This window comes from Helicobacter sp. 11S03491-1 (genome assembly GCF_002272835.1).
Classification (GTDB): domain Bacteria; phylum Campylobacterota; class Campylobacteria; order Campylobacterales; family Helicobacteraceae; genus Helicobacter_J.
Genome location: NZ_MLAO01000007.1, coordinates 1 through 101,734, shown reverse-complemented (window position 1 = coordinate 101,734; position 101,734 = coordinate 1). Strand labels below are relative to the sequence as shown.

At 33.2% G+C, this 101,734-nt stretch carries 96 protein-coding genes, 3 tRNA genes and 1 CRISPR repeat array; of the genes, 71 read left to right on the top strand and 28 right to left on the bottom strand.

Annotated elements, in window-relative coordinates; all coding sequences use genetic code 11:
• The first annotated feature begins 25 nt into the window (after window positions 1-25).
• The 3 genes from BKH45_RS08890 (at window position 26) to BKH45_RS06165 (ending at window position 3,100) form a co-directional block, all read left to right on the top strand.
• Complete coding sequence (locus BKH45_RS08890; protein WP_180675673.1) at window positions 26-361, top strand: hypothetical protein; 336 nt, start codon at window positions 26-28, stop codon at window positions 359-361.
• Window positions 362-536: 175 nt separating this feature from the next.
• The gene (locus BKH45_RS06170) at window positions 537-845 is read left to right on the top strand and encodes a type ISP restriction/modification enzyme (RefSeq protein ID WP_257874506.1); all 309 of its coding nucleotides are present in this window, start codon (window positions 537-539) and stop codon (window positions 843-845) included.
• Window positions 833-3,100, top strand: coding sequence for a PD-(D/E)XK nuclease family protein (locus tag BKH45_RS06165; protein WP_095274612.1), 2,268 nt, complete (start codon window positions 833-835; stop codon window positions 3,098-3,100). The genes BKH45_RS06170 and BKH45_RS06165 overlap by 13 nt, the downstream gene beginning before the upstream one ends.
• On the opposite strand, the gene BKH45_RS06160 is transcribed toward BKH45_RS06165, so the two are convergent.
• Window positions 3,097-4,560 (bottom strand): hypothetical protein, encoded by a 1,464-nt coding sequence (locus BKH45_RS06160; RefSeq protein WP_095274611.1) that lies wholly within the window; start codon window positions 4,558-4,560, stop codon window positions 3,097-3,099. The genes BKH45_RS06165 and BKH45_RS06160 overlap by 4 nt on opposite strands.
• A gap of 79 nt (window positions 4,561-4,639) precedes the next feature.
• Here BKH45_RS06160 and BKH45_RS06155 point away from each other — a divergent pair, with 79 nt between their 5' ends.
• From BKH45_RS06155 to BKH45_RS06130, 6 genes are all read left to right on the top strand, one after another.
• Entirely contained in the window at window positions 4,640-7,234 is a 2,595-nt protein-coding gene (locus tag BKH45_RS06155) for a DNA translocase FtsK (RefSeq protein ID WP_095274610.1), read from the top strand.
• 94 nt (window positions 7,235-7,328) lie between these two features.
• Entirely contained in the window at window positions 7,329-8,123 is a 795-nt protein-coding gene (locus tag BKH45_RS06150) for a spermidine synthase (RefSeq protein ID WP_095274609.1), read from the top strand.
• A 4-nt stretch (window positions 8,124-8,127) separates the two neighbouring features.
• Complete coding sequence (coaE, locus tag BKH45_RS06145; protein WP_095274608.1) at window positions 8,128-8,727, top strand: dephospho-CoA kinase; 600 nt, start codon at window positions 8,128-8,130, stop codon at window positions 8,725-8,727.
• A 71-nt stretch (window positions 8,728-8,798) separates the two neighbouring features.
• Window positions 8,799-10,157: an Asp-tRNA(Asn)/Glu-tRNA(Gln) amidotransferase subunit GatA gene (gene gatA / locus BKH45_RS06140; RefSeq protein WP_095274607.1), complete on the top strand. Its 1,359-nt coding sequence runs from the start codon at window positions 8,799-8,801 to the stop codon at window positions 10,155-10,157.
• 8 nt (window positions 10,158-10,165) lie between these two features.
• Window positions 10,166-11,611, top strand: coding sequence for an IMP dehydrogenase (gene guaB / locus BKH45_RS06135; RefSeq protein WP_095274606.1), 1,446 nt, complete (start codon window positions 10,166-10,168; stop codon window positions 11,609-11,611).
• Between the two features lie 2 nt (window positions 11,612-11,613).
• Window positions 11,614-12,339: an MnmC family methyltransferase gene (locus tag BKH45_RS06130; protein ID WP_095274605.1), complete on the top strand. Its 726-nt coding sequence runs from the start codon at window positions 11,614-11,616 to the stop codon at window positions 12,337-12,339.
• Here the strand turns inward: BKH45_RS06130 and motB are convergent.
• The 5 genes from motB to BKH45_RS06105 form a co-directional block, all read right to left on the bottom strand.
• Window positions 12,326-13,108, bottom strand: coding sequence for a flagellar motor protein MotB (gene motB, locus BKH45_RS06125; protein WP_095274604.1), 783 nt, complete (start codon window positions 13,106-13,108; stop codon window positions 12,326-12,328). The two genes, BKH45_RS06130 and motB, sit on opposite strands and share 14 nt — an antisense overlap.
• Before the next feature lie 12 nt (window positions 13,109-13,120).
• Entirely contained in the window at window positions 13,121-13,891 is a 771-nt protein-coding gene (motA, locus tag BKH45_RS06120; protein ID WP_095274603.1) for a flagellar motor stator protein MotA, read from the bottom strand.
• 63 nt (window positions 13,892-13,954) lie between these two features.
• Window positions 13,955-14,362, bottom strand: a complete 408-nt coding sequence (locus tag BKH45_RS06115; RefSeq protein ID WP_095274602.1) for a M67 family metallopeptidase — start codon at window positions 14,360-14,362, stop codon at window positions 13,955-13,957.
• Window positions 14,359-15,138 carry a HesA/MoeB/ThiF family protein gene (locus BKH45_RS06110; RefSeq protein WP_095274601.1) on the bottom strand — a complete coding sequence of 260 codons (780 nt, stop codon included), beginning with the start codon at window positions 15,136-15,138 and terminating at the stop codon, window positions 14,359-14,361. The genes BKH45_RS06115 and BKH45_RS06110 overlap by 4 nt, the downstream gene beginning before the upstream one ends.
• A gap of 10 nt (window positions 15,139-15,148) precedes the next feature.
• Window positions 15,149-15,760, bottom strand: a complete 612-nt coding sequence (locus BKH45_RS06105) for an MBL fold metallo-hydrolase (protein ID WP_095274619.1) — start codon at window positions 15,758-15,760, stop codon at window positions 15,149-15,151.
• Window positions 15,761-15,887: 127 nt separating this feature from the next.
• Between BKH45_RS06105 and BKH45_RS06100 the strand changes: the two genes are divergently transcribed.
• On the top strand, window positions 15,888-17,093 hold the full coding sequence (locus BKH45_RS06100; RefSeq protein ID WP_095274600.1) for an aspartate aminotransferase family protein: 1,206 nt from the start codon (window positions 15,888-15,890) through the stop codon (window positions 17,091-17,093).
• The gene (locus tag BKH45_RS06095) at window positions 17,090-18,088 is read left to right on the top strand and encodes an SAM-dependent methyltransferase (RefSeq protein WP_095274599.1); all 999 of its coding nucleotides are present in this window, start codon (window positions 17,090-17,092) and stop codon (window positions 18,086-18,088) included. The genes BKH45_RS06100 and BKH45_RS06095 overlap by 4 nt, the downstream gene beginning before the upstream one ends.
• A gap of 7 nt (window positions 18,089-18,095) precedes the next feature.
• On the opposite strand, the gene hsrA is transcribed toward BKH45_RS06095, so the two are convergent.
• From hsrA to BKH45_RS06080, 3 genes are all read right to left on the bottom strand, one after another.
• Window positions 18,096-18,773, bottom strand: a complete 678-nt coding sequence (gene hsrA / locus BKH45_RS06090; RefSeq protein WP_095274598.1) for a homeostatic response regulator transcription factor HsrA — start codon at window positions 18,771-18,773, stop codon at window positions 18,096-18,098.
• 344 nt (window positions 18,774-19,117) lie between these two features.
• Complete coding sequence (gene flgL, locus BKH45_RS06085; protein WP_095274597.1) at window positions 19,118-21,664, bottom strand: flagellar hook-associated protein FlgL; 2,547 nt, start codon at window positions 21,662-21,664, stop codon at window positions 19,118-19,120.
• 91 nt (window positions 21,665-21,755) lie between these two features.
• Complete coding sequence (locus BKH45_RS06080) at window positions 21,756-22,130, bottom strand: hypothetical protein (protein ID WP_095274596.1); 375 nt, start codon at window positions 22,128-22,130, stop codon at window positions 21,756-21,758.
• A 91-nt stretch (window positions 22,131-22,221) separates the two neighbouring features.
• Here BKH45_RS06080 and BKH45_RS06075 point away from each other — a divergent pair, with 91 nt between their 5' ends.
• The 23 genes from BKH45_RS06075 to BKH45_RS05965 all read left to right on the top strand — a co-directional run bounded on the left by BKH45_RS06075 (window position 22,222) and on the right by BKH45_RS05965 (window position 39,818).
• On the top strand, window positions 22,222-22,593 hold the full coding sequence (locus tag BKH45_RS06075) for a RidA family protein (RefSeq protein WP_095274595.1): 372 nt from the start codon (window positions 22,222-22,224) through the stop codon (window positions 22,591-22,593).
• Between the two features lie 168 nt (window positions 22,594-22,761).
• On the top strand, window positions 22,762-23,073 hold the full coding sequence (gene rplU, locus BKH45_RS06070; protein WP_095274594.1) for a 50S ribosomal protein L21: 312 nt from the start codon (window positions 22,762-22,764) through the stop codon (window positions 23,071-23,073).
• A 9-nt stretch (window positions 23,074-23,082) separates the two neighbouring features.
• On the top strand, window positions 23,083-23,337 hold the full coding sequence (gene rpmA / locus BKH45_RS06065; protein ID WP_095274593.1) for a 50S ribosomal protein L27: 255 nt from the start codon (window positions 23,083-23,085) through the stop codon (window positions 23,335-23,337).
• Window positions 23,338-23,847: 510 nt separating this feature from the next.
• Window positions 23,848-24,954 (top strand): GTPase ObgE, encoded by a 1,107-nt coding sequence (obgE, locus tag BKH45_RS06060; protein ID WP_095274592.1) that lies wholly within the window; start codon window positions 23,848-23,850, stop codon window positions 24,952-24,954.
• Window positions 24,951-25,727: a glutamate 5-kinase gene (gene proB, locus BKH45_RS06055; RefSeq protein WP_095274591.1), complete on the top strand. Its 777-nt coding sequence runs from the start codon at window positions 24,951-24,953 to the stop codon at window positions 25,725-25,727. The genes obgE and proB overlap by 4 nt, the downstream gene beginning before the upstream one ends.
• Window positions 25,724-26,635 (top strand): methionyl-tRNA formyltransferase, encoded by a 912-nt coding sequence (gene fmt / locus BKH45_RS06050; protein WP_095274590.1) that lies wholly within the window; start codon window positions 25,724-25,726, stop codon window positions 26,633-26,635. The genes proB and fmt overlap by 4 nt, the downstream gene beginning before the upstream one ends.
• Window positions 26,632-27,264, top strand: coding sequence for a biotin--[acetyl-CoA-carboxylase] ligase (locus tag BKH45_RS06045; protein ID WP_095274589.1), 633 nt, complete (start codon window positions 26,632-26,634; stop codon window positions 27,262-27,264). Before fmt ends, BKH45_RS06045 begins: the two co-directional genes overlap by 4 nt.
• An 11-nt stretch (window positions 27,265-27,275) precedes the next feature.
• Complete coding sequence (locus BKH45_RS06040; RefSeq protein ID WP_095274588.1) at window positions 27,276-28,064, top strand: AAA family ATPase; 789 nt, start codon at window positions 27,276-27,278, stop codon at window positions 28,062-28,064.
• A gap of 1 nt (window position 28,065) precedes the next feature.
• Window positions 28,066-28,938: a ParB/RepB/Spo0J family partition protein gene (locus BKH45_RS06035; RefSeq protein ID WP_095274587.1), complete on the top strand. Its 873-nt coding sequence runs from the start codon at window positions 28,066-28,068 to the stop codon at window positions 28,936-28,938.
• Window positions 28,939-29,005: 67 nt separating this feature from the next.
• Window positions 29,006-29,431, top strand: a complete 426-nt coding sequence (locus tag BKH45_RS06030) for a FoF1 ATP synthase subunit B' (RefSeq protein ID WP_095274586.1) — start codon at window positions 29,006-29,008, stop codon at window positions 29,429-29,431.
• Window positions 29,432-29,442: 11 nt separating this feature from the next.
• Window positions 29,443-29,952, top strand: a complete 510-nt coding sequence (locus tag BKH45_RS06025) for a F0F1 ATP synthase subunit B (RefSeq protein WP_180675671.1) — start codon at window positions 29,443-29,445, stop codon at window positions 29,950-29,952.
• Entirely contained in the window at window positions 29,952-30,482 is a 531-nt protein-coding gene (locus BKH45_RS06020; RefSeq protein ID WP_095274584.1) for a F0F1 ATP synthase subunit delta, read from the top strand. The genes BKH45_RS06025 and BKH45_RS06020 overlap by 1 nt, the downstream gene beginning before the upstream one ends.
• A 20-nt stretch (window positions 30,483-30,502) precedes the next feature.
• Window positions 30,503-32,017 (top strand): F0F1 ATP synthase subunit alpha, encoded by a 1,515-nt coding sequence (gene atpA, locus BKH45_RS06015; protein ID WP_095274583.1) that lies wholly within the window; start codon window positions 30,503-30,505, stop codon window positions 32,015-32,017.
• A gap of 12 nt (window positions 32,018-32,029) precedes the next feature.
• Window positions 32,030-32,926, top strand: coding sequence for an ATP synthase F1 subunit gamma (gene atpG / locus BKH45_RS06010; protein ID WP_095274582.1), 897 nt, complete (start codon window positions 32,030-32,032; stop codon window positions 32,924-32,926).
• 15 nt (window positions 32,927-32,941) lie between these two features.
• Complete coding sequence (gene atpD, locus BKH45_RS06005; RefSeq protein ID WP_095274581.1) at window positions 32,942-34,342, top strand: F0F1 ATP synthase subunit beta; 1,401 nt, start codon at window positions 32,942-32,944, stop codon at window positions 34,340-34,342.
• 10 nt (window positions 34,343-34,352) lie between these two features.
• Window positions 34,353-34,745, top strand: coding sequence for an ATP synthase F1 subunit epsilon (gene atpC / locus BKH45_RS06000; protein ID WP_095274580.1), 393 nt, complete (start codon window positions 34,353-34,355; stop codon window positions 34,743-34,745).
• A gap of 2 nt (window positions 34,746-34,747) precedes the next feature.
• The gene (locus BKH45_RS05995) at window positions 34,748-35,317 is read left to right on the top strand and encodes a MotA/TolQ/ExbB proton channel family protein (protein WP_095274579.1); all 570 of its coding nucleotides are present in this window, start codon (window positions 34,748-34,750) and stop codon (window positions 35,315-35,317) included.
• 2 nt (window positions 35,318-35,319) lie between these two features.
• Window positions 35,320-35,718, top strand: a complete 399-nt coding sequence (locus BKH45_RS05990; protein WP_095274578.1) for a biopolymer transporter ExbD — start codon at window positions 35,320-35,322, stop codon at window positions 35,716-35,718.
• Window positions 35,718-36,434 (top strand): TonB C-terminal domain-containing protein, encoded by a 717-nt coding sequence (locus BKH45_RS05985; RefSeq protein WP_095274577.1) that lies wholly within the window; start codon window positions 35,718-35,720, stop codon window positions 36,432-36,434. The genes BKH45_RS05990 and BKH45_RS05985 overlap by 1 nt, the downstream gene beginning before the upstream one ends.
• On the top strand, window positions 36,434-37,687 hold the full coding sequence (gene tolB / locus BKH45_RS05980; RefSeq protein ID WP_095274576.1) for a Tol-Pal system protein TolB: 1,254 nt from the start codon (window positions 36,434-36,436) through the stop codon (window positions 37,685-37,687). Before BKH45_RS05985 ends, tolB begins: the two co-directional genes overlap by 1 nt.
• 54 nt (window positions 37,688-37,741) lie before the next feature.
• A complete protein-coding gene (gene pal / locus BKH45_RS05975; protein ID WP_095274575.1) occupies window positions 37,742-38,251 on the top strand; it encodes a peptidoglycan-associated lipoprotein Pal in 510 nt (169 codons plus the stop codon).
• Window positions 38,252-38,311: 60 nt separating this feature from the next.
• Complete coding sequence (locus BKH45_RS05970; RefSeq protein WP_180675669.1) at window positions 38,312-39,256, top strand: tetratricopeptide repeat protein; 945 nt, start codon at window positions 38,312-38,314, stop codon at window positions 39,254-39,256.
• On the top strand, window positions 39,249-39,818 hold the full coding sequence (locus BKH45_RS05965) for a peptidylprolyl isomerase (protein ID WP_095274573.1): 570 nt from the start codon (window positions 39,249-39,251) through the stop codon (window positions 39,816-39,818). Before BKH45_RS05970 ends, BKH45_RS05965 begins: the two co-directional genes overlap by 8 nt.
• 62 nt (window positions 39,819-39,880) lie before the next feature.
• Here the strand turns inward: BKH45_RS05965 and BKH45_RS05960 are convergent, their stop codons facing one another.
• Together BKH45_RS05960 and ligA are read right to left on the bottom strand one after the other, a co-directional pair.
• On the bottom strand, window positions 39,881-40,147 hold the full coding sequence (locus BKH45_RS05960) for a hypothetical protein (RefSeq protein ID WP_143428388.1): 267 nt from the start codon (window positions 40,145-40,147) through the stop codon (window positions 39,881-39,883).
• A 211-nt stretch (window positions 40,148-40,358) separates the two neighbouring features.
• Entirely contained in the window at window positions 40,359-42,332 is a 1,974-nt protein-coding gene (ligA, locus tag BKH45_RS05955) for an NAD-dependent DNA ligase LigA (protein ID WP_095274571.1), read from the bottom strand.
• A gap of 115 nt (window positions 42,333-42,447) precedes the next feature.
• Here ligA and BKH45_RS05950 point away from each other — a divergent pair, with 115 nt between their 5' ends.
• The 4 genes from BKH45_RS05950 to ppa are packed head-to-tail and all read left to right on the top strand — an operon-like array spanning window position 42,448 to window position 46,304.
• A complete protein-coding gene (locus BKH45_RS05950) occupies window positions 42,448-43,398 on the top strand; it encodes a chemotaxis protein CheW (protein WP_095274570.1) in 951 nt (316 codons plus the stop codon).
• 26 nt (window positions 43,399-43,424) lie between these two features.
• Window positions 43,425-45,173, top strand: a complete 1,749-nt coding sequence (aspS, locus tag BKH45_RS05945) for an aspartate--tRNA ligase (protein WP_095274569.1) — start codon at window positions 43,425-43,427, stop codon at window positions 45,171-45,173.
• 29 nt (window positions 45,174-45,202) lie between these two features.
• Complete coding sequence (locus tag BKH45_RS05940) at window positions 45,203-45,775, top strand: adenylate kinase (RefSeq protein ID WP_095274568.1); 573 nt, start codon at window positions 45,203-45,205, stop codon at window positions 45,773-45,775.
• Between the two features lie 10 nt (window positions 45,776-45,785).
• Complete coding sequence (gene ppa, locus BKH45_RS05935) at window positions 45,786-46,304, top strand: inorganic diphosphatase (protein WP_095274567.1); 519 nt, start codon at window positions 45,786-45,788, stop codon at window positions 46,302-46,304.
• On the opposite strand, the gene folE is transcribed toward ppa, so the two are convergent.
• From folE to recR, 6 genes are all read right to left on the bottom strand, one after another.
• Window positions 46,301-46,849, bottom strand: a complete 549-nt coding sequence (gene folE / locus BKH45_RS05930; protein ID WP_095274566.1) for a GTP cyclohydrolase I FolE — start codon at window positions 46,847-46,849, stop codon at window positions 46,301-46,303. The two genes, ppa and folE, sit on opposite strands and share 4 nt — an antisense overlap.
• Before the next feature lies 1 nt (window position 46,850).
• On the bottom strand, window positions 46,851-47,777 hold the full coding sequence (gene htpX / locus BKH45_RS05925; protein ID WP_095274565.1) for a zinc metalloprotease HtpX: 927 nt from the start codon (window positions 47,775-47,777) through the stop codon (window positions 46,851-46,853).
• A gap of 50 nt (window positions 47,778-47,827) precedes the next feature.
• Window positions 47,828-48,934, bottom strand: a complete 1,107-nt coding sequence (gene truD / locus BKH45_RS05920; protein WP_095274564.1) for a tRNA pseudouridine(13) synthase TruD — start codon at window positions 48,932-48,934, stop codon at window positions 47,828-47,830.
• Window positions 48,934-49,959: an alanine racemase gene (locus tag BKH45_RS05915; protein WP_095274563.1), complete on the bottom strand. Its 1,026-nt coding sequence runs from the start codon at window positions 49,957-49,959 to the stop codon at window positions 48,934-48,936. Before BKH45_RS05915 ends, truD begins: the two co-directional genes overlap by 1 nt.
• Window positions 49,960-49,989: 30 nt before the next feature.
• Window positions 49,990-50,304, bottom strand: coding sequence for a c-type cytochrome (locus BKH45_RS05910; RefSeq protein WP_095274562.1), 315 nt, complete (start codon window positions 50,302-50,304; stop codon window positions 49,990-49,992).
• A 96-nt stretch (window positions 50,305-50,400) separates the two neighbouring features.
• Window positions 50,401-50,982, bottom strand: a complete 582-nt coding sequence (gene recR, locus BKH45_RS05905) for a recombination mediator RecR (protein WP_095274561.1) — start codon at window positions 50,980-50,982, stop codon at window positions 50,401-50,403.
• 91 nt (window positions 50,983-51,073) lie between these two features.
• Between recR and dnaJ the strand changes: the two genes are divergently transcribed.
• Complete coding sequence (gene dnaJ / locus BKH45_RS05900) at window positions 51,074-52,231, top strand: molecular chaperone DnaJ (RefSeq protein WP_095274618.1); 1,158 nt, start codon at window positions 51,074-51,076, stop codon at window positions 52,229-52,231.
• A gap of 10 nt (window positions 52,232-52,241) precedes the next feature.
• On the opposite strand, the gene dxr is transcribed toward dnaJ, so the two are convergent.
• Both dxr and BKH45_RS05890 read right to left on the bottom strand, forming a co-directional pair.
• The gene (gene dxr / locus BKH45_RS05895; protein ID WP_095274560.1) at window positions 52,242-53,333 is read right to left on the bottom strand and encodes a 1-deoxy-D-xylulose-5-phosphate reductoisomerase; all 1,092 of its coding nucleotides are present in this window, start codon (window positions 53,331-53,333) and stop codon (window positions 52,242-52,244) included.
• An 8-nt stretch (window positions 53,334-53,341) separates the two neighbouring features.
• Window positions 53,342-54,139 carry a phosphatidate cytidylyltransferase gene (locus BKH45_RS05890; protein WP_095274617.1) on the bottom strand — a complete coding sequence of 266 codons (798 nt, stop codon included), beginning with the start codon at window positions 54,137-54,139 and terminating at the stop codon, window positions 53,342-53,344.
• 128 nt (window positions 54,140-54,267) lie between these two features.
• Here BKH45_RS05890 and mnmG point away from each other — a divergent pair, with 128 nt between their 5' ends.
• Genes mnmG through selD form a run of 4 tightly spaced genes read left to right on the top strand, consistent with a single transcriptional unit; the run spans window position 54,268 to window position 58,711 of the window.
• Complete coding sequence (gene mnmG, locus BKH45_RS05885) at window positions 54,268-56,166, top strand: tRNA uridine-5-carboxymethylaminomethyl(34) synthesis enzyme MnmG (protein WP_095274559.1); 1,899 nt, start codon at window positions 54,268-54,270, stop codon at window positions 56,164-56,166.
• A gap of 10 nt (window positions 56,167-56,176) precedes the next feature.
• Complete coding sequence (gene dapE, locus BKH45_RS05880; RefSeq protein ID WP_095274558.1) at window positions 56,177-57,325, top strand: succinyl-diaminopimelate desuccinylase; 1,149 nt, start codon at window positions 56,177-56,179, stop codon at window positions 57,323-57,325.
• Window positions 57,315-57,671, top strand: a complete 357-nt coding sequence (locus BKH45_RS05875; protein ID WP_095274557.1) for a DsrE family protein — start codon at window positions 57,315-57,317, stop codon at window positions 57,669-57,671. Before dapE ends, BKH45_RS05875 begins: the two co-directional genes overlap by 11 nt.
• Window positions 57,672-57,727: 56 nt before the next feature.
• Window positions 57,728-58,711 (top strand): selenide, water dikinase SelD, encoded by a 984-nt coding sequence (gene selD, locus BKH45_RS05870; RefSeq protein ID WP_095274556.1) that lies wholly within the window; start codon window positions 57,728-57,730, stop codon window positions 58,709-58,711.
• A 9-nt stretch (window positions 58,712-58,720) separates the two neighbouring features.
• Here selD and BKH45_RS05865 read toward each other — a convergent pair whose 3' ends face one another.
• From BKH45_RS05865 to BKH45_RS05845, 5 genes are all read right to left on the bottom strand, one after another.
• On the bottom strand, window positions 58,721-59,761 hold the full coding sequence (locus BKH45_RS05865) for a glycosyltransferase family 9 protein (protein ID WP_095274555.1): 1,041 nt from the start codon (window positions 59,759-59,761) through the stop codon (window positions 58,721-58,723).
• Window positions 59,762-59,824: 63 nt separating this feature from the next.
• Window positions 59,825-61,060, bottom strand: a complete 1,236-nt coding sequence (locus tag BKH45_RS05860) for an MFS transporter (protein ID WP_095274554.1) — start codon at window positions 61,058-61,060, stop codon at window positions 59,825-59,827.
• A 28-nt stretch (window positions 61,061-61,088) separates the two neighbouring features.
• On the bottom strand, window positions 61,089-61,709 hold the full coding sequence (locus tag BKH45_RS05855; protein ID WP_095274553.1) for a lactate utilization protein C: 621 nt from the start codon (window positions 61,707-61,709) through the stop codon (window positions 61,089-61,091).
• The gene (locus BKH45_RS05850; protein WP_095274552.1) at window positions 61,699-63,132 is read right to left on the bottom strand and encodes a LutB/LldF family L-lactate oxidation iron-sulfur protein; all 1,434 of its coding nucleotides are present in this window, start codon (window positions 63,130-63,132) and stop codon (window positions 61,699-61,701) included. Before BKH45_RS05850 ends, BKH45_RS05855 begins: the two co-directional genes overlap by 11 nt.
• Before the next feature lies 1 nt (window position 63,133).
• On the bottom strand, window positions 63,134-63,859 hold the full coding sequence (locus BKH45_RS05845; protein ID WP_095274551.1) for a (Fe-S)-binding protein: 726 nt from the start codon (window positions 63,857-63,859) through the stop codon (window positions 63,134-63,136).
• Between the two features lie 208 nt (window positions 63,860-64,067).
• Between BKH45_RS05845 and BKH45_RS05840 the strand changes: the two genes are divergently transcribed.
• A complete protein-coding gene (locus BKH45_RS05840; protein WP_180675667.1) occupies window positions 64,068-65,219 on the top strand; it encodes a succinyldiaminopimelate transaminase in 1,152 nt (383 codons plus the stop codon).
• A 212-nt stretch (window positions 65,220-65,431) separates the two neighbouring features.
• Here the strand turns inward: BKH45_RS05840 and BKH45_RS05835 are convergent.
• A tRNA-Leu gene (locus BKH45_RS05835) sits at window positions 65,432-65,516 on the bottom strand.
• A gap of 184 nt (window positions 65,517-65,700) precedes the next feature.
• Here BKH45_RS05835 and BKH45_RS05830 point away from each other — a divergent pair.
• The 14 genes from BKH45_RS05830 (at window position 65,701) to BKH45_RS05765 (ending at window position 78,333) form a co-directional block, all read left to right on the top strand.
• A complete protein-coding gene (locus tag BKH45_RS05830) occupies window positions 65,701-66,738 on the top strand; it encodes a ribonucleotide-diphosphate reductase subunit beta (RefSeq protein ID WP_095274616.1) in 1,038 nt (345 codons plus the stop codon).
• On the top strand, window positions 66,728-67,471 hold the full coding sequence (locus tag BKH45_RS05825; protein WP_095274549.1) for a carbon-nitrogen hydrolase family protein: 744 nt from the start codon (window positions 66,728-66,730) through the stop codon (window positions 67,469-67,471). Before BKH45_RS05830 ends, BKH45_RS05825 begins: the two co-directional genes overlap by 11 nt.
• The gene (locus BKH45_RS05820; protein WP_095274548.1) at window positions 67,459-68,091 is read left to right on the top strand and encodes a protein-L-isoaspartate(D-aspartate) O-methyltransferase; all 633 of its coding nucleotides are present in this window, start codon (window positions 67,459-67,461) and stop codon (window positions 68,089-68,091) included. Before BKH45_RS05825 ends, BKH45_RS05820 begins: the two co-directional genes overlap by 13 nt.
• Entirely contained in the window at window positions 68,091-68,780 is a 690-nt protein-coding gene (locus BKH45_RS05815) for a prepilin peptidase (RefSeq protein ID WP_180675665.1), read from the top strand. The genes BKH45_RS05820 and BKH45_RS05815 overlap by 1 nt, the downstream gene beginning before the upstream one ends.
• Window positions 68,777-69,793, top strand: coding sequence for an LptF/LptG family permease (locus BKH45_RS05810; RefSeq protein WP_095274546.1), 1,017 nt, complete (start codon window positions 68,777-68,779; stop codon window positions 69,791-69,793). The genes BKH45_RS05815 and BKH45_RS05810 overlap by 4 nt, the downstream gene beginning before the upstream one ends.
• A complete protein-coding gene (gene truA / locus BKH45_RS05805) occupies window positions 69,793-70,533 on the top strand; it encodes a tRNA pseudouridine(38-40) synthase TruA (RefSeq protein ID WP_095274545.1) in 741 nt (246 codons plus the stop codon). The genes BKH45_RS05810 and truA overlap by 1 nt, the downstream gene beginning before the upstream one ends.
• Before the next feature lie 272 nt (window positions 70,534-70,805).
• Entirely contained in the window at window positions 70,806-72,086 is a 1,281-nt protein-coding gene (gene purD / locus BKH45_RS05800; RefSeq protein ID WP_095274544.1) for a phosphoribosylamine--glycine ligase, read from the top strand.
• Window positions 72,083-72,550: an RDD family protein gene (locus tag BKH45_RS05795; protein WP_095274543.1), complete on the top strand. Its 468-nt coding sequence runs from the start codon at window positions 72,083-72,085 to the stop codon at window positions 72,548-72,550. Before purD ends, BKH45_RS05795 begins: the two co-directional genes overlap by 4 nt.
• Window positions 72,507-74,816, top strand: a complete 2,310-nt coding sequence (gene lptD, locus BKH45_RS05790; protein ID WP_095274542.1) for an LPS assembly protein LptD — start codon at window positions 72,507-72,509, stop codon at window positions 74,814-74,816. Before BKH45_RS05795 ends, lptD begins: the two co-directional genes overlap by 44 nt.
• A gap of 21 nt (window positions 74,817-74,837) precedes the next feature.
• Window positions 74,838-75,539 carry a phosphoribosyltransferase family protein gene (locus BKH45_RS05785; RefSeq protein ID WP_095274541.1) on the top strand — a complete coding sequence of 234 codons (702 nt, stop codon included), beginning with the start codon at window positions 74,838-74,840 and terminating at the stop codon, window positions 75,537-75,539.
• A gap of 9 nt (window positions 75,540-75,548) precedes the next feature.
• Window positions 75,549-77,648, top strand: a complete 2,100-nt coding sequence (locus tag BKH45_RS05780) for a polyribonucleotide nucleotidyltransferase (protein WP_095274540.1) — start codon at window positions 75,549-75,551, stop codon at window positions 77,646-77,648.
• Window positions 77,649-77,745: 97 nt separating this feature from the next.
• Window positions 77,746-78,063 (top strand): F0F1 ATP synthase subunit C, encoded by a 318-nt coding sequence (locus tag BKH45_RS05775; protein ID WP_095274539.1) that lies wholly within the window; start codon window positions 77,746-77,748, stop codon window positions 78,061-78,063.
• Between the two features lie 30 nt (window positions 78,064-78,093).
• Window positions 78,094-78,178, top strand: a tRNA-Leu gene (locus tag BKH45_RS05770).
• 68 nt (window positions 78,179-78,246) lie between these two features.
• Window positions 78,247-78,333 (top strand) — tRNA-Leu (locus BKH45_RS05765).
• A gap of 667 nt (window positions 78,334-79,000) precedes the next feature.
• Here BKH45_RS05765 and BKH45_RS05760 read toward each other — a convergent pair.
• The 3 genes from BKH45_RS05760 to BKH45_RS05750 all read right to left on the bottom strand — a co-directional run bounded on the left by BKH45_RS05760 (window position 79,001) and on the right by BKH45_RS05750 (window position 82,549).
• Window positions 79,001-79,189: a hypothetical protein gene (locus tag BKH45_RS05760; RefSeq protein WP_095274538.1), complete on the bottom strand. Its 189-nt coding sequence runs from the start codon at window positions 79,187-79,189 to the stop codon at window positions 79,001-79,003.
• 358 nt (window positions 79,190-79,547) lie between these two features.
• Complete coding sequence (locus BKH45_RS05755; RefSeq protein WP_095274537.1) at window positions 79,548-80,072, bottom strand: hypothetical protein; 525 nt, start codon at window positions 80,070-80,072, stop codon at window positions 79,548-79,550.
• Between the two features lie 11 nt (window positions 80,073-80,083).
• Complete coding sequence (locus BKH45_RS05750) at window positions 80,084-82,549, bottom strand: phage tail tape measure protein (RefSeq protein ID WP_095274536.1); 2,466 nt, start codon at window positions 82,547-82,549, stop codon at window positions 80,084-80,086.
• 97 nt (window positions 82,550-82,646) lie between these two features.
• Here BKH45_RS05750 and BKH45_RS08740 point away from each other — a divergent pair, with 97 nt between their 5' ends.
• The 13 genes from BKH45_RS08740 to BKH45_RS05690 all read left to right on the top strand — a co-directional run bounded on the left by BKH45_RS08740 (window position 82,647) and on the right by BKH45_RS05690 (window position 101,202).
• Window positions 82,647-82,901 carry a hypothetical protein gene (locus tag BKH45_RS08740; RefSeq protein ID WP_143428387.1) on the top strand — a complete coding sequence of 85 codons (255 nt, stop codon included), beginning with the start codon at window positions 82,647-82,649 and terminating at the stop codon, window positions 82,899-82,901.
• 595 nt (window positions 82,902-83,496) lie between these two features.
• On the top strand, window positions 83,497-86,709 hold the full coding sequence (gene cas9, locus BKH45_RS05740) for a type II CRISPR RNA-guided endonuclease Cas9 (RefSeq protein ID WP_095274534.1): 3,213 nt from the start codon (window positions 83,497-83,499) through the stop codon (window positions 86,707-86,709).
• Between the two features lie 6 nt (window positions 86,710-86,715).
• The gene (gene cas1, locus BKH45_RS05735; protein ID WP_095274533.1) at window positions 86,716-87,663 is read left to right on the top strand and encodes a type II CRISPR-associated endonuclease Cas1; all 948 of its coding nucleotides are present in this window, start codon (window positions 86,716-86,718) and stop codon (window positions 87,661-87,663) included.
• On the top strand, window positions 87,626-87,949 hold the full coding sequence (cas2, locus tag BKH45_RS05730; protein WP_219349990.1) for a CRISPR-associated endonuclease Cas2: 324 nt from the start codon (window positions 87,626-87,628) through the stop codon (window positions 87,947-87,949). The genes cas1 and cas2 overlap by 38 nt, the downstream gene beginning before the upstream one ends.
• A 151-nt stretch (window positions 87,950-88,100) precedes the next feature.
• A CRISPR array of direct repeats spans window positions 88,101-89,522; the repeat unit is 36 nt; unit sequence ATTTTAGCATAGAAGAATTTAAAAACTGCCTAAAAC.
• Window positions 89,523-89,699: 177 nt separating this feature from the next.
• Window positions 89,700-89,993: a hypothetical protein gene (locus BKH45_RS05725; protein ID WP_143428386.1), complete on the top strand. Its 294-nt coding sequence runs from the start codon at window positions 89,700-89,702 to the stop codon at window positions 89,991-89,993.
• A gap of 275 nt (window positions 89,994-90,268) precedes the next feature.
• Window positions 90,269-90,400 carry a hypothetical protein gene (locus tag BKH45_RS09070; RefSeq protein ID WP_257874505.1) on the top strand — a complete coding sequence of 44 codons (132 nt, stop codon included), beginning with the start codon at window positions 90,269-90,271 and terminating at the stop codon, window positions 90,398-90,400.
• Entirely contained in the window at window positions 90,387-90,953 is a 567-nt protein-coding gene (locus BKH45_RS05720; protein ID WP_095274531.1) for a hypothetical protein, read from the top strand. Before BKH45_RS09070 ends, BKH45_RS05720 begins: the two co-directional genes overlap by 14 nt.
• A 389-nt stretch (window positions 90,954-91,342) precedes the next feature.
• Entirely contained in the window at window positions 91,343-98,749 is a 7,407-nt protein-coding gene (locus tag BKH45_RS09065; protein WP_095274530.1) for a hypothetical protein, read from the top strand.
• A gap of 25 nt (window positions 98,750-98,774) precedes the next feature.
• Window positions 98,775-99,164 carry a hypothetical protein gene (locus BKH45_RS05710; RefSeq protein WP_095274529.1) on the top strand — a complete coding sequence of 130 codons (390 nt, stop codon included), beginning with the start codon at window positions 98,775-98,777 and terminating at the stop codon, window positions 99,162-99,164.
• 2 nt (window positions 99,165-99,166) lie between these two features.
• Window positions 99,167-99,730: an ImmA/IrrE family metallo-endopeptidase gene (locus BKH45_RS05705; protein WP_095274528.1), complete on the top strand. Its 564-nt coding sequence runs from the start codon at window positions 99,167-99,169 to the stop codon at window positions 99,728-99,730.
• A 191-nt stretch (window positions 99,731-99,921) separates the two neighbouring features.
• Window positions 99,922-100,323: a hypothetical protein gene (locus BKH45_RS05700; protein WP_095274527.1), complete on the top strand. Its 402-nt coding sequence runs from the start codon at window positions 99,922-99,924 to the stop codon at window positions 100,321-100,323.
• A 263-nt stretch (window positions 100,324-100,586) separates the two neighbouring features.
• Entirely contained in the window at window positions 100,587-100,913 is a 327-nt protein-coding gene (locus tag BKH45_RS05695) for a type II toxin-antitoxin system RelE/ParE family toxin (RefSeq protein WP_257874504.1), read from the top strand.
• Window positions 100,903-101,202 (top strand): helix-turn-helix transcriptional regulator, encoded by a 300-nt coding sequence (locus BKH45_RS05690; protein ID WP_095274526.1) that lies wholly within the window; start codon window positions 100,903-100,905, stop codon window positions 101,200-101,202. The genes BKH45_RS05695 and BKH45_RS05690 overlap by 11 nt, the downstream gene beginning before the upstream one ends.
• Window positions 101,203-101,734: the final 532 nt, after the last annotated feature.

Here is a 101,734-nt window from a genome sequence, read left to right as displayed (position 1 = left end):
GGGGGGGGGGGGGGGGGGGGGGGGGGTGGGGGGGGGGGGGGGGGGGGGGGGGGGAGGAGGGGGGGGGGGGGGGGGGGGGGGGGGGGGGGGGGGGGGGGGGGGGGGGGGGGGGGGGGGGGGGGGGGGGGGAGGGGGGGGGGGGGGGGGGGGGGGGGGGGGGGGGGGGGGGGGAATGAATATAGGTCTCAATGTGGCCAGACAATCAAAATTGCAAGGTGGATGGCAATATGTGATGGTAACAAATACATTGGTCGATTGTTGTTTGATGGGCGGAGGCAATACAGGCGCAGGGAATATTTTCCCCCTATACCTTTACAAAACCTTCCAAGCCTTCAAGTTGATCAAAAATACGTTGAAGTAAAAAGAATGCACAATATTGGTTTGGTGTGTAATAGGGGGTGTAAGCTTGAAGAGGTGGATAATATATTTATTACGCAAGGTTTGCTTGATTTTCATTTGGTTGGATCCGGGAGTTATGTATTTCCGCTTTATCTTTATCCAAATACTTGACATCAAACTTAGAAAGGAGAAGAATTTTGGAACTATTGCCGGAAGAAGTAGGTAAGTCTTTTTATGAAGATATTAAAGATAAAAATAACATAATTGAACTGCCAAAAAATATTTATAATGCGAAATCTAAGAAGATTTTCATCAATAGAAGTTTGTATTTCACTAATGTTTTACCTGAGGTATGGGAATATAAAATCGGGGGCTATCAAGTCTTGGATAAATATCTAAAATCGCATAAAGATGAAATGATTGATATAGAATATTTTTCAAAAATTATCAAGACATTGCATGAGAGCCTTCAATTAGAATCTGAGATAGCAAAATGCAGTTGGTAGATAACTTTGGAGAAAAATTGCCCTTGTATGTTTTTGCCACTCAACGGCATATGAATGAATTTTATCGCGGTTTTCAAGATGGATTTTTACCTCAAGCAATGCGTGTAGGAGAGTTTTTTTCCGGTGTTGTATTTACCCCTTTTTTAAAGGCGATTCCAAAAAATATTCGAAAAATCTTTTTGCTTAATATTATTTCCAAAACCCGGAATTTAACTCAAAGTATTGTATTTGAAAAAAGTTTTTTGGGATATTTGGAGAGCAGTTCATTTTTGTTTAATTTTTTTGATGAAATGGCATTGTTTTTGGTAGATATAAGTCAAATTCCCTTGAAAGATACTTATGGAGATTATGAAGATCATCTAAAAATTCTTTTTGAAATTTATGAAAAATATTCTCTCAAACTCAAAGAAAATGGATTTTATGATATCTTAAAGGGGGATGATTATCAAATTTTGAGAGAGTATTTTGAAAATATTTCTTGTATAGAGTTTTATTTAGATGGATTTTTATCTACTCAAGAAAAAAATATTTTAACACAAATTGCACAAATTGTGCCTGTATTTTTGCATATCAAATGCGATGGTTATAATATTTCTCATTTCAAATTTTTGTCTATACCTTTAGAAATAAATTATTCTTATAAGATTGATTTTAAAACTTCTGAAATTCTTTTAAAAACTCCCATGAATACAATAGGCGAAATAGAGATTTTTGCTTTTAGTTCCAGAATATCTCAAGTAGCTTTAGTTTTTGAGAGGATTAATAAATGGCTGGAATCAGGGATTGATGAAGAAAAAGTTGCTATTATTACTCCGGATGAGGATTTTGTCAAATATTTGAAACTCTTAGATAAATATAATAATCTTAACTTTGCAATGGGAAAAAAGATTGAGGATTATTATTTTGTTCAAATGCTCAAAAAAGAATTAAAAATTCTTAAAAAAACATCCTTAAATGGTGAAAAACACCCTCTTGAATGGCTTGATGATTTTATTAAAGAATTGTTGCACAAAAGCGGGGAGGAAGAGTTTATCCAAAAATTTCATGATAGAATCTTTGATTTATATAAAAAAATTAAAGATAATTTTGATGGGTTTAGCTACGCTGAAATTTTGGAGTTATATTTATTGGATTTATTGGACATTAGAATTGATGATGTAAGTGGGGGAAAAGTCCGAGTAATGGGCGTTTTAGAATCTAGAGGATTAAGTTTTGATAGGGTGGTAATACTAGATTTTAATGAGCATTTAGTCCCTAGCCTTAAAGATAGTGACATGTTTTTGAATACAAATATTAGAAAATCATTGGGAATTCCGACTCTAAGAGATAGGCAGGATTTACAAAAACATTATTATTTGCAAATTCTCAAGAATACCCAAAAAATAGATATAGCATTTGTAAATACTGAGAGCGCCTCATATTCTAAAATGCTTGATGAGTTGGATTTAAGCAGCAAGATTCAAAATGGGGATGAAAAATATCGAATCTTTCCCTCCAATCAAGAAAAAATCTATCAAAAAGAAAATTTTTCTGTCAAACTGCCTGATGATTTTGTGTTTTCATCCTCAAGGCTTGAGAGTTTTTTGGCTTGTAAAAGAAAATTTTATTATGCTTATTTGGATAAGCTAAACCCGCCTAAAAGTACAAGTGGAGAAGTAAGCAGTGTGTTGCATCAAATTTTAAGTGCCGGCTATAAAAAATATATTCAAAAATCTCCTGATATTTTTTCTATCCAACAAGATGTGCAAAATCAAGTTGATCTATCTTTTTTTGATGTTCAAATAGATAAACTTAAGCTTCAAATAGACAATCAAGATCTTGAAAAATTTTGGCAAAATGAATACGCGCGAGTTAAGGAAGGGATTGTGGTTTTGGGTTGTGAGAAAGAATTTAGGACTTCCATAGGAGGGTTTGAGTTTATCGGGAGGATAGATAGAATCGATAGTTTAAAAGATGAGGTTTTATTGATTGATTATAAGCTCAAAAAGAGCCTTGCCCGGGATTTGAAATCCGGCTTTCAGTTGGCTGTTTATGCGCATGGTGCCAGGGCTTTGGGATATGATGGGAAGATAAGGGGATATTTTTATGATCTCAAAGAGGGCAAACTCAAAGAACAAGAAGATTTGAATGAAAAATTAGAAGAATTAGAAAATATATTGAAAATTTTTGAAGATGAAATTGATTTTGAAACAACTCAAGAGAAGAAAAATTGCAGATATTGTCCATTTACAGACATATGTGGGGTGCAAGTTTAGTCCTTTAACGCAGCGATTTGTTCTTTAGATACGATGGTGAATTTTGTATTTTCATTGTATTTAGAATTTCTAGCTTCATCAAGAAGTTGTCTTACATCAATATTGACAAAAGGATCAATATAACCTAACTCAAATTTTTGGGTATTGATGCTTGAATAAAATTCTGCTTCTCTTTTGATAATGACAACACTGTAGTTTTTGGATATAGACATAATTTGAATTTTTAAGGCAATTTCGATTTTTTGATTTGTGGTAAAAATTAAGAATTTTTTTTCATGAGCTTGTTTATAATCAAAGTAATAATCATAAACTATTTTGTCATTTTCACCAAGTTTATTCTTGTCGAGCCTGCGTAAGTACTGCCCTAGAAAAGTCATTGTGCAATAAGACTCATTAATATCATGTTTGAAAAACATATTTTTGATTGCAGTTGAACTCATGCCAAGTTTCCAGATTTTGTCATCAAGACGAGTGGCACAAATATCCATAGCTTCTTTTGTTTTGTTAATAAGAAGTTCATAGAATTTTTTAAAAACAGCTTCGAATACTTTGAAATATTGCTGTTTGAATGCTTCTTCCAGTTTGGACAGACTCTCAAGTGTGCGTTTTAGAATTTTAACTTCTTCTTCAGATTTTGCAATAATAAGTCGGATATTATCAAGTTTTATATTCAGGGTTTTTTCGTCATTTTTTTTATTTTCAAGTTTTAGTTTGATTTGTTTAGTTTCATAAATGCTATTTTTAATCTTGTTGTTGAGTTGCAAGATTTTTTCTCTTGTGCTTAAGATAGCCTTGAGAACACCTCGATAGTTGTACTGCATTTCTAAAAAGCTATTTTCATAAATTTTTTCAATATTAATATTAGTGTGTTTGATAAAATTTTTATAAGAATATTCAAGTCGATTGAGCGTTTGAAGGTCATTTGCAAAAGTATCCAGAGTGATAACCCTATCTGTGAAAACCAAATAATCCATAGCTTTAAGCAAAAAACGTTTGGTGTGTAAGTAGTTGATTTTGAAATTAAAATTTGTATCATTTTCATTTGTGATCGTATTGATTGCGCTAAATTCTTGAGTAAAATATTCCTTAAGGCAGTCTTGCACAGAAGAGGAGGGTTCTATGGATTTGAGTGTAAAATAATTTGTTTCTTTAAAAATTTTTTGGACTATTTGGTTTCTAATATCTTGTTCTTTTTGTTTGAGTTCTTCATCTGTATTGCTTTTCCAAAAATCAGCTTCTTTGATGAGGGAATCAGGAGGAAAATCTTGGTAGTAAGAAGCTTTGGCATTAGTGATAGAATACCCGTTGGTATCACACCGAAATTCTACATACATCCCCACTACAGGAAGAAATCTCGTATCATGCCAACTTTCTTTTCTAAGTTCAAAGATTTTTTTGGAAGAGTTCGTTACTACTCCTGAACCTGTTGAAATAGAATATCTTAAAATTTTTCCATGCATTCTTCTTCCTAAATTTGTTGATAAGTGTTACTATGCTATAATTTCAGTTTTTAAAATTTAGCTATATTAAGGATAAGTTATTAAGCAATTATACCTATTTGTAATTTTTTCTGCAATATTAATATTTTTTTCCATTGCTACAATATTTGGAAATAGCGGTCTTGTAGGAAAATTTGGCATTTTTTTTGCACAAATAAATATCAACTTTTTTGGATATTTTGCATATTTTTACTTATTGCTTTTGATTTATCCCATTTATCGTGTATATGTTAATCCCAAGTTTAATCAACGTCGGATTGAATTGATTCTTGGGGGTATTTTAGGGTTTGTAGCATTGTTGATTTTGCAGGCAATGGTATCTGAAAAAGGACTCATAGGGCAGGCTATTTTGGAATTTTTGTATCCATTTATAGGCTATTTTGGAATTTTTGTTTTAGCACTCATGATGATTTTTATCTCTTATGTAATATTTTTTCCAAAAAATTTCACAAAATTTTTAAATATTTGCAAGGATTATTGCGGACGTTTAAGAGAGTATATTAAAGATTTATGGAAGGATTTCCAATCCCCAAAAATCAAAGTATTTCCAAGTATTTCAAATGAAGAAATTTTTGATCCTCAAGTTTGTGTGCCAAAAGATCCTGAAATAAAAGATCCTGAAATAAAATTTGAATTTGATGAGAATAATATTAAGGTAACTTATAGCATCATGGAAGATCAGATAGAAAATGAAAAAAAATATGCAAACATGGTGAGATTGGTAGGTGAAGATGAAGAAGGGGAAGTCAGAGAAGGCAATATTGAGAGAGTATTAAATCGTAATAAGCAGTTTTTTGAAGAATTGAGCCTGAAACATTTTAGTGATTATGCAAATAATTCTGTAATCAAGACCAAAAATTCTTCCTTCTTTTGTGATGCCCTTAAAGATACATCCTCGCAAATACAAATAAGTAAATTAGACTCTCAAAATAATATTATAAAACAACAAGATAAGATGGACTTGAATTGTAATTTTGATTTTGCAACACAGGTACAACCTTACAATCAAGAGTCTCTTGAGAAACAAAAAACCAATCCGGATGAAGATAAAAGTTTCTTTAATATAAAAAATATGATCAATAAAGAAGAAAAAGAAGAAAATATAGATGGAATCAATGAAAAAACACAAGAACCTATATCTTTTGTAAAGTTTTTAAAACAAAAGAATTTGATTGTGAAAGAATTGAGTGAAAATACTCAACTTCTTCAAGAGCTTGAATATGGCGAACTTGAAAAACCAAAAGATTACAAGTTGCCAAGCACAGATCTTTTGGAGATGCCAAAAATACAATCTATGCAAATTGATGAAAATGAAATAGATCAAAAAATTCAAGATTTGCTCATCAAGCTTAGAATGTTTAAAATTGATGGTGATATTGCCAGAACTTATTCAGGTCCTATTGTAACGACTTTTGAATTTCGCCCTGCACCCAACGTAAAAGTCAGTCGAATTTTGACATTAGAAGATGATTTGGCAATGGCGCTGCGTGCGCAGTCTATCCGAATCCAAGCTCCTATACCCGGAAAAGATGTGGTGGGTATTGAAATCCCCAATGCCAAGACAGAAACTATTTATCTCAGAGAGATTTTAGAAAGTGATGTATTTAAAAATTCTGCTTCGCCTTTGACTCTTGCGCTTGGCAAGGATATTGTTGGAAACCCTTTTGTTACTGACTTGAAAAAATTACCTCATATTTTGATCGCAGGAACTACCGGAAGCGGGAAGAGTGTAGGGGTAAATGCTATGATATTATCATTGCTTTTTAGAAACTCTCCGGATAATTTGAAATTAATCATGATAGATCCAAAAATGGTCGAATTTAGCATGTATAGTGATATTCCTCATCTTCTTACTCCTATTATCACTAATCCCAAAAAAGCAATTGCAGCTTTAGGAAGCGCCGTTAATGAAATGGAGAGACGTTATCAGATTATGAGTCAAACAAGGACAAAGAATATTGATAAATATAATCCTAAAGCCAAGCAAGAAGGGCTTGAAGTATTTCCTTTTTTGGTGATTATTATTGATGAATTAGCAGACTTGATGATGACCGGAGGCAAAGAGGCTGAATTTCCTATAGCTAGAATAGCGCAAATGGGAAGAGCCGCAGGGCTTCATTTGATTGTGGCAACACAGCGTCCTAGCGTTGATGTGGTAACCGGTCTTATCAAAACTAATCTTCCCTCAAGAATTAGTTTCAAGGTGGGTTCTAAGGTGGATTCCAGAGTAGTTCTGGATACTGAAGGGGCTCAAAGTTTATTGGGAAGAGGAGATATGCTTTTTACACCCCCCGGAATAGGAGGGGTTGTAAGATTGCATGCACCATGGGCATCAGAAGAAGAGATTGAGGAGATTGTGAAATTTATCAAGTCTCAAAGAGAGGTTGCATATGATAAGAATTTTTTAATAGATGAACCTGATTTATTGATTCCAAGCACCCCTATTGAGGGAGGAGAGCTTATTGATGAGGCAAAACGAATTATTTTGCAAGATAAAAAAACTTCTATTAGTTATATTCAAAGAAAGCTTGGTGTAGGATACAATAAGGCTGCTTCTATTATTGAAGAGCTTGAAAAACAAGGTTTTCTTTCGCCTCCAAACACAAAAGGTTTGCGAGAGATTGTTGGCAGATAGAGGGGATGAATTTTTTATTTTTAAATTTTGTTATGCTAATATTTATGTGTTTTTGAATAACATTCTTTAAAATATTCATTTATTAAGGATATCTATGTGGATTACAAGGCAAATTAGTCCAAATTTTCGTCAAGAATATACTGCAGAAACAAAAATACTTGATGTGAGAAGCACTGAGCATATTTTAGAGATTTTTAAAAGTGATGATTTTGAGCAAATTGCCATAATTGATGAAAAATACATGTTACTAAAAAAATATCTTTATGTTGAAAGCGAGCTTAATGCCCAAATAGCTACATGTTCTCATCCTGCTCCTCACAATGCTTTGATACTGGGAGGGTTTAATTTAGAGGTTGCTTATGAGCTTTTGAGGCATCAAGAATTGTCTGTAGATTTTGTTCAAAATGATGATAAGATTCTTGATTCTTTGATTAGTTTTTTGCCTCACTTTTCGTTGGTAACAAAAGATGATCGTTTTAAGCGATATCAAAAAGCTATTGATTTAGAAATTAAAAAATATGATTTGGTTATTTGTCTCAATCAGCCCAACAAGCATGAAATAGATGGCATTAGCAGATTGTTAAGCAAAGAGGGGATATTGATTTTTGCTACTAAACATCCTCTGCTTGAGTTTGATAGTTTTAAAATGAGTCTCTTAAACGCAGGAGAATTTTTTGAAATTGTCATGCCTTTTTTTGCTCCTTTGTCTATTCTTGCAGATAAAGGGTTTGTTTTTGCTTCCAAGCGATACCACCCGTTGGCTGATATGTTACTGCAAAAAATAGATATGCTTGAGGGATTAAAATATTATAATGCAGATATTCACCAAGGAGCTTTTGGGTTGCCTCATATTTTGTTAAACCAACTCAAAGGTGTTTTAAAGAACTAATGATATGAAATTACATTATGGAATTGTTCTGACAGGAGGAATAGCTTGCGGGAAAAGCACAATTTCAAGCATACTTTTGATGTATGGTTATACAGTCATAGACGCAGATAAGATTGCCCATCAGGTTTTAAATAAAAATAAAAACTCAGTTTTGAAGCTTTTTGGAGAAGATAAAGATATCCTTACTATAACAGGAGAGATTGATAGAAAAAAACTAGGTAAAATTGTTTTTAATGATGTTTCATCTCGTAAAAAACTTGAGAATCTCTTACACCCAAAAATCCGGCAAGAAATATTTACCTTAGCAGAAAAATTAGAATCTCACCAACAATATTATTTTTTGGATATTCCATTATTTTTTGAAATAGGGGGTAGATTGGTTTATCAGGCACATAAAGTTTTGCTCGCTTATATCCCCAAAGAAATTCAGGTTCAAAGGATTGTCAAAAGAGATTTTATTGATTCAAAAGAAGCGCTTAAAAGAATACAAGCACAAATAGATATTGAAGAAAAAAGAATTCAAAGCGATGTTGTGATTGAAAATACAGGAGGACTTAAAGAATTGCAAAAAAAAGTTGAGGATTTTTTGGAAACTCTCTCTTGAGTAGTTTTTTATAAGCAATAAAATTTTATAATTCGGTAGAAATAAAACTAACTTAAATAAGGATGTATCGAATGGTTACATTGAAAAAAGCCCTATCTCTTACCCAAGAAGAACTCAAAGAGATCAAAAAAGAAATCACTCACCAAGTCCATGAAAATTCTGAATTAAATGCCTATATTGATGAACCTGTGGAAAGCATATCCAGTGGGGTTCCTATTTTAATTAAGGACAATATTAATGTCAAAAATTGGGAAATCACTTGCGCAAGTAAAATTCTCAAAGGCTATGTTTCTCCTTATAATGCAAGCGTGATTGAAAAACTTCATCAAAGTGGAATGTGCGCTTACGGGAGAGCCAATATGGATGAATTTGCTATGGGAAGTACAACAGAAACCAGTTGTTATGGAAAGACAAAAAATCCTCGTGATACTTCAAGAGTTCCGGGGGGAAGTTCCGGAGGGAGTGCAGCAGCAGTCGCAGGTGGCTTTGCCATAGCAGCATTAGGGAGCGATACGGGAGGTTCAATCAGACAGCCGGCAGGGTATTGTGGTTGTGTTGGATTAAAACCTACTTACGGGAGAGTGAGCAGATATGGACTGATAGCCTATAGTTCAAGTCTGGATCAAATTGGTCCAATCACTCAAAATGTTGAAGATTGCGCTATATTGTTTGATGCAATTAGCGGTCATGATAAGATGGATTCTACAAGCGCTTTATTGCCATCTACGCAAACATTTTCAAAATTAGACAGAGATAGACGTTTTAAAATAGCTATTTTAGATGGTTATCTCAAAGATGCAGATATTGAGATTCAAAGAGCATATCAAGAGACTATAAGGACTTTAGAATCAATGGGGCACCAAATTGTCTCTAAAACAATGTTGGATACAAGCTATCATATTTCGACTTATTATATCATTTGCACAGCCGAAGCCAGTTCGAATTTGGCAAGATTTGATGGGGTGAGGTATGGTAACAGAGCCCAACATGTGGATAATCTCAAGGATTTGTATATCAAAACAAGAAGTCAGGGGTTTGGAGAAGAGGTCAAAAGAAGAATTATGCTTGGCAGTTTTGTGCTTAGTAGTGGGTATTATGATGCTTATTATTCAAAAGCTCAAAAAATAAGAAAATTAATCCACAAACAGTATGAAGATATTTTTTGTGATGCAGACATGATCCTTAGTCCTGTAGCTCCAAGTGTAGCGCCAAAATTTGGAGCTACACATTCTCCTCTTGAAATGTATTTAAGTGATATTTACACCATTGGTGTTAATCTTGCCGGATTGCCTTGTATTTCATTGCCAATAGGAAAATCTAAGGAAGGCTTGCCTGTAGCCATGCAATTAATAGGAAAAAGTTTTGATGAACAAAGTTTATTGGATGCATCTTATGGGCTTGAACAAAATTTAGATATACATTTTGATTAGGAGAAAAAATGAAACTTATACAAAAAGCCTTGACTTTTGAAGATATTTTATTAGTCCCGGGATATTCAGAAATATTACCTAAGGAAGTTTGTATTGTTTCAAAGCTTACGAAAAACATTGCTTTAAACATTCCTTTTGTAAGCGCAGCAATGGATACGGTAACTGAATACAGAACAGCCATTGCAATGGCAAGATTAGGTGGGTTGGGGATTATTCATAAAAATATGGACATAGCTTCTCAAATCAATCAAATTAAAAAAGTGAAAAAAAGTGAAAGTGGTATTATCACTGATCCAATTTATATTCAAGCTGATAGAAGTCTGGCAGATGCAAAGGCGATTACAGATAATTATAAAATTTCAGGTGTGCCTGTTGTTGATAAAAATGGACTTTTGATTGGTATATTAACCAATAGAGATGTGAGGTTTGAGACAGATTTAAGCAAAAGAGTTGGAGATGTAATGACAAAAGCTCCTCTCATTACAGCTCATGTAGGGATTAGTTTAGAAGAAGCAAGAGAGATTATGCACCAACATAGGATTGAAAAACTTCCAATTGTCGATGATAAAAATATTTTAAAAGGTTTGATTACCATTAAAGATATTCAAAAGCGTATTGAATACCCTAATGCAAATAAAGATGAGCTTGGACGTTTGAGAGTTGGGGCAGCTATTGGTGTAAATCAGCTTGATAGGGCAGAGGCATTGGTAACAGCAGGTGTAGATGTATTGGTTTTAGATAGCGCTCATGGACATTCTATAAATGTCATCCGAACACTTGAGAGTATTAAAAATAAACTAAAGATAGATGTAATTGTAGGGAATGTTGTTACTCCAAAAGCAACACAAGATCTCATCAAAGCCGGAGCAGATGCTATAAAAGTGGGTATTGGTCCCGGTAGCATTTGTACAACGAGGATTGTTGCAGGGGTAGGAATGCCTCAAATTTCTGCGATTGATGGGTGTTCTAATGTCGGGAGAAAATATGGCGTGCCAATTATTGCAGATGGTGGGATCAAATATTCAGGTGATGTTTCTAAGGCACTTGCAGTTGGCGCTTCCAGTGTCATGATAGGAAGTTTGCTTGCCGGGACAGAGGAATCTCCGGGAGACTTGATGATTTTTCAAGGGAGACAATATAAAAGTTATCGTGGTATGGGGAGTATTGGGGCAATGGCAAAAGGGAGTGCCGATAGGTATTTTCAAGAAGGAACTGCTCAAGAAAAACTTGTACCTGAGGGAATTGAGGGTAGAGTCCCCTATAGAGGCAAAATAAGAGATGTTATACACCAACTTGTAGGAGGACTTCGATCGTCTATGGGTTATTTGGGAAGCAGAAGTATAGAGGCATTATGGGAGAGTGCAGAGTTTATAGAAATCACTTCTGCAGGACTTAGAGAATCTCATGTGCATGATGTAGATATTACCAAAGAAGCTCCAAATTACCATGGATAAAAATGGATACAATTATAAGCAATGATGGGAGTCTTACGGCATTTAACGAAGAATTTAAAGAATGTTATCATAGCTTAAAAGATGGAGCTTATACAGAGACTTTATACAAACACGTCTTACCTCCTATTGAATACACTCATTTATTCAAGCAGCAACATTTAAGGATTTTGGATATTTGTTTTGGACTGGGATATAATTGTTTTGCAACAATTGCTCAATACTTGAAGATGTCTTATGAAGGAAATCTTCAGATTTTTTCGCCTGAAAAAGATGAGGATATTTTTAAAAAAATTTTGTCGTTAAAATATCCCGATGCCCTCTGTGGTATTCAGATTCCAAAAATTATAAAACAATTGCAATCAAAAAGACAGGCTTTTATTGGATCAAATATAAAATTAGAAATATTTTTAGGAGATGCTAGAGAATATTTGGAAAATTTTAAACCCGCTAGTATTGACATTGTTTATCAAGATGCTTTTAGTCCAAAAACAAACCCTGAACTCTGGAATGAAACATACTTTAAACAATTATTTAAACTCACTCATGGGCAATCTCTCATAACAACTTATTCTGTAAATGCTACGATCCGCCATTGTGCAAGAAATGTAGGGTTTTTGGTATATGAATACAAAAATCCCTACACAAGAAAAAGCACTTTATTAAGCAAAAAACCTCTCATAGAGAACGAAAATATTAAACTATGGAAAAATAACTCTACTTATGCTTGATATTTTTATCCAATATGGACTTGACCTCTTTAACACTGTCCGGATTAGTGGATAAAAAGATTTCTACGCGGTTATTTTTAGCTTTATTTTCTACTGAATTATTGGGCGCAATGGGTTTGTATTTTCCATAAGAAGAAAAAGATAATTGATTGGGAGAAATTCCATTTTGTATCAACGCTTTCATAACACTCAATGCCCGATTTGCAGCTAAATCATAATGATCTCTGAAAGTTGAAGTTTTTGGCAATGCAGAGTCATCTGTATATCCTCTGACATCTATCATTACTTCAGGGGGAAGTTTTTTGATGATTTGAGAAATCCGTTTAATATACATTATCATATCGCTATTAGAAATATCTGCACTTCCTTGTTTGAAAATCAAATTCGCAGGTAGTTTTAAAACAACGCCTTGTTCAATTTGTTCTAAAATCCCTCCTTCTTCAACCATATTTTCAAGTTGAGCAACATTGTCAATAGAAATAGAAGAAGCGCTTTGTTGGGATTGATGGATTTTTTCGCCATTTGTATCTTCAGATTCTTCTCCGGGATTTGGAGGAATAGGCATAACCGGTTGCATTGCTTCAGGTTTGGCAGTTGCATCAAAAATTTTGATAAATTCCAATTTCAAAGCTTCAAGTTTGGATTTATTGGTAGCTGAAATTGCATAAAGCGCGATAAAAAGTGCAAGTAATAATGAGAGAAAGTCTGCATAAGGGACAGCCCATTTTTCTCCTGCGGGACACTCTTGAGGTTTTTTCTTTTTTGCCATTTTTATAATACCTTATTCAAACTGAGAAATCTTTGGTTCATCCGGTCCTAGGAAACTTAATAATTTGGCTTCCAGGCTTCTGGGATTATCTCCATTAGCAATTCCAATGACCCCCTCAAGGACAACAATTTTTTCTTTGACAATATCTTTTGATTTTGCTTTTAATTTATTTCCCCAAGGTCCAAATATGGCATAACTGCACATAATCCCGGTTACAGTTGCGGTAAAAGCTCCTGCAATCCCTGCAGCCATCTCAGCAGGATTGTCAAGTTTTTGAAGAGCCAACATCAATCCCATAACAGCCCCGACAAGACCAAAAGTAGGAGCAGATTCCCCGGCTAAGATCCAATAATGGGCAGCTCCATGATAATACTCTTCAAGTTCTTCAATTTGAACTTCCATATCTTCTCGCACTGCTTTGGCATCTTTGCCATCAATAATCATCGAAAGCGCTTCGCGTGTAAAATCATCTTCGACTTGCGCTGCTTTAGCTTCAAGTGATAAAACACCATCTCTTCTTGCTAAAGTGGCAAATTCTATTAGTTGTCTAATAGTAGAGTTAAGATTGACTTTTGAACCAAGAAATATAATTTTGAGTTCTTTATACGCTGCTTTTACAAAACGTGCATGCGTTCCTGTCATCGCAGAAAATAATGTCGTAGGAAGAATAATAATAACAGAGCTGAGATGAATGATATGTAGTGGATTTCCCCCTTCCAGAATATCACCCAAAGAAATAGCAGCCAGAGCAAGAACCATACCTAACAGAGTTGAGAGATCCATTTTTTCCTATCTTAAATTATTGATTTTTTTGCGATTAATTATACTAAAGATCGACTAAAAATTTTAAATTTTTATTTTTTCTTCATAAACTTTTGTTTCCTTGATTCTAAAAGATACAATTTTGGGAATAGGTATGAGTGTTATAATACAATAGCTTTGCCTGGAGTCGTAAAAATATTTTAAATCTTCTTCTGAAGGATAGGGTTTTGAAAAAGGATGAGAATGAAAAATCCCTACAATTTCAAGGTTTTGTTTTTTAGCTCTTTGGAGTGAATCAAGTTGCCCTTGAGGGGAAAGCATAAAGAAATGTTCCGAATTTTGATGTATATTTTGAATCTTAAAAATTTCTTTGATATGATTTTGTTCATCAGATTCTTGTTTGCCCAATAAATAGCCACAACATTCATTAGGAGAATGAAATTTGGCATAAGCTATTAATTCCTCATAGAGTAATTGATTGAGGTAGATCATTGTGGATAATCCTTAAGCTCTTTGATACCGTTTTTACCGCATATGCGACATTCGGGATTTTTGGATACATCAATTTTGCGAAAATCCATTGTTTTAGTATCTATCATTAAAAGTTTATTCGTAAGCAAATCTCCTAAATTTAAAAGATATTTAATTGCTTCAGTAGCTTGAATACAACCAATAATCCCGGGTACAACACCAAATAATCCGGCTCTAAAAGAGGGGTTTAATTCTACAGGTGGAGGGGTATCAAATGCACAAGCAAAACAAGCGCTTTTATGTGGTAATATTGTCATTGTTTGCCCTCTATATTTTAACACGCCTGCATGAGAATAAGGCTTATTAGCTAAAATACAGGCATCATTGATGAGAAATTTACCTGCAAAATTATCTGTAGCATCAATAACAAAATCATAGTCATTGAGGATTTTTACCCCATTATGCGAAGTAAATTTTTCAAAATAAGTCTCAACTTTTATTTCAGGATTAATAGCAAGCATTTTGGCTTTTGCAGAATCTGTTTTGGAGGTGGAAATCTCTTGTGTGGTGTGAATAATTTGTCTTTGAAGATTACTGATTTCTATGATGTCAAAATCTAAAATTCCAATTCTTCCTATTCCTGCAGCAGCCAAATACATGGCATTAGGCGATCCAAGCCCACCTGCTCCGATGATAAGCACACTTGAATCCAATAGCTTTTCTTGACCTTCTTCGCCAACATCTTCAAGCATAATATGTCGTAAATAGCGTTCTTTTTGATTTTGTGTCAGTTTCATTGTTTTTCCTTTAAATTTTCTGTATCCAGAAGCCAACATTTCGTTGTTCTTGAAGTAAAGAAGTTTTTTCCCCATGTCCGGGGTAAATAATTTTATCTACGTTTATAGGGATTTGTTGAAATCTCATCAGAGAATCTTTCATGTCTTTGGGGTTTGAATAAGGAAAATCATACCTGCCAATTGAGCGGTGGAATATAAAATCGCCACTAAAAATTGCACTATCAATTTCAATCATAGAACATCCGGGTGTATGACCGGGAAAATGCCAATATGTAATTTCAAAATCATGGATACTAAAAGTTTTGCTTGATTTTTTACATTCAATGAGATGGTTGGGGATGCAAGGGTTAAGACCTGTTTGAAAACAATCACTCTCAAGCATAAAAGCGTCTTCTTTGGGGCAATAAATAGGTATATTTGAAAGAGAAGATTTCAAATCTGCCAAACTCCAAATATGATCATAATGACCATGTGTAACTAGTATAGCCAGGGGATTTTTTGTGTTTTCAAGTACCCATTGAGTTGCTCCAATACCGGGATCTATAATGAGTTCTCCTCGGGTATTTTTGAGTATATAACAGTTTGTTTGCGGAGCTCCAAAGGCTTTTATAAGTAGCTCTATCAATTTTATTCCTTAATCCAATGAAATATTTTAGGGTTAATTTTATCTAAATGTTTGCAAAAGATTTATAAATATTACAAGAAAAATAGTAAAATTAAAAAAATATACCGTCAAAAAAGGGTAGATGATGTTTGATAAAAATTACAAAATTGATGATTTGATGGGGTTTGATGAAGAATATGTGTTGCATACCTATACGCGTAAAAAAATTCGCTTTGCTTATGGAGAGGGATGCAAATTATATACTCCTTGCAGCAAAGAATTTATTGATTTTGGAAGCGGGATTGGAGTTTGTAGTGTAGGGCATGGAAATAAAAAACTGGCTCAAGATATTGCCCATCAGGCTAGAGATTTGATTCATCTATCTAATCTTTATTTGATAGAACCTCAAGCATTGTTGGCTAAGAAAATAATAGAGCTTTGTGGGTATGATATGAGGGTGTTTTTTAGTAATTCAGGTGCCGAAGCCAATGAATGTGCCATAAAAATTGCCAGGAAATTTGGAGAAAAAAATGGAAAAATTGATAGATATAAAATCATCACTTTAGAATCAAGTTTTCATGGACGCACAATAAGCACACTTAAGGCTACAGGTCAAGATAGAATGCACCAACATTTCGCGCCTTTTCCGGATGGGTTTATGCGCGCAAAGGATATAGATGATATTTATAATGTGATAGATTCAAAAACTTGTGGGGTTCTTCTTGAGCTGATTCAAGGAGAAGGGGGAATTTTTCCAATGGATAAACAAAAAATACAAAATCTGGCAAAATTTTTAAAGCAAAAAGATATTCTCTTGATGGTTGATGAAGTCCAAAGCGGGATTTATAAAACAGGAGAGATATTTGCTTCAAATCTCTATGGAATAACTCCGGATATTATTAGCACTGCTAAGGGGCTAGGAGGTGGCGTCCCTATAGGTGCTACTTTGACGAGACTTAAAGATGTTTTAGAGCCCGGTGATCATGGGAGTACATTTGGAGGAAATTTTCTTTCTACAAGAGCAGGGTTAAGCGTGCTTGAAATTTTGGAAGAGGAATACCGATCTAAAAGATTGGCAGCAACCATACAAAATTTCCATAAATATTTAGATGAAATGCTAAAAGATTTTCATCAATTATTTATAGAAAAAGTAGGTATTGGCTTGATGTGTGGCTTAGTAGCAAGAGATGAAAAAATTCAAAAAAAGATAATTGATAATGCGTTTGATGAACAACTTTTGATATTAAAATCAGGCAGAAATGTAGTTAGATTTTTACCTTCTTTGTTGATAACTTCTCAAGAAATCGAAGAAGGCTTTCAGAGATTTCAAAAAGCTTGTAAAAACATATGAATTTTGCTTCTTATATGCGTGATTGGTTGTATGGAAAAGAAGGTTATTATCGTTATAGCAATATAGGGAAAAAAGGAGATTTTTATACATCTGTTTGTGTAAGTAAATTTTTCGGTGGAAGCATTGCTTTTTATTTGTTAAGACAATTGGAAGAAAAAAAATTAAAATTACCCCTTAAAATTGTAGAAATTGGCGCAGATAAGGCACAATTAATAAGTGATATTGCACAATTTTTACAAGTTCTTTCAGAAGGCGTATTACAAGAGTGCGAGTTTATTAGCATTGAACCCTTAGATGAATTAGCAAACTTGCAAAAAGATAATTTTTTGCGACATACAGGGTTTGATTTAAAATCTTATTTTTGCTTTAAAGATTTAAAATTGAAAGAAAATGATTGTGTATTTATTGTTTGTAACGAAGTTTTTGATGCTTTAGTTTGTGAAGTGATTTATGAGGGAAAAATGGCTTATGTTGATAAACATCAGGTAGTTTGGAAGGATATTTCTCCTGAAATTTCTTCTTTAATGGGTCAATATCAGATTTTCAAAGGTGAATTACCTATAGAGTTGGAAAGTTTTATTTCTGAAATTTTAGAAAATTTAGAAAAATGTGAAAAATGGGAGTTTTTAATATTTGATTATGGTCAATGGGAAGCTAGAAATGATATTAATTTGAGAGTTTATCAAAATCATCAGGTAAAAAATTTTTTTGAAGTCCAACAAAATTTAGAAAGCTATTACCAAAAATGTGATGTTACTTATGATGTGAATTTTTCATTACTTCACAACGTTTTTACTTCTTTGGGAGCAAAACAATTATTTTATATGCCTCAGGGAAAGGCTTTGATAGAGTTGGGATTACTGGATTTGCTTGAAAAATTTGCACAAACAACATCTTATAAAAATTATTTAAGAGAAGTTGCTAAAGTAAAAACTCTCATTAGCCCCGGCGGACTAGGAGAAAGATTTCAGACAATTAGCTTTAAAAATCAATAGAGATGAATTATTCCTCAGCTTGTTTAGGGTAACAAAAGCGATAACCTCTTCGACGAACTGTTTCGACAGTGGAAATATTTAAGGGTTTATCCATTTTTTGTCTGATTTGATTGATGGCTACTTCAATGACATTTGGAGTTACAAGCTCAGGTTCTTCCCATATAGCATCAAGGAGTTGTTCTTTAGATACTATTTGATCGCGATGTCTGGCCAGGTGAGTGAGAACTTCAAAAGGCTTTCCTTTGACTTCAATCTCTTTGCCTTTATAAGTTATTTTTTCTTCATCAGGATTGATGATCAAATCTTCTATTTCAATAATGCTTGATCCCCAAAACCTAAGTCTTGCCTCAATTCTTGCAACCAATACATCTAAATCAAGAGGTTTTATAATATAATCATCCACCCCTGCTTTAAATGCTTCAACTTCTTGTTCGGGTTTTGATTTATGAGAGAACATAATAATAGGCACACGAGGATATTTTGTTTTGACTTGAGGAATAATATTGATACCCTCCCCATCAGGAAGTTTTGAACTAGTCAACACTAAATCATAGTTTCTGATACTTACAAAATATTCACCATCTTTTAAATTTTCTGCTATATCAGTCTGATAGCTATGTTTATTCAGAAATTCACTGATAGTCTTGCTTGATGTACAATCATCTTCTATTATTAAAATACGCATTCGCTAATCCTTAAGCTAAAGTAATAAATGATTAAATCTGTAGGATTATAACATAGTTTTAGATTAATTTAAACAGATATTCTTTAGGAATTTTATATTTTAGAGGTTGTTAGTTAATTATATACTTTTTCTTTATATAATTTTTCTAACCAAATTGAGTATTCAGTTTGGCCAGATGCACAAGGTAGAGTCACCTCCCCCTCCTTTCTCTATCAAATATGTGCATCGTCTCCTTTTTGTTTTGTTAAGTTATAAAAACACAATTTAATGTTTATGGGTTACCTCTTGAGAAAGGGGTAACCTTATCTAAAAGTCAAAGTTAGTTAAAGTTATTTTTGGATTTCTTAGAGAAAATTTACTAAGGACATTTGGTTGATTTTGCTTGTTGAGGCTAGAACAGCATTGTAATTTGTAGTAAGATTGGAAAATTTATTATAAGTTTCTGCAAGATCTGCACCAATTGTTTCGCCCTTTATGGATTCAACTTGAACTTTTAAAACTTCATTCCTTCTGATAATATTCTCAAATGTTTTACTGTGAGCGCCATTGAGCGCAATCATTTTTTCAATATGATCGCTTAAATGATCAAAAACGCTAAGTCCATTTTGTATTCCTATTTTTCTCATATCTTGTGTGTAATTTTCTCCAAAACTATCGGGTCTATAAATGCCTCGTCTTACAGAATCAATCATATCATCAATTTGTTCGAAAAAATTAATATCAGGCTCATCAATATTTAAAGCATTATTGGCATTCAATCGAATGTTTGCAGTGGTGTTTTTGATTGCTTGAGAAGAAAAATCGTTTGTTGAATCATTATAAAGCATAAATCTCATTTTGCTTAAAGAATGAATATTATCTTGAATTTCTATTTTTCCATTTTGTGTTAGATTGATAGAAACTGATCGCTTAGCTTGTTCAAGTAAGGATTCATAAGCTTTTTTGTTTTCTTGAGTGGGGGTATTATCCCTATTTTCTGCAGCCAGATAAGCTTGTGCATTTTGATTGCTATAATTAAGCGCTATACTCATAGCATCCATAAGTTGTCGGTAAGTAACATCATTGGCTTTTGTAATTGTGATTGCAGGAGGTTCATCATGGGGATTATAAAGAGGAATAATATATTCAGATTTATTAGGGGTTTTGCTTGGAAGTTTTAGATAAGAACCTTTGTCGTCAAATAATATTTGTGCTTCAATAGGGATACCGTTATGATCATTGAGTTTTAGGGTATAAGATTGTCCATTGATACTTCCCCCTGCGACTTCAGAGAGCTTGGTTTCAGGAGTAGCAAAACCACTTCCATCCGATAGGACTTGAGAGATATTGCCAAGTAATTTGGGACCTTTATTTATAAAATAAGTTTTTTCATATTCGTTTTCATAATCTGTTGGAATTGCTTGGGTCTCCAGTTTATTCTCATCAAGTGTTTTCAATGAAATGCTAAAACCATGTTCGCCATCAAAAGGCGGAGTTTTGCTATCATGTTCCTTATTTTTGATGTTATCATCGACTATGCTCAATCTCCCATTAGAAAGCTCTACTTCCAGCTTTCCTCCAAAATGATTTTTGATGTTATCCATTAGGTCTTGCATAGTGGCGTTTTCTATATCCATGTAAAGAGGTTCTATAGGATTTGTATTGATTGTGCCATCTTCGTTATTAGGGCGTGTTCCTTTTATTTCCAAAACAGAAGCATCGGGTCCTAAAATATCTGTAAGTTTTGTATTTTTGGTGGCTGCAGCATTATCTTTGTCAATAAAAGCTGTTGGTATTCTTGTATATCTAAAATCGTAATTATCTGTTCTTCCTTGTATGGTGCTGAGAGATCTATCAGTCAAAAAAGGACTTTTGTTGAAAGAAGTGATTCTAGCTCCTTTTGTTTGTAATTCTTCAATATTATCAACATCAACATCGCTTGAAATAAGATTAAAATCAATGGTTGAGTTTCCGGGTTTCAAATCTCGGATTTGGATTTGTCCCCATGCATTTAGTGAAATATCTACAACTTTATTTTGAGGAGTATTCCCAAATTCTTTACCAATTTGAGTTAATAAATCATTTACAGTGGTTGCATCGCTTTTGTTTTTATAAGCTTTATCCATGCTAAATTTTGCTTTGAAGGCTGTTCCATCAGGTTTGATACCACGGAGATAAAAAAATTCTTTTTTATCATTAGTGGTATCTAAGTCATTATCTCCTATCATATCTCTTAGGGTATCTTCCGGTTTGATATAAACTTCTTGAGGAGTGTCAGTTCTATGGATAGCATCCATTATATCGGGATGTAATTTGCTTTGATTTAACATTTTGATATTTGAAGTAATTATTTTTTGTTTATCTGAATCTCTTCCAAAAAATAATTCATGTCCGGTGATATTGTAAGGGACAAGATTATTTGAGCTAATAAGGGCATTAAGTTTTTCATTATTTCCATAATAATTACCTTGCCCATCAAAAGGTGGCCTATCTACCTTGCTCCCTGCAAATAAAAAATCCCCTCCAATTGAGGTATTGGCAATATTAATAATATGATCTTTGAGTTTTTCCAAATCACTGGCGATAGCTTCCCTGGAGTTTGGTGAATGAATATCATTAGCAGCTTGAAGTAGCTTTGTTTTGAATTCAACCATGGTTTGGGATAATTCACTAAGAGCTTTATCTGTGTTTAGTGTAGATGTATGAGAGTTTTTGGCAATATCTATACCTTGATCAAGGGTGGTTTTTTCATATTCTAATTTTAGATTTTGATTGTTAATACTGCTGTCTTGATAACCATATTGAATTTTTAATCCGGATGCTATTTTTGTATTCATATCATTGAGTTTGTTCTGGAGAACATTTTGGTAATAATTCATTTGATTATATTTAGTCCCAAAAGTTATACGCATACCACGCCCTTAAAAATTAAAAATCAATTATTTTCAAGCAAAAATAATTCCATTTTGGATATATCGGAGTATTGGGTAAATGGTTAATGGGTTATTGATTTAATATTGTCTCTTCTTGTATTGAAAAAGGGATTTTCTTTTTATTCCATTGTTTGTTTTTATAGATAAGGGGTTCATCTTTATTTTTCAAAGAATCTGAAGATTGAGAATATTCAACAGGCTGAGAGGGTTGTGTAGAGTTTATCTTGGAGTATTTTTGCTTTGATTTGAGTGAAGCAGGTAAGGGTAGCCTTTTGATTTCGCCTTTTTGTGTAATTTCTATAATTCCAATTGCCCGGCGAGTGCGATTATCTATCAAAAGAACCTGATTGGACTTCAAAGGATAATTTTCAAGATCTTCAAGAGTAACAAAAGTGTCTGCTAAAAGCAGGTTAAAGAGTATGGTTAGCCAAATAATAACCTTCATAAATAAAAGCCTTTTTTGAGATATTTTAGATACAATTACAAACTATATTATAAGTTAGAAATATTTAAAAATATATTTATAAGGAGACAAAATGAAAATTATTTCTACTTTCAATGCTCCACAAGCTATAGGACCTTATTCTCAAGCAGTTGTGATTGATAATTTAATTTATACTTCCGGACAAATAGCGCTTAAAAAAGATGGGACTTTTTTAGAGGGTGATATCCGTTCTCAAACCAAACAAGTTTTAGAAAATCTTAAACTTATTTTAGAATCCGAAAATAGTTCTTTGTCAAAAGTGATCAAAACAACAGTTTTTTTAGTTGATATGAATGATTTTGCGGATTTGAATCAAATATATACAGATTATTTTGGAGATCATAAGCCTGCCAGAAGCACTGTAGCGGTTAAAACTTTACCAAAAAATGCTTTGGTAGAAATTGAATGTGTTGCTCATAAGTAAATTTTTATATCTTGGATGAGACATCAAAATTATCATGGAAATTTGGGTAGTTTAAAGTAAATATTAGGTTTTTTTGAATAAAATCTATTTTTTGTTTCGCAGAAATAATAATTTATTGATTGAGTTATAGGCGTTTCAAAGGAAGAATAACTTCGTAAGGAATAAGCAATGTATGCAGTATTTAAGAATGGAGGCAAGCAATACAAGGTCCAAGAGGGAGATATTATCCTGCTTGATAAAATGAGCCTTGAGCCAAAGTCAAAATTAGAATTGAACGAAGTTTTAGCTATTTGCGATGAAGATAAGCTTAGTCTTGGCAGTCCTTTTATAGAAAATGCCAAAATAGAAGCAGAAGTTATCAATGAAGGCAGAGCTAAAAAAGTTGTAACATTCAAAAAAAGAAGACGAAAAGATAGCAAAACCAAGAGAGGTTTTAGACGCGATTTTACTCGAATAAGAATTTTGAAGATCGTAGGATAAGGAGCAAAAATGGCACACAAGAAAGGTCAGGGTAGTACTCAGAATAATCGTGATTCTGCAGGTCGGAGGTTAGGCGTAAAAAAATTCGGCTCACAATTTGTGCGGGCAGGAAATATTATTATACGTCAGAGAGGCACAAAAATCCATCCGGGGAATAATGTAGGTATAGGAAAAGATCATACAATTTTTGCATTAATTGATGGGATTGTTAAATTTCAACAAAAAGATAAATATCGCAAAAAAGTTTCTGTTCTCCCTGCTTAATATTTTATATCCTAAAAGATGTTTTTATACGTCTTTTTGGAATTTCTCTTTACTCCCTGTATTTTTATATTATTTGATTATTTTATGACAAAACTTAATTATCATTAGTTTATTTTTTAATTTATATTATTTTAATAATATTTACCTACTGATTATTGTTATTTATTTAAATTAACTAAGTATTGAAGAAATTTTTATGAGAATGTCTGCAATTAAATGAGATTACCAAAGAATAACAGCTTGCTCAACTCAAATCAAAAAGCACTCCATGTCATTAGATTGATTATGATAGAATTCAGACTCAATTGGGTGAAGATAGGGGATGAAGTAATTATCTCTTGACAATTACCATGAATATGTTAAGAGACTAAGACTTATGAATAATAATGAGAAAATTTGAAAGAGGTTTTGAATTATGAAATTAAAATTGAGAAATACTAAGTAATTTGACGTACTTAAAAGTTTCTCAATGAGATTTCAAAAAATTATTAAAATTTAGGAAAATTCTTTATGTTTGTAGATAATGTGGATATTTTTATTGCTTCAGGAAAAGGAGGGGCGGGGGCTGTTAGTTTTAGGAGAGAAAAATTTGTCCTAAATGGTGGTCCTGATGGGGGTGATGGGGGCGATGGAGGCGATGTGTATTTTGAAATTGATAAAAACGCAGACACTCTTTCGAGGTTTCGTGGGACAAAGCATTATAAGGCTAAAAATGGACAGCCCGGCGGAGGAAAGAATTATAGCGGGAAAAGAGGTGAGGATATTATCATAAAAATTCCCCCCGGCACACAAATTTTTGATTTTAATACCAATGAATTGTTATATGATTTTACTACACAAGTAAGTAGAACGAAAGTCTTATCAGGAGGTAAGGGAGGGCTTGGTAATGCCAGGTTTAAAAACTCTATTAATCAACGACCTACTTATGCCCAAAGTGGTTTGATTGGAGAAGAATGTCATATCCGATTGGAATTAAAATTAATCGCAGATGTAGGGTTGGTTGGTTTTCCAAATGTGGGTAAATCTACATTAGTTTCTGTAATTTCAAATGCAAAACCACAAATAGCTGATTATGAATTTACTACTCTTGTGCCCAATCTTGGAGTTGTAGAACCTGATGGTATGAATTCTTTTGTTATGGCTGATATTCCCGGTATTATTGATGGGGCAAGTGAAGGAAAGGGATTGGGTATAGAGTTTTTAAGGCATATTGAGCGCACAAAGCTTTTAGTTTTTCTTATTGATATTAGTAATTATAGAGCACCTTTTGTGCAATACCAAAAACTCAAATTAGAATTAAAAAAATTTTCGAAAGAACTTTATAACAAACCCTTTGGAATTGCAATAAGTAAAATGGATACTCTGGAATCTTGTTCTGAGGTATTAAATGACTTTTATATTTCTTTAGGTGTAAAGATTTGTGAAGATAGAATTTTTGGTTTAGATGAAAAGTGGGATTATGCTATTTATAAAGATTTTTTTGGAAAAGAAAATAAACAGAATTTGTCTAATCCGCTTTTTGTTATCCCTATTTCTTCTTCAAGCCACATCAATACAGATGCTTTAGGATTTGTATTGTTAAAATCTTTAGAAATTTTGTATGGGCACAAGAAGTGAAGCGTTTAGTGATCAAGGTAGGTAGTTCCATTATAAGTAATGGTGATTTTATTGCCATGGATAGAATAAAAAATCTAGCTATTTTTTTGAATTCTCTTAGACAGAAATACCAAATTATATTAGTGAGTTCGGGAGCTGTTGCCAGTGGCTATACAAAATTATGTTTGGATAAAAGCAAATTAGAAAACAAACAAGCATTAGCAGCTATTGGACAGCCATTATTAATCAATGCTTATCAAAAAGTTTTTGATAGTTTTGGAATTTTTGTATCTCAATTGTTGCTTACAGGCTATGATTTTGATTCAAGGATCAATACTGAATATGCAAGTAAAACTATTGAGGTTTTGTTAAAAAATAATGTTTTGCCTATTATTAATGAGAATGATTCTACTGCTATTAATGAGCTAACATTTGGGGATAATGATCGTTTGAGTGCTTATGTCGCTTATTATTTTGGGGCTGATATGTTGGTAATATTAAGTGATATTGCAGGGTATTATGATAGCGATCCTCATGAAAATAAAAATGCTCATCTGTTGAAGATTGTTCATCAAATTCCCCAAGAAAAGCTTATTTCACACTACAATCCTCATGGTAATTTTGCAACAGGTGGTATTGTAACAAAGCTTCTGGCTGCAGATTTTTTGTTGCAAAAAAATAAATCCATGTTTTTATGCAACGGGCTTGAATTAGAAGATGCCGGTTCTTTTTTGCTTCAAGGTATTCATAAGAGTGGGACATTGTTTATTGTCAAAGACGAGAAGGGACAATGAGAGTTTTATTTATGGGCACTCCCGGTTTTGCCAGAATAGTTTTAGATAAATTGCTTCAAGATTCTTATTTTGAAATTGTTGGAGTATTTGCCCAACCTGATAGACCTTTTGGTAGAAAACAAGAGATGAAACCTCCGCAGACAAAAGAATTGCTTATGATTAACAATAATAGTATCCCTATTTATCAACCTGAGAAATTAGATGAAAAAAGTATTTACGCAATTGAAAAACTGCGACCGGATGTAATTTTGGTGGTGGCTTATGGAAAAATATTGCCTAAAAAAATACTATGCATAGGGCGCTGTATCAATCTTCATGCTTCGATTCTTCCAAAATATCGCGGAGCTTCTCCAATACAAGAGATGATTTTAAATGATGAGAAATTTTATGGTGTAAGTGTCATCGATATGGAAGAAGGGCTTGATAGCGGCAATATTTTGGGAATCAAGGCTTTTAGAGTCAAAGAATATCTAAACATAGAATCACTAAGTATAAAATTAGCCAATATGGGCAGTATGCTCATAATAGATATCTTGAAAAATATAGAAAGAATACAACCGCTAAAACAGCTGTCTCTAGAGAGTACTTATTGCAAGAAAGTGCTTAAAGAAGATGGCTTGATTCTTTTTGATGATGCGAAAAAAATTTATTTAAAATCTTTGGCTTATTGGCTTTGGCCTCATATTTTTACCCATGAAGGTTTAAAATTATTTGATATTTGTGTTGTATCACAAACTCAAAATTGCAGAGCAGGTGAAATTATATCTATAGATCAAGATGGGGTTTTAATAGGTTGTAAATGCGGGGTTATAAAAGTTCAAAAGATCCAATCTCCAAGCAAACAAAAAATAGAAGCAACCGCTTATGTGCGTGGCAAAAGATTAAAAGTAGGAGATATTCTAATATGATACCTATTGAATATTTTGAAGAATTGCCTTCGACACAAATTTATCTTTTAGAGGGTATTAAGACCCATCAATTATCCTCTCCAATTTGTATTGTTGCCCGGAAACAAACTGCCGGTATTGGGAGTAGGGGGAATGTTTGGGAGCAAGTCCAAGAAGCATTGACTTTTTCTTTTTCTTTGAAAAGTTTTGAGTTACCCCTAGATCTTCCTTTGCAAAGTGCTTCTATATTTTTTGGTTTTATTTTTAAAGAAGTTCTTAATTTGATGGGATTTGATATATGGCTAAAATGGCCTAATGATTTGTATATTAAAAATTCCAAAGTGGGTGGGGTCATTGTAAATATTTACAAAGATAATATAGTGTGCGGTATTGGGCTTAATATTTATGGAAAAGAATATGCTTCTTTAGAAAAACAAATCCATAAAATAGAGGTTTTGGAAGAATTTTTAAAAAAAATTAGAAATACTTATAAATGGAAGGAAATTTTTAGTAAGTATGAGTTAGAATTTGATAGGAATTTTGGATTTTCATTTCATCAAGGGAATGAAATTTTTGATTTAAAAGGTGCTAAATTGTTGCCTGATGGAGGAATTTATTTAAATGGTAAGAAAATATATAGCTTTAGATAATGAGGTGGAATATGTGTGAGATTATAGCTGTTGCAAATCAAAAAGGTGGCGTAGGAAAAACAACGACCGCAGTTAATCTTGCTGCTTCTTTAGCATTAGCAGAAAAGAACGTTTTATTGATAGATTTTGATCCTCAATCAAATGCGACAACAAGTTTAGGATTTCGTAGAAATGATATTGAGTTTGATATTTATCATGTGCTGATGGGGAGTAAAAGATTATCTCAAATCATTCAAAAAACAGAAATGCCTTTTATGCATTTAGCTCCTTCAAATATTGGATTAGTAGGTATAGAAAAAGAATTTTATAATAAAAAGATTGCCGGTAGAGAATTGATATTAAAAAAGAAAGTTCAAGAAGTCATTAATTTGTATGATTTTATTATTATTGATTCTCCTCCTGCATTGGGGCCTCTCACAATTAATGCTCTTTCAGCTGCTGATTCTGTGATCATTCCTATACAATGTGAGTTTTTTGCGCTTGAGGGTTTAGCACAACTTTTAAGCACGATAAAAATTTTACGTGATTCTATTAACCCTAAGCTTGAAATTAAGGGATTTTTGCCAACAATGTATTCATCTCAAAATAATCTTTCAAAACAAGTTTTTGCTGACTTATCCCAACATTTTGATACAAAATTATTTAAAGATAAAAACAATAATTCTTATATTATTGTCCCTCGTAGTGTGAAATTAGCTGAATCTCCAAGTTTTGGAAAACCTGTTTTGCTTTATGATGTAAAGTCAAATGGCAGTATTGCTTATCAAATATTAGCTCAAACAATACTGCAAGGAGCTTGATTTGGCAAAAAAGAATTTAGCATTAGGAAGAGGCTTGGGTGCTATATTGAGTGAAGTGGGGCAAGCTTATGAAAATAATCTTTCAGATAATTCTGAACTTGTTGTTGAGTTAGATATCGATAGCATCAAGCCAAATCCCTATCAACCCAGAAAACATTTTTTACATGATTCTGTTCATGAGCTTTCTGAATCAATTCTTGAACATGGATTATTGCAACCCATACTTGTTTATGAAGATCAAAACAATGATTATATTTTAATAGCAGGAGAGAGGAGGTTGAGGGCTTCAAAGCTGGCCAATCTTAAAACTATCAAGGCGATTGTTGCAAATATTGATATAACAAAATTAAGAGAGATTGCCCTTATTGAAAATATTCAAAGAGAGGATTTGAACCCCATTGATTTAGCTAATTCTTATAGAGAATTGATTGATGATTATAAAATTACTCATGATGAATTAGCAAAAAAGATTAAAAAATCTCGAACACAAATTACCAACACAATGAGGTTGCTAAATCTTCCGGGTGAGATTCAAAAATTGTTATTAGAAGAAAAGATTACTCAAGGGCATGCAAAAATGCTCTTATCATTAAATAATGAAGAGCAGAAAATCGCACTAGGTTCTATTATAGGTCAAAAGCTTTCTGTGAGAGATACAGAAATGCTTGTAAAAAAGATTAAAACCTCAGATAATATTCACAAAACCTCTCTAAAATCACAGGATAAAATTATTTCTGATCAAAAAATTATAAAATTAAAAACTTTACTCAAACAGTATTCTATTTTAAGTTTTATAAAAAATAATTCTCTTGTGCTTGAGTTTTCAGATAAATCAAAGATTGATGAGATAATTAGAAAATTATCATCCGAGTAAGATCTTTATTTAAGGTATTTTTTGATAAAATTGTGCATTCACAATAATCTTACAAGTAGGAGTTAAAATGAGTATAACAATAAATCCTTATTTGATGCTCTTAGTTTTTATTGTATTTATGATCACTCTTTATTTGCTTAATATTTGGCTGTATAGACCTCTTCTTACATTCATGGATAATAGAGAAGCTTCTGTTAAACAAGATCTCCAACATATACAAGATAATACACAAGAAATATTAGAAATTGAAAAAGAAATCAAACAAATACTAGAAAACGCACGTATACAATCATCCCAAATTATAGAGGAAGCAACGAATGAAGCTAAAATAGCTTATGAAGCTAAAATATCAAAAAAGAAAGCAGAATCTGCTGTTAAAATTGAAGAATTTTTTAATGAACTTCAAGTACAAAAAAATGATTTAAAGAATCAGCTTCTTGTAAAAATGGAAGATTTTGAAAATTCTTTAAAATTAAAAATATCTCAAATATAAGGGGAAAATGGGTGAAATATATTGTTTTATTATTGTTTTGCACCTCTTGTTTGTTTGCTCAAGAAGTCAATATTTCAGATACAGATATTGTTGAGCGAGTCATTAACTTCGTTATTTTTCTGGCAATTTTATGGTATTTTGTTGCAGATAAATTGAAGCAAATATTTGTCTCGCGTAGAGAGGGGATTGCTAAGAAACTTAATGAAGTCCAAGATAAATTTAAAAATGCAAAAAAAGAAAAAGAACAAGCTTTAAGAAAGCTTGAAGAAGCTAAAGAAAAAGCATCTGATATGTTAGCGATAGCAAAAAAAGAAGCCTATCTTATTGCGCAAAAAATTGATGAACAATCTAAGTCTGATATTGAACATCTTATTAAAAATAATGAAATATTGATGGATTTTGAACAAAAAAAGATGGAAAAACAAGTCGTTGATGAGATACTTTCTGAATTATTTAAAACAAAAACAAGCTCTCTTGAGATTTCTGATTATATTCATATCTTAAATAAAAAGGTTGCTTGATGATTAAAATAATTGCTAAAAAATATGCAAAAGCCATTATTGAAGATATGTCAACCTCTGAGTTAGAAATATTTTTAAAAAATCTAAAAAAGGTTGCTCAGGCTTTTTTTATTCAAAAATTTTCTGATATTATTTATTCTCCTTATATCTCAAATTCAGATAAAGAGAATTTTGTGCTTGGTTTTTTTGAAGACAAAAATAACAAAATGGTTAATTTCATGAGGCTTTTAGTTTTTCATCATAGACTTGATATTATCCCTTTTGTTTGTGAAGTGCTTCAGGCATATATTAACCAAAAGAACAAAACTTATACAGGGTTATTGTATTTGGATAAAGAAGTGGATTCCGGTATCTTGAAACAAATAAGAGATAATTTATCTTTGAGTTTGAAAGTTGATTTACAAATCCAACAAATCATCACTCAAATACAAGGTATTAAACTTATCATTGATGAGTTGGGTATAGAAATTTCTTTTTTAAAAGAAAACTTTTTCACTCAATTGAAATTACATGTGCTCAAAGCAATTTAAATTAAAAAAGGAGTAAAAGCGTGGTAGCAAAATTAAAGCCGGAAGAGATAAGCTCTATTATCAAAGAGAGAATAGAAAATTTTGAAATTAATGTTGATATTGCCGAAACCGGAAGAGTCATTGCTTATGCAGATGGGGTTGCCAAGGTTTATGGTCTAAAAAATGTGATGTCTTATGAAATGGTTGAGTTTGATACAGGCGACAAGGGACTTGCTTCTAATCTTGAAGAAGGTAGCGTAGGTATTGTTATACTGGGTGCCGGAAATAATATCAAAGAAGGAACTTCTGTTAAAAGATTGGGTAAATTAATGAAAGTTCCGGTCGGAGATGTTGTAGTAGGAAGAGTCATTAATACATTAGGAGATCCAATAGATGGAAAAGGTGTTATAGAGGCGACAGAATACCAATTTATTGAGCAAAAGGCTCCCGGAATCATGGATAGAAAATCTGTTCATGAGCCTCTCCAAACAGGCATTAAAGCTATTGATGCTTTGGTTCCTATTGGTAGAGGACAAAGAGAGCTTATTATTGGAGATAGACAAACAGGAAAGACAACGGTTGCTATTGATACTATTATCAATCAAAAAGGACAAGATGTTATTTGTATCTATGTTGCAATTGGTCAAAAAGAATCCACTGTCGCTCAAGTAGTTCGCAAACTTGAAGAATATGGCGCGATGGAATATACTGTGATTGTCAATGCTTCAGCTTCAGATTCTGCAGCTATGCAATTTTTAGCTCCTTATACAGGCGTTACTATCGGTGAATATTTTAGAGACAATGCAAGGCATGCACTTATTATATATGATGATTTGAGTAAGCATGCTGTGGCTTATAGAGAGATGTCCTTGATCTTAAGGAGACCACCCGGAAGAGAAGCATTTCCGGGAGATGTGTTTTATATCCACTCAAGATTATTAGAAAGGGCAGCAAAAGTCAATGACGAAAAAGGCGCAGGATCTTTAACTGCTTTACCTATTGTAGAAACTCAAGCAGGCGATGTATCTGCTTATATCCCTACGAATGTTATTTCTATTACAGACGGTCAGATATTTTTGGAGACTGACTTGTTTTATTCAGGTATTAGACCTGCCATTAACGTAGGGCTTTCGGTTTCTAGAGTAGGGGGAGCTGCCCAAATTAAGGCAACAAAGCAGGTTTCAGGTACATTGCGATTGGATTTGGCACAATATAGGGAACTACAAGCTTTTGCCCAATTTGCATCAGACTTAGATGAGACCAGCAGGAAACAGTTAGATAGAGGACAGAGAATGATTGAAGTCCTCAAACAATCTCCTTATTCACCTTTACCTATTGAGAAACAAGTTGTTATTATTTTTGCAGGGACAAAGGGCTTTTTAGATGATATACCGGCGAATAAAGTTGTAAAATTTGAGAGTGAGCTTTATCCGTTTTTGGAAGCAAAATATCCTAAAATTTTTGAAGATATTAGAATGAAAAAGGCATTAGATAAAGATCTGGAAAGCAATTTAACAAAAGCTTTAGATGAGTTTAAAATAAGTTTCACAGCTTGAAGTAGGGTATAAATGGGAAATAATTTAAAAGAAATCAGAAAACAGATTGGTAGCGTTAAAAATACACAAAAAACTACTAGAGCTATGAAGTTAGTTTCCACTTCCAAATTAAAAAAAGCAGAAGAGATGGCTAGACGTTCTAAAGTTTTTGCTAATAAGCTTAATGAGGTTTTTGATAATATTTTATCGAAGGTTAAAATCAGAGGATTAGAAAATATCAATAGCAAGTATTTCCTTAAATTAGAAAATCAAGATGTTAAAAAGGTTGATATTATATTTGTTACAGCAGATAAAGGTTTATGTGGTGGTTTTAATGCCATAACCATCAAGGAAGTTGTTAGACTTATGAATGAATATAAAAATCAAGGTATTAAAGTTAGGTTGAGAGGAATAGGAAAAAAGGGAATTGCTCATTTTGTTTACAATGATATTGAAGTTTTAGATAAGGTATCTGATTTGAGTTCTTTTCCCAGCTATGAAAAGGCTGCTGCGTTTATAATGAAAGTAACACAAGATTATCTTGATGGACTAACAGATGAGGTTTTGATTGTCCATAATGGTTTTAAAAACATGATTTCGCAGGAATTGGAAGTTAAGAAAATTTTACCATTAGGACTTGATATTAAGGCATGTGATATTCGTTTGAATACTATTTCAATTGAACCTGATGAGGAGGAAGATATAGTTTTGGATGAATTAACTAAAAGATATATAGAATATAATATGTATTATGCCTTGATTGATTCTTTGGCAGCAGAGCATAGTTCAAGAATGCAAGCAATGGATACGGCGACAAATAATGCAGGCGAGTTAGTAAAGAGCCTGACAATTTCTTATAATAAAGCAAGACAAGAGGCTATCACTACAGAACTTGTAGAAATTAATGCCGGTGTTGAGGCAATGAAATAAATTGAGGAGATAAATATGCAAGGAAAAATTATTCAAGTTATGGGACCGGTGGTGGATGTTGATTTTGATGCGTATTTGCCTGCAATCAATGAAGCCTTAGATGTAAAATACAAAGTTGAAAATATAGAAAAATCTTTAGTTTTAGAAGTTGCTGCACATTTGGGTGATAATAGAGTCAGGACTATCGCAATGGATATGACAGAAGGTCTTACTAGAGATCAGGTTGTTACAGCTAGGGGTAAGATGATTGAAGTCCCTGTAGGCGAAGATGTTTTGGGTAGAATTTTCAATGTAACAGGAGATGTGATTGATGGTGGAGAGCCTATTAAAAATACCTTAAGATGGCCTATACACAGAAGTGCTCCTACATTTGAAAATCAAAGCACAAAGACAGAAATGTTTGAGACCGGAATTAAAGTCGTTGATTTGCTGGCTCCTTATTCAAAAGGTGGAAAAGTGGGGTTATTTGGAGGAGCTGGCGTAGGAAAGACGGTTGTTATCATGGAGCTTATTCATAATGTTGCTTATAAACATAGTGGTTATTCTGTATTTGCAGGGGTTGGCGAGCGAACTCGAGAAGGAAATGATCTTTATCACGAAATGAAAGAAGGTGGTGTTTTAGACAAAGTTGCTTTATGCTACGGACAAATGAATGAACCTCCGGGTGCCAGGAATAGAATTGCCTTTACAGGTCTTACAATGGCAGAGTATTTTAGAGATGAAAAAGGTCTTGATGTTTTAATGTTTATTGACAATATTTTTCGATATGCTCAATCGGGTGCTGAAATGTCTGCATTATTGGGCAGGATTCCATCTGCGGTTGGTTATCAACCTACATTAGCAAGTGAAATGGGCAAACTTCAAGAAAGGATTGCTTCTACCAAAAAAGGATCTATCACTTCTGTTCAGGCTGTATATGTTCCGGCAGATGATTTGACAGATCCGGCACCTGCTTCAGTTTTTTCTCATCTTGATGCCACAACAGTTTTGAATAGAAAAATTGCCGAAAAGGGAATATACCCTGCTGTGGATCCTTTAGATTCCACTTCAAGAATTTTAGATCCTCAAATTGTAGGAGAAGAGCATTATAGAATTGCAACAGGCATCCAACAAATTTTGCAAAAATACAAGGATCTTCAAGATATTATTGCTATTTTAGGTATGGATGAGTTATCTGAAGAAGATAAAAAAATTGTAGAGAGAGCTAGAAAAATTGAGAAATTTTTATCTCAACCTTTCTTTGTTGCAGAAGTTTTTACCGGAAGTCCGGGAAAATATGTCACTTTAGAGGAGACATTAGAAGGGTTTAAGGGGATATTAGAAGGTAAATATGATCATATACCTGAAAATGCATTTTATATGGTAGGAAATATACAAGAAGTTATAGAAAAAGCAGAAAAAAGCAAAAGTGCATAAAGGCTAAATTATGGAAGGATTGCTTGTTAATATCGTCACTCCTTATGGAGAGATTTTTTCCGGAGAGGTAAAAAGCATTACCTTGCCCGGAAGCGAGGGAGAATTTGGAGTTTTGAAAGGTCATAGCGATCTCTTGGCTTTGCTGAAAAGTGGGGTTATTGAAGTAGAAAAAATGGACACCCAAAAAGATTTGGTTGCCATTAATTGGGGATATGCCGATGTCAGATCAACCCAAGTTGATATTTTGGTAAATGGAGCTGTTGCCATTGGGGGTGGAGATGAGAGTGAAATTTCAAACGCAATCTCTAAGGCCAAAAAACTTTTGGAAGAAGCTACTTCTGATAAAGTAACGATGTCAAGTCTTGTATCAAGAATTGAACATTCTGCAAAAGGTAAATTCTAACAATGGCAACTATACAAAATTTTTTTTATGAAAGTGGTATCATTACTATACTTGTTTTATTTTGGCTGTCTTTATATTTTATTTTAACGCTATGGATATTTATTTATAAGTTTTTTTCTATAAAGCTATCCATCATGAAAGAAAAAAAATCTTTAGACAAAATTCTAAAAGACGATCAAAAACTTCCGAATTATCCTATTTTTCATTCTGATATGCAACAAAATCAGATTTCAAAAGAAATGCTCCATATTTGGAAAAATCAAATACTCAAGCAATCAACAACAGGGTTGGTAATGTTGAGTATCATAGCCTCGACTGCTCCTTTTATCGGTCTTTTTGGGACTGTTGTTGAGATTCTGGATGCATTTGGAAAATTAGGCATGAATGGTCAAGTGTCATTTGAAGTGATAGCCCCGATTATTTCAAAGGCTTTGGTTGCAACAGCTTCAGGCATATTAACTGCTATCCCCGCATATTCTTTTTTTCTTGTATTAAAACGTAAGTCTTATGATTTGTCTGTATATATTCAAATGCAAATTGATGTGATTGTTTCAAAAAACGTTAGGAAATAACAATGGAAAATGATTTTGGTTGGGATGATAAGCCGGAGCTTAATATTACGCCTTTGGTAGATATTATGCTTGTTTTACTGGCAATTTTAATGATAACTACTCCAACAATCACTTATCAAGAAAAAATTACTCTTCCTAAGGGTTCTAAGACACAAAAATCTTTAGAAGAAAAATCATTAGAGATTCGTATGGATGCTAAAAAAAAGATATACATTAAAGATAATGTATATGATTACAATTCATTTCCGGATAGTTTTAATCTTTTGGCAAAACAATATGATAAAAATATAAGTGTATATATTCGTGCTGATAAGAACTTGACTTATGAAAATATTGTTTATTTACTCAAAAGTGTAAAAGAAGCAGGGTTTTCAAAAGTTTCTTTGGTTACCAATGGCTAATGAATACTCGATTTTTATTTATTTTTTCAGGTTTTCTTTCATTCATCTTTTATTTTATTGTCTTATTTGGATTAGTTTTTGGATTTGATTTTTCTAACCCTATACGATATATTACAAAAACAGACACTCAGCTTGAACAATCTATTGAAATTGATGCCATTGTAGATACGGCTTCAAAAGGTGATGATGCTCTTCAAGGTGGAAACCCGCTTGAAGGAACAGGTATCAAAGATATGTTTTCTTCTATTTCTGATAAGGCTTCTATAAGTGATGATATTCCTGATAATCGCGACCGGGTTGCAAAAAATTTAGCGTTAAACAAAAAACGCCAACAAATTTTAGAGGAACTCCGCAATGATATTGAAAATATCAATGCAAAACTTCAAACTATCAAAAATAAAGTTATTGCCGTAACATCTCAAACGCCAAAACCAGATACTTCTGATGGTGTTTATGATGAATGGTTTTCAAAAGTTTATAAAATACTCTATTCAAAATGGAATGTATCTTTTTATCAAAATGCTTCCGTAAGCGTTTTGCTTACGATTACAGATAAGGGAGATTTCAATTATAGAATATTAAAATATTCTCGCTATGATGATTACAATCAAAGTGTTGAAAATCTTTTAAAGTCTCTTAATAATCAAAAATTTCCTCCTTATCCTAAAGGAAAATTTGTTAATATTGAGGTTAATTTTAGAACAGAAGGGAAATAATGAAAATTTTATTTTTAATTTTTACATGTTGTATAAGTCTTTTTGCTGCTGATGCGACATTAGATGTAGTAAAAATGATCCAGAAAATTCCAAATATAGAAGTTAGTTATCTGGATTCCAAAGATTCAGAACAAGCAAAAAAAATTTATAAAATTTTAATGACAGATTTGAAAATTAGTGGTCATTTTGAAGTTTTTGACGGGGATAAGTCTAAGGGTAATAATATTGATTATATAGCATATAGATCTAAAAAAACAGATATGTTGGTTCGGGTAGAAGCAAGTAATGATTCTGATGGTATGAAGGCAATTATGTATTTATATGATATTAATTCTTCATCATTAAAAATTAATAAAATTTATAACATTTCCAATAAAACTTTATATCCATTTGCTTCTCATAAAATGGCAATTGATATTAATGACTATATCAAAGCGCCTTCTATTGCATGGATGAATAGATTTATTGTCTTGTCAAAATATCATGGTTCCGGAGAGACCGATATTATCATCGCTGATTATACTTTAAGTTATCAAAAAAGTATTATCAAAGGGGGATTAAATATTTTTCCAAAGTGGGCAAATGCTGATCAAACAGAGATTTTTTATACAAAATATTTAAAAAAACCTACAATTATTAAATATAATATTTATACAGGCGTGAGTCAAACCATTCTTGATAGCGATGGCATGGCAATTGTTTCTGATGTCAGTAAAGACGGCAATAAACTTCTTTTGTCTCTTGCTCCGGAAGCGCAGTCTGATATATTTTTGTATGATTTAAAAACCAAAAAAAATATACAATTAACAAAATACCCCGGTATTGATGTGTCCGGAAATTTTATCGATAATGAAAGTGCAATGATTTTTGTCTCTGATAGAGCGGGATATCCTAATATATTTGCGAAAAAATTAGATATTAATGCTCCTGTTGAACAAGTTGTTTATCATGGTAGAAATAATAGCTCAGCTTCTGCTTATGGGGATTATGTTGTATATACAAGCCGAGAGAGTGCCAATGAGTTTGGTTTAAATACTTTTAATTTATATTTAATTTCAACAAAAAGCGACTATATTAGAAGATTAAGCGCTAATGGAACCAATCAAATGCCTAGATTTTCTAGTGACGGAGGGAGTATTATGTTTTTAAAACATACTCAAAACCAAAGCGCTTTGGGAATTATTCGACTAGATTATAATAAAAGCTACTTGTTTCCGTTGAATAATATAAAAATACAGGCTTTTGATTGGTGATTTGGGTAAAATTTTCAGATATAATAAAAAAACTAAAAATTTGAAGGAGTTTTTATGAATAAAGTTTTAGGCATTGGTCTGATTTCGACTATTTTGTTAATCGCTGGTTGTGCTCAAAAAGATGTTGATGTTTCTAGTTCCGGAGTTACACAAGAAGAAAGTATTCAGACTCCTGTAGCAGAGCCTGCGCCTCAACCTGCTCAACCTGAAGAAAAACCGGAAATTGCAAGTGGGACAGTAATAGGAAGTGTATATTTTGATTTTGATAAGTTTAATATTAAAACAGATATGCAAGCAGTTGTTGATGAGAGTGCCCAGAAAATCAAAGACGCAAATATGAATGTTTTGATTGAAGGCAATACAGATGAATTTGGTAGTGATGAATACAATTATGCACTAGGGACCAAGAGAGCATTATCTGTTAAAAATGCTTTAATTGTCAAAGGGATCAATAAAGATGCTATCAAGGTTATTAGTTTTGGGGAAAGCAAGCCAATTTGTCAAGAAAAAACAAGGGCATGTTACCAAAAGAATAGAAGAGCTGATATTAAACTTGTTAAATAGTTAATGTATTTTATAAAACAAACAAGACACATTTGTATTAGCGGGTTTTTGTTACTTTGTTTGAGTTGCCTATTTTTAAAAGCAGAGCCATCTGCTTTTGAACTTCAAAGTGGAGCTACAAAAAAAGAATTAAAAACACTCCAATCAAGTAATAAAAATATTGAATCTATTATTGCGGATTTGCAAAATAAAGTAATCTCTCTTCAAGAACTTCAAGATGGGCTTAAAAGTTTATTTGAAGGGCAAACTTTGAAAATCAAGAGTTTATTAGATACTGCATTAAGCCACGAAAATTCTATTAAATCTCTACAATCACTTCAAGAGTTGCATTCAAATACATTGAAACAACAATCAGATTTACTGGAACTTTTGAAACAACAAGTTCAAAACAATCAAAAAAGTATAAAAACATTGGATAAAAAAATTACAGACATGGGGGAATTGTTGAGTCAAATTAATGCCGGCATGCTTAATCAGCTAAACCTGATTAAGAAGAATCTTGAATTGCCCACTTCCGACTCAAATATAACTGAAGATTCAAAGAATCCGGTTTCAAAAACTCCCGATACCAAAAATTCTAAAAATACTTCCAAGTCATCTCATTTACCTGTTTTTCAAAAAGATATTTCCAAACAAAAAGAAATTTTTGAGGATGCTAAAAAATTATACTCTCAAAAAAACTTAGAGGGAGCAAAGTTAAGGCTTCAATGGCTGGTAGAAACTAAATACCAGGTTGCCTATAGCTTATATTTACTTGGAGAAATTGCATACAAACAGAAAAAATATCAAGATGCTATTGGTTTTTATAAAAAAAGCGTCTTATCAAATGATAAAGCCAATTATATGCCTGTTTTATTATGGCATACTGCTTGGGCTTTTAGATATTTAAAAGATTTAACAAATTACAATAAATTCTTAGATTCTTTGATATACTTATATCCTAATAGTGAGCAAGCCCAAAAAGCTAAAGAAAATCGAATGAAAATAAAGGAAAAAAATGAATAATATAGAGACCAATAAAGTTGTAGCTATTGAGTATGAAGTAATGGATTTTGATACAAAAGAAGTTGTAGATTCAAATATTGGTTCTAAACCATTAGAATTTTTAATTGGTGCAGGACAAGTTATTACAGGTTTAGAAAAAGCCATCATTGGCGCTGAAATTGGAAAAAAACTTGAAATACAAATTAAGCCTGAAGAAGCTTACGGGATTTATCGAAGTGACTTTTTGCAAGAAGTCCCCAAAGAGCAGTTTGAAGGAATTGCTTTAGAAAAAGGAATGACGCTTTTTGGACAAGGAGAAAATGGACAAACAGTTCAAGTGATGGTGAAGGATTTTAATGATACAACGGTTATGATTGATTATAATCACCCTTTAGCAGGAAAAACACTTTTATTTAATATTACGGTACTGGATTCACGAGAACCTACAGAGCAAGAAATTATAAGTGGGGGTGTTGGAGGAGGTTGTGGTTGTAGTGGAGGAGAGGGTGATCATGAACATCACGGACATAAAGAAGGTGGTTGTTGTGGAGGTGGAGGTGGAGGCTGTGGCTGTTCTCACTAATAAAAAGACACTTAGTCTTTAGGCATCCTTGATAATGCCAATATCAAAATGCAAACTAAGTTTCAATTGAAAATTTTAAATTGAGTATAAAATTTTGTAGTTTTTTGTTTGGAAATATCTTTTTGAAAAACAGGTAAATGAGATGACTTGGAAGTATTTTTAGAATTTTTGGTATCGGGAGTTTTTGAAACCGGATTCTTTGAATCTTCAGTTATATTTGAGTCGGAAGTGGGCAATTCAAGATTCTTCTTAATCAGGTTTAGCTGATTAAGCATGCCGGCATTAATTTGACTCAACAATTCCCCCATGTCTGTAATTTTTTTATCCAATGTTTTTATACTTTTTTGATTGTTTTGAACTTGTTGTAGTAATTTTAGGGTTAATTCCAAGATTTATCTTATATTTATCTTGTTTTTGAAATCTTTTAGAGTAGTTTTATATTCTAAACTTTGAAATCACAATGGACGCTAATTTATGGGGAGTTTTTGAATAAGTCAAAGATGATTCTCATCCATTTTTGCTTAAAATCTTAACTAACACTCAAAAAATGATATTTTCATCTTTAAGCATTTTATTCAACTCTTCTTCGTTGAGAGTTTTTATTTTTAAAGCATTTGCCTTATCAAGTTTGCTTCCGGCATTGATGCCATAAACAATAAAATCAGTATTTTTGCTTACATTGGAAGTGATTTTTGCCCCTAAAGATTCCAATAAAGAAGCAATTTGATCTCTTGGTTTAGAAAGTGTCCCTGTCAAGACAATTGTTTTGTCTGTGAAAATTGTCATATTAACATTTGTTGTTTGTGGTGCCTGTGGAGAAATGATTGTAAATAATTTGTCAATAAGAATCTTATTGACAATTCCAAAGTCAATGACAGATGCTGCCATTTCTTTTCCAAAGCCATCTAGGGCAACTATATCATCATGTGTTTTTTTAAATATATCTAAACCAAAGTTTGCGGCTAATTTTTTACTGGCGCCTTCTCCAATATGTTCAATTCCAAGAGCATTTAAAAGTCGCCATAGTTGAATATTTTGAGTATTTTTAACAGACTGCAAAAGATTTTGTGCTTTTTTTTCTTGCCACCCTTCTAATTTGAGTAATTCTTCAAGATCTAGCGAATAGAGATCTAAGATATTTGATATGATTTTATTTTCAAATAATTGTTCAACTATTTTTTCACCTAAACCATCAATATTGAGTGCTTTTTTGGAGGCAAAATAGATGATAGATTCCTTGACCCTAGCTTTACATGAGAGATTTTGACAACGAATAAAAATTTCTTCAATCAATAACTCACTACCACATACAGGACATTGAGTTGGTTTGATAATATCAATTTGTGTCCCATCTCTAAGGGATGTGATAGGTTTGATAATTTTGGGGATTACATCGCCACTGCGAATAATAATAACGGTATCTTTAATTTTAATATCTTTTTTTTCAATTTCAGAATAGTTATGAAGCGTTGCTCTAGAAATTGTTGCTCCTTCTATTTCAACAGGTTCAAGTTCTGCTACAGGAGTTATGACGCCTGTTCTGCCTACTTGAAGCGTGATAGAGAGAATTTTTGAACTTTTTTCAATAGCAGGAAATTTGTAAGCACATGCGAAGCGTGGAGATTTGATAGTGAAGCCCATTTGTTTTTGCGCTGCGATATTATCAATCATAATCACCATTCCATCCAGCATAATGGGGTATGTATGACGCATACGAACTAATTCATCGTGTAATTTTTGAATTGTGTGAATATCAGGGCAGAATGTGACAAAAGGTGTGGGGTAAAAGCCATATTGTAAGATTTGGTTGATTGTTTTAAAGAAACTTCCTTCTTTGATGTCATTTTTTCCTAATCCCCAAGGAATGAATTTTAATTTTCTTTCTGCAGTAATTTTGGGATCAAGCTGTCGAAGACTTCCGGCAGCTGCATTTCGAGGATTAGCAAAAAGGTTTTGTTTTGATTGTATTCTTTCTTGATTGATTTTCTCAAAATCCTCTCGAGTAATCACTACCTCTCCTCTAATCTCAATACCTTTTTGATAGGGAATTTCAAGAGGGATTGATGGGATAGTTTTGGCTTGCGGGGTAACAAGCTCCCCTTCAATACCGTCTCCTCTTGTTGTTGCAGTTTGCAAAATCCCTTTGTCATAATATAAATTTAATGATACGCCATCAAATTTAGGAGAACAAGTAAAATTGGCTTTTGGATAAGTTTTATAAATTCTATTTATCCATTCTTGAAGTTTTTGGGAGTCAAAAATATCATCTAAACTCCACATTCTTTCTAAGTGTTTATGCTTTTTGAAAGATTCAAGCACTCCATTTCCAACTCTTTGGGTGGGCGATGAGGGTATAATTTGGCCGGGATTTTTTTCCTCATAAGTTTTAATTTGATGATAAAGGGTATCATATTCTTCATCTGTTGCTATAGGATCGTCTAAAACATAGTAATGATAAGCCATTTTTTTAAGTAAAGAGGTAAAATTTTGATATTCTTCAAAGTTTTTTATCATTGATTCCTCATTTATAGTATAAAAATCCATGTATTTTAGATAATATTATAGCATTGATTTGAGGCATTGTTTTAGATAATCTAAACTAAAAACAATGATATATGAAGGAGTTATTTTGATAAGTGATATTGATAAAACCACTTCCCTGCACCTCAATAATGAAGTTCAATTTTTATGTTTTACGCTTGATGGGGATTTGGATTCTCAATTATATGCCATGAATGTTTTTAAGATTCGTGAGATTATCTATTATGATGGAGAATTTACCGAAACTGCCGGTGAAAATGATGGGATTATGCTTGGATTTTTAACAGTTAGGGGAGAATCTATACCTTTAGTGGATATGAAAAGATGGCTTTATTACAGTTCTGCAGATCCCAAAAGAGATTTAAGACCCTATTCAATCACTTCTAAGAAAAGTTTGGTTGTCATTTGTAATTTTTCTAATTATACTGTTGGGCTTAAAATACTGGGAGTGAAGCGTATTATCCAAAAGAATTGGTCAGAGGTGAGTATGGGGAGTGATTATGGTCTTGAAGGAGAAGGAAAGGTAACAGCCACAACCAAATATGATGATGGTTGTGTGATTCAGATTTTGGATGTCGAGAGAATGATAACAGATGCTTTTCCTATGCTTGATAATTTTTCAGATTTGAAGCTCCAACCAATTGAGAGTATTGATAGCGATAAGATTGTTTTATTGGCAGAAGATTCAAAATCGGTTGCAAAATCTTTGCAAAAAATTATCGAAAAACTTGATTTGAAATACTTTACATTTCCAAACGGAAAAATGCTTTTAGATTATTTATTTTCAGAAGGGGCAATCCAAAATGTAGGGGCTATTATTACGGATTTAGAAATGCCTATGGTATCAGGTTTTGAGGTTTTAAAACGAGTAAAAGAAAGTCCTCAAACAAGACATATTCCTGTTATCATCAATTCTTCTATGAGTAGTGATTCCAATAAACAAATGGCACAAACTCTTCATGCAGATGGGTTTATTACAAAATCAAATCCTATAGAGATTGAAGAATTGCTCAAAAGTTTTTTAGAAAATATAAAATAATTTCAACGAAAGGTAAAAAGGTAAAAATGTTACGGACACATCTATGTTCAGATTTAAATGAGAAAGATATTGGCAAAGAGGTAGTTTTATGTGGTTGGTGCAATACTTATAGAGATCATGGAGGGGTTGTTTTTATTGATTTGAGAGATAAAAGCGGGTTGATACAATTAGTTTGCGATCCGGCAACCCCTGCACACAAAATAGCTTCAAATGTTCGTGATGAATATGTATTGATTGGCAAGGGAAAGGTCAGGGCAAGAGGAGAAGGTCTTGAGAATCCAAGGTTAAAAACCGGGAAGATTGAAGTTGAACTTTATGAACTTATAATTGAAAACAAAAGCCTTACTCCTCCGGTGGGCATTGATGATGAAAGCGTCAATGAGGATCTAAGATTGAAGTATAGATATTTAGACTTACGCTCTCAAAAGTCTTTTCACATTTTCAAAACACGCAGCGATATTAGTATATGTGTAAGAAATACTTTGAGTAAAATGGGGTTTATAGAAGTGGAAACACCTATTTTATCTAAGACTACACCCGAAGGAGCAAGGGATTATTTAGTGCCTAGCAGAGTCCATGACGGAGAGTTTTTTGCATTACCTCAAAGTCCCCAACTTTTTAAACAACTTTTGATGATAGGTGGTTTTGATAGATATTTTCAAATTGCAAAATGTTTTCGTGATGAGGATTTGCGAGCAGATAGACAGCCTGAATTTACTCAAATTGATGTGGAGATGAGTTTTTGTACTCAAGAAGATGTGATGGAAGTAGCCCAAGACCTCATTAAAGATATTTTTTCAATTTGTTCTTTGGAGGTAAAGACACCTTTTAGGCAGATGAAATATCAAGAAGCTATGGAAAGTTATGGCTCAGATAAACCTGATTTACGCTTTGATATGCCGCTTATTGAGGTGGGGGATTTATTTTTAGATTCTTCAAATGAAATTTTTAAATCTATTGCTAAAGAGAGTAAAAAAAATCGCTTCAAAGCTTTGAGAGTACCGGAGGGGGATAGCTTTTTTACCCGCAAAAGTTTGGGTGAGGCAGAGGAGTTTGTCAAAAAATTTGGCGCAAAAGGTTTGGCATATATTCAAGTCAAAGAAGATGGGGTCAAAGGACCTTTAGTAAAATTTATTTCTGAAGAAAACTTAAAAATATTACTTCAAAGGGTAGGGGCAAGAGTTGGGGATATTGTATTCTTTGGAGCAGGGGAGAAAAAAAATGTTTGGGATTATATGGGGAGACTTCGTCTCAAAATAGCTCAAGATAACAGAATGATAGATGCAAATCGTTTTGAATTTTTGTGGGTAGTGGATTTTCCTATGTTTGAGAGAGTCGAAGGAAAAATTTCAGCACTCCATCATCCTTTTACAATGCCAAAAAATTTAGATAAAGAAGATGTTGAAGAGATTGAATCAGTTGCTTATGATATTGTGCTAAATGGAGTTGAACTTGGAGGAGGAAGTATCAGAATTCACAAACAAGAAATACAAAAAAGAGTTTTTGAAATTTTAAATATTACTGAAAATGAAGCTAGAGATAAATTTGGTTTTTTGCTTGAAGCATTGAGTTTTGGAGCTCCTCCTCATGGAGGATTTGCGATAGGACTTGATCGTTTGGTCATGTTGCTAACAAAAACAAATAGCATTCGCGATGTGATTGCCTTCCCTAAAACTCAAAAGGCAACTTGTCCGCTTACAAATGCTCCTAGCAGAGCAAGTGAAGAGCAAATGAGAGAATTGCATATTCGTTTAAGAAATCCAAATCATACATGAATAAATACAAAATCATCGAAGGGAGAAAAATGAAAAAGTTATTTTTAATTATTGGGGCACCGGGGAGTGGAAAAACTACAGATGCACAACTCATTGCAGAGCATTTTGATGATGGAATCGTGCATTATTCTACAGGTGATTTGTTGAGGGCTGAAGTGGCAAGTCGGAGCGAACAAGGAAAGTTGATTGAAGGTTTTACAAGCAAGGGCAATTTAGTCCCATTGGATATAGTAGTTAAAACAATTCTTAGGGCTATTCAAAACGCCCCTAAAGATGTTATTTTGATTGATGGTTATCCAAGAAGTGTTGAACAAATGAATGCCTTAGATGATGTTTTGAAATCTCAAACTCAAGTCCAACTTATAAATGTAATTGAAGTAGAAGTTAGTGAATCTGTGGCAAGAGATAGGGTATTGGGCAGGGCAAGGGGAGCAGATGATAATGTAGAAGTGTTTAATAATAGAATGAAGGTTTATCTCACCCCCCTTAAGGAAATTCAAAGTTTCTATACAAAATTAGGAATTCTTAAAAAAATTAATGGGGAAAGAACTATAGAGACAATTGTGAATGAAATGGAAGCTTTTATCCAATCAAAAATTTAAGGAGTAAAATATGGAAATAACAAAAATACCCGTTGGAGAAAATCCTGATAAAATCAATGCGGTCATAGAGATCCCTTATGGATCAAATATCAAATATGAAATTGATAAAGAAAGTGGAGCTGTTGTTGTTGATCGTATTATGTATAGCGCAATGTTTTATCCTGCTAATTATGGTTTTGTCCCTAATACGTTAAGTGAAGATGGAGATCCTGCAGATATTTTAGTGCTCAATGAATACCCTCTTCAAGCAGGTAGCGTGATTAAATGTCGTTTAATTGGTGTGTTGATTATGGAAGATGAAGGTGGTATGGATGAAAAGCTTTTAGCTCTCCCATTGAGTAAGATTGATCCTCAATATGATTTGATTCAAACATTGCAAGATTTGCCAAAAATTACGCTAGATAGAATCAAAAACTTTTTTGAAACCTATAAAATGCTTGAACCAAATAAATGGGTAAAAGTTAAGGGGTTTGAAGGAAAAGATAGGGCTCAAGCTATTTTGGAAAAAGCCATTAAAGCCTATCATTAAGACTTTAATAACTGCATAAATTCTGAGCGTGTTTTGGAATCTGATTTGAAAAGACCACGTATGGCGCTTGTATTGATACGAGCATTTTGTTTTTGAACTCCTCTCATGCTCATACATAAATGTTGGGCTTCACATACTACCATTACTCCTTTTGGAACGAGGACTTCCATAATCGTATCTGCAATTTGAGTAGTGAGTTTTTCTTGAATTTGGAGTCTTCGGCAATATATTTCTACTAATTTGGCTAGAGCACTAATTCCAACAACCTTTTTATCCGGGATATAGCCAATGCTAATATGTCCAAAAAATGGTAGAATATGATGTTCGCACATTGAATAAAATTCGATATTTTTAAGTATTACCATTTCATCACATGCTCCATCGCTAAATACACTTCCTAGCGCAAGTTTTGGATTTTGTTGGTAGCCGCTATATAAGAAATCCCAAGATTGTTCTACTCTGCTTGGAGTTTGTTTGAGTCCTTCGCGACAAGGGTTTTCACCAATTTTTGTGAAAAAATAATCAAAATAATTTTTATAAGACATTTTATCTTCCTAATAGGGATTTGATTCTATTTTGAATGCTTGGATGGGTGCTAAAAGTTTCTGAAGCATCAAAAATATATGCTGCTTTTCTTGTGGGATTGGTATCTACTTCGGAGTAGTCATTGCTATTATAATCCCCGCTAATTTTTTGTAATGCTCTAATCATAGGTCTTGAATCTTCCATGATGTATGCTGCCCCGCTATCTGCCATGTATTCACGACTTCTACTAAGATACATTTGCAAAAATAGCGTAAATACGGGCAAAATAAATTGCAGAATAAGCAAAATCATTCTAGCTGTATTGGCGCCTTTTTGGCGATTGTTTCCTAAAAATATCCAAACAATAGAGTTTGTAACCAAAAGCATAATATTGCTTAATATCCCCACACACATTGTTAATCGAATATCCCCATGTCTGATGTGGCTGAGTTCATGTGCCATAACAGCCTTGAGTTCATCTCTTTGTAAATTTGTAATTAATGCAGTAGTGAGAGCAATTAAGGAATTATTTTCATTCCAACCACTCGCAAAAGCATTCATATAAGGAGCATTCATTATATAGAGTTTTGGAATAAAAGAAGTATGAGATTCATCAATAAGCTCTTCTAAAATGCCATAAATTTGTCTCTCAGTTTTACTTAGAACCTTGCTTGGATCAATTAACTTGTATTCACTCCCTTCTAGCATGATCCTTGTAAAGTTCTGTATGGAAAAATAAATAATAACCAAAGCTCCAATAAGCATACAAAATGTTACGATAGGAAAAATCTGAAAAGTAACTAATTCTATGAATGCTTGGCTAAAAGAAGGAGCATTGATTCTGATAATATCTACCAATAGACCAATGAAAATAAAAATCAAAATATAAGTGATCAAAACAGCATTTGTTTTGAACTGATTTTGAGAGATTATTTTTTTGAAATCCATTTAATTTTCTTCCTTGTTTTTGGTTGGTACTTAATTATTGCAAAATTTTTTTAATCAATTTTAATGTTTTTATGTGCAAGCTCCTCAATAAGAGTCGTAGCATAACTTCCTTTGGGAAGAGAAAATTCCATTTCAACCCATGCATTTTCTTCAATATATCTATATTTTAGATCTTCTACCCAAATCCAAGCAAATCTTCTAGAGCCATTTGTTTTTATTTTGGTATCATCAAATTCCCTTTCAATCTCCCCTGCTAAAGCAGTGGCATGAAGTATTTTTTGCCCATATAAAAGACCTGTAGGGGCAATTTCTTTGGCATAAAAGCGCTCTATATCTTTAGGGGTTTGCAAACCAAATATTTTCCCATGAGGATAATGACAGAGTATATCACCTTCCAGAAGTTTAAAAAAATGTGGTTGATTTTTAATAGATTTGATTTGTTCAAGAGGTAATGGCATATTTTGAAGCCATAAGGCTTGAAAAATTTCCGGGACTTCAAAAGAATCAAAAATCCTGCTTAGCTTGATTCTGGATCCCAGCCATTGATTAAAAAGAAAGCTTTGGTAAGCGCTCAAAAGCAAATCATTAATTTTTCTATTTTTTAATCTCATTTCTTGATGGGCAATTTTTTTTCCTTCAAGATGATTGTTGCCATCTTTACCAAATCTTTGATATCCAAAATAATTGGGCAATCCATTTTGAAGAATAGTTTGAAGAATGCAATCCATTTTTATAAAGGCAGATGGAGTTATTTTTTTGAGACGAATGAAAAAATTATTGCCTTTGAGATGCCCTGTTTTTAGCTTATTGTCATGGTAAGTAGATGTAATAATTTTGATATTTCTTTCTTCTAATAAAGAGAGTTTTGAATCTAAAGATTGAGTAAATTTTTTGTGGATAGAAATATATTGAGAAGTTGTAGCAGATTTGTCTTTTAAGCCCGCATAACCTATATCACTTGCTTTACAACCAAGTATATTAGAAAATATTTTTATCATTTCCAGTGTGCTAAGTCCTTTTTTTCTAATATTTAAAATATGGTGCTCTCCTTTGTTGCTAAAAGGATAAAGAGGCAATTCTCTGACCATAAAATCTCTAGGATTTTGTGAAAAATGAAAATCTATGGGAGAATGGTTGAGTGCATAAATTTTATTCATCAAATAATAGAACGCTTAATAAAAGGAGATAGACTTGTAAGGACTTCATAAGGAATTGTATCAAATATTTTGGCAATATGAGAGGCATCATCAAATACACAGACTTTTTCTTGAGTGCTTATACAAGAAAAGCAATCCATTGAAATAACAGGCAATATTGGATAACCTTCAGATGTGCATAAAGAATGTTTTTCATTTAATCGAAATAATCCATCTCCATAGCCAATATCATAAGTGCTAATAATGGCATCCTCTTGTAAAATGCTTTTTCCGCCATAGCCAATTTTTGCACCTTTTTTCAATGATTGTTCACAAATTTTATCTGCCCAAAGAGAGGCAATGGGTTTAAGGGAATTAGCAATAGGGAGTAAAAAAGTATTTGTGAGATAACCAAAAGCCCCAATCCCCACACGCACTAAATCATCTTTAATATCAGCACTCCTTAGTGTCCCTGATGAACTTAATGAATGAAATCTCGGATAAGGGATGCTTAATTTTTGGCACAAGTATCTCACTTCTTCTTTGATAAGGCAAAATCTTTTTTGAGCTTCTTGAAAATCTTGTTTTTCTACATCTCCATAGCCATTATGTGTAAAAACTCCCAAAAGATTGAGATTTTTGCTTTGGATTTTTTCGATAAATAAGCCAAGATCTTTTGGAGAAATTCCATTGCGATTCATTCCTGTATTGACTTTGAGTTCTACGGATTGGTTTTTTTCTAAATTTTCAAGAGTTTTTAGTGAATTGATAGTAATATGAATATTTTTTGGAGCATTTGGAGATAAATTCCCATAAAGTATTGTAATGTGATCAAAAAAATTAGCAATTTTAAGGGCTTCAAATTCATTTTTTACAAAGACACTCTTGATACCATAAGCATAAGCCAAAGGTGCTATTTGTTCTAATCCGTGACCATAGGCATTATCCTTGAGGACTAAAGCCAGTTTATTTTTGTCTTTAATATGAGAAACAATAGTATCAAGATTGTTTTTGAATTTTTTTGAATCAATAAGTATTTCTGCCATTTATTTTTCAGGGGAAACCCCCTGATGGAATTATTTTTTAGCCGGAAGTTTGGAGATATAATCAGCAAGAGCTTCAATATCTTGATCAGATACATTTTTCATTTGACCATACATAATAGCCTTTGCACCGCCATTATCAGCTGTTCCGGCTTTGTAGCCTTTGAGATCAGTGAGTAATTTATTTTTTGGAAGACCTGCAATTGTTACACCTCCTTTAGCACCTGGAGCGATTTTTTGACCATTTGCACCATGACAAGCTACACATTTCTTGAAGGCTGCAGGGGATTGCGCTGCCATCACCAAACTTATAGCACCAAATAATGAGATCATGAATATTTTTTTCATTATCTTTCCTTTTTCCTTTAGTTTGTTGTCCTTGCTTGAATCATGCAAGCAATTCACGCAAACATTCTACAAAGTTATACCTTAGATAAAACTAAGTTAAAGTTTAATTCTAGAGCTAAAAGCTCTTGCAAGTGAGAGTTGATCGATATTTTCCAGTCCAATTCCGGTTGGAACTCCTTGTGCTATTTTGGTAAAAATAAGATCACAATCTTGCAGGTTATGTTCGATAAAAAGCATGATTGAGTCGTTTGCAAGAGTAGGGGAGAAGGCAAAAATAATCTCTTTGATTTGAAATTTTTGAATCTGTTTTTTTAAGGTAATAAAATCAAACATTTCCAATTCACTAATTACTTGATATATTCCTTTGAAATCCCCAATTTCTTCAATAGTAAAAATATCTCTAGGATGTAAAACCATACAGATTTGACCATTATGACGATTTTCATCTAAACAAATTTCGCATATTTCACTCTCACTTACTCCGCCGCATATACTGCATTTAGATACATGATCAATAGCATTTTCTATACAATGAGAAATTTGCAAGGCAAGGTTTTTATTTTCAATACTTAGGGTATAGGCCATTCTTTGCGCAGATTTTTTGCCAATACTTGGAAGTTTTTCAAGCGCTTCAACAAGAGAAAAAAAATGATTTAGATTATTTCTATAAGTCTTCATAATTAAATTATATCTGAAGGTATTTTAACAATGAATAAAACTTTTTTAAGATAGAATTCCGGATTTTAATATTTGATGAGGAGATGTGGATTTGGAAAGTTTCGATTATTATGAAATCTTAGAAATCAATAAAACTAGCGATCAAGAAACAATCAAGAAAGCTTATAGAAAAATGGCTCTTAAATACCATCCGGATAGAAATCCGGAAGATAAACAAGCAGAGGAAATGTTTAAAAAAATTAATGAAGCCTACGAAGTTCTCAGCGATAATTCTAAGCGCCAAATTTATGACAGATATGGCAAAGAAGGGCTTGAGAATAATGGATTCAGAGGTTTTAGCGGCAGAGATTTGAATGACATTTTTGGCGATTTGGGATCGATTTTTGAATCAGCCTTTGGCTCTGGTTTTGGATTTGGGAGTGCCGGAAAGAAAGAAGCAAAAATTAAATTTGTTCCTGATTATCTTTATAAACTGGATATTAGTTTCAAAGAAGCTATATTTGGTTGTAAGAAAACAATTCAAACAAAATATAAATCTTTTTGTAAAGAATGTGATGGAACAGGTGCCAAAGATGGCAAAATACAAACTTGTCCGGATTGTGGCGGTAAGGGGCAAGTGTTTATGAGACAAGGGTTCATGACTTTTGCTCAAACTTGTTCTTTATGTGGGGGGGAAGGGCATGTTATTAAAGAAAAATGCTCTATTTGCCATGGAGAAGGTTTTGTTTTTGTAGAAGAAAGTTTTGAGGTTAATATCCCTGAGGGAATGGATGATGAGAATAGAATGCGGGTTATAGGGAAGGGAAACCAACTGAAAAATGGATCAAGAGGGGATTTGTATATTATAACTTTTGTTGAACATGATGATTATTTTGTACGTGATGGAAGTGATGTTTATATTGAGGTGCCTGTATTTTTTACATCTATTCCTTTGGGTGCAAGTGTCAAAATTCCTTCTTTACGAGGTGAGCTTGAGCTTAATGTTCCTGCCAATTCTCAAGATGGATCAAAGTTTGTATTTAAAGGAGAAGGGGTCAAAGAAGTCAATCATAATGCTTACGGGAGTCTTGTGGCAGTTATTAAAATTATTTATCCCAAAAGTCTCAATGAAGAACAAAAAGAGTTGTTATTGAAACTTCATAACAGTTTTGGCTATGAAAGCGAACCGCATAAAAATCTTTTTGAGGAATGCTTTGAGAGGATTAAAAACTGGTTTAAATCAGAGAAACTCAAAACAAAAAAGCAATAATTTAGAATTTTTAAACGAGAGTATGAGTAAATTTTCGAACTTCTTTATCAAGATATAAAATGTCTTCTTGATTTTTGAGATAAGAAATATCTCCATTGAATTTGTTGATACTTTCTTGAATAATAAAATTAATTTTCCCAAAATTAATTTTACATTCTAAAAAATTTGTAACTGCAATTTCATTACTGGCATTCAGAATTACACCCAATTGAGGATTTTGTATTAAAATATCTTTTAATTTCCAAAGCGGGTATCTTTGTGCGTCAATAGATTCAAATTTGATGGCTGCAAGATTTTCCAGATTGATATTTGGGATTACACAATCAAAAGCTGCTTGTTTAGGATCTAGGGCATAGGCAATTGGAAGTTTCATATCCGGGTAAGCTAAATGCGCTGTAATACTTCCATCTATAAATTCAATGAGAGCATGTATATGAGAACTTCGTTCAATATAACCTGCAATCTCATCAATACCAAAAAGCCATTTAGTTTCTAAAACTTCAAAAAGTTTATTGACCATAGTGGCTGAATCAATGGTGATTTTTTTGCCCATCTTCCAATTAGGGTGTTTGAGAGCTTCATCGGTTTTTTTTGAAGGAATATCTTTTGGGGGTGTATCCCTAAAGGCTCCTCCACTTGCAGTGATAACAAATTTTTTAATTGGTTTGTTGTTGCAAAGATACCAGAGACCAAAATGTTCGCTATCTATAGGGATAATCTTGCTTGTATCTAACAGCCAACCGGCTACTACAAGAGATTCTTTGTTAGCTAGAGCAAGTTTTTTGTGATAATGTAGGGCTGTAAATGTTGGTTTTAGCCCCCCAAAACCTACCAAAGCATTGACAACCAAAGACGAAGAAGAATCTGCAATCATCTCACAAATCCCTTCTGACCCTGTATATACTTTTGCATTTTTAGGTTGGAGTTTGAGACGATCTTTGGGGTCTAGAATAGCAACTTTTTTGGGATGAAAGTGTGCAATTTGAGCATTCAATAAATCAATATTGCGTCCGGCACTCAAAGATTCTATTGGTATTTGAAACTTTTGAGCGATTTGTAATGTATTGACTCCTATAGAACCTGTGCTTCCTAATAATATCATTAAAGTCCCTAAATATACATAATGGATGTGTCTTTCCAGATATCAAGAAAATAAAGCAAAAAATGCATCGTAATAGCTCCAAATAATATCGCATCCAGTCGATCAAGGATACCTCCATGACCGGGCAAGATTTTGCCACTATCTTTAAGATCGACACTTCTTTTTAAATAGCTTTCATACAAATCTCCCAAAATAGCACTCAAAGAAACACCAAAACTTATCAAAAGAGAAATAATAAAATTTCCACTTAATCCGCCTATGCCTACAAAACTTCCTACTGCAACTGCTATGGCTAATCCAATAATTGCGCCTTCCAGAGTCTTGTTAGGAGAGGTGGAGGTAAAAGGAGTTTTGCCAAAAGCTTTCCCACCAAAATATGCTCCCACATCTGTTAGAGCAACAATGATAATAAGCCAAATGATTGCGTGAGATCCAAAATCTTTATAAATAGCAAAAATTGTAAGAAAAGGGATGCTTGGATAAATAAATGGGAGGATTTGTTTGGGATGAAAAGATTTTTTATAAGCTAAGTATCCGGCCATCACCATGGCAATAAAAATTGCTGATTCAATAGGGCGTCCATTTATCCCTGCAAATATCCATACAATCACTGCTAGCAAATACATCATCCAGTGAGATTTGCAAGCAAATAACTTGATAGATTCCCCAAAACCAAATAAATAAGCTATTCCCAATATTGTCCATACAAGAATGATATGATTGATAGAAAGGATCAATATAAGACATAAGATAATAATGATACCTGTAATATAACGTTGTTTATCTTTGCCTAATTTATCCGGAATTTTTTCTCTTAAACTCATTTTTGCCTCATTTTTCATTAATAAATATTCCTAATTATAATGTAAAACTCATTAAAGCTTGTTATAATCCCAAAAAAACTTTATTTTTCAATTTATTTAAAAGGTAATAGATGGAATATGATGTGATTGTGGTTGGTGGCGGACATGCCGGGATTGAAGCCGGCATTATCAGCGCAAAAATGGGGGCAAAAACTCATCTTTTAACAATACTGGTAGAAAATATCGGATTAGCAAGTTGTAACCCGGCTATTGGAGGGTTGGGTAAAGGGCATTTGACAAAAGAGGTGGATGCATTAGGGGGTGTGATGGGTATTATTAGCGATCATTGTGGGATACAATATCGTATTTTAAATGCTTCTAAAGGACCGGCTGTTCGAGGAACAAGAGCGCAAATTGATATGGATAAATACAGAATATTTGCCAGGAATCTTGTATTGCATACCCCTAATTTAAGTGTTTCTCAAGAGATTGTCGAAGAATTAATACTTCAAGAATCCAAAGTCATAGGATTAAAAACAAATATTGGCAAGATTTATAAAGCTAAAAAAATTATTATTACTACCGGGACATTTTTAAGAGGATTAGTGCATATTGGAGAAAGCAAGAGTCAAAATGGCAGATTTGGAGAAAGTGCTTCAATTAAGCTTTCAAAAAATTTGGAATCTTTAGGGTTTGAAATGGGTAGATTAAAGACAGGAACTTGCCCGCGTATTGATGGTAGAAGTATTGATTTTTCAAGACTTGAAATTCACAAAGGAGATTTTCCTCCTCCTTGTTTTAGCTACAAAACCAATCTTGCTAAGTTCAATCCGATACAACTTCCTTGTTATGTAACCTATACTAATGAAAAAACACATCAATTAATACGCGATAATTTCCATCGCGCTCCTTTATTTACCGGGCAAATAGAGGGAGTTGGTCCTAGGTATTGCCCAAGTATTGAAGATAAAATTAACCGATTTGCCACTAAAGAGCGACATCAATTGTTTTTAGAGCCTCAAACTAGCGATGGAGTAGAATATTATATTAATGGATTAAGCACTTCTTTGCCTTTTGATATCCAAGAAGAGATCATTGCTTCTATTGATGGACTCAAAGAGGCTAGAATCACGCGTTATGGTTATGCTATTGAATATGATTATGTTTATCCTACAGAACTTTTTCACACATTAGAAACTAAAAAAATCAAAAATCTTTATTTGGCCGGTCAAATTAATGGCACTACAGGATATGAAGAGGCTGCAGCACAGGGTATCATGGCTGGAATTAATGCGGTCTTGGATCTTAAGAAAGAGGATGAAAGATTTGCATTTAAATTTGGAGAAATCAAAGAGTTTGTTTTACGTAGAGATGAGGCATATATTGGTGTGATGATTGATGATTTGGTTACTAAGGGCACTAAAGAACCTTATCGTGTTTTTACTTCTCGTGCAGAATATCGTCTTTTGCTTCGTGAAGATAATGCTATTTTTAGACTTGCTGATTATGCGCACCAATTTGGCACGATTGACAAAAGAGATTACGAAATCATCTCTAAAGATAAACAAGACATTTCTCAAGCAATGCAATATTTGGAAAAGTCATCTTTTACTCCCTCAAAAGAAAATCTTGTATTGCTTGAGAAACTTGGTGAAATCCCTATAAATGATAAATGTTCTCCAATGTTAATTATTGGTAGAGATAGCTTTAATAATGAAAAATTAAGAAAATTTAACTCTATTTTTGAGAATTTGAGCGACAGGGCACTACATCAAATTCGCATTCAATCTAAATACTATAGCTATATTCAAAAGCAAACTGAAGACATTTCTAAAATGAAAGAAATGCTTCAAGTTGAGATACCGGAGGGATTTGTTTTTGATGGCATTCCCGGATTGAGTTTGGAAGTAGTTGAGAAACTTAATAAATTCCGTCCTAAAAGTTTATTTAATGCTTCTCAAATTAGTGGTATTACCCCTGCCGGTATTGATGTGCTACATCTTTATATTCATTTAAGAAAAACTTCTTGAAGAGACAAACATGCAACCAAATGTTTTAGAATTTTTAAGTGATTTGGTAAGGTATCCTAGCATCACTCCTGATGAATGTGGGATTTATGAATTAATTTGTGCGCAATTGCCGGATTTTGAAGTTTTGCATATTGACAAAGGGGGAGTAAAAAATTTATTTTTATATAAGCGTTTTGGCGAACCTGCTTCCAAGGCTTTGCATTTTTGCTTTGCCGGTCATATTGATGTGGTTCCTCCCGGTCAAGGGTGGGGCAGCGATCCTTTTAACCCTACACTTAAAGAAGGTTATCTCTATGCTAGGGGCACTCAAGATATGAAAAGTGGCGTTGCTGCTTTTGTTTGTGCCCTTAGAGATTGCATAAAAGATTTTGCAAATTTAAAAACCCCATTGATTCTTTCTGTGTTGCTTACAAGCGATGAGGAGGGTTGTGGAACTTATGGGACAAAAATTGTTTTAGAAGTCCTGGAAGAAAAAAACTTGCTTCCTGATATGGCATTGGTGGGCGAACCTACTTGCACATCAAAGATCGGGGATAATATCAAAATTGGCAGGCGCGGTTCTATTAATGGAATCATTAATCTTAAGGGAGTGCAAGGTCATGTGGCTTATCCTGAAAAATGTATAAATCCCATTGAACTTCTTGGAAGCAAGCTTGGACTTCTTGCAGGGGTAAATTTAGATAATGGAGATGAGCATTTTGATGCCAGCAAACTTGTTATTACTGATATTCGTGGCGGTATGGAAGCAGTGAACGTAACACCGGGGAATGTGAAAATAATGTTTAATGTTAGGAATTCTACCCATACCAATCTCCAAAGTGTTCAAGCCTATGTTGAGAATGTTTTAAGCGGATTGGAGTATGATTTGGACATCAAGACAAGTTCTCAACCCTTTCTTACAAATGCTCATTGTGTTCTTGCTCAATCTTTATGCGAAGTTGTAAGCCAAGTTTGTTGTGTGCATCCATGTTTTAGCACAAGCGGAGGGACTAGTGATGCGAGACATTTTGCTAATTTTGGAGTGGAGGTTGTAGAATTTGGTGTAATTAATGATAGAATTCATTCAGTTGATGAAAGAGTAAGTATAAAAGACTTAAATATTCTTTATGAAGTATATTTGAACCTTATTATGAGATTAAAGGATAAAGATGAAAAATAAAACTGTGCTTTTTAAATCAGACAAAATTGGTGAAGGCGAACTTGGAAGTATTGTTGCAAATAGTTTTATATATGCCATGACTCAAATCTCCAATAAAGACATTTTGCCTAAAAAAATTGTTTTTCTTAATCGGGGTGTTTTATTGAGCACTCAAAATGATAAAATTCAAAATAAAGATACAATTATATATTTAAAAACATTGGAATCTTTAGGGGTTGAAATTTTGTCCTGTCAAACTTGTTTGGAACATTTTGGATTAAAAGATAAAGTTTTGGTAGGAAGGATTGGCAATGGGCTTGAGGTAATGGAAGATTTCCTCACCAATGAGGGTGTAATTTCACTATAGGAAAAAAAATGGGTCGATTAACAAAGTTTGTCCGTTGTGCAGGTTGAGCAGGTAAAATAGGTCTGGAAGATCTCTCACAAATTACCAATCTCAAACAACCTTTTCATAAAAATCTCATCGTTGGTTTTGAGGGGAATGAAGATGGCGGGGTTTATCAACTTGATATGCAAAGAGATGATGTCATTGTTCAAAGTGTAGATTTTATCACGCCTGTTGTAGATGATCCTTATATCTATGGGCAGATCGCAGCGGCTAATTCATTGAGTGATATTTTTGCAATGGGGGCGATGGTAAAAACAGCTCTAAATCTCTTAATGTGGGATAAAGAACATATTTTGGCTTCTGAAGTAAATGAAATTTTAAGGGGAGGGCTAGAGAAAGTTCTTGAAGCAGGTGGAGTATTATTGGGTGGACATACAATTAGTGATTTGGAACTAAAGTATGGACTCAGCGCCATGGGTGAAGCCAAAAAACATCAAATTTGGAGAAATAACACTGCTCAAATTGGTGATGTGCTTGTTTTGAGTAAGCCTATTGGAAGTGGTATTATTACGACTGCAATGAAAAATGAGAAGATAACTCTGGCACAAGGAATGCAAACTATTGATTCAATGAGAATGTTAAATCTCAAAGCAACTCAAATTGCCCAAAAAATGGAGATTCATGCTTGCACAGATATTACAGGATTTGGACTTATTGGACATAGCTTAGAAATGTGTGGAACAGGGGGAAAAAGCATTCTTTTTCATACTTCTGCAATTCCAATTTTTGAGAATTCTATTGAACTGGCTTTGGAAGGTTTTGTTCCCGGCGGGAGTGATGCAAACAAATCTTATCTTCACACCAAAGTCCAAGTTAGCTGCAATCTCCAAGAAGATATTTATTATTATGATGCCCAAACTTCGGGAGGACTTTTGTTTGCCTTGCCTAAACAAACAAGTGGCGACTTGGTGGATAAATTGAGAAAAAGTGGCTATGAGCATGCTTGTATTGTTGGTGAAATAATTCCTCAAGCAGCACAAAGTATTATTCTAGGTTGATTGGAATTTCTAAATTAATTTTTTGATAGCTTGGAGGGCATCTTCGATAGTAATAAGTTCCATACACTCTTGGAATGGAATATCTCCACAAATTTGAGATGTGAAATTTTCTTTTTTGGGACTTAAGGTGAGGTGATCGTTTGGATTCTCACTCATCACTCCCCATCTTTTGGGGCTACAAGTGCGATTTAACGGATAAAAACCAATTGTTTTGCATCCAAGAGCGCTTGCACAATGCAAAGGACCTGTGCTATTACTCATAAAAATATTTGCATGAGTAATAATGCTTAGAAACTCTCTTAAAGGCTTTTGATTTTCTAAGAGATGATTTTTCTGCAATAAGGGGTAATCTTTTAAAATATTTGCATAATTTTCTAATTCCTTAGAAGAACCTGTAATAAGAATATTGGCAATTTTGTTTTTAATAATTGTTTGTGCGAGTGAAAAATAGTTTTGTACTTTCCAATCCCTTGAAGAGCCACCGCTACCGGGGTGGATGATGATAAGAGGGAGAGATTGAAAAATAAATTTATGGGTTATGTAATTTTTGCCCCACTGCTTTTCTGAAGAAGTAAGATATATCTTTGGAAAATATTTTTTTTCGCAATTTAATGGTTTTAGTAAATCCAGATTATATTCTCCTTCATTTTTTTCTCCTTTTGATCGTTTTTGGTAAATTTTGTGCGTAAAAAGTAATCCTCTTATTTTGGAAAGAGGTCCAATTCGAATAGGAATTTTGGCGAAAAATGGGGCATAACAAGCGATTTTGGAGGCAAAAAGTGAAATACTGATATCAAAATTTTTAGATTTTAAGATAGAAACCAATTCTTTTTGTCCATACATATCCACACATATTACCTCATCCAAAAAAGGATTATTTTCTACCAAAGGGGCTGTATAGCTTTGTAATCCAAAGCATATATAACTTTTTGGATAAGTGCTTTTGATAGCTTCAATACATTCCAAAGAGAGCACTGTATCCCCTAGTCTATCAGTCCTAAAAAGAATGATTTTAATAGGAGTAAATTTTTCAATAGTTATTCTTTTCATTTTTATATCTTTTTGTTTTGTTATTGCTATAAGCCAATATAGCTTCTTAAAATTTTACAATAATTATTTTTCAAAATATTTTTTATTAGGCAAAAGCCACCAAGAAATAGGCGCACAAATAAGAGTAAAAATAATAAAATACCCAAAACCAAAATTATAGTTTCCAAATCTATCTACGCTGTAAGCGATGATTTGCATATTGATTGTCAAGATTGAAAATAACACTGCCCAAAAAATACTCATCACATAATGAGTTTGTGTAGGAGTAGAATTTTTGACTTCTGAAGGTAGGCTAAAAATATAAGGAACCCAAGTTGCACTAAAAATCCCTGCAAAAAAAGTAGTGATTAAAATACCGGTTATATCTTTAAAAACAAAAAACATCAATGCTGAACACAATACCAACATCAAATCGCTTATAATCAATACATTTTTGTAATAAATCCCTTTCTTTTTAAGAAAAACACCTATGTAAGGACTGATAATCATAGCAATATTGGCAATTACAGGGACGTAAATTTTGGCTATATTGATAGAATCTGCATCTAAATGAGTATATTTTGTATAAAAATCCGGCAAAAAAGTAAAACTGACATTCAAAAATAACAGGGGTCCAACATGATGGATAATCATTCCCCAAGTCATTGGAGATTTGAACGCAAATAAAAGTTCTTTTCTTTTTTGGTTATTTTTTGTTGATGGGGTTGTCTGAGTATTTTGATCATTTTTTTGATCTTTGCCAACCACAAGCCACAAAAGCATTAGAATAAGATTAATCCATGCATAAAATGATAAGGATAATTTCCAATTTCCAATGCTCATTGCAATGGCTTCTGCAAAGATAAGAGCAAAGATAGTCCCAAAAGTTTGTGAAGAAATATTAAGGCTTAAAACAATACTTAAAGCCTTATTTGAAAACCATTGTTGAGCAATAGGGACTAAACATATCAAAGCACAAGCAGAACCAAGTCCTGTCAAAAATCTAATGATTAAAATACCCAGATAACTATCCACAAAAGGCAAGAAAATACCTGAGCTTATAAGCAAACAGCCTAAAAAATATCCTTTTTTGAGTCCGAATTTATAAACTAGAAATCCTGTAAAAATAGATCCAAATATTTTTGCAAGCACTATAGAGGTAGTGATAAAACTTGCTTGTTGGGTATTGATACCAAGTTGGGCTTGAATTTGGGGCATAAGCGAACCGGTGGTGCTCCAAGAGACACTAAAAACTGCATAAACCATAAAAATAACAACTTCTGCTCCTATACGCCTAGAGTGAAATAAAAAATTTAACATTGTTTATCCTATTTATTTGAGGTAAAGTTTAATACAAAATAATACTTACTTTTTGAGGTCCATGTACTCCAAAAATAGTCAAACCCTCAATATCTGCCGTCCTTGATGCCCCTGCGATCAAAAGAATATTGGTGGGCAATCCTTGTTTTTGAAGATAATCAAAAACTTCAGGCATATTTGGAAAAATTGTTTTTTTGTCTAACAAAACGATGCAATTCATAGGCAAAAGCGAAGCAAGTCTGGGAGAATCTTGTGTGGTACTCAAAACTAGCACGCCAATATTTGCAATAGCACATTTTGCTTTGATGATACCTGTATCTGCACTAAAGAGTTCTGATCGTATTTCTTCAATAGGTTTATCGTATTGAATAATTTCAAAACCTTGAGGTTTTTCATAGATAATATCTTGAGTCCAAATGATTTTTTTGGCATGGTATTGAAGAAGTATTTTTAATATATCTTTTTGGATATTATTTTCATCGCTCTCATAAACATCTGCAAGATTAGCTGTTTGAAGGCTTTTATATTGAGCAATCATGTTTTCAAAATTATCATTATAAGGATCATGATAGCGCCGGTTGTTGGTTGTAATTTTATTTTTTTCTAATGCGACTTGGACATCTTTTAAGATGAACTCTTTAGTGCTCATAAATGATTCCTTTATGGTTTTTCATTTTTTTATAAATATTACTATTGATAATGGGGGGTGTTCTGTATCTGACCCATTGTTTTAGAGGTGGAAAAAAACATGCAAGAGGAATAAAATTTCTAAAAACCCCTAAAACCCTAAGAATGAATCGCCACTTTTTTGGAGAAGTGGCAGCTTTAGCAAATTCTCTCATAATAAAAAATTCTTTTTTGTAACTTGAAGGAGCATGTTTTGGGTCTTGGAGAGCTTCACGAACTTTGGTATTTCTGAGATCGCGAATAAGATCTGCTAAGGGTATATCCACGGGACATACTTCAGAGCAACGCCCACACAAAGAACATAAATTACTTAAATATTCATAGTTTTTAGAATTAAAAATCCAAGAAGAGATAACCTCGCCAATAGGACCTGAATAAACACTTAAATAAGCATGTCCCCCAATCTTGTCATATACCGGGCAATGATTGAGACATGCACCACAGCGGATGCAACTCAAAGCAGTGTATGTTTTGGAATCTCCAAGCATTTTTGAACGATTGTTGTTGAGTAAAACTACATGGACTTCTTTAGGTCCATCTTTTTCTCCTTCTTTTCTGGGAGAAGAAATGATATTGGCATAAGTGCTAATGGGACTGGCAACTGCAGAGGCATTTAAGAGACTTGCCAGAATACTTGCATCTTCAAAATTTTCAATGACTTTTTCAATCCCACAAATAGCTACATGAATATCACAAGCAGTGGTGCACATCCGTCCATTACCTTCATTTTCGACTAACCAAATTACCCCTTCTTTAGCGAGTGCAAAATTTACCCCGCTAATGCCCATTTTGAAGTTTTCAAATTCCTTTCTCAGATAATTTCTAGCGATATTGTTGAGTTTTTCAGGTTCGCTTTCTAAGGGAACATGTAATTTTTCTTTAAATATCTCTCCAATTTCGTAACGATTTTTGTGAGCAGCAGGGGCTAGGATATGCACAGGAGGTTCTTCCAATAGTTGGACAATAAATTCCCCCAGATCTGTTTCAATAGGAGTGATTCCATTTTGTTTGAGATAGTGGTTTAAGTGAATTTCTTCACTTGCCATGGATTTGCCTTTTAAAATCTTAGTAACTTGGTGTTGTTTTGCCAATTTGCAGATGATTTCATTGGCTTCTTTGGCGTCATTTGCCCAATGAATTTTCATACCATTTTTACCGGCATTTTCTTCAAAATTTTTGAGTAAAATATCTAATTTGCCTAAGGCTTTCTTTTTGACTTCTTCACCTTGTTTGCATAATGCTTTCCAGTCTTTGAATTTAGTTTTTAAGAATTTTTTTCGAGCTTTTTGTATGGCATTAAGTCCTGCTTTGAGATTCATTCTAAGTTGTTTGTCATGAATTTTTTCATGAATAATAGATTCATATTGTTCTTCTATGGCACTCATTTTATATCCTTGTGCGTTCTATGAGAAAATCATAAAGATGCATGGTTTTAATGGGAATACCTTGTTTTTTCATCGCTCCGGAAATATTCATCAAACACCCGGCATCTGCGCTGATGAGATATTCCACTTGTTGCTTTTGTATATCAGATATTTTTTCATTGACCATAGCGCTGGAAATTTCAGGTTCCTTGATACAAAATGTTCCTCCAAACCCACAACATTGTTCTTCAAATTCCAATTCTTTTAAGGTAATATTTTTTAGTTCTTTTAAAAGTTGTTTGGCTTGAGGAATACATTTAGCCACTCTTAAGGCATGACAATTGCTATGCCATGTAATGTTTGTGGGCTTGCCAAAATCTTGATAGGAAATCTTTAATACATCTACTAAGAACTCACTTGCTTCATAAACACGTTGGGCAAAATCTATGGCTTTTTGTTTGTAAGGAGTATTAGAAAACATCTCAATATAATCGTGCTTCATCATTCCTGCGCAACTACCGCTAGGGACAATAATCGGGTAAGGTTTATCAAATAATTCTATATTGAAAAGGGCAATTTTTTTGGATTCTTCATAATAGCCTGAATTAAAACCGGGTTGACCACAACATGTTTGATCTTGTTTGAAAATAACTTCTGCTCCGCCATATTGAAGCAATTTCACTGCATTGATACAGGTATCTGAAAATATACTTGAACCAAGACAGGTTGCAAAAAAATAAACCCTCATTCTGCAATCCTTTGTTATTTTATTTAATATTTTTTAGCAAACTCTAAAATATTTTAACATAGTGTTTGGTCTTATCTTGCAAGATATTGCATTTTATATGGATATTGTTACAAAACTAAGCAATATAAATTTGATACTTTGATTATCTTTATACTTATTATAAAGCTTTTAGCTATGATTGAGAGAATTTAAAATAAGGAGATTGTCAATGAAATTTAAACCTTACTCATTTTGGTATCTTCAACAATTAATAAAAGATATCACGCCACCCCATGAAGTTATCAACCTAAGTATTGGAGAACCTCAATTCCAAACCCCAAAAATTATTCAAGAAGCTGTTTCAAAACATACTGAAGAATTTCGTTATTACCCTCCCTCTGAAGCTACAGATTATTTATCAGATGCTCTTTTGGGTTATATTAAATATCGCTATGGATTGGAGTTAAAGCAATCAAATATTGTCCATGCATTTGGAACCAGGGAAGCTTTGTTTAATTTACCTCAATTTTATCTTTTTGATAAGCCAAATCCCACTATAGCCTATCCTAATCCCGGTTATATGGTTTATGAAGGGGCGGCATTAGCCTCTAAAGCAAAGATTATTCATATGAATTTAGATAAAGCCAATCATTTCAAACCCCATCTTAGCAAAGAGGAAATGAAAGAAGTGAATGTTGTGATTTTGAATTCTCCTAATAATCCCACAGGAGTAGCCCTTAATCTTGAAGAATTGAAAGTCTGGGTAAAACATGCGCTGGAATATGATTTTTTACTTATTTGTGATGAGTGTTATTGTGAAATTTATGAAAAAGATCCGCCGGCTAGTATTTTGGAAGCTTCTTTTGAAGTAGGCAATGCCGGCTTGAAAAATATCATAGCTATTAATTCAGTCTCAAAGAGATCTTGTGCACCCGGGTTGCGAAGCGGTTATGTTGCAGGCAATGCAGATTTTATTGCCGATTATAATCTCTATAGAGCATATGCGGGATTTTCTATTCCTTTGCCCTTACAAAGAGGGGCAGCAGCTGCTTGGAATGATAGAAAAGCCGCAGATGAAATACGTCAAAAATTTGCTTCTAATTTAAAATTAGCAAGAGAGTGTTTTTCAGAAATTGGAGTTAATGTAGAGCCTTATAGTTTTTATTTGTGGTTGGAGGTTTTTGATGATTTGGATTTTTGCAAAAGGCTTTATCAAGAAGAAAGTATCCTTGTTTTGCCCGGAACATTTTTGGGTTCAGAAGGTGGAGGCAAGGGATTTATTCGTATTGCGCTTGTTTATGAAAGTCATATTATGCAAAAAGCTCTCATAAAATTAAAAGATTTTTATTTAAAATATATTCAAAATTTTAAGAAGAATTAGTTTGAGGATTTTAGAAATTTTAGAAAATCTTAAGAGCTTAGGAGGGGTAAGGCTTAAAATTTTTGCGGGATTACAAAAATTTAATAAGATGTAAATTTTGTAAAATAAATTTGAATAATTTTAGATATTGAAATTTTAGTAGCTTAGGAGAAAGTTATCAAAATATAAAATAAAAATACTTGAATAAAGGGAAAGGGGATAACAAGAGTCTATGGTGCGGAAGAGAGGACTTGAACCTCCATGCCTTGCGGCGCCAGATCCTAAGTCTGGTGCGTCTGCCAGTTTCGCCACTTCCGCAGCTATAGTTACATTTTTGCTTTATGAAGGTCGCTATTTTACTGATTAAAGCTTTAAACAAAACTGAAAAATGCTTAAAATATTGATGTAATTTAATTATGATGAAGTTAAAGCTTTTTTTGGATATTGTTCTCTATAATTACACCCAAAAAAACTATACTTATTCAAAAAAGGATTTTTGATGATGCAAGATCAAGTTGTTGCACGTAAAAAAATTTATAATCCAAATTCTAAAGAAGGGGTCAGTGAGCGCAAGATATTTGGAGGAAATCCTACAAGTATGTTTGATCTCAATAAAATTAAATACCAGTGGGCATATAATCTTTGGAAAATTATGTTAGCAAATACATGGTTTCCTGAAGAGGTCAATATGAATCCGGATAAAAGAGACTACAATGGAGGACTTACTTCTCAAGAAAAATTAGGCTATGATAGGGCATTGGCTCAATTAATATTCATGGATAGTCTCCAAACAAACAATCTCATTGATAATGTCAATCCTTATGTTACAAGTCCTGAAATCAATCTTATTTTGGTAAGACAGGCTTATGAGGAAGCATTACATTCACAAAGTTATGCGGTTATGGTAGAATCTATTTCTGTTAATACTGATGAGATTTATGATATGTGGCGTGTTGATATGCAGCTTCGTAGCAAAAATGACCATATTGCTAATGTTTATTTGGAACTTGCAAAAAACCCTACAGAAAGGAATCTCCTTAAGGCAATGTTTGCTAATCAAATTTTAGAAGGTATCTATTTTTATAGTGGTTTTAGTTATTTTTATACACTTGCCAGAAGTGGAAAAATGCTTGGATCTGCTCAAATGATACGATTTATTCAGCGTGATGAAGTAACTCATTTGATATTATTTCAAAATATGATCAATTCCTTAAAGGCAGAAAGGGCAGATTTATTTACTAAAGATTTGGAAGAAGAAGTGATTGAAATGTTTAAAAAAGCTGTTGAAATTGAGTCAGCTTGGGGTGATTATATTACTCAAGGGCAGATTTTAGGGCTCACTTCAGAGATTATCCATCAATATATTCAATATCTTGCTGATGATAGATTATCAAAAGTAGGACTTCCCAAACTCTATAAAGTTGCCCATCCAATCAAGTGGGTCGATCAATTTGCAAGTTTTAATGAACAAAAGACTAATTTTTTTGAAGCCAAAGTTACAAATTATGCTAAGGGGAGTATAAATTTTGATGATTTCTAAAAGGTTATATGCAATTCAATTCAAAACAAAACAGGATTTTCAGTCTAATCTTAACGAAGTTGAAGGGTTGGTTAAAAAATGCGGTGAGGATGCTATTGTATTGACTCCTGAGCTTGTATTTACAGGGTTTGCCTATCAAAGAATGACCCAAGCAAGCGAATTTTCAAAAATAGTTACTGAAAGTCTTTTGAATGCCTCAAAAGACCAAAGTATTATCACAACGATGATTGAAAAAAATGGAAATTGTTTTTATAATAATCTGAAGGTTTTTCATAAAGGAGAAGTGATTCACAAACAATCCAAACATAAATTATTCATGCTTGGAGAAGAGCATTTGCATTTTTGTTCCGGAGATGTAGAGGAGATTATTCCTTTTAGGATAGATGGTGTTATTTGTGGTGCTTTGAATTGTTTTGAGCTTAGATTTACTGATTTGTGGAGACGTCTTTTGGGTAGTGAGATTATTTTTGTTCCTGCTCAATGGGGCAAAGCAAGAAAAGATCATTATGAAACTTTATCCAAAGCCCTTGCCATTGCCAATCAGGCTTTTGTAGTTGCTAGTGATAGCGCTAATGAGTCCATGGCAAAAGGAAGTGCCATTATTACTCCTTATGGTTTATGCCATCGGGATGATAAAAGAGAGATTATTTCGGCAGAAGTTGATTTGAATGAAGTTGAAAAAATGAGAAAATACATTTATATTGGTTTGGAATCTAAAAGATGTTTAAATTAAAAAATCATTTGATGTGTGATGAAATTGCCAAACAATTTCAGCTTGAACCAAGCATTAGAGAAGCGATTACAAGTGTTAATCGTGAGTTTTTCGTCCCTGCAACCTTAAAACACTGGGCTTATCATATCGATGCTTTGCCAATTGGTATGAGTCAGTGGATTAGTTCTCCACTAACAGTAGCAAAAATGACTCAATATCTTTTGCCCCAAGGTGGAGATAGTGTGCTTGAGATTGGTTGTGGAAGCGGTTATCAAGCAGCAGTGCTTTCAGGATTGTTTCGAAGAGTATTTTCTATAGAACGTATTGAAAAGATTTTTTTGGAAGCACAAGAGAGAATCCGAAAAATAGGGATAAGTAATATCCATACCAAATTAGATGATGGACAAAAAGGATGGTCAGTTTTTGCTCCTTATGATAGAATATTATTTTCTGCTTGTGTAGAGACAATCCCAGAGGCAGTTGTGGAGCAACTGGAAGAAAAAGGTGTGTTAGTAGCTCCAATTATAAATGGCAATACACAGGTTATTGCTCGTTATCGAAAAATCAATAACAAGTTAAGTTCTCCCGAAATTCTTGAAAAATGTTTATTTGTCCCTGTAGTGGATGGTGTGATGCGATAATGAGTTATGATTTGTTTGTTTTTGGCAAAAATCATTTTTTATATTTCTTGATTTCTCCCGGTCATGTTGGTATTGATGGATTAGGGCTAGGTCTATTGGGGTGGATACTTTTTGAAATGAGTAAATATCTAAATACAAGATATTGTTTAAACGTTTTTACAAAAAGAATTTCAAATATCAGTATTTTGATCATTTTGATGTTTTTTGGCTTTGGTATTGCTTATTTTTATAAGGGTATTTTTGAAATTTGGCTTATGGTTGTTCTCACTTTGATGTTTTTATTAGCTTTTATAGATTATAAAATACTTGGAGTGCCTGATTGGATGAATTTTGCTTTGTTATTTTGTATTGTTTTAGGATGCATTTATTTTGGTGGTGAAAATATCTTATTGTTTGATATGTTTTTTGAAGGTTTGGGTCTGGCGGGGTTATTTGCGATATTGAGAATATTTGGTGATATGATTTATAAAAAGGAAATTTTAGGAGAGGGTGATATTGTTTTTGGCGCTTCAAGCGGATTGTTATTTGGGATATATAACAGCCTTATAGCGATTTTTTGGGGTTGCGTTTTTGCAAGTATCCTTGTGTTATTTTTTAAAATTTTGGGTAAAAATATTTTAAAAATCCCACTCATAACCTTTATGTTTATTGGTTTATTCTTTTGTTTTGTCATGGGGATTATTTTATGATTAAAAAATATATTTTTTTAGCTGTTTCACAAATCTTTTTTCCATTTTTTCTTGTATTATTCTTTATAGCTTCTGTTGTTTTGCTTATCAGCATAGCCGGAGTTACTCTGGTTGTGAAAATGAATGTTTTAGATTTGGGGCAACTATTTTTATATTCTTTGCCCGGAACAGTATTTTTTATTATCCCAATCACTTTTTTTGCTGCTTGTGTTTTGGGACTTTCAAGACTTTCATATGATTATGAATTGTTAGTATTTTTTTCTTTAGGAATTTCTCCTAAAAAAATTCTAAAAATATTTATTCCTATTAGTTTGCTGGTGAGTGTCGTATTGTTGATGTTTTCACTCGCGATGATCCCATTATCAAAAAGTGCTTATTCTGATTTTATAGCAGAGAAAAAAAATAAAGTAGATATCAATATTAGACCCGGAGAATTTGGACAAAAACTTGGAGATTGGCTTGTGTATGTTAATAAGGCCCATTCTAATCATTACAATCAACTCGTGCTCTTTTCTAGTGATGGGCTTTCTCAAGAAAGTTTTATTGTTGCTGATAGTGGAGAAGTGGATAATAATGGAGGTGTTTTTGAATTGACTTTGCATAATGGGGATGCTTATTTTGCTCAAAATAGTGAAATTAAAAAAATTGATTTTAAACAAATGATCCTCAAGAATGAAGCAGGCGCCCTGAAGCTCAACTCTTATGATCTTATTAGTTATTGGAAAAGCGCCTTCAAAGGAGACACTTCCCAAGCAAGAAGATTTTCTCAAGCAATCATGACATCAGTTTTTCCTTTAGTAAGTATATTTTTAATTCCTTTATTTGGAATAGCCAATCCCAGATTTCATAAAAATATGTCTTATGTATATATACTTTTAAGTGTGGGAATTTATTTTTTAATTATGCATATAACAAGTCAAAATATTCCATTTTGGGGTTTAATTTTTTTGCCTATATTATGGTTAATAGGTTCTTATTGGCTGTATAGAAGATTTGTTTTGAAATTTTATTGATGAAAAAACTTGTAGCAAAAATTGCTTATGATGGAAGTGCTTTTAGCGGATTTGCCAGGCAAAGAAATAAGCATATCAGTAGTGTTTGTGAACGTATTGAGTTTGCCTTGAGGAGTATGGGGATTAATGATGAGATTTTAGGAGCCGGGCGAACGGATAAGGGTGTCCATGCCAGCGGGCAGATAATTAGTTTTTGTGTAAATGGGGCTATGGAAATTGATAAAATAAAATTTTTACTCAACCATAAACTTTATCCTCATATTTTTATTAAAAATCTCAAACAAGTTGATTTTTCTTTTCATCCTAGATTTGATGCCAAAAGAAGGGGTTATCGCTATATTTTTGACAATAAATTTCATAATCCTTTTATTTCTAAATATATTTCAAATGAAAATTATGGGGATAAAGAGCGTATGCAAAAGGCATTAAATCTTTTTTTGGGAAAACATTGTTTTTGTTATTTTAAAAAACAAGGGAGTCCAACAAAAAGTGATATAAGAGAAATATTTGTAGCCAGATTTTATGAGCATAAGATTTTTTCTCAAAAATATAATGTGATTTATATTGAGGCTGATGGGTTTTTGAGGGCACAAGTGCGGCTTATGATCGCTTGCGTTTTAGCTTATTGCAGAGGAGAAATTACGCAAGAAGATATTATTTTGCAACTCAATGGCAAAAAACAATGTATTAACTTGCCTGTTAGTCCAAATGGTTTGTATTTGGTTCGAGTGATTTATTGACAAAATATATGGTATTTTAAAGCTGTATTGATTATAATTAGAAGCCTGAATGATTCGTGTTTCTCAAAATTTGGCGAGTCTGTTAAATAAGTATTTTTAAGGTCAACAGTAGCAATCTTTGTGTGTTCGGTATTTTCGTTTGCAACTTTTAGAGAGTGAGAATCTGCCGCCTAATAAGATTCTCTTGGCTTATTTGTGGCTTTGTTAGGCTGCGCACAAAAGTATAACGGTCATTCGGGTGAAACTAAAAGCATTGGCAATGGAAAAATATAATGGAAGAAAAAATATTAATTATAGGTAGCGGTGGTAGAGAATATTCCATGGGTAGAAAATTTCTTGAAGACTCTCGCATAAAAAAGATTTATTTTTGTCCGGGCAATGGAGCGACACAAATAATAGGAGAAAATATTTTCTATAAAACTACTCAAGAATTAATTTTATTCATCCAAGAAAAAAATATTAATTTAGTTATTATAGGTCCTGAAACCCCACTTGTAGAAGGTATGAGCGATGCACTTAGAGAAGCTGGAATTAAAGTCTTTGGTCCCAGTAAAAAAGCCTCTCAATTAGAAGGTTCTAAGGCTTTTATGAAAGATTTTGTTTCCCGCTTCAAAATACCTACAGCTACTTATTTGCAAACATCTAATATCGCCCAAGCCATAGATTTTATTTACAAATTGACTCCTCCAATTGTTATTAAAGCTGATGGTTTATGCGCGGGTAAAGGCGTGATAATTGCCCAAAATCAGCAAGAAGCTATAGAAACTGCGACACAAATGCTTGGTGGTAAAAGCTTTGGTGATGCAGGGAAATGTATAGTAATTGAAGAGTTTTTAGATGGATATGAATTGTCTGTTTTTGCTCTTTGTGATGGAAAAGATTATGTTTTGTTGCCTGTTTGTCAAGATCATAAAAAACTCTTCAATGGAGATAAGGGACCTAATACGGGTGGTATGGGGGCTTATGCGCCTACTCCTTTGTGCGATGAGGTTTTAATAAAAAAAATTAAAGATAGGATCATTGTCCCCACTCTTGAAGGAATGCTACAAGAAAATAATCCTTTTGAAGGTATTCTTTTTGCCGGGATTATGGTGGTTAAGATGAATGGAGGATTAGAGCCTTTTTTATTGGAATTTAACGTGCGATTTGGAGATCCGGAATGTGAGGTTTTGCTTCCTCTTTTGAAAACTCCCTTATTGGATTTATGTTATGGGGTTATCGAGCATCGTTTGAATCATTTTGAGATAGAGATTTATCAACAATATTGCCTGGGAGTAGTGATTGTTTCAAAAGATTATCCTTATAAAAATTCACCTCCTCAAGTTATCACTATAGATAACTTCGATAAAAAAATAGGGCATTTGTCTTTTGGTGGAGTAAATAATAAAGATAATGTTTTGATAGCTGATGGGGGGCGTATTTTGTTGTGCATTGGAGAGGGAAAGAGTTTTCAAGAAGCAAGAAAAAATGCCTATACTCTGGTAGATAAAGTAAATTTTAAAGGGATGACTTATCGAAATGATATTGGATATAAGGCTTTGGAACATCAATGATTTGGACAGATGATAAGATAGAGGAAATGCTCTATCGGGAAGATTTGTCTATTGCACTTTTTTCCCATAGAGTAGGGGCTTTTCTTATTGATATTTTAGTAATATCTTTTTTGGTTGTTGGTTTTTGCCTGAATTTTTTGTCCCTACCTTCAGAAACCGTAGAAGCAGAAATATTTTTTATTCAAAAAATAATATTTTTAATATTTATTTTTAGTTTTGTTTATGAAGTTTTGTTTATGAAGTTATTTGGGGCAACTTTTGGAAAAATTATTTTTAGACTTAAGGTTGTTTTGATACAAACTCTGGATAAACCTAATTTTAAGGTGATATTGCAACGTTGTTTTATTAAGGTAATTGAACAGATGATGTGTTGTGTGTTGTTTGTTTTTGCTTTAGATGATAAATTTTTGCGCACTTTTCATGATAGATTTAACAAAACAATCGTTATTTCTATGCGGCAGTAAGAAATTGTTTAGAGTTATTATTATTTTTATTATTTTTGCAATATTTGCATATGGAAGTCAAACAGCTGTCCAAAAATTTGATAAAAATAATAATAAGATTTTTGAGCTTTTGGCTGATAAGGTGAGTGGAGAGGGAAGTGTAGTGGTAGCTTCCGGGAATGCAGTGCTTTTAAATTATGATGTTTATATTCTTGCTGATAGAATTTCTTATGATACTAAAAATCGTATAGCCACAATTGATGGGCATATTAAAATTTACAAAGGAGGTAGTTTTTTTGCACGTGCTGAACATATCGTGCTTAAAATGAATGAAAAATACGAGGCTATTGAGCCTTTTTATATGCAAGATAGCGTAAGTGGTATGTGGATTAGTTCTCATATAGCACAAAAAAATGATAAGAAATATAGTTTCAAAAATGCAACAATTTCCGGGTGTGGTATTGAAAATCCTATTTGGCATATTGATGCAACTTCAGGATCTTATAACTCTGATGGCTCTTATCTCTCGCTTTGGAATCCTAAAATCTATATTGGTGATGTTCCGGTGCTGTATTTTCCGTATTTATTTCTATCTACAAGCAATAAGCGCACTACAGGACTTTTGTATCCGGAATTTGCAGCCTCAAATATCGAAGGTTTTATTTATATGCAACCTTTTTATTTGGCGCTTCAAGATTTTTGGGATATGACATTTACTCCTCAAATTCGTACAAATAGAGGTTATGGAGGAAATTTTGAAGCGAGATTTATTGATAAAGAACAAGATAAATTCATTTTTAATACAAGATTTTTTCACAACAATGCTTTTTATTATGAAAAATATAATTTAAGAAATCGTAATATATTTGGATTTGAATTTTCTCATTCCAGTAGAAATCCATTAAAAAAATATTTTGGACTTCATCATGCTTCTATAGATAATGGTTTGTATCTTGATTTTTTGTATATGAATGACTTAGATTATGTAAGATTTGAAAATATCAATAAAATTATTACAGATGGAACTCATGTTTCTAGAGGAAATTATTATATTCAAACCCAAGATCATTACTATGGAATCAATTTCAAATATTTCTTAAACTTAAATAAAATTAATAATAATATGACTTTTCAATCATTGCCAAATCTGCAATATCATAAATATTTAAATTCTTTATTCTATAAAAATCTTCTTTATTCTATTGATTATGAACTTAAAAATACTACTAGAGATTTGGGTTACGGGTATATCCAAAATTCTTTAAATGTCCCTATAGGCTTGCAATTTTCTCTTTTTAAGAAATATATTTCTTTGGGAATTTGGAATAATTTTTATGCGAGTAATTTAGCTATTACAAATGCTTCAGCGAATTATATACCTGATTTGGATAAAAAATCTACGCGCAAGTTTGGAAATCTTTTATCTGCAGGTTATTCAATCTATCTCAATACAGATTTGGCAAAAGATTACGATAAAGTTTTTCATACAGTTCAATTTGAAATGGCTTTTAGTGCCCCTTATTTTCAACTTTCTAATGGATTGTTTGATTCACAGATGTATGCCCTTACTTCCCAAGCAAGAAACCAATACCAACGAGATGATTTAGATAGATATTTTATCGACAATCATTATTATAACGATATCTGGGATCCCCTTAGTGTTACAAGCTCTATGATTTTTACAAAAAGGATGGATTTGAAATTAACACAATACTTTTATGGTTTAGGCGGGAAGGAATTGTTTTATTGGAAAATGTCTCAAATACTTAATTTTGATGATCCTATTTCTATTGCTAGAATCCCTATGGAGAATAAAATTGGCTTCTCTCCATTGGAGGGATTAGATATTTATGGGAGTATTTTTTACTCATTTTATTATAATAGCCTTGATGAAATTGCTTTAAATGCAAATTATAAACATAATTATTTGCTGGCCAATTTATCTTACTATATCAAGAGAAAATTTAATGATAATGGGATTAACAAAATCATCGAAAATTCAGCAAATTATCTAAAAGGAGCAGTGAGTAATGATTTTGGATATTTTGGTTTGAGTGCCTCTGTAGGGTATGATATTAAAAATAATGTCTTGTTGGATTGGGATGTTGGAATTTTTAAAAATATCCGATGTTTTGGAATTGGGCTTAAATTTGTTAATCAAAGAAGACCGATTTTGACTAACGATCCGGGTAATCCTTTAGAAGTTTTGAAAAATACTTATATTAAATTAGAGCTCAATTTTGTACCTCTTACTAACACGGGTTTGACCTATCGTGTTGTAAAATAAGGAAATAAAATAAGGAAATAAATGGAGATAATAAAAACTGATTATATCAAGTTTGAAGATAGAGATGATGCTTTAGTGCGCTTGATGGATGAGATTTTGATATGGCATTTAGATATAAAGAATTGCATATTGCTTGCAACCAGTTTAGCGGGAGTTGGATTTGGTGATAAAATGTCCAAGAAACTCAATGTGCCACTTGATTTTTTATTAACCGTGCCTATTTGTGCTCCTTTAAATAATGAATGTGAGATCGCTATTGTAAGTGAAAATATGGATATAATAATGAATGAAGCTTTGATAGATTCTTTTGATATTACTCTTGATTATATTTATGGTGAAGCCAAAAGAGCTTATGAGGAAATTATTTTGGCAGATATTTATAAGTTTAGAAAGGGCTCTATGATGAGTTCTTTGAGTGGTAAAGATGTTTTTATTGTTGATGAGGGGGTAGAGACCGGACTTACAATGAATGTTGCTATTGAGACTTGTATTGCCAAAGGAGCTAAGAGCATTTATGTGGTTACTCCTGTGATTGCCAAAAATGTTGCTTCAAATTTGTGTGAGATTTGTGATGGTGTTATTAGTGTTATGAAGCCTGAATATTTTGTTTCTACGGCTCATTATTATAAAACTTTGTTGCCGATGGGTAAAGAAGAAATAGAAAAAATATTGGATACATCATTGCAAAAAACCAGAGATATAGAACTAAAAAACAAAAAATAAGGAACACAAGTGCATACAATTGAATTAAAAGATTTGAAAGAAAAATATACTTTAGAGTATGTAGCCAAACAGGCTAGTGGAGCTATTCTTTATCAACATGGTGGGACTGTAATGCTTGCAAGTGTGGCTGTTGATGAAGAGCTTGTAGAAGAAGATTTTTTACCATTAACAGTTCAGTATATTGAAAAGTCTTATGCCGTAGGGAAATTTCCGGGTGGCTTTATCAAAAGAGAAGGCAAGCCCGGAGAATTTGAAACATTGACTTCAAGAATTATTGATAGAAGTTTGCGTCCTATATTTCCAAAAGGTTATGCCTATCCCACACAAATAACAATTATGGTTTTAAGTTATGATAAAAAGAGTGATTTGCAAGTATGCGCCCTGAATGCGGCTGCAAATGCTTTGTATATTTCAAATCTACCTTTTTCTCGTCCTGTTAATGCGGTCAGAGTAGGGAGAATTGATGGAGATTTTATTTTGAATCCAAGCATGCAAGAGCTTGAAAATTCAAGTATTGATTTGTATGTTTCAGGAAGCAAGGAAGAATTATTGATGATAGAGATGCGCAGTCTCAAAACAAATTCCCAAACCAATGAGATTGCAGAAGAAGATTTGTTGGAGGCACTTGAATTTGCTAAAAAAGCTATTTTAAAAGCAAGTAAAGAATATGAAAAGGTTTTCCAATCTTATAAAAAATCTCCTATACATTTAACTTTACATACATTTAAAAATCATCCTGATATTTATGAGTATATTCATAAAAATTATTTTGAAGAACTCAAAGATGCGCTAAATCAAATGGCAAAGAGCGAGAGAAGTATGGGGTTAAAAAAAATTGCTGCAGATATTTTTGAAAGTGTTGGTCAGGATAAAGAATGGGAGTTATCTGCTATTGATGCTATGTTGGAAGTTTGTAAAAAAGAAATTTTGAGACATCAAATTATCCATCAAGGAGTCAGGGTTGATGGTAGAGGATATGAAGATGTAAGAGCTATTCGGATAGATACTAATATTTTACCTTTTGCACATGGATCTGTTCTTTTTACGAGAGGACAAACTCAAGCATTGGTAGTTGGCACGATAGGGAGTGATAATGATGCCCAAACTCAGGAGCAACTTGGTGATAAAATATCCAATAAAGAAAAGTTTATGTTTCATTATAATTTTCCAGGATTTAGTGTTGGGGAAGCTAGCCCGATAGGTTCTCCGGGTAGGCGAGAATTAGGGCATGGAAATTTAGCAAAAAGGGCTTTAGAGTCAAGTATTTTAGATTGTTCAAAAACAATTCGATTGGTTTCAGAGATTTTGGAATCTAATGGTTCAAGTTCTATGGCAAGCGTATGTGCCGGATCTTTGGCATTATGTGCAAGTGGAATTTCTATTAGTAATCTTGTTGCCGGAGTTGCAATGGGGTTGGTTGTTCAAGAGGAGAAATATGCGATATTGACAGATATTAATGGGCTTGAAGATCGTTATGGAGACATGGATTTTAAAATTGCCGGTTCTAAAAAAGGGATTACTGCAATGCAAATGGATATAAAATTAGGAGGCATATCCCATAATATCTTACAAGATGCCCTTTATCAGGCTAAACGAGCTAGAGAATATATCTTAGATATTATGGAAGAAGCTAAGGAAAAAATTATTATCAACACAACAATTCTCCCAAGTTTAGAAATTTTTAATATCCAACCTAACAAGATCGTAGATATTATTGGGCAAGGTGGAAAAACTATTAAAGATATTATCGAACGTTTTGGGGTAAGCATTGATATTGATAGAGAAAGCGGAGAGATAAAGATTTTAGGTCAAAATCAAGAAAGCGCAAATATGACAAAGGACTTTATTTTGAACCTCATTGATACTCAAAAAATTGATTTGAATAAATATGAATCCGGACAAATATTTGAAGGTGAAGTCAAAAAAGTTCTTGATTTTGGTGCTTTTATATCTTTGCCAAAAGGTGGAGATGGTTTATTGCATGTCAGCAAAATCACTAAACATCGAGAAGAAAATATTAGAGAATATATTCGAGAAGGGGATAGAATTAAATGTAAAATTTTAGGCTTGAACAAGGGAAAAATAGAACTTGATTTAATACGAGAGTAATTTAAACTTATATTTATGATTTTTTAGAGATAATCCCATCTCAAGAAGTTTAGTAGGGGATAAATCCGAAGAGCTTCAAAAATTGCAGGAGATTGTTATGAAAATTTTATTTATGTTGTTTTTTGGGGCAGTTGGTCTTATTTTTGCCAATGATGTAGCTATAGGTGGTATGGATATGATCAAGTCCTTTTCTGTTGCGGGCGCTGTTATTGGTCTGGGAATAGCCGCTCTTGGTGGTGCTATTGGTATGGGTCATGCTGCGGCAGCTACTATTTCAGGAACTGCTAGAAATCCCGGAATTGGGGGAAAACTTCTTACAACAATGTTTATTGCTCTTGCGATGATTGAAGCTCAGGTTATCTATACCCTGGTTTTTGCGATTATTGCAATTTATGCTAATCCTTTTGTAGGGTAATAAAATAAATTTGCCCCAAAAAGGGCTTATGCGCTGGTGGTGGAATTGGTAGACACGCCATCTTGAGGGGGTGGTGAGGAAACTCGTGCGAGTTCAAATCTCGCTCAGCGCACCATGATTTTTATACTTGAAATGTTTAGTTGTGAATTGGATATTTTCACATAGCATTATAGTATTCAAAAAGCCGGAGTGGTGAAACTGGTAGACGCGCTAGACTCAAAATCTAGTAGGGGCAACCCTGTGTCGGTTCAAGTCCGACCTTCGGCACCATTGAGATTTTTTAATTATTTTGCAATACGACCACTTCAATCTTCCTTGAATAATGGATTTTAAAAGTCTAAAATTCTGCAATTCTTTTTTAAATTGATTGTTTCTATATCAAAGTTCTATAATCTTCTGTAAAGATTTGTTTATTTTGGATTGTCTTGAAGAGTTAGAGATTGTATTTTCAGAATTTGCCCTATGGCATCTCCGAATTCCTTATAAGTCATGCGGGGTTCTTTAGTAGTTTTTGATAAGATTATTTGTTTGCTTATTTTGACTCCTTTTGATATTTCTCTAATTTTCTGACTCTTTTTTCTAAATCTCTGTTATCAAAAAACAGAAATAAAACCACTGCACATAAGGCTATATTTGCTAATACCGGGACAATCATTGTCTCTCCTTTGTAAATTTGATATAATTCTTGAAGGCAAGATAGATGATTTTGATTGGACAGGATTCACTCCTGTCTCAAGTGGGGGTTACCCACTCCAAATCTGAATGATTTGGCTGATGTTTAAGATAATGCTAGTCGTCAAACCGATTATCTCAAGAATCAATCTCAATCTTCTCATCTTGTCTTTTCTACTTGGATTAAAATAATTTATATGTTTTATGAATGAATAATATGACTTTAATTAAATTATTTTTTTATGTAAAATTTTATTTATCGTTTTTATTTGCCTAACTCCTGCATAAATATTTTTTTGATTCTTGGAATACAGAGACAGATTTTTTCTTGGCAATTTGTGAAAATGATTGCATGTTTTTCCCTGATAGCTTTAGCTTGTTCTTTTTGGGCTTTAGATATTGTCTTATTAATCGCTTTTGCAGTTTGCTTACTCAAATCTTTTTCCAAACTCATGATATTCCTTTTATTTATTATAATTGACAATTTGTAATAAATTATGTAAAATTATTGTATCTAAGCTGATTACTTAGACGTTTAAAAAAAGGTAACTTTGTGAGGAATGCCCAACATATCTTTAATGGTATGTTGGGTTTTTTTTTGGTTTGTGGGAGGGTGGGATTCTTCACAAGGAGTCCATAAATGGATTTTCTTAATATCTTGTTTGTGATTATCTCAATGCTTATTGGCATTTTTAGGGAAGAGATAAGAAAATTCTTAAATCTCAAATCCAAAAGATAATTACCGCTTACCTTACCCTCTCAAAAAACTCATCAATTTTTGAGAGGGTTTTTTATTCAATGATAGATAAAGCTCATAAAATCACCCCTTCAATACCAAGTTCTTTAGTGTAATAACTCACCCCTTGATTACTTGTAAGTATCCAATGCTTTTGAGATTCAGAGAGTCTTTGGATAAGGATTTGTTTTGGGGATTCAGAGAGAATGACCAGTTTCAGAGGTTTTGCCTTCCTTACTAAGTCTTTAAAGCCTTCATATTCACTGAGTTCATTCACTAAGATTTTGGCTTGGAATGCGATACTCTCTTCATTACCGCCAATCTTTTGATAGATGGGTTTTTTGATTGTTTCAATCTTTTTGATACCCATTGACAGAGTGGTTGTGATAGACTCTATGTTTTGAGAGACTCTGAAGACAAATCTATCAATCTTGATAAGAGTGTCTTTGGTGTGAATGGATTTGTATTTTTTAAAAGGATCTTCCATAGGTTCTGCCGGCTTGTTTTGGAGTTCTTTTTGCTTGGCTTTTTGTTTTTGGATTTCTTCTTCGAGTTCTTTTTTAGCGTTTTTACTTTGTGTGTTGAAGATGTTTTTTAGCATGGGATTCCTTATTAAAAGTCTTTGTCATCATCATAGCTGTAACTATTAATCGCCCTTGTTATCTCTTGAGCGTTGGTATTGGTATTGATGGTGATATTTTTGTAATCATTGATAACTCTTGAGTTATGTGTTTGGTTGTTGGCAATGGAATTAAGCATCTTGGCTTTGTTTTCATTTTGCTTCGCTAGTGTTTCATCAATGCTACCCTTAAGGGATATGGAAGAGTTTTTGTTTGCTTCAACTTCTATTTTTTTATCATCACCACCAAAAATACCGGCAAGCCATCCTGTTACCTTGCCTCCCAGATTGACTGCTGTAGTGATTGCTTTAATCAGCATTTCAAAAGGATAAGCTATCAACCTGACAATTCCTCCAATAACTTTACCAATAACTAATCCTGTTTGTGCAAAACCGCTTAATTCTTCACCGGTATTGCTAATATCTCCAAAGATTAGATTAAATAACATACCAATGGGTTTAAATATAAGCTTTATTACATTCCAAATTTTAGAAAATAAAGGAGCAAGTGGATCAAAGGCTGTTTTTAAGGAATTCCATAATCCTATAAAAGAATCTTTTAGTGGTTGCATACCTTGTGCAATTCCTTGAAACAATCCTTTAAAAAAGGCTTTGATTGGTTCCCAATATTTCATCACCAAATAAACTGCTGCCCCCAATGCTACAAACAATGCACCTATACCTGTAGAGATTAATGCACCTTTGATTGAAAACATTGCAATTTTAAATCCTCTTGCAAATAGATTAATACCAATAGATAAAGCCTTAAATGTTGTATTTAATATCAGCAAGGCAGTATTATAAGCATAGGTAATGCCTGTTGCTATTCCTTTTATGATGTTTGTAATTCTTAATTTTTTATTTAAAAAATCTAAACTGAAACTAATAGCTTTAAGGGTAAAGTTATGAGCCTTAGTAGCAAATGTAAGGGCATTGGTTCTGATGGTTGCGATTTTGGTTAAGAATGATTTTCTAGCTAAAGCAAGATTGTATAGTCCTACGCCGTTTGTAAGGAATGCAATTGAGTATTGCAATGGATAAAAAACTAGAGTTTTTAGATTTCCAAGCATCATAATACCAAGCATTGCTGATTTTAATCCAACCAATACTACAATGCCACCTGCTATATATTTCATCACTCCTTTATAATTATCAAAAAGTTCAGATAGCCACTCTACACCTATTTTTAATCCACTAAAAATCTTACCTAGCACAGGCACAAACCCATTCCCGATACTCACCCCCAGATGCTTAAAAGAGTTTCCTAAGGAGATGACTAAATCTCCAAAACCATCCCCTGCTACTCTATCTACTGCTTTTTGTAATGCACCACTTGAATCTTTTGTAGATTCTAATGCCAGATTAAAGGCTTTGACTCCATCTTTAGCGGAGTGGATATTGTTTGCCATTTTCTTGCCAAAGAGTTCGGAGATGACTCCAAAGCGTTCTTCATCCTCCAGATTGTTTAAATCTTCAAATAGATTTTTAATCGCTTCTTGGGGATTGGATTGTATATCCTCTTTTAACTGCTCTGCGTCTAATCCCATTTTTGCCAAAGACCTTTTAAAACCATCAGTGGCATGATCAATATTATTGAGTTCGGTGAAGAATTTGTTGATACTTGAACTTGCTTCTGATGAATCCAATCCTACGGATAAGAAAGACGCACTTAAAGCTGATGTCTCTTTGGCAGAGAGTCCAAAGGCTTTAGCCCCTGAGAGAGTGGTATTGGTTACTTCTAATATGGCTTTGGCTGATGTTTTGGTGGAGAGTGCCATTGCACTCACCTCATCAGAGAAGACAGAGAGTTCTTTGGTATTGAGATGAAAGGCTTTGGATATTTTAGAGATTGTATTTACGGATTCTTCCATCCCCAGTTTAAGTCCTACTTGCATGTTTAATGCCAGTTGGCTGAAGTCTTTGAGTTCCTCTTTAGCTACTCCCAGTTGTGCGCTTAACTCTGTAGTTTTGAGAATATCATTCATCCTTACGCCATTATTTTTACCTAAATCCCACATATCTTTTTTGAGATTCTCCAGTTCTTTGGAAGAGAGGTTTGCAAAAGCATTGATGTCATTGAGTGCATTGTTAAAATCAATGCTAAGGCTTAAGGGTTTAGAGATAAGCCCTTTAAAAGATGCGTAAGTCCCCAGTATTTGATACCTTAACCCATCAATAGCTTTAGTGGCATGACTCATATCTATTTCTAATTTAACTCTAGTAGCATCTCGAATGCGTTTTGCCATTTCATTGACTTTTGCAAATTGATCTGTGGGCATAATCGAAGAGGTTTTAAGGACTCCTAATTCTTCTTTGAATTTTGCTATTGATTTTGTAAGCCCGAGATCCAAACTCTTAGTCAGACTTTCTCCTGTTTTTTTATTAAAGATTCTCATGCCTTTGGTAATCTCTTCAAAGTCTGCTCCCAGATTGAGTGTGATGTCTGATTTTAATCCCATTGCTTAACCTTTGATTTGAATTTTATTTTTTATTTGAATATTGATTTTTAAAAAAAAGTGATGTAGAATAATTGGAGTTTGAGAAAAGGAAATAAAAATGAGAGAAAAAAAGGAAAAAAGCTTAAAGGGTTTTTGGGTAGCTGCTTGCAATACTCTGACATTTTTCACTTTCCATGTTTCATTTTTTTTCTTTTTTATGTTTTTACTCTCGGTAGTTTTCGGGTATTCATTTCCGGAATTTTTAATAATGTATTTTCTTGTAGGTATTCTTATGTTCTTCATTTTTGTTATTCCTTTGAGAGCTAATGTATGCGGGTTTTATTATATAAAAGATGATGGTATCTTTCTTTGAGTTCATACCTTACTCTCAGCGATTCTTTTAGCTATCTTTGTATATGTCAAAAACTCTTTAAATTCCATATTCTTAATATCACTTAAACTAAAGTGCAAGGCATAACCGATTAAGGCTATGCCTTCTGTCAGTCCGATACATCCACTCCAATAAAATCTTTTACCGAATCAAGTAGTTTTTTAAATTCTCTCACAGATAAGGCATTGATAGCATCTAGTGTTAAATCACCTTGACTCATATCAACAAGTAGAGATTTTGCAATTCCCAGCTCATCTTTGCTTTTGGCTTGTGCTGAAGAAATTTGAAGTAAAGTAGGCTCTTTAATTGTGATTTCTTGATTATTTTTTGAGTTTGTAATAGAATTTATATCAAAAATCAGTTGCTTTCTAAGGATTATTTTTTGTTTGGTTGTGAGGAGTGATTACTCTATTATCATTAGAGTAGTTTTTGATTTTTATCTTTAAGTGCTTTGTTAGTAAATTTAGTATTAAAAACAATAAAAAATTATTGATTCATATAATATAAATTGCTCAATATTTAGTTCTTATGATAAAATATAAAAATTTATTTTTGAATATAATTTTAAGGATAATAAATGGTTACTAAAATTTTGGGTATAGATATTGGGATTACCTCTATAGGGTGGGGATTGATTGAAGTTGATAATGACAATAAAGAAAATAGTAGAATTATTGATTGTGGAGTAAGGTTATTTAGTAAAGCAGAGAATCCAAAAGATGGTAAATCTTTGGCATTGCCCAGAAGATTAGCCAGAAGTACAAGAAGAAATTTTAAAAGAAAAAGGGTAAGAGTCAAACAAATTAAAATTTTACTTTCAAAATATCTAGATATTAAGCTGGAAGACTTTATTTCAGAAGATGAACATCTCCCGGAGTTTTTTATTACAAATAAAAATTTTATTTCTCCGTGGCAATTAAGAAGTGATGGACTTGATAGAAAACTAAATAATAAGGAGTTTGCAAGAGTTCTTTTACACATTGCAAAAAGACGTGGTTATAATGATAAAACAAATATAAGCGAAGAAACTATAGAAAATAAAGAAAGTAAGATTATTTTAGAAGCTATCAATACCAATAAAGAGCAGATGCAAAAAGCAGGTTACAGGACTATTGGGGAGATGATGTTTAAAAAATATTATAATAAAGAAATTTCTAAGGGTAAGTATGAAAATGTTAGAAATCATAAATCTAAAGATAGCAAAGAAATCAGTTACAGACGTTCTATAGGTAGAGAAGAGCTTAAAAAAGAAATAGAAATTTTATTTTGTGCCCAAAGAAAATTTGGCAATCAAAAAGCCACACAAGACATGCAAAAATCTTATATGGACATAGCTTTTTATCAACGTGATTTAAAAAGCTTTGAGTCAATGGTGGGAGATTGTGAATTTTTCAAAGATCAAAAAAGAGCCTGTAAATGTTGTTTTAGCGCAGAGAAATTTATCAATCTTGGAAAAATTATTAATACTTTAATTTTTGTTCAAAAATATGCAGGGGAAGTCTATTCAAAAGAAAAAATCCAAGAAAAAATCCAAGAGATTCTCAGTGAAGCTGAGAAAACAAAATTAGGTATCACTTATAAAAAACTTCGAAAGATATTGAATCTTGAAGGAGTTGAAAAATTTGAATTTAGTGCCTTGGATTACACCAAAATTTCAAAAATAAAAACAGGAGAAGAAGAAATAATCAAACAAAAAGATCCGGAAAGTCAGATTTTTATTAAATTTGAAAAATACCATAAACTTAAAGATTATCTATCTGAATTTTCTGAAGAATTTGAAAAGTTAAGTCAAGAGACTTTAGATAATATTGCTAATATTATTGCATTTAATAAATCTCCTAAAATTTTGGAAGAAAAACTTTCTTTTTTGTCTATTTCAGAAGCAATGAGACAAAAATTAATACAAAATCAATTAAATTTTAATCAAACAATTAATTTAAGCCTTAAGGCACTTTATAAAATATTGCCTATAATGGAGCAAGGCAGTAACTATAGAGAAGCTCTGGAAGAAGCAAAGCTTTTAAAACAAGATTCAAATAACAAAAAAGATTTTTTGCCTCCATTGTCTGAAACTGAGGAATTTTCTAATGTGTTAAATCCGGTAGTAAATCGTGCAATATCTCAATATAGGAAAGTTGTCAATTCAGTACTTCGTAAATATGGAGAGGTGCATAAAATTCATATTGAACTTGCTCGTGAAGTTGGCAAAAGTTTTGCTGATAGGAAAAAAATAGAAAAAGAACAAAAAGAACTCTATGAGAGAAATCAAGAAGCATTAAAAATATGCAAAACAATTGGTTTAGAGCCAAATGGTCAAAATATTTTAAAAGTAAAATTATGGATACGGCAAAATGAGATTTGTGTCTATAGTGGAAAAAAAATTTCTTCAAATGATTTAAAAAATGATAAGAAAGATAATTCAAAAAACAATAAAGAAGATGATAAGAAACTTGAAATTGATCATATTTATCCCCTCTCAAGAAGCTTAGATGATTCTCAAAACAATAAAGTATTGGTATTTGCAAAAGTCAATGACGAAAAAAACGATCGAACTCCTTATGAATGGTTAAAAGGAAATGAACAAAAATGGAATACACTGATAATACGTCTGCGCACAATGTGCAATTTACCAGAGAATGTAAAAAGAAAAATTGTTGACAAAAATTTTATGGATAAAAAATTAGGTACAAGAGGAGAGTACTTAACACGTAATCTTAATGATACTGGTTATATCAGCAGACTAGTAAGTCAATATACAAATGAATATTTAAAATTCTTGCCTTTAGAAGAAAATGAGAATATTTATTTAAAATCAGGTGTTAAATCATCAAAAAAACATATTGTCGTTATTAGCGGGAGTCTCACTGCAATGTTGCGGCATTATTGGGGATTAGATTCCAAAAATCGGGATACACATCTTCATCATGCTCAAGATGCCCTTATTTTAGCATTTACCACTGATTCTAATATTAAGGCTTTTACAGATTATCTCAAATCAAAAGAAGAAGGCTATTATAAAAAAATCAAAGCAGATCGAAAGGCACTTGAATTAAGAAAAAGTGATAATAAAGCTAAGTATTTACTACGTGATCCAATAAAAAATTTCCGATCTAAAACCAAAGAGGCTGTTGAGAAAATTTTTATTTCAAGAGCTTCTCAAAGAAAAGTTACCGGAACATTGCATGAGGAAACCATAAGATCAAAAAAAGATTATTTTAAATCTTATGGCGGAGAAAAGGGAGTACAAAAGGCGCTTGAATTAGGAAAGATACGCCAAATCAATGGTGGCATTTTCGATAATGGCGATATGGTAAGAGTGGATATTTTTAAATCTAAAGATAAGGGTAAGTACTATGTTGTGCCTGTTTATAGTTATGATATAGCAATAGGGAAGTTGCCCAATAAAGCTATTGTATACGGAAAAGATAAAGAAGGGGTTATCAAAGATTGGTTGGAAATGGATAGTAATTATGAGTTTTGCTTTAGTCTTTTTAGAAATGATTTAGTCCAAATTCAAACTAAAAAAATGCAAAATTTTGAATATGCATATTATGTGAGCACAGATTCAGGTACAGGATCTTTAACCTTTAGACATCATAGTAATTATTTATCATCAGAATCAGAGAAAGTTTTTTTCAAAATCAAAAAGTCCTCAGGTTTTTTGGCACAAAACTGCGGCATACAAGATCTTAAGATTTTTAAGAAATGTATTGTTTCTGTATTGGGCGAAATTAACGAAGCAAAATTTGAACCCAGAAAAGATATTAAGTTAAAAACAACAAAAAAATGAATTTCAATGGGTAGTTTTGATGAGGCTTATAAAACTATTTTTATTAGTAATCCTGCTAAATTGAGTCTTAAAAATAATAATTTTTGCATTACTCAAGAAGGCAAGGATATAACTTTACCCTTAAGAGATATTTTAGTTATTATTTGTGAGAATCATCAAATTAATATTACTAATAGTCTATTAAGCAAATTAGCAGATTCTAAAATCGTTCTTTTTAGTTGTGATGATTCTCATATTCCCAATGGTGTTTTTATGCCTTATCTTGGTCATTATAAAACTTCTGAAGTGTTGGAATTTCAAATTAAGACATCCCAACAAACCAAGTCAATTTTATGGCAGCAAATCATCAAGCAAAAGCTTTATAATCAAAGTGAGCTTGCTAATGGACAAAATCCCCAATTAGCTGGTAAAATTCTAAAAATGTCTAAAGATGTAACCCTTAATGACTCTAAAAATCTTGAAGCACAAGGGGCAATTCTCTATTTTCAAGCACTTTTTGGAAAAGATTTTAAGAGAACTGAAATTAACCCTACTAATGCTGCCCTCAATTATGGTTATGCTATTCTTAGGGGTTGTGTGGCAAGGAATTTAGTGGGGAGTGGGTTCCTCCCTACGCTAGGTATTTTTCACAAAAATCAATTTAACTCTTTCAATCTTGCTGATGATATGATAGAGCCTTATCGAATTTTTGTTGATTCTCTTGTGGTATTTATGTTAGAAAATCAAAGTCTTAAAGATGATTTTAGCCTATGTCACCGTCAAAAATTAGCGAGCATCTTAAATGCAAAAATTCAATGCAAAGATAAATACTATCCGATGTATCGTGCTATTACCAGAACTGTATGGTCTCTGGCAAATGCGATCAAAGGATTTGAAAGTGAATTGATATTACCATTATTTAAAAAAGAAGATTCTGATGGAAGAGAAATTTATGAGAGTTTTAGTGATGTTTGACATGCCCACCCATACAAAAGAAGATAGAAAAAATTCTGCAAAATTTAGAAAAGAACTTATCAAGGATGGATTTATTATGTTGCAATTTTCTGTTTATGTACGCATTTGCAAGGGAGTCGCAAGTGCAAATTCTCATCTTGATAGGCTTGATTTAATAATTCCTCCAAAAGGACATATAAGAGCCTTGATTCTTACAGAAAAACAATTTGATCATATGAGATTATTGCTTGGCGAAAAGAGTGAAGCAGAAAAAGCAAATAAACCAAGACAACTTGTATTATTTTAGGGTTTTTCGGAGATTGTAACTCCACATGGAACCCTATAACCATTTATTCTAGGCAGTTTTTAAATTCTTCTTCTAAAGATTGGTATTATAGCATATTTTCTATGCTTTTTGACCTTTTTTCTCCCAAATTTAGGGAATAAAGACAAGGTCTATTTTAGCATAGAAGAATTTAAAAACTGCCTAAAACCATCGCTCTCTCCTTCTTGAATTTCTTCTTATTTTAGCATAGAAGAATTTAAAAACTGCCTAAAACGCTTAACTCTCGTGCGATTTTATGGCAAAGATTTTAGCATAGAAGAATTTAAAAACTGCCTAAAACCCTTTGATAGTAAGTATAAAAATAAGTGGTATTTTAGCATAGAAGAATTTAAAAACTGCCTAAAACTAGTAAAGATGCTTATCAAAATTGGACAAAATTTTAGCATAGAAGAATTTAAAAACTGCCTAAAACAAACTTCAAGATCAGTATCAAAAAGCACTTATTTTAGCATAGAAGAATTTAAAAACTGCCTAAAACGGTATGGAGTGTGGCTTCAATAAGGATGGCATTTTAGCATAGAAGAATTTAAAAACTGCCTAAAACTCTTTAAGAAGTTTAAAACTAATGCTGGCAATTTTAGCATAGAAGAATTTAAAAACTGCCTAAAACGCTTGAGGAGCGCGCCGATATAAAGAGTTTATTTTAGCATAGAAGAATTTAAAAACTGCCTAAAACTTTTGACTAACGATCCGGGTAATCCTTTAGATTTTAGCATAGAAGAATTTAAAAACTGCCTAAAACTCGGATGGCTTTACACTAAAAACCTTCAGTATTTTAGCATAGAAGAATTTAAAAACTGCCTAAAACCACATTGCCTAAAGCCTGCGTGCCGTTACTATTTTAGCATAGAAGAATTTAAAAACTGCCTAAAACGGAGGGAAGGGAACTCATTTCGGGGCGTCAATTTTAGCATAGAAGAATTTAAAAACTGCCTAAAACAACAACAAACGTTTTAACCCCTCAAAAAAGATTTTAGCATAGAAGAATTTAAAAACTGCCTAAAACTCATTGGGGCTCCTTTTTGTCTATTTTAAAATTTTAGCATAGAAGAATTTAAAAACTGCCTAAAACTCCCATCTTTTAAGTAAAAGTTCTTTTGTTATTTTAGCATAGAAGAATTTAAAAACTGCCTAAAACCAAGAATTGCTCTCTAAGCTTTCAATCTTGATTTTAGCATAGAAGAATTTAAAAACTGCCTAAAACCAAGTAATATAGGGGGTTTGAACAAGATTGATTTTAGCATAGAAGAATTTAAAAACTGCCTAAAACAACAACAAACGTTTTAACCCCTCAAAAAAGATTTTAGCATAGAAGAATTTAAAAACTGCCTAAAACATCAAAGAGATACCATGCTTTGGGATCGCTATTTTAGCATAGAAGAATTTAAAAACTGCCTAAAACCCGACTAGATTTTTTCTTTTTTCATCAGCTATTTTAGCATAGAAGAATTTAAAAACTGCCTAAAACAAGAAAGACTTTGGAATGAATCAAAAAGAAATTTTAGCATAGAAGAATTTAAAAACTGCCTAAAACGACGCCATCTTGGAGAGATGATGAACACATTTTATAGAATTTTTAATATTTATTTAATTTTAGAATAGATATATTTTCATAATGAAAGCAAATTTTTTTATACTATTATTTTTTATGTCTTTGGGTGTATCTCTGTCTCTAGCAGAAAGTAAAATATATGTTGGGGTGGGAGGAGGAGTGAATTTTTACGCGTTGGGCAAAGAATTAAAAGATTTTCCATCAGAAACTCTTTACCCTATAGATTGGCAAGGTATGCTTTTTGGTGGGTTAGAATTCAATGATGGTGATTTCAATGGGGCACAAGTTTATTTTTCTTCTGATTTTAATGGTTTATGGAGAAGAGATTTTTTAGTAGGGATTAATTATGTTTTTGAGCCCCAAGAAAGCGATCTCACTTATGCTTTGATTACGGGCTTTGATTTAGGTATGCAGTTTATAGAATCGCGAAATACGCTGTGGGGGGGGGGGTGAATATTTCTAATTACATAAATGATGAGACTTTTATTATGCATTATAATCTGGGGATTAGATTTCGCTATAAGCATTTTGCGCTTTTATTAAATACTGCATTCCCTCTTTTTCCTACGAATGTAAATTCTAACGTTAGCGTTTATTCTTTCTATTATGGCCGTTTTGGTACCGAGAAATATGGCTATAGCGAAGATATTCTTTGTCACCTCTATCCTATTACCACAACACTAGGTATTATATACTTTTTTTGAAATTCTATCACAAAGGAGTAAATGATGCAAATATTAAATCAAATTGCAGAAATCGTTGAAGTGCTTTTACTTGTAGCATTGGTTTTAAATATGTCTCAATTGAATAAAAGAGTTAAAAAAATAGAAAAAAAAGGAGAAAAAAATGATCAGATCTGAAAAAATTTGCGTTGTTTGCGGCAAAAAATTTCTGGGAACAAAAAAATCAAAATTTTGCTCAGAGGCTTGCAGATGCAAAGATTATAGGATGAATCTCATTCTGAATGATAGGAAAAAAGTTAATATAACTTTAACTTTATCAAAACACGGCAATGTCGGTGAAGAAGAGTTCAAGGCAGAGAGTTTTGAAGAGTTGCTATCGTTGATAGAGAGTAATAGTAGGGGGGAAGATCACGTTTTTTATGATTCTCTTGAAAATATAATCAAAGAATGGGATATGGTTGGGGTTGATTGGGAAGAATACGGGCTGAGTGAAGCCCCCGATCCTGATAAGATTTCTTTTAAAATCAAAAAGCAATTTTATGATCAAAAATGGGGATTGAAGGGTGATGAAAACTTCGTTTGGAATCCGAATACAGAAAGTTGTCAAACTTTTTTTCTAAAAATCCCACCAAGATTTTTAGAAAGTAAAGAAAAAATGGCAAAATATATCGTTAATAATCTTTTGGAAAGCACAAGGGGTTATAGAATTTTTAAAAAAACTACAAAATAAAAGGATAAAAAATGAAATAATAGTTAAGTATAATTTTAAAAGCAATGAAAATATAAAAGATAATATCTTTTATAAAGAATTTTTTAGTTTCGAAAAATATTTAAGAAGTTTTGGAGATTTTGAGGAACTTCTACAAACTCCTGAGAATAGATACAATACCTGTATCGTGATGATTCATACATTTTTCCACAAAAAAGTATGCAAAGAAGTTTTTGATATAAAATAGATTAAATAATAAATAATTTTATTTTAATGAATATTTTGAGTATTTATTAAAAAATATCTCAAAAAACTACAACTCCGATGAAAAGTTAGGGAAAAATCTCAGTAAGTGGATTAGCACAAATGAAAAACTTGCCGACACCATCATAGCCAAACTTGATTTTCGCATGCAAGATAAAACACAAGCTTATATCGTGGCTGCTGCAGTCTCAAAACACATCAATGAATCTTCTGCAGGGGGTAAATATGTCGATTGGCTGGGGTTGAGGGAGTCTTTGAAAAGCTTGGAAGAAAAAATAGAAAATCCGAGTCTCAAAGATTATATAGCCACTCTGAAGGGGATGAGTGAGTTATTTTATAATGACGGGAATATCATCAAGCAAATTCAAGGGGGGAATATCCCCTTACCATTAGGAGCAAACGGACTCTCTACCAATCTGATTGTAAAAGCACATACAGGGCTTGTCAATGGCACTTTTAAAAAGCTTCAAGCCTTCTTGCCCAACACTTCAGGCAGGAATGCTGCATTTTTATACCATATCAAAAAAGCCATGAACCAATCGCGCACTTCTAAAGACTTCTTCTTCAATCTCATCTCCGATCCCGGCACACCTGCCTCTCTTATAGCCGAACTCAAAAATGAGATTTTAAGTATCTCAGGGACACTCGGGAAAGTCATGACCAAAGCTACACAAGCCCTGGATCAAAATGCCCAACAAGATTATGTGGAACTGCTGAAAAATGCCCAAAAATACCAAGAAAAACAATCATTGACTCAAGAAGCCAAAGAGAATCCAAAACCCAATCATGAACCCCTCAAAGAGTTTGGTACAAATTACCCTGAATACTACCATGACGGGAAAGGAGCGATTACTAAACTCCTCCAAACCAAAGAAGGGCAAGTCATGGGAGCATTCTACAAAGAAGGGTTAGGGGATATTGATTTGGTATGGGGAGATGAGAAAATGGGACTCTCTCATATTCTGAGCAAACACCCTGAAGTTGTGGATAAAATCCCTGAGATCATAAATGATGGTGCAGTGGTTGTAAGAAAACACGATGCCACACAGATAAACAAAGATGGCTATAAAGTTGTATTAAAAAGTAATTTATATGGAGAACCTACGGATAATCATTGGGTAATCACAGCTTATGAAGATACAAGAGGTAGGGATAAGTTTATCGACTCTATCCCTAACAATTCAGAGGAGACTCTCTCTAAAACCTCTTCATCCAATCCTAGCACAAATGAAATTAAAAATCAAGCAACCCTAAGCACTCAAGAAGCCAAAGAGAATCCAAAACCCAATCAAGAGCCCCTGAAAGAATTCGGCACAAATTACCCTGAATACTACCATGACGGGAAAGGAGCGATTACTAAACTCCTCCAAACCAAAGAAGGGCAAGTCATGGGAGCATTCTACAAAGAAGGGTTAGGGGATATTGATTTGGTATGGGGAGATGAGAAAATGGGACTCTCTCATATTCTGAGCAAACACCCTGAAGTTGTGGATAAAATCCCTGAGATCATCCAAAACGGAGAGGCAGTAGAAAATGCGGGTGTGAAAAGTATCAAATTTAATAATGGAAAATCTTATCGGATAGGCTTATCAAAAGGTTGGAATAATAAAGGGGATAATCATTGGGTGATTACCGCTTATGAAGATACTAAATCGCCTCATCCTGATGTCCGACCAAGTAATGAGGTTGCCTCGCAGAGTGGAACCGATCTCTCTGCGAACGATTTATCTGAGAATCCTAGCACAAATGAAGTTAAAAATCAAGCAAGGGCTAAAGAAAATCCGGCACTCCAAGCATGGATAAAGGATTACCAAAAACTCAAAGACAAATATAAAGATTATTTTAGCGCACAGCGTTTGAAGGGATACATGGAGGATGGAATCTCTCTCCAAAGCAGAGCAAAGGAATTAAAAGATGCGTTAGAAAAAGCTGAGTCTGAAGGAAGTGAAGCTATGATCAGAAAAGACCTTGCAGTCATCCAAGACAAAGAAGTCCAAGACTTCTTTAAAAAAGCTGACTTCGATAAATTGAAACTTCTTAGTGCTATGGATGATCTTGAGTTTTATCAAGCAGTGGGTAACAACCAAAAAATCATAGAACTCATTGAAGAAAAAATTGCCTACCTTCAAAACAAAATCCAACGCAATCAAGAAGCCAAACCCAATCATGAACCCCTCAAAGAGTTTGGTACAAATTACCCTGAATACTACCATGACGGGAAAGGAGCGATTACTAAACTCCTCCAAACCAAAGAAGGGCAAGTCATGGGAGCATTCTACAAAGAAGGGTTAGGGGATATTGATTTGGTATGGGGAGATAAAAGAGGGGGGCTATCCCATATATTGGATAAACATGGCAAGGACACTGCCTTAAAAATAGATGATGTAATAGAAACCGGACAGATTTTTAGAGATAAACATAATCGCTTAGGCATACTCAAAGACAATCAAATAGTAGGCATTCATGAAAAATATAAAGGTGATGACAGGCAATGGATAGTTACAAGCTATGAGTTGAAAGACCCTAAGCAGTATCTCGACGGTGCTGAGGCTTACGTTTCAGAACAGCTGGGCAAAACCAATCTATCCAAAAATCTTTCTCCCGATAATCCTAGCACAAATGAAGTTAAAAATCAAGCAAGGGCTAAAGAAAATCCGGCACTCCAAGCATGGATAAAGGATTACCAAAAACTCAAAGACAAATATAAAGATTATTTTAGCCCACAGCGTTTGAAGGGATACATGGAGGATGGAATCTCTCTCCAAAGCAGAGCAAAGAAATTAAAAGATATATTAGAAAAAGCTGAGTATGAAGTAAATGAAGCTATGATCAAAAAAGACCTTGCAGTCATCCAAGACAAAGAAGTCCAAGACTTCTTTAAAAAAGCTGACTTCGATAAATTGAAACTTCTTAGTGCTATGGATGATCTTGAGTTTTATAAAAAAATGGGTGAGCATCAGAAAATTAAAGAACTTGGAGATCTCCTTGAAGAAGAAATTGCCTACCTTCAAAACAAAATCCAACGCGATCAAGAAGCCAACCTCACTAAAGCACAACTCCAAGAGAGTCCCAAAATCAAAGAAGACTATAGTAACAAAGAACCCTTAAGCACTCAAGAACCCCTGAAAGAATTCGGCACAAATTACCCTGAGTATTACCATGACGGGAAAGGAGCGATTACTAAACTCCTCCAAACCAAAGAAGGGCAAGTCATGGGAGCATTCTACAAAGAAGGGTTAGGGGATATTGACCTGGTATGGGGAGAGGTAAGTAATCCAAGCAAACACACAGGATACGGACTGGCCCATATCCTTGATAAACACCCTGATTTTGATATCGGACTTATCCCTGAGATAGTGGAGAAGGGAAATATCATAAACAGACATAATGGTTATAACATAGAATCAGAAAAATATATTGTAGGCATTAATAAAGGGTTTGACGGAAAAGGGGATAATCATTGGATTGTAAGCGCATTCGATAGTAAGAAACCCACCAAGTCAGCATCCTCTGATGTTTTTAAAGAAAGCGAGAGTCTGCCTTCAAACTTACCCCATAATCCTACCACCTCAGAGCTAAAAAGTCAAGAAGAGCTTCTGTCAAAATACCCTACTCTTATTTCTACCCCCGAACAATACGATGAGTTGATGAAAACTCTCAATGGTTTTGCCTTATATAAATCTGCTTTTCCAAATAAGGATTTTGAAATTCAAGACGTCTTATCCGCTGCCGCTGATATCTACACCGGACTCCCTGATAGAGACATAATTACAAACCCGCAACTCCAAGAACTTTTGAGTCATCTTGATGATAAACACTCCCTTGTGTTACGTTATAGACATAATTTGAACGAATTTCCCGCCCTCATAGAATCCAAAAAATTCGAACTCAAAATGACACAAGAAGCAGCACAGGCTATACAAAAGAATATTGAAAAAGAAAAACAAAATGACAGATATCACATCAGTTACAGAACATCGGATTTACAATCCAAAAAGGAAAGGATACAAAAACTCCAACGCGATATTTCTTTCTTAAGAGAAGAACTCCAAAAAACTATAGAATTGTCCAAGACTTTGGGACACCCTTCCAAAGAACCTCCAAAAATGAAAGCCTATAAACAAATAGCCTCCAAGTACCCTGAAGGTTTATTGCTATTTCTTAAATATCCTTTTGATATACAAAAAAACGCAGAAAACCAAACAGAAGATATTTGGAAAAGTTTTATTGAAGAAATCCATCAAGAAATCCGAAAAAAATCTAAAACTAAAAAAGGCGAAAGACCTCCCCGATATAACTATGAAGATTTGGAAAGAGCAGTCAAAAGCCAAGAAGTCAGAGATTTTATTGAACATTCTCCTAAGGAAGTTTGGGATTATCTCAATCTCAAAGATGAGATAAAAAATTTGCAAAGCGCCCTGCATAAGAATCAAGAACGGATCAATTATGCCAAAGCCAATCAGGATAACCCATTTTATAAAGAAAGCTTGCCAATGTTTGAAAACAGCAAAAAAAACATTATGCAAAATTTGCAAGACACACAAACAGCACTCCAAGCACTCCAAATCAAATCCAATCTGCCCCCTAAACCTAAAGAAGAACCCAATCCGAATGCAAAAATCAAAGAAGACTATAGTAACAAAGAACCCTTAAGCACTCAAGAAGCCAAAGAGAATCTAAAACCCAATCAGGAGCCCCTGAAAGAATTCGGCACAAATTACCCTGAATACTACCATGACGGGAAAGGAGCGATTACTAAACTCCTCCAAACCAAAGAAGGGCAAGTCATGGGAGCATTCTACAAAGAAGGGTTAGGGGATATTGACCTGGTATGGGGAGATGAGAAAATGGGACTCTCTCATATTCTGAGCAAACACCCTGAAGTTGTGGATAAAATCCCTGAAATCATAAATGATGGAAAGGTAGATAGGGGAACAAACAGAATCTTTTTAAATACAGATGATAGTAGAATAGCTATTGCTTTGGATTATAAAGGTAAAGATAAAAAATGGATCATCACAGCATATAATAAAGATTACCTGTCCCCGGCATATCCGCACCAAGAACAGCTTACCCCCGCAACTTCAGCACATCGTATGCGAGATAACCTTCAGCCCAATCCTAGCACAAATGAAGTTAAAAATCAAGCAAAACAAACTCAAAAAGAACCCAATCCGAATGCAAAAATCAAAGAAGACTATAGTAACAAAGAACCCTTAAGCATTCAAGAACCCCTGAAAGAATTCGGCACAAATTACCCTGAGTATTACCATGACGGGAAAGGAGCGATTGAGAAACTCTTGCAGACCAAAGAAGGGCAAGTCATGGGAGCATTCTACCACCCTGATATAGGGGATATAACTCTTGTTTGGGGGAAAGAAGGCAGTGCTAAATCCGATGGATTCGGACTCGCAAAGATTGTAAAGTTTCACCCCGAAGTTGTGGATAAACTCGATGGAATTATCAACAATGGCAGATTTATACTTGATGAAAAACAAAGACCTAATATTGTATCGGATAATTCTATTGTCGGGCTTAGAAATGATTGGAAAGGAGAAAAGACACCTTATTGGGTTATTAGCAGTTATAGCAAAAAGGACTCCACTAAGGGGATCGACTCTAATGGACATTCTGTTAAGGAGAGCTATTCTCTTAACAATCCTTCATCCAATCCTACCACCTCAGAGCTAAAAAGTCAAGCAGATTTTTTTAAAAAATATAAAAAATTCACGACGAAAAATAATCTTGAATCCCTTTATGCCTTAGGGAATATCAAACACAGCAGGGATGAAGTCCTTCAAAGAGATGCATGGGATGATAAGGTATTAAAAGATATTGGAGAGTATTCTAATTTTGGAGATAAAAAGATGGCTGCCCTAGCCGGGAATCCAAAAGTCAGAGCATTGCTTGATGACCCTGTTGGAAGGGAGTTTATCAATGATATGGGAACTATTTTGGATAAACAACAAGAAATAAAAAATTACCTCCCTCATATCCAAAAACTTGAAAAAACCTATCGTGATTACAGCTTTGCCAAAAAAAAGAATGCTTATTTGATTACACAGAGTGAAGAGGAATTAAATCGTGCAAAAAAAGATCTCTTTGTATCTGTAAAAGAATTTCAAGAACTCTCCGCCCTTATGGGGCAAAAATACCCCGCTTATTTTGATGAGAATCCCAATGTTTTAAACTCTGCTTTGGTGGAAAAAGCCAAGAACCAAAGTCTCCCTATTGATCCTAAAGAATCCCTGTCTCCCCCCATCACTGAAAAAACAATAAAACAAAAAGATATAAAAGATATTCTCTCCATCCCTGCCAAAGAACTCCAAGAAGTCCAAAAAAAAGCTTCTGAACTTTGGGAAAAATACGGTATTGATATACACAATATCTATAAAACGCTTCAAGAAAAGGAGTTTGATTATGAACGTCTCTCAAAGTTTAAATCAGATTTTGCCACCGGCTATCCAAAATACATTCGGAGACTTCAAAATGCAATAAAACACGATAAAGAAAAATACCAAAAGCACCTTATCAGATATAAAGACGAATTAAAACGATCCACAGACAACACAGTCTCAAATCAAACAAAAGATTACAAAGCAATATTACAAAACTCTATCAAAACGAATATGAGAAAACTGAAAATACTCCAAGATCATGATGTCAAAGAATTTTTTAAAAAAATACATGATCAACCCCTTGTTTATGACTATATAGACAAATTGAGGATTATCCCTTATTTTTTAGAGACTCAAAGAACCGAACTCAAAAAACTGCAGAAACGCAAAGGCAATTATTTTGATTTTGGCACTATTAAGATGATTAGAAATCAAATTGCATCTTTGAAAAATGAGTTTGAAGAAAACATTGATCTCAGAAACAAAATTAACGCGTTTATTTCGCACGAACAAAAGCAATCTAAACTCCAAGAAAATCCCAAAATCAAAGAAGACTATAGTAACAAAGAACCCTTAAGCACTCAAGAAGCCAAAGAGAATCCAAAACCCAATCATGAACCCCTGAAAGAGTTTGGTACAAATTACCCTGAATACTACCATGACGGGAAAGGAGCGATTACTAAACTCCTCCAAACCAAAGAAGGGCAAGTCATGGGAGCATTCTACAAAGAAGGGTTAGGGGATATTGATTTGGTATGGGGAGAGGTAAGTAATCCAAGCAAACACACAGGATACGGACTGGCCCATATCCTTGATAAACACCCTGATTTTGATATCGGACTTATCCCTGAGATAGTGGAGAAGGGAAAGGTAGTAGAAAATGCGGGTGTGAAAAGTATCAAATTTAATAATGGAAAATCTTATCGGATAGGCTTATCAAAAGGTTGGTTAGACAAAGGGGATAATCATTGGGTAATTACAGCGTATGAAGATACAAGATTGCCCCATTCAGATTCTCGACCAAGTAATGAGGTTGCCTCACAGAATGGAACCGATCTATCTGCAAACAATCTTCAGCCCAATCCTAGCACAAATGAAGTTAAAAATCAAGAAAGACAAACCCAAAAAATTGATTTGGAATTATCTTTGCTATGACATTTCAAAATTTAAAAGGTTGAATATGGAAACGTTGAGTATGGAAATTTCAACACTTGCGCAAATTTCAGGTTGGGTAGTTGGCATAATCGGTGTGTTAGTAGCAATTATGGCATTTGGTATTGGATGGATTAGTATCTCTTATCAAAGAACTATGTCAAAAAAAATAAAAATGGAAATCGTGGAAACTGCAAGCAAAAAACTTGATAAGGCTTTAAAAGATCCAAAAGTCTCGGCAGACTTTATGAACTTGATTTTTGATAGCGAAGATTTTAAGAGCAAATTTTCAAAATTTATAAATATAGAAGTAGAAAATATATTAGAATTGGGAGAATCAAATCAAAATTATAAAGAATTTGCTGAAAATAACAACTCTAATGATAAAATAAAAAAGATATTACAAGAAAAGGAGTAAAAATGAGTCTTGAAAATTTAAAAATACTTATGAACAAAGCTCCGGAAGAAATTTTAAAACATTTTGACATAATAAAACCACCCGTAGATATTAAAGATTTGATACGAAATAAATTAAATATAACCATTGACGAAAGACTGGAATGGGATAAATTATTTTTAGATGGTTACGTCCAAATCGAAAATGATTCTCCCAGAATATGGTTAAATGATGGGGTATCCGAAGCCAGACAAAATTTTACATTAGCACACGAGTTGGGTCATATTGTCAATGATATTCTGCCAAACTCTGAGAAATATCAAGACCCTATAGAAGATAATTTTGATACTTTATACAGAAAAGGAGTAAGCCCCATAGAAAGAAGAGCTAATGATTTTGCAGCAAGATTATTGATGCCGGCTGCTTTTATTGATGAAGAGGTTGAAAGACTATCCAAAAGTGAAGATTTTAAAGATATTAGTCTTGAAACAGTTATCAAACGATTGTCAGCGAGGTTTAGAGTATCTTATGATGCAATGAAATGGCGACTTGTTAATTTAGGCTATATCAATAAAGATAAAATTTAAAAGCATTATTTTTTAATTTATGCCAAAGCTATCGGATTAAAAAAAATTATAATCCCCATAAATTGAGATTAAGCCGATGGCGCAGCAGCGTAGAGTGAGATAAGCGCAGGGTAATCAAATGTCTTTAATAAGATTTTTTATCTTATCATATTTTATAGCTTTTTCATAATTATTCAACCATCAAAAAAGACTTGGACTCTATAGAAGGGAGTATCAGATTAGAAAAAGGCACGCAAGACAAAAAAACAAACAAAGGGTATGGGACTACCCATATCAATGCCCGGCATAGCAACCCAAAAGATATAGGGTATATCACACCAAAAGAATATTTAAATTTGGGGAACTCTATGAGAGAATATCTCAAAGCCTATCAAGAGCCTTTTATCGATAAGAATGGAAACAGGATTTATGAATGGCACAATCAAGAGGGGGTAAGGTTTAGAGTAGTTGTTGGAAATGCGGGTAAAGATGTTTCTACACCGGAAACACGGAATAGCCGTTTGTCCTTACCCGCCGAAAGAATTATAACCTTTTATTCTGACAGAAACTTTAAACGCAAGATGAAATTTAAAAATGCAGCTGTCAAATTATGAAATTCAAGCAAAATCAATCAAAATATCACATACCGCCTGAGCTGATTAAAGAGTTTATATCAAAAAGAATCAAATTTATTACAAAAAGTAACGTATTATGATGGAACTTAAAAAGAAGGATTATGAGATATTGATTTGGTATGGGGAGATAAGAAGATGGGACTCTCTCATATATTGGATAAACACCCGCCGGAATTTGGGTGATTACACTTGATTTTTATTATCAAAAATGATAATATTTGAAAAACTATAAAAGGATTTGTTTGCAAGTAATTTTCTTTAATGAAAATGTTGAGAAAGATACGATGAGTTTGAATCCTGATTTGGTGGCTAAGTTTTTTGAAATTATTGAATTGATGGATAGAATAAATTCTGCTAATCTTGGAATGCCTTATACAAAATCTTTGAATAACGGATTGTTTGAAATCAGACTAAAGGCAAAGAGCGGAATTGCTAGAAGCGTGTTTTGTTATTTTGAAAAAAACTCAATCGTAATTTTGCATACTTTTGTTAAAAAATCTCAAAAAACACCTATAAAAGATATAAATATCTGCATACAAAGAAAAAAGGATCTTTTGAATGAAAAATAAAATAAATCTTCAAACTTACAACATCAATGATCTTAAAGCAAAGTATTTAAAAGGAGAGGTTTTGAAAGAATATCAAGCTCTTGAACCCCTCATTGAAATCAAATCTAAAATGCTTCAAGCAAGAAATGACGCTAAGCTTACTCAAGAAGATGTAGCAAAAGCACTCAACACTTATGTAAGCAATATTTCAAGACTTGAAAGCTCTTCAAGTTCCCCCAGCTTAAATACACTGATGAAATACGCTCAAGCTTGCGGCAAAAAACTAAAAATTGATTTTGTGGATAGATAAAAAGCATAAAATTTGTAAATTGCCGCTTAAAATCGAAGTGAGGGGCTCACTTCTGTTTTATATGGCAAAAATTAGAATTAAATTAAGCTTAAAATTAAACTTTTTTAATTCTATATCTACTCTATTTTAGATCCGATACAAATACTCCAAATACCAAAGATTCTTTTTTGAGTAAATAAAAAACATCAATGGCTATTCTCTCAATCTCTAAGCCCTTTAGCTTCCTCTTAAGCCTATAACCCCTTCATTAACTTAATCCAAAACTTCAACAGCCAGAATATTGGAATTACAATGACTCCAAATATTAACGATTTTATCTTTATCAAAAACTTCAATAAAATTATCTTGGCAGTCAAATTTTGAAACAGCATTTAATGGGATCTGCGTGGCTATAGGTTCAAAGCCAACTTCTGAGTAATCTTTGAAATATTCTCTCTTTATTCCTCAATTTCAGAAAGTGTTTTTAGAATATCTTCCATGTTGGGTTTAAAGATATGTTTGTTGCGTAATTCTTCTTCAGAGACATGTTTCC

Excerpts from the sequence above, each read along its gene's own strand:
- BKH45_RS06165 (WP_095274612.1), top strand. The coding sequence starts at position 833 with ATGCAGTTGGTAGATAACTTTGGAGAAAAATTGCCCTTGTATGTTTTT.
- BKH45_RS06160 (WP_095274611.1), bottom strand. The coding sequence starts at position 4,560 with ATGCATGGAAAAATTTTAAGATATTCTATTTCAACAGGTTCAGGAGTA.
- BKH45_RS06150 (WP_095274609.1), top strand. The coding sequence starts at position 7,329 with ATGTGGATTACAAGGCAAATTAGTCCAAATTTTCGTCAAGAATATACT.
- coaE (WP_095274608.1), top strand. The coding sequence starts at position 8,128 with ATGAAATTACATTATGGAATTGTTCTGACAGGAGGAATAGCTTGCGGG.
- gatA (WP_095274607.1), top strand. The coding sequence starts at position 8,799 with ATGGTTACATTGAAAAAAGCCCTATCTCTTACCCAAGAAGAACTCAAA.
- guaB (WP_095274606.1), top strand. The coding sequence starts at position 10,166 with ATGAAACTTATACAAAAAGCCTTGACTTTTGAAGATATTTTATTAGTC.
- BKH45_RS06130 (WP_095274605.1), top strand. The coding sequence starts at position 11,614 with ATGGATACAATTATAAGCAATGATGGGAGTCTTACGGCATTTAACGAA.
- motB (WP_095274604.1), bottom strand. The coding sequence starts at position 13,108 with ATGGCAAAAAAGAAAAAACCTCAAGAGTGTCCCGCAGGAGAAAAATGG.
- motA (WP_095274603.1), bottom strand. The coding sequence starts at position 13,891 with ATGGATCTCTCAACTCTGTTAGGTATGGTTCTTGCTCTGGCTGCTATT.
- BKH45_RS06115 (WP_095274602.1), bottom strand. The coding sequence starts at position 14,362 with ATGATCTACCTCAATCAATTACTCTATGAGGAATTAATAGCTTATGCC.
- BKH45_RS06110 (WP_095274601.1), bottom strand. The coding sequence starts at position 15,138 with ATGAAACTGACACAAAATCAAAAAGAACGCTATTTACGACATATTATG.
- BKH45_RS06100 (WP_095274600.1), top strand. The coding sequence starts at position 15,888 with ATGTTTGATAAAAATTACAAAATTGATGATTTGATGGGGTTTGATGAA.
- BKH45_RS06095 (WP_095274599.1), top strand. The coding sequence starts at position 17,090 with ATGAATTTTGCTTCTTATATGCGTGATTGGTTGTATGGAAAAGAAGGT.
- hsrA (WP_095274598.1), bottom strand. The coding sequence starts at position 18,773 with ATGCGTATTTTAATAATAGAAGATGATTGTACATCAAGCAAGACTATC.
- flgL (WP_095274597.1), bottom strand. The coding sequence starts at position 21,664 with ATGCGTATAACTTTTGGGACTAAATATAATCAAATGAATTATTACCAA.
- BKH45_RS06080 (WP_095274596.1), bottom strand. The coding sequence starts at position 22,130 with ATGAAGGTTATTATTTGGCTAACCATACTCTTTAACCTGCTTTTAGCA.
- BKH45_RS06075 (WP_095274595.1), top strand. The coding sequence starts at position 22,222 with ATGAAAATTATTTCTACTTTCAATGCTCCACAAGCTATAGGACCTTAT.
- rplU (WP_095274594.1), top strand. The coding sequence starts at position 22,762 with ATGTATGCAGTATTTAAGAATGGAGGCAAGCAATACAAGGTCCAAGAG.
- rpmA (WP_095274593.1), top strand. The coding sequence starts at position 23,083 with ATGGCACACAAGAAAGGTCAGGGTAGTACTCAGAATAATCGTGATTCT.
- obgE (WP_095274592.1), top strand. The coding sequence starts at position 23,848 with ATGTTTGTAGATAATGTGGATATTTTTATTGCTTCAGGAAAAGGAGGG.
- fmt (WP_095274590.1), top strand. The coding sequence starts at position 25,724 with ATGAGAGTTTTATTTATGGGCACTCCCGGTTTTGCCAGAATAGTTTTA.
- BKH45_RS06045 (WP_095274589.1), top strand. The coding sequence starts at position 26,632 with ATGATACCTATTGAATATTTTGAAGAATTGCCTTCGACACAAATTTAT.
- BKH45_RS06040 (WP_095274588.1), top strand. The coding sequence starts at position 27,276 with ATGTGTGAGATTATAGCTGTTGCAAATCAAAAAGGTGGCGTAGGAAAA.
- BKH45_RS06030 (WP_095274586.1), top strand. The coding sequence starts at position 29,006 with ATGAGTATAACAATAAATCCTTATTTGATGCTCTTAGTTTTTATTGTA.
- BKH45_RS06020 (WP_095274584.1), top strand. The coding sequence starts at position 29,952 with ATGATTAAAATAATTGCTAAAAAATATGCAAAAGCCATTATTGAAGAT.
- atpG (WP_095274582.1), top strand. The coding sequence starts at position 32,030 with ATGGGAAATAATTTAAAAGAAATCAGAAAACAGATTGGTAGCGTTAAA.
- atpD (WP_095274581.1), top strand. The coding sequence starts at position 32,942 with ATGCAAGGAAAAATTATTCAAGTTATGGGACCGGTGGTGGATGTTGAT.
- atpC (WP_095274580.1), top strand. The coding sequence starts at position 34,353 with ATGGAAGGATTGCTTGTTAATATCGTCACTCCTTATGGAGAGATTTTT.
- BKH45_RS05995 (WP_095274579.1), top strand. The coding sequence starts at position 34,748 with ATGGCAACTATACAAAATTTTTTTTATGAAAGTGGTATCATTACTATA.
- BKH45_RS05990 (WP_095274578.1), top strand. The coding sequence starts at position 35,320 with ATGGAAAATGATTTTGGTTGGGATGATAAGCCGGAGCTTAATATTACG.
- BKH45_RS05985 (WP_095274577.1), top strand. The coding sequence starts at position 35,718 with ATGAATACTCGATTTTTATTTATTTTTTCAGGTTTTCTTTCATTCATC.
- tolB (WP_095274576.1), top strand. The coding sequence starts at position 36,434 with ATGAAAATTTTATTTTTAATTTTTACATGTTGTATAAGTCTTTTTGCT.
- pal (WP_095274575.1), top strand. The coding sequence starts at position 37,742 with ATGAATAAAGTTTTAGGCATTGGTCTGATTTCGACTATTTTGTTAATC.
- BKH45_RS05965 (WP_095274573.1), top strand. The coding sequence starts at position 39,249 with ATGAATAATATAGAGACCAATAAAGTTGTAGCTATTGAGTATGAAGTA.
- ligA (WP_095274571.1), bottom strand. The coding sequence starts at position 42,332 with ATGATAAAAAACTTTGAAGAATATCAAAATTTTACCTCTTTACTTAAA.
- aspS (WP_095274569.1), top strand. The coding sequence starts at position 43,425 with ATGTTACGGACACATCTATGTTCAGATTTAAATGAGAAAGATATTGGC.
- BKH45_RS05940 (WP_095274568.1), top strand. The coding sequence starts at position 45,203 with ATGAAAAAGTTATTTTTAATTATTGGGGCACCGGGGAGTGGAAAAACT.
- ppa (WP_095274567.1), top strand. The coding sequence starts at position 45,786 with ATGGAAATAACAAAAATACCCGTTGGAGAAAATCCTGATAAAATCAAT.
- folE (WP_095274566.1), bottom strand. The coding sequence starts at position 46,849 with ATGTCTTATAAAAATTATTTTGATTATTTTTTCACAAAAATTGGTGAA.
- htpX (WP_095274565.1), bottom strand. The coding sequence starts at position 47,777 with ATGGATTTCAAAAAAATAATCTCTCAAAATCAGTTCAAAACAAATGCT.
- truD (WP_095274564.1), bottom strand. The coding sequence starts at position 48,934 with ATGAATAAAATTTATGCACTCAACCATTCTCCCATAGATTTTCATTTT.
- BKH45_RS05915 (WP_095274563.1), bottom strand. The coding sequence starts at position 49,959 with ATGGCAGAAATACTTATTGATTCAAAAAAATTCAAAAACAATCTTGAT.
- BKH45_RS05910 (WP_095274562.1), bottom strand. The coding sequence starts at position 50,304 with ATGAAAAAAATATTCATGATCTCATTATTTGGTGCTATAAGTTTGGTG.
- recR (WP_095274561.1), bottom strand. The coding sequence starts at position 50,982 with ATGAAGACTTATAGAAATAATCTAAATCATTTTTTTTCTCTTGTTGAA.
- dxr (WP_095274560.1), bottom strand. The coding sequence starts at position 53,333 with ATGATATTATTAGGAAGCACAGGTTCTATAGGAGTCAATACATTACAA.
- mnmG (WP_095274559.1), top strand. The coding sequence starts at position 54,268 with ATGGAATATGATGTGATTGTGGTTGGTGGCGGACATGCCGGGATTGAA.
- dapE (WP_095274558.1), top strand. The coding sequence starts at position 56,177 with ATGCAACCAAATGTTTTAGAATTTTTAAGTGATTTGGTAAGGTATCCT.
- BKH45_RS05875 (WP_095274557.1), top strand. The coding sequence starts at position 57,315 with ATGAAAAATAAAACTGTGCTTTTTAAATCAGACAAAATTGGTGAAGGC.
- BKH45_RS05865 (WP_095274555.1), bottom strand. The coding sequence starts at position 59,761 with ATGAAAAGAATAACTATTGAAAAATTTACTCCTATTAAAATCATTCTT.
- BKH45_RS05860 (WP_095274554.1), bottom strand. The coding sequence starts at position 61,060 with ATGTTAAATTTTTTATTTCACTCTAGGCGTATAGGAGCAGAAGTTGTT.
- BKH45_RS05855 (WP_095274553.1), bottom strand. The coding sequence starts at position 61,709 with ATGAGCACTAAAGAGTTCATCTTAAAAGATGTCCAAGTCGCATTAGAA.
- BKH45_RS05850 (WP_095274552.1), bottom strand. The coding sequence starts at position 63,132 with ATGAGTGCCATAGAAGAACAATATGAATCTATTATTCATGAAAAAATT.
- BKH45_RS05845 (WP_095274551.1), bottom strand. The coding sequence starts at position 63,859 with ATGAGGGTTTATTTTTTTGCAACCTGTCTTGGTTCAAGTATATTTTCA.
- BKH45_RS05840 (WP_180675667.1), top strand. The coding sequence starts at position 64,068 with ATGAAATTTAAACCTTACTCATTTTGGTATCTTCAACAATTAATAAAA.
- BKH45_RS05830 (WP_095274616.1), top strand. The coding sequence starts at position 65,701 with ATGCAAGATCAAGTTGTTGCACGTAAAAAAATTTATAATCCAAATTCT.
- BKH45_RS05825 (WP_095274549.1), top strand. The coding sequence starts at position 66,728 with ATGATTTCTAAAAGGTTATATGCAATTCAATTCAAAACAAAACAGGAT.
- BKH45_RS05820 (WP_095274548.1), top strand. The coding sequence starts at position 67,459 with ATGTTTAAATTAAAAAATCATTTGATGTGTGATGAAATTGCCAAACAA.
- BKH45_RS05815 (WP_180675665.1), top strand. The coding sequence starts at position 68,091 with ATGAGTTATGATTTGTTTGTTTTTGGCAAAAATCATTTTTTATATTTC.
- BKH45_RS05810 (WP_095274546.1), top strand. The coding sequence starts at position 68,777 with ATGATTAAAAAATATATTTTTTTAGCTGTTTCACAAATCTTTTTTCCA.
- truA (WP_095274545.1), top strand. The coding sequence starts at position 69,793 with ATGAAAAAACTTGTAGCAAAAATTGCTTATGATGGAAGTGCTTTTAGC.
- purD (WP_095274544.1), top strand. The coding sequence starts at position 70,806 with ATGGAAGAAAAAATATTAATTATAGGTAGCGGTGGTAGAGAATATTCC.
- BKH45_RS05795 (WP_095274543.1), top strand. The coding sequence starts at position 72,083 with ATGATTTGGACAGATGATAAGATAGAGGAAATGCTCTATCGGGAAGAT.
- lptD (WP_095274542.1), top strand. The coding sequence starts at position 72,507 with ATGATAGATTTAACAAAACAATCGTTATTTCTATGCGGCAGTAAGAAA.
- BKH45_RS05785 (WP_095274541.1), top strand. The coding sequence starts at position 74,838 with ATGGAGATAATAAAAACTGATTATATCAAGTTTGAAGATAGAGATGAT.
- BKH45_RS05775 (WP_095274539.1), top strand. The coding sequence starts at position 77,746 with ATGAAAATTTTATTTATGTTGTTTTTTGGGGCAGTTGGTCTTATTTTT.
- BKH45_RS05760 (WP_095274538.1), bottom strand. The coding sequence starts at position 79,189 with ATGAGTTTGGAAAAAGATTTGAGTAAGCAAACTGCAAAAGCGATTAAT.
- BKH45_RS05755 (WP_095274537.1), bottom strand. The coding sequence starts at position 80,072 with ATGCTAAAAAACATCTTCAACACACAAAGTAAAAACGCTAAAAAAGAA.
- BKH45_RS05750 (WP_095274536.1), bottom strand. The coding sequence starts at position 82,549 with ATGGGATTAAAATCAGACATCACACTCAATCTGGGAGCAGACTTTGAA.
- BKH45_RS08740 (WP_143428387.1), top strand. The coding sequence starts at position 82,647 with ATGAGAGAAAAAAAGGAAAAAAGCTTAAAGGGTTTTTGGGTAGCTGCT.
- cas9 (WP_095274534.1), top strand. The coding sequence starts at position 83,497 with ATGGTTACTAAAATTTTGGGTATAGATATTGGGATTACCTCTATAGGG.
- cas1 (WP_095274533.1), top strand. The coding sequence starts at position 86,716 with ATGGGTAGTTTTGATGAGGCTTATAAAACTATTTTTATTAGTAATCCT.
- cas2 (WP_219349990.1), top strand. The coding sequence starts at position 87,626 with ATGGAAGAGAAATTTATGAGAGTTTTAGTGATGTTTGACATGCCCACC.
- BKH45_RS09070 (WP_257874505.1), top strand. The coding sequence starts at position 90,269 with ATGCAAATATTAAATCAAATTGCAGAAATCGTTGAAGTGCTTTTACTT.
- BKH45_RS05720 (WP_095274531.1), top strand. The coding sequence starts at position 90,387 with ATGATCAGATCTGAAAAAATTTGCGTTGTTTGCGGCAAAAAATTTCTG.
- BKH45_RS09065 (WP_095274530.1), top strand. The coding sequence starts at position 91,343 with ATGCAAGATAAAACACAAGCTTATATCGTGGCTGCTGCAGTCTCAAAA.
- BKH45_RS05710 (WP_095274529.1), top strand. The coding sequence starts at position 98,775 with ATGGAAACGTTGAGTATGGAAATTTCAACACTTGCGCAAATTTCAGGT.
- BKH45_RS05705 (WP_095274528.1), top strand. The coding sequence starts at position 99,167 with ATGAGTCTTGAAAATTTAAAAATACTTATGAACAAAGCTCCGGAAGAA.
- BKH45_RS05690 (WP_095274526.1), top strand. The coding sequence starts at position 100,903 with ATGAAAAATAAAATAAATCTTCAAACTTACAACATCAATGATCTTAAA.